This is a genomic window from Rhodopseudomonas palustris HaA2 (assembly GCF_000013365.1).
GTDB lineage: Bacteria > Pseudomonadota > Alphaproteobacteria > Rhizobiales > Xanthobacteraceae > Rhodopseudomonas > Rhodopseudomonas palustris_J.
This window is the reverse complement of sequence record NC_007778.1, coordinates 3,654,392-3,768,321: the sequence shown is the minus strand read 5'-3', so window position 1 is coordinate 3,768,321 and position 113,930 is coordinate 3,654,392. Positions and strand designations below refer to the sequence as shown.

At 66.1% G+C, this 113,930-nt stretch carries 104 protein-coding genes and 2 riboswitches (2 of these 106 running past the window's edge); of the genes, 68 read left to right on the top strand and 36 right to left on the bottom strand.

The features are described from left to right. The 13 genes from mdcA to RPB_RS16570 all read left to right on the top strand — a co-directional run. On the top strand, positions 1-666 hold the final stretch of the coding sequence (gene mdcA, locus RPB_RS16630; protein WP_011442178.1) for a malonate decarboxylase subunit alpha. The gene continues 999 nt to the left of window position 1, outside the view; only the last 666 of its 1,665 coding nucleotides appear in the window; the start codon falls outside the window, past its left edge; its stop codon occupies positions 664-666. A 13-nt stretch (positions 667-679) separates the two neighbouring features. Continuing rightward, positions 680-994: a malonate decarboxylase acyl carrier protein gene (gene mdcC, locus RPB_RS16625; protein WP_011442177.1), complete on the top strand. Its 315-nt coding sequence runs from the start codon at positions 680-682 to the stop codon at positions 992-994. Positions 995-1,010: 16 nt separating this feature from the next. Further along, complete coding sequence (locus RPB_RS16620; RefSeq protein WP_011442176.1) at positions 1,011-1,967, top strand: biotin-independent malonate decarboxylase subunit beta; 957 nt, start codon at positions 1,011-1,013, stop codon at positions 1,965-1,967. 13 nt (positions 1,968-1,980) lie between these two features. Next, positions 1,981-2,865, top strand: coding sequence for a biotin-independent malonate decarboxylase subunit gamma (mdcE, locus tag RPB_RS16615; protein ID WP_011442175.1), 885 nt, complete (start codon positions 1,981-1,983; stop codon positions 2,863-2,865). 23 nt (positions 2,866-2,888) lie between these two features. Beyond that, positions 2,889-3,986, top strand: a complete 1,098-nt coding sequence (locus RPB_RS16610; RefSeq protein ID WP_011442174.1) for an AMP-binding protein — start codon at positions 2,889-2,891, stop codon at positions 3,984-3,986. A 67-nt stretch (positions 3,987-4,053) separates the two neighbouring features. Further along, positions 4,054-4,788 carry a malonate decarboxylase holo-[acyl-carrier-protein] synthase gene (mdcG, locus tag RPB_RS16605; protein WP_157038841.1) on the top strand — a complete coding sequence of 245 codons (735 nt, stop codon included), beginning with the start codon at positions 4,054-4,056 and terminating at the stop codon, positions 4,786-4,788. A gap of 1 nt (position 4,789) precedes the next feature. Further along, positions 4,790-4,999 carry a biotin/lipoyl-containing protein gene (locus RPB_RS16600; protein ID WP_011442172.1) on the top strand — a complete coding sequence of 70 codons (210 nt, stop codon included), beginning with the start codon at positions 4,790-4,792 and terminating at the stop codon, positions 4,997-4,999. Between the two features lie 168 nt (positions 5,000-5,167). Beyond that, a complete protein-coding gene (gene madL, locus RPB_RS16595; protein WP_011442171.1) occupies positions 5,168-5,593 on the top strand; it encodes a malonate transporter subunit MadL in 426 nt (141 codons plus the stop codon). 14 nt (positions 5,594-5,607) lie between these two features. After that, positions 5,608-6,372 (top strand): malonate transporter subunit MadM, encoded by a 765-nt coding sequence (gene madM / locus RPB_RS16590; protein ID WP_011442170.1) that lies wholly within the window; start codon positions 5,608-5,610, stop codon positions 6,370-6,372. 173 nt (positions 6,373-6,545) lie between these two features. Then, on the top strand, positions 6,546-7,244 hold the full coding sequence (locus RPB_RS16585; protein WP_157038840.1) for an energy-coupling factor ABC transporter ATP-binding protein: 699 nt from the start codon (positions 6,546-6,548) through the stop codon (positions 7,242-7,244). Beyond that, a complete protein-coding gene (locus RPB_RS16580) occupies positions 7,241-7,990 on the top strand; it encodes an energy-coupling factor transporter transmembrane component T family protein (protein ID WP_011442168.1) in 750 nt (249 codons plus the stop codon). The genes RPB_RS16585 and RPB_RS16580 overlap by 4 nt, the downstream gene beginning before the upstream one ends. Then, positions 7,987-8,565 (top strand): biotin transporter BioY, encoded by a 579-nt coding sequence (locus RPB_RS16575; RefSeq protein ID WP_011442167.1) that lies wholly within the window; start codon positions 7,987-7,989, stop codon positions 8,563-8,565. Before RPB_RS16580 ends, RPB_RS16575 begins: the two co-directional genes overlap by 4 nt. A 289-nt stretch (positions 8,566-8,854) precedes the next feature. Next, positions 8,855-9,241 carry a HutP family protein gene (locus tag RPB_RS16570; protein ID WP_283804831.1) on the top strand — a complete coding sequence of 129 codons (387 nt, stop codon included), beginning with the start codon at positions 8,855-8,857 and terminating at the stop codon, positions 9,239-9,241. An 87-nt stretch (positions 9,242-9,328) separates the two neighbouring features. Here the strand turns inward: RPB_RS16570 and RPB_RS16565 are convergent, their stop codons facing one another. Continuing rightward, on the bottom strand, positions 9,329-10,906 hold the full coding sequence (locus RPB_RS16565) for a cobyric acid synthase (protein WP_011442165.1): 1,578 nt from the start codon (positions 10,904-10,906) through the stop codon (positions 9,329-9,331). 41 nt (positions 10,907-10,947) lie between these two features. On the opposite strand from RPB_RS16565, the gene RPB_RS16560 reads away from it, so the two are divergent. Then, on the top strand, positions 10,948-11,541 hold the full coding sequence (locus RPB_RS16560; protein WP_011442164.1) for a tyrosine phosphatase family protein: 594 nt from the start codon (positions 10,948-10,950) through the stop codon (positions 11,539-11,541). Here RPB_RS16560 and cobS read toward each other — a convergent pair. Further along, positions 11,532-12,308 (bottom strand): adenosylcobinamide-GDP ribazoletransferase, encoded by a 777-nt coding sequence (gene cobS, locus RPB_RS16555; RefSeq protein ID WP_011442163.1) that lies wholly within the window; start codon positions 12,306-12,308, stop codon positions 11,532-11,534. The two genes, RPB_RS16560 and cobS, sit on opposite strands and share 10 nt — an antisense overlap. Next, entirely contained in the window at positions 12,305-13,369 is a 1,065-nt protein-coding gene (gene cobT / locus RPB_RS16550; RefSeq protein ID WP_041798299.1) for a nicotinate-nucleotide--dimethylbenzimidazole phosphoribosyltransferase, read from the bottom strand. The genes cobS and cobT overlap by 4 nt, the downstream gene beginning before the upstream one ends. A gap of 206 nt (positions 13,370-13,575) precedes the next feature. Continuing rightward, positions 13,576-13,784, bottom strand: a riboswitch (cobalamin riboswitch). A 156-nt stretch (positions 13,785-13,940) separates the two neighbouring features. Further along, positions 13,941-14,147, top strand: a riboswitch (cobalamin riboswitch). Between the two features lie 211 nt (positions 14,148-14,358). Between cobT and RPB_RS16545 the strand changes: the two genes are divergently transcribed. Continuing rightward, positions 14,359-14,685 carry a cysteine-rich small domain-containing protein gene (locus RPB_RS16545; RefSeq protein ID WP_011442160.1) on the top strand — a complete coding sequence of 109 codons (327 nt, stop codon included), beginning with the start codon at positions 14,359-14,361 and terminating at the stop codon, positions 14,683-14,685. A 34-nt stretch (positions 14,686-14,719) separates the two neighbouring features. Here RPB_RS16545 and RPB_RS16540 read toward each other — a convergent pair whose 3' ends face one another. Continuing rightward, positions 14,720-15,880, bottom strand: coding sequence for an ABC transporter substrate-binding protein (locus RPB_RS16540; RefSeq protein ID WP_349644112.1), 1,161 nt, complete (start codon positions 15,878-15,880; stop codon positions 14,720-14,722). Here RPB_RS16540 and RPB_RS16535 point away from each other — a divergent pair. Continuing rightward, positions 15,828-16,580 carry an alpha/beta hydrolase gene (locus tag RPB_RS16535; protein WP_041798806.1) on the top strand — a complete coding sequence of 251 codons (753 nt, stop codon included), beginning with the start codon at positions 15,828-15,830 and terminating at the stop codon, positions 16,578-16,580. The two genes, RPB_RS16540 and RPB_RS16535, sit on opposite strands and share 53 nt — an antisense overlap. A 90-nt stretch (positions 16,581-16,670) precedes the next feature. Here RPB_RS16535 and RPB_RS16530 read toward each other — a convergent pair whose 3' ends face one another. Continuing rightward, positions 16,671-19,001 carry a Tex family protein gene (locus tag RPB_RS16530; RefSeq protein WP_041798298.1) on the bottom strand — a complete coding sequence of 777 codons (2,331 nt, stop codon included), beginning with the start codon at positions 18,999-19,001 and terminating at the stop codon, positions 16,671-16,673. A 262-nt stretch (positions 19,002-19,263) separates the two neighbouring features. Between RPB_RS16530 and RPB_RS16525 the strand changes: the two genes are divergently transcribed. The 3 genes from RPB_RS16525 to RPB_RS24230 all read left to right on the top strand — a co-directional run bounded on the left by RPB_RS16525 (position 19,264) and on the right by RPB_RS24230 (position 22,119). Continuing rightward, entirely contained in the window at positions 19,264-20,646 is a 1,383-nt protein-coding gene (locus tag RPB_RS16525; protein WP_011442156.1) for a hypothetical protein, read from the top strand. A 10-nt stretch (positions 20,647-20,656) separates the two neighbouring features. Then, entirely contained in the window at positions 20,657-21,478 is an 822-nt protein-coding gene (locus RPB_RS16520) for a hypothetical protein (protein ID WP_011442155.1), read from the top strand. Positions 21,479-21,636: 158 nt separating this feature from the next. After that, a complete protein-coding gene (locus RPB_RS24230) occupies positions 21,637-22,119 on the top strand; it encodes a hypothetical protein (RefSeq protein ID WP_011442154.1) in 483 nt (160 codons plus the stop codon). 153 nt (positions 22,120-22,272) lie between these two features. Here RPB_RS24230 and RPB_RS16510 read toward each other — a convergent pair whose 3' ends face one another. Continuing rightward, positions 22,273-22,905, bottom strand: coding sequence for a TetR/AcrR family transcriptional regulator (locus RPB_RS16510; protein WP_011442153.1), 633 nt, complete (start codon positions 22,903-22,905; stop codon positions 22,273-22,275). 169 nt (positions 22,906-23,074) lie between these two features. Between RPB_RS16510 and RPB_RS16505 the strand changes: the two genes are divergently transcribed. Genes RPB_RS16505 through RPB_RS16495 form a run of 3 tightly spaced genes read left to right on the top strand, consistent with a single transcriptional unit; the run spans position 23,075 to position 26,707 of the window. Continuing rightward, on the top strand, positions 23,075-25,327 hold the full coding sequence (locus RPB_RS16505) for a TonB-dependent siderophore receptor (RefSeq protein WP_011442152.1): 2,253 nt from the start codon (positions 23,075-23,077) through the stop codon (positions 25,325-25,327). Between the two features lie 28 nt (positions 25,328-25,355). Beyond that, complete coding sequence (locus RPB_RS16500) at positions 25,356-26,477, top strand: PepSY-associated TM helix domain-containing protein (RefSeq protein ID WP_011442151.1); 1,122 nt, start codon at positions 25,356-25,358, stop codon at positions 26,475-26,477. Beyond that, positions 26,474-26,707, top strand: coding sequence for a hypothetical protein (locus RPB_RS16495; protein WP_011442150.1), 234 nt, complete (start codon positions 26,474-26,476; stop codon positions 26,705-26,707). The genes RPB_RS16500 and RPB_RS16495 overlap by 4 nt, the downstream gene beginning before the upstream one ends. Before the next feature lie 64 nt (positions 26,708-26,771). Here the strand turns inward: RPB_RS16495 and RPB_RS16490 are convergent, their stop codons facing one another. Further along, positions 26,772-28,886: a hybrid sensor histidine kinase/response regulator gene (locus tag RPB_RS16490; RefSeq protein WP_011442149.1), complete on the bottom strand. Its 2,115-nt coding sequence runs from the start codon at positions 28,884-28,886 to the stop codon at positions 26,772-26,774. A gap of 204 nt (positions 28,887-29,090) precedes the next feature. Here RPB_RS16490 and RPB_RS16485 point away from each other — a divergent pair, with 204 nt between their 5' ends. The 12 genes from RPB_RS16485 (at position 29,091) to RPB_RS16425 (ending at position 44,101) form a co-directional block, all read left to right on the top strand. Beyond that, complete coding sequence (locus RPB_RS16485; protein ID WP_011442148.1) at positions 29,091-29,405, top strand: c-type cytochrome; 315 nt, start codon at positions 29,091-29,093, stop codon at positions 29,403-29,405. A gap of 107 nt (positions 29,406-29,512) precedes the next feature. After that, positions 29,513-30,652, top strand: a complete 1,140-nt coding sequence (locus RPB_RS16480; protein ID WP_011442147.1) for an acyl-CoA dehydrogenase family protein — start codon at positions 29,513-29,515, stop codon at positions 30,650-30,652. A 127-nt stretch (positions 30,653-30,779) separates the two neighbouring features. Next, positions 30,780-31,937 carry an acyl-CoA dehydrogenase family protein gene (locus RPB_RS16475; protein WP_011442146.1) on the top strand — a complete coding sequence of 386 codons (1,158 nt, stop codon included), beginning with the start codon at positions 30,780-30,782 and terminating at the stop codon, positions 31,935-31,937. Positions 31,938-32,052: 115 nt separating this feature from the next. Then, complete coding sequence (locus RPB_RS16470; RefSeq protein WP_011442145.1) at positions 32,053-33,276, top strand: ABC transporter substrate-binding protein; 1,224 nt, start codon at positions 32,053-32,055, stop codon at positions 33,274-33,276. 140 nt (positions 33,277-33,416) lie between these two features. Continuing rightward, positions 33,417-34,067: a glutathione S-transferase family protein gene (locus RPB_RS16465; RefSeq protein ID WP_011442144.1), complete on the top strand. Its 651-nt coding sequence runs from the start codon at positions 33,417-33,419 to the stop codon at positions 34,065-34,067. A gap of 164 nt (positions 34,068-34,231) precedes the next feature. After that, complete coding sequence (locus RPB_RS16460) at positions 34,232-35,056, top strand: helix-turn-helix transcriptional regulator (protein ID WP_011442143.1); 825 nt, start codon at positions 34,232-34,234, stop codon at positions 35,054-35,056. Positions 35,057-35,187: 131 nt separating this feature from the next. Further along, positions 35,188-36,054, top strand: a complete 867-nt coding sequence (locus RPB_RS16455) for a 3-keto-5-aminohexanoate cleavage protein (RefSeq protein WP_011442142.1) — start codon at positions 35,188-35,190, stop codon at positions 36,052-36,054. 220 nt (positions 36,055-36,274) lie between these two features. After that, entirely contained in the window at positions 36,275-37,879 is a 1,605-nt protein-coding gene (locus RPB_RS16445) for an AMP-binding protein (RefSeq protein ID WP_011442141.1), read from the top strand. 169 nt (positions 37,880-38,048) lie between these two features. After that, on the top strand, positions 38,049-39,671 hold the full coding sequence (locus RPB_RS16440) for an acyl-CoA carboxylase subunit beta (protein ID WP_011442140.1): 1,623 nt from the start codon (positions 38,049-38,051) through the stop codon (positions 39,669-39,671). Between the two features lie 11 nt (positions 39,672-39,682). Beyond that, complete coding sequence (locus tag RPB_RS16435) at positions 39,683-41,647, top strand: acetyl/propionyl/methylcrotonyl-CoA carboxylase subunit alpha (RefSeq protein WP_085978164.1); 1,965 nt, start codon at positions 39,683-39,685, stop codon at positions 41,645-41,647. 126 nt (positions 41,648-41,773) lie between these two features. Then, entirely contained in the window at positions 41,774-42,553 is a 780-nt protein-coding gene (locus RPB_RS16430) for an enoyl-CoA hydratase/isomerase family protein (RefSeq protein WP_011442138.1), read from the top strand. A 93-nt stretch (positions 42,554-42,646) separates the two neighbouring features. Continuing rightward, complete coding sequence (locus RPB_RS16425; RefSeq protein ID WP_041798294.1) at positions 42,647-44,101, top strand: hypothetical protein; 1,455 nt, start codon at positions 42,647-42,649, stop codon at positions 44,099-44,101. A gap of 6 nt (positions 44,102-44,107) precedes the next feature. Here the strand turns inward: RPB_RS16425 and RPB_RS16420 are convergent, their stop codons facing one another. Then, complete coding sequence (locus RPB_RS16420) at positions 44,108-45,370, bottom strand: serine hydrolase domain-containing protein (RefSeq protein WP_011442136.1); 1,263 nt, start codon at positions 45,368-45,370, stop codon at positions 44,108-44,110. Between the two features lie 261 nt (positions 45,371-45,631). Between RPB_RS16420 and RPB_RS16415 the strand changes: the two genes are divergently transcribed. From RPB_RS16415 to RPB_RS16405, 3 genes are all read left to right on the top strand, one after another. Continuing rightward, positions 45,632-46,537 carry an intradiol ring-cleavage dioxygenase gene (locus RPB_RS16415; protein ID WP_011442135.1) on the top strand — a complete coding sequence of 302 codons (906 nt, stop codon included), beginning with the start codon at positions 45,632-45,634 and terminating at the stop codon, positions 46,535-46,537. A 15-nt stretch (positions 46,538-46,552) separates the two neighbouring features. Further along, positions 46,553-47,398 carry an aldo/keto reductase gene (locus RPB_RS16410; RefSeq protein WP_011442134.1) on the top strand — a complete coding sequence of 282 codons (846 nt, stop codon included), beginning with the start codon at positions 46,553-46,555 and terminating at the stop codon, positions 47,396-47,398. 179 nt (positions 47,399-47,577) lie between these two features. After that, on the top strand, positions 47,578-48,510 hold the full coding sequence (locus RPB_RS16405) for a DMT family transporter (RefSeq protein ID WP_011442133.1): 933 nt from the start codon (positions 47,578-47,580) through the stop codon (positions 48,508-48,510). A gap of 125 nt (positions 48,511-48,635) precedes the next feature. Here RPB_RS16405 and RPB_RS16400 read toward each other — a convergent pair whose 3' ends face one another. Further along, positions 48,636-49,097 (bottom strand): Lrp/AsnC family transcriptional regulator, encoded by a 462-nt coding sequence (locus tag RPB_RS16400; protein WP_011442132.1) that lies wholly within the window; start codon positions 49,095-49,097, stop codon positions 48,636-48,638. A 132-nt stretch (positions 49,098-49,229) separates the two neighbouring features. Between RPB_RS16400 and RPB_RS16395 the strand changes: the two genes are divergently transcribed. The 5 genes from RPB_RS16395 to RPB_RS16375 all read left to right on the top strand — a co-directional run bounded on the left by RPB_RS16395 (position 49,230) and on the right by RPB_RS16375 (position 59,091). Next, complete coding sequence (locus RPB_RS16395; protein ID WP_011442131.1) at positions 49,230-51,626, top strand: transketolase; 2,397 nt, start codon at positions 49,230-49,232, stop codon at positions 51,624-51,626. 251 nt (positions 51,627-51,877) lie between these two features. Next, positions 51,878-53,818, top strand: a complete 1,941-nt coding sequence (locus RPB_RS16390) for a putative bifunctional diguanylate cyclase/phosphodiesterase (RefSeq protein WP_245258245.1) — start codon at positions 51,878-51,880, stop codon at positions 53,816-53,818. Positions 53,819-54,065: 247 nt separating this feature from the next. After that, positions 54,066-55,496, top strand: a complete 1,431-nt coding sequence (locus RPB_RS16385; RefSeq protein WP_011442129.1) for an aldehyde dehydrogenase family protein — start codon at positions 54,066-54,068, stop codon at positions 55,494-55,496. Between the two features lie 560 nt (positions 55,497-56,056). After that, a complete protein-coding gene (locus RPB_RS23860; protein ID WP_198135118.1) occupies positions 56,057-57,298 on the top strand; it encodes a GGDEF domain-containing protein in 1,242 nt (413 codons plus the stop codon). Between the two features lie 83 nt (positions 57,299-57,381). Further along, positions 57,382-59,091 (top strand): IlvD/Edd family dehydratase, encoded by a 1,710-nt coding sequence (locus RPB_RS16375; RefSeq protein WP_011442127.1) that lies wholly within the window; start codon positions 57,382-57,384, stop codon positions 59,089-59,091. Positions 59,092-59,103: 12 nt separating this feature from the next. Here the strand turns inward: RPB_RS16375 and cowN are convergent, their stop codons facing one another. Next, a complete protein-coding gene (gene cowN, locus RPB_RS16370) occupies positions 59,104-59,382 on the bottom strand; it encodes a N(2)-fixation sustaining protein CowN (protein WP_011442126.1) in 279 nt (92 codons plus the stop codon). 151 nt (positions 59,383-59,533) lie between these two features. Between cowN and RPB_RS16365 the strand changes: the two genes are divergently transcribed. From RPB_RS16365 to RPB_RS16355, 3 genes are all read left to right on the top strand, one after another. Continuing rightward, positions 59,534-60,229, top strand: coding sequence for a DUF899 family protein (locus tag RPB_RS16365; protein WP_011442125.1), 696 nt, complete (start codon positions 59,534-59,536; stop codon positions 60,227-60,229). Between the two features lie 364 nt (positions 60,230-60,593). Further along, positions 60,594-61,790 carry a DUF2778 domain-containing protein gene (locus RPB_RS16360; RefSeq protein WP_011442124.1) on the top strand — a complete coding sequence of 399 codons (1,197 nt, stop codon included), beginning with the start codon at positions 60,594-60,596 and terminating at the stop codon, positions 61,788-61,790. Positions 61,791-61,920: 130 nt separating this feature from the next. Continuing rightward, positions 61,921-62,235 carry a hypothetical protein gene (locus tag RPB_RS16355; protein WP_011442123.1) on the top strand — a complete coding sequence of 105 codons (315 nt, stop codon included), beginning with the start codon at positions 61,921-61,923 and terminating at the stop codon, positions 62,233-62,235. Between the two features lie 69 nt (positions 62,236-62,304). On the opposite strand, the gene RPB_RS16350 is transcribed toward RPB_RS16355, so the two are convergent. Then, on the bottom strand, positions 62,305-62,553 hold the full coding sequence (locus tag RPB_RS16350) for a hypothetical protein (protein WP_041798292.1): 249 nt from the start codon (positions 62,551-62,553) through the stop codon (positions 62,305-62,307). Positions 62,554-62,702: 149 nt separating this feature from the next. Beyond that, positions 62,703-63,455, bottom strand: coding sequence for an SDR family NAD(P)-dependent oxidoreductase (locus tag RPB_RS16345; protein WP_011442122.1), 753 nt, complete (start codon positions 63,453-63,455; stop codon positions 62,703-62,705). A gap of 106 nt (positions 63,456-63,561) precedes the next feature. Between RPB_RS16345 and RPB_RS16340 the strand changes: the two genes are divergently transcribed. Then, positions 63,562-63,876 carry an ArsR/SmtB family transcription factor gene (locus RPB_RS16340; protein WP_011442121.1) on the top strand — a complete coding sequence of 105 codons (315 nt, stop codon included), beginning with the start codon at positions 63,562-63,564 and terminating at the stop codon, positions 63,874-63,876. Positions 63,877-63,972: 96 nt separating this feature from the next. Here the strand turns inward: RPB_RS16340 and RPB_RS16335 are convergent, their stop codons facing one another. After that, on the bottom strand, positions 63,973-64,449 hold the full coding sequence (locus tag RPB_RS16335) for a MarR family winged helix-turn-helix transcriptional regulator (RefSeq protein WP_011442120.1): 477 nt from the start codon (positions 64,447-64,449) through the stop codon (positions 63,973-63,975). A 125-nt stretch (positions 64,450-64,574) separates the two neighbouring features. On the opposite strand from RPB_RS16335, the gene RPB_RS16330 reads away from it, so the two are divergent. Beyond that, the gene (locus tag RPB_RS16330) at positions 64,575-65,396 is read left to right on the top strand and encodes an alpha/beta fold hydrolase (RefSeq protein ID WP_011442119.1); all 822 of its coding nucleotides are present in this window, start codon (positions 64,575-64,577) and stop codon (positions 65,394-65,396) included. A gap of 49 nt (positions 65,397-65,445) precedes the next feature. Then, positions 65,446-66,222 carry an alpha/beta fold hydrolase gene (locus RPB_RS16325; protein ID WP_011442118.1) on the top strand — a complete coding sequence of 259 codons (777 nt, stop codon included), beginning with the start codon at positions 65,446-65,448 and terminating at the stop codon, positions 66,220-66,222. A gap of 259 nt (positions 66,223-66,481) precedes the next feature. On the opposite strand, the gene RPB_RS16315 is transcribed toward RPB_RS16325, so the two are convergent. The 5 genes from RPB_RS16315 to RPB_RS16295 form a co-directional block, all read right to left on the bottom strand. Next, positions 66,482-67,189, bottom strand: coding sequence for a UPF0149 family protein (locus RPB_RS16315; RefSeq protein ID WP_011442117.1), 708 nt, complete (start codon positions 67,187-67,189; stop codon positions 66,482-66,484). Between the two features lie 42 nt (positions 67,190-67,231). Then, positions 67,232-67,516: a HigA family addiction module antitoxin gene (locus RPB_RS16310; RefSeq protein WP_011442116.1), complete on the bottom strand. Its 285-nt coding sequence runs from the start codon at positions 67,514-67,516 to the stop codon at positions 67,232-67,234. Positions 67,517-67,833: 317 nt separating this feature from the next. Beyond that, the gene (locus RPB_RS24225) at positions 67,834-68,982 is read right to left on the bottom strand and encodes a hypothetical protein (protein ID WP_011442115.1); all 1,149 of its coding nucleotides are present in this window, start codon (positions 68,980-68,982) and stop codon (positions 67,834-67,836) included. Between the two features lie 251 nt (positions 68,983-69,233). Beyond that, entirely contained in the window at positions 69,234-70,877 is a 1,644-nt protein-coding gene (gene groL, locus RPB_RS16300; RefSeq protein ID WP_011442114.1) for a chaperonin GroEL, read from the bottom strand. A gap of 165 nt (positions 70,878-71,042) precedes the next feature. Then, a complete protein-coding gene (locus RPB_RS16295; protein ID WP_011442113.1) occupies positions 71,043-71,360 on the bottom strand; it encodes a co-chaperone GroES in 318 nt (105 codons plus the stop codon). 445 nt (positions 71,361-71,805) lie between these two features. Between RPB_RS16295 and RPB_RS16290 the strand changes: the two genes are divergently transcribed. Next, positions 71,806-72,090: an usg protein gene (locus tag RPB_RS16290; RefSeq protein WP_011442112.1), complete on the top strand. Its 285-nt coding sequence runs from the start codon at positions 71,806-71,808 to the stop codon at positions 72,088-72,090. 31 nt (positions 72,091-72,121) lie between these two features. Here the strand turns inward: RPB_RS16290 and RPB_RS16285 are convergent, their stop codons facing one another. Continuing rightward, positions 72,122-73,834: a hypothetical protein gene (locus tag RPB_RS16285; RefSeq protein ID WP_011442111.1), complete on the bottom strand. Its 1,713-nt coding sequence runs from the start codon at positions 73,832-73,834 to the stop codon at positions 72,122-72,124. A 548-nt stretch (positions 73,835-74,382) separates the two neighbouring features. Here RPB_RS16285 and RPB_RS16280 point away from each other — a divergent pair. After that, positions 74,383-77,001 carry an EAL domain-containing protein gene (locus RPB_RS16280; RefSeq protein ID WP_011442110.1) on the top strand — a complete coding sequence of 873 codons (2,619 nt, stop codon included), beginning with the start codon at positions 74,383-74,385 and terminating at the stop codon, positions 76,999-77,001. A 13-nt stretch (positions 77,002-77,014) separates the two neighbouring features. Here the strand turns inward: RPB_RS16280 and RPB_RS16275 are convergent, their stop codons facing one another. Next, the gene (locus RPB_RS16275; RefSeq protein ID WP_011442109.1) at positions 77,015-78,265 is read right to left on the bottom strand and encodes a NupC/NupG family nucleoside CNT transporter; all 1,251 of its coding nucleotides are present in this window, start codon (positions 78,263-78,265) and stop codon (positions 77,015-77,017) included. Positions 78,266-78,483: 218 nt separating this feature from the next. On the opposite strand from RPB_RS16275, the gene RPB_RS16270 reads away from it, so the two are divergent. The 3 genes from RPB_RS16270 to RPB_RS16260 all read left to right on the top strand — a co-directional run bounded on the left by RPB_RS16270 (position 78,484) and on the right by RPB_RS16260 (position 81,376). Next, the gene (locus tag RPB_RS16270; RefSeq protein ID WP_011442108.1) at positions 78,484-79,701 is read left to right on the top strand and encodes an MFS transporter; all 1,218 of its coding nucleotides are present in this window, start codon (positions 78,484-78,486) and stop codon (positions 79,699-79,701) included. A gap of 78 nt (positions 79,702-79,779) precedes the next feature. Next, the gene (locus RPB_RS16265; RefSeq protein WP_011442107.1) at positions 79,780-80,883 is read left to right on the top strand and encodes a RuBisCO large subunit C-terminal-like domain-containing protein; all 1,104 of its coding nucleotides are present in this window, start codon (positions 79,780-79,782) and stop codon (positions 80,881-80,883) included. Continuing rightward, positions 80,873-81,376: a cupin domain-containing protein gene (locus RPB_RS16260; protein WP_011442106.1), complete on the top strand. Its 504-nt coding sequence runs from the start codon at positions 80,873-80,875 to the stop codon at positions 81,374-81,376. Before RPB_RS16265 ends, RPB_RS16260 begins: the two co-directional genes overlap by 11 nt. On the opposite strand, the gene RPB_RS16255 is transcribed toward RPB_RS16260, so the two are convergent. Then, complete coding sequence (locus RPB_RS16255) at positions 81,363-81,818, bottom strand: protease inhibitor I42 family protein (RefSeq protein WP_011442105.1); 456 nt, start codon at positions 81,816-81,818, stop codon at positions 81,363-81,365. The two genes, RPB_RS16260 and RPB_RS16255, sit on opposite strands and share 14 nt — an antisense overlap. Positions 81,819-81,884: 66 nt before the next feature. Between RPB_RS16255 and RPB_RS16250 the strand changes: the two genes are divergently transcribed. Beyond that, positions 81,885-82,661, top strand: a complete 777-nt coding sequence (locus tag RPB_RS16250) for a hypothetical protein (protein WP_011442104.1) — start codon at positions 81,885-81,887, stop codon at positions 82,659-82,661. Between the two features lie 20 nt (positions 82,662-82,681). On the opposite strand, the gene RPB_RS16245 is transcribed toward RPB_RS16250, so the two are convergent. The 8 genes from RPB_RS16245 to RPB_RS16210 all read right to left on the bottom strand — a co-directional run bounded on the left by RPB_RS16245 (position 82,682) and on the right by RPB_RS16210 (position 90,320). Next, entirely contained in the window at positions 82,682-83,020 is a 339-nt protein-coding gene (locus tag RPB_RS16245) for a hypothetical protein (RefSeq protein WP_011442103.1), read from the bottom strand. Positions 83,021-83,114: 94 nt separating this feature from the next. Continuing rightward, a complete protein-coding gene (locus RPB_RS16240) occupies positions 83,115-83,876 on the bottom strand; it encodes an SDR family oxidoreductase (RefSeq protein ID WP_011442102.1) in 762 nt (253 codons plus the stop codon). A gap of 117 nt (positions 83,877-83,993) precedes the next feature. Continuing rightward, the gene (locus tag RPB_RS16235) at positions 83,994-85,181 is read right to left on the bottom strand and encodes a GNAT family N-acetyltransferase (protein WP_011442101.1); all 1,188 of its coding nucleotides are present in this window, start codon (positions 85,179-85,181) and stop codon (positions 83,994-83,996) included. Positions 85,182-85,287: 106 nt separating this feature from the next. Then, positions 85,288-85,803, bottom strand: coding sequence for a GNAT family N-acetyltransferase (locus RPB_RS16230; protein ID WP_011442100.1), 516 nt, complete (start codon positions 85,801-85,803; stop codon positions 85,288-85,290). A 244-nt stretch (positions 85,804-86,047) separates the two neighbouring features. Then, a complete protein-coding gene (locus RPB_RS16225; protein WP_011442099.1) occupies positions 86,048-86,794 on the bottom strand; it encodes a peptidase in 747 nt (248 codons plus the stop codon). Positions 86,795-86,862: 68 nt separating this feature from the next. Further along, the gene (locus RPB_RS16220; RefSeq protein WP_011442098.1) at positions 86,863-87,687 is read right to left on the bottom strand and encodes a transglutaminase family protein; all 825 of its coding nucleotides are present in this window, start codon (positions 87,685-87,687) and stop codon (positions 86,863-86,865) included. 154 nt (positions 87,688-87,841) lie between these two features. Continuing rightward, on the bottom strand, positions 87,842-88,786 hold the full coding sequence (locus RPB_RS16215; protein ID WP_011442097.1) for an alpha-E domain-containing protein: 945 nt from the start codon (positions 88,784-88,786) through the stop codon (positions 87,842-87,844). Positions 88,787-88,901: 115 nt separating this feature from the next. Next, positions 88,902-90,320 (bottom strand): circularly permuted type 2 ATP-grasp protein, encoded by a 1,419-nt coding sequence (locus RPB_RS16210; protein WP_011442096.1) that lies wholly within the window; start codon positions 90,318-90,320, stop codon positions 88,902-88,904. 210 nt (positions 90,321-90,530) lie between these two features. On the opposite strand from RPB_RS16210, the gene RPB_RS16205 reads away from it, so the two are divergent. The 4 genes from RPB_RS16205 to RPB_RS16190 all read left to right on the top strand — a co-directional run bounded on the left by RPB_RS16205 (position 90,531) and on the right by RPB_RS16190 (position 93,179). Continuing rightward, positions 90,531-91,268 (top strand): competence/damage-inducible protein A, encoded by a 738-nt coding sequence (locus tag RPB_RS16205; RefSeq protein WP_011442095.1) that lies wholly within the window; start codon positions 90,531-90,533, stop codon positions 91,266-91,268. Between the two features lie 18 nt (positions 91,269-91,286). Continuing rightward, positions 91,287-91,745 (top strand): PaaI family thioesterase, encoded by a 459-nt coding sequence (locus tag RPB_RS16200; RefSeq protein WP_011442094.1) that lies wholly within the window; start codon positions 91,287-91,289, stop codon positions 91,743-91,745. Continuing rightward, the gene (gene gpt, locus RPB_RS16195; protein WP_011442093.1) at positions 91,718-92,236 is read left to right on the top strand and encodes a xanthine phosphoribosyltransferase; all 519 of its coding nucleotides are present in this window, start codon (positions 91,718-91,720) and stop codon (positions 92,234-92,236) included. Before RPB_RS16200 ends, gpt begins: the two co-directional genes overlap by 28 nt. Before the next feature lie 274 nt (positions 92,237-92,510). Beyond that, positions 92,511-93,179 (top strand): hypothetical protein, encoded by a 669-nt coding sequence (locus RPB_RS16190; RefSeq protein ID WP_011442092.1) that lies wholly within the window; start codon positions 92,511-92,513, stop codon positions 93,177-93,179. Positions 93,180-93,192: 13 nt separating this feature from the next. On the opposite strand, the gene RPB_RS16185 is transcribed toward RPB_RS16190, so the two are convergent. Beyond that, positions 93,193-95,706, bottom strand: coding sequence for a pyrroloquinoline quinone-dependent dehydrogenase (locus tag RPB_RS16185; RefSeq protein WP_011442091.1), 2,514 nt, complete (start codon positions 95,704-95,706; stop codon positions 93,193-93,195). A 140-nt stretch (positions 95,707-95,846) separates the two neighbouring features. Further along, positions 95,847-96,869, bottom strand: coding sequence for a methionine synthase (locus RPB_RS16180; RefSeq protein ID WP_011442090.1), 1,023 nt, complete (start codon positions 96,867-96,869; stop codon positions 95,847-95,849). Between the two features lie 139 nt (positions 96,870-97,008). Here RPB_RS16180 and RPB_RS16175 point away from each other — a divergent pair, with 139 nt between their 5' ends. The 6 genes from RPB_RS16175 (at position 97,009) to RPB_RS16150 (ending at position 102,681) form a co-directional block, all read left to right on the top strand. After that, complete coding sequence (locus RPB_RS16175) at positions 97,009-97,728, top strand: glutathione S-transferase N-terminal domain-containing protein (protein ID WP_011442089.1); 720 nt, start codon at positions 97,009-97,011, stop codon at positions 97,726-97,728. Positions 97,729-98,129: 401 nt separating this feature from the next. Beyond that, positions 98,130-98,750, top strand: coding sequence for a 2-hydroxychromene-2-carboxylate isomerase (locus tag RPB_RS16170; protein WP_011442088.1), 621 nt, complete (start codon positions 98,130-98,132; stop codon positions 98,748-98,750). Beyond that, positions 98,750-99,724, top strand: a complete 975-nt coding sequence (locus RPB_RS16165) for an NADPH:quinone oxidoreductase family protein (RefSeq protein WP_011442087.1) — start codon at positions 98,750-98,752, stop codon at positions 99,722-99,724. Before RPB_RS16170 ends, RPB_RS16165 begins: the two co-directional genes overlap by 1 nt. A gap of 87 nt (positions 99,725-99,811) precedes the next feature. Further along, the gene (locus tag RPB_RS16160; protein WP_041798795.1) at positions 99,812-100,279 is read left to right on the top strand and encodes a MaoC family dehydratase; all 468 of its coding nucleotides are present in this window, start codon (positions 99,812-99,814) and stop codon (positions 100,277-100,279) included. 17 nt (positions 100,280-100,296) lie between these two features. Next, positions 100,297-101,214: an SDR family NAD(P)-dependent oxidoreductase gene (locus RPB_RS16155; protein ID WP_011442085.1), complete on the top strand. Its 918-nt coding sequence runs from the start codon at positions 100,297-100,299 to the stop codon at positions 101,212-101,214. Between the two features lie 234 nt (positions 101,215-101,448). Continuing rightward, complete coding sequence (locus tag RPB_RS16150; protein WP_011442084.1) at positions 101,449-102,681, top strand: NAD(P)/FAD-dependent oxidoreductase; 1,233 nt, start codon at positions 101,449-101,451, stop codon at positions 102,679-102,681. Positions 102,682-102,889: 208 nt separating this feature from the next. Here the strand turns inward: RPB_RS16150 and RPB_RS16145 are convergent, their stop codons facing one another. From RPB_RS16145 to RPB_RS16135, 3 genes are all read right to left on the bottom strand, one after another. After that, positions 102,890-103,972 (bottom strand): D-TA family PLP-dependent enzyme, encoded by a 1,083-nt coding sequence (locus tag RPB_RS16145; protein ID WP_011442083.1) that lies wholly within the window; start codon positions 103,970-103,972, stop codon positions 102,890-102,892. A gap of 241 nt (positions 103,973-104,213) precedes the next feature. Further along, positions 104,214-106,025, bottom strand: a complete 1,812-nt coding sequence (locus tag RPB_RS16140; RefSeq protein WP_011442082.1) for an ABC-F family ATP-binding cassette domain-containing protein — start codon at positions 106,023-106,025, stop codon at positions 104,214-104,216. 10 nt (positions 106,026-106,035) lie between these two features. Further along, positions 106,036-106,530 carry a YaiI/YqxD family protein gene (locus RPB_RS16135; protein ID WP_011442081.1) on the bottom strand — a complete coding sequence of 165 codons (495 nt, stop codon included), beginning with the start codon at positions 106,528-106,530 and terminating at the stop codon, positions 106,036-106,038. A 104-nt stretch (positions 106,531-106,634) separates the two neighbouring features. Between RPB_RS16135 and RPB_RS16130 the strand changes: the two genes are divergently transcribed. Together RPB_RS16130 and RPB_RS16125 are read left to right on the top strand one after the other, a co-directional pair. Beyond that, positions 106,635-107,435, top strand: a complete 801-nt coding sequence (locus RPB_RS16130; RefSeq protein ID WP_011442080.1) for a MaoC/PaaZ C-terminal domain-containing protein — start codon at positions 106,635-106,637, stop codon at positions 107,433-107,435. 190 nt (positions 107,436-107,625) lie between these two features. Next, a complete protein-coding gene (locus RPB_RS16125) occupies positions 107,626-108,843 on the top strand; it encodes an ABC transporter substrate-binding protein (RefSeq protein WP_011442079.1) in 1,218 nt (405 codons plus the stop codon). A 200-nt stretch (positions 108,844-109,043) separates the two neighbouring features. Here the strand turns inward: RPB_RS16125 and RPB_RS16120 are convergent, their stop codons facing one another. Beyond that, positions 109,044-111,419, bottom strand: a complete 2,376-nt coding sequence (locus RPB_RS16120; RefSeq protein ID WP_041798794.1) for a xanthine dehydrogenase family protein molybdopterin-binding subunit — start codon at positions 111,417-111,419, stop codon at positions 109,044-109,046. A gap of 225 nt (positions 111,420-111,644) precedes the next feature. On the opposite strand from RPB_RS16120, the gene RPB_RS16115 reads away from it, so the two are divergent. Further along, positions 111,645-112,721, top strand: a complete 1,077-nt coding sequence (locus tag RPB_RS16115; protein ID WP_011442077.1) for a Ppx/GppA phosphatase family protein — start codon at positions 111,645-111,647, stop codon at positions 112,719-112,721. A 73-nt stretch (positions 112,722-112,794) separates the two neighbouring features. Beyond that, positions 112,795-113,505, top strand: a complete 711-nt coding sequence (locus RPB_RS16110) for an RlmE family RNA methyltransferase (protein WP_011442076.1) — start codon at positions 112,795-112,797, stop codon at positions 113,503-113,505. Between the two features lie 50 nt (positions 113,506-113,555). On the opposite strand, the gene RPB_RS16105 is transcribed toward RPB_RS16110, so the two are convergent. Next, positions 113,556-113,930: the 3' portion of an MFS transporter gene (locus RPB_RS16105; RefSeq protein WP_011442075.1), read on the bottom strand. Its footprint extends 1,098 nt past the window's final position; the window shows 375 of its 1,473 coding nt (coding positions 1,099-1,473); its start codon lies off the right edge, out of view — the gene reads right to left on this strand; its stop codon occupies positions 113,556-113,558.

Genomic DNA, 113,930 nt, shown 5'->3' with positions numbered 1-113,930 from the left:
AACCGCGCTTTCGCGCAGACCGCCGGTCACTACGCGCTCGACATGTTCATCGGCGGCACGCTGCAGATCGACAAGTTCGGCAACTCCTCGACGGCCACGGCCAACCGCGTCGCCGGCTTCGGCGGAGCGCCGAACATGGGCTGCGACTCCAAAGGTCGTCGTCACGTCACCGACAGCTGGCTGAAGTGCGGCCAGGAAGTGCCGAACATGCACGACCTGATCGGCGACATGCCGCGCGGCAAGCGCCTGGTGGTGCAGGGGGTGGAGACCTTCGGTGAAGCCCGCGCGCCGAGCTTCGTCGACAAGCTCGACGCCTGGAAGCTGGCCGAGAACGCCAAGCTCGATCTGCCGCCGGTGATGATCTACGGCGACGACGTCACCCACATCATCACCGAAGACGGCATCGCGTACCTGAACCGCGCGCCGAACATGGACGTCCGCATGGCCGCGATCCGTGCCGTCGCCGGCTACACCGAGATCGGCCTCGCGGAAGACCCGGCGGAAACCAAGAGGCTGCGCGAAGCCAAGATCTTCCAGACGCCGGAAGACCTCGGCATCGATCGTTCGCGCGCCAACCGCGACCTCTTGGCCGCGCGCTCGATGCGCGACCTCGTCGACATTTCCGGTGGGCTCTACAACCCGCCGACTCGTTTCCGCAACTGGTGATCAGGGGGAAGACATGGCTCTTCAAACGATCGAATTCGAACTCAACAGCACGGGCACGCCACGGCGCGTCGCCGCGCCCGTCCACCACGGCGTCGTCGGCTCCGGCGACCTCGAGGTGCTGGTCTCGCCGATCGGCAAGTCCGGCAAACTGCAGGTGCGCATCGTGACGCCGGTGAAAGGCTTCGAGGATTTGTGGCGGCGGGTGCTCACGCATTTCGCCAACGAGACCGGTCTGACCGACGCGCTGGTCGAGATCAACGACAACAACGCCTCGCCGGCCGTGGTCGCTCTGCGGCTGCGTCAGGCGCTTGCTGAAGCGTCGGCCTGAGCAACGAGGATCAATCATGCCCAACTGGAACAAGATACAAACCAGCTCCTTCTTCGAGAGCAATGCGCGCGAGCGTGCGCTCGGACTGGTCGACGAAGGTAGCTTCGTCGAACTGGTCGGCCCGATCGACCGGTTCTGCAGCCCGCATCTGATCACGCTCGGCGAGGCCGTCGAATTCGACGACGGCATCGTCACCGGCGTCGGTCGGATCGGCGAACGTCCGGTGTTCGTGATCTCGCAGGAAGGCCGCTTCATCGGCGGCTCCGTCGGCGAAGTCAGCGGCGCCAAGATGGTCGGTACGATCGATCAGGCGATCGATTTCTACGACGCGCTGATCGCCGAATTCCCGCGGCTGCCGGCGTCGCAGCGGCCGATCGTGGCGATCTCGTTCGAAACCGGCGGCGTGCGGCTGCACGAAGCCAATGCCGGTCTCCTGGCCCACGCCGAAGTGATGGACGCGATTCAGCGTGCCCGACACAAGGTGCCGATCGTCTCGCTGATCGGGTCGCGGATCGGATGCTTCGGCGGCATGGGTTTCGTCGCCGCCTCGACCGACGCGATCATCATGAGCGAATTCGGCCGTCTCGGCCTGACCGGTCCTGAAGTGATCGAGCAGGAGATGGGCAAGGACGAGTTCGACAGTTCGAACCGCGCGCTGGTCTATCGCACCACCGGCGGCCGCCACAAATACGTGATGGGCGACTGCAACTTCCTGGTCGACGACACCGTCGCGGCGTTCCGCGCCCAGCTCACCGAACTGACCGAGCTGACGATCGAGGAGTTCGAGCCGATGCGCCGCATCGGTTCGGAGGCGCTCGTCGAGAAGCAACTGCGCGGCGTCGCGCTCGCCGTCGAGATCGCCCCGACCGATTCCCGCGACGTCTGGCGATACGCCGGCAACAACGATCCCGTCGGTCTCGCCGATGGTCCCCTCGCGGACTTCCGCAAGACCGTGCAACGCCTGGTTCTGTGATTAGGAGACGAACATGGACACTCTGTTAGGAAAAGGCCGGGAGGCGGTCGATCTGATCGTCGATCCGGAAAGCTTCGCGCAGGACAAGGTCGGCGCCACGACGTTCGGCGATCCGACCTTCGGCCCCGGCGCGGTGGTCGGTGAAGCCAAGCTCGACGGCGAACTGGTCACGGTGATCGCGTCGGATGCGGAAGCCTTCAACGAGAAATTCCCGGTGGTGTATTCGGGGATCATCGGGATGGAGGAGGGCTACAAGATGGCGCAGGCCGTCTATGCCACCCTCGCGGCCGATGCCGACAAGCGCCTCGCCGACAAGCGTGCGATCGTGCTGATCGTCGACACGCCCGGCAACGGTCCCGGCAAGGTCGAAGAGATCTTCGGCATGAACAAGGCGACCGGTGCGTATCAACTGGCGCTGGCCGAAGCGCGTCTCGCCGGTCACCCGATCGTCGCCATGGTGATCGGTCGCGCGATCTCCGGGGCCTTCCTCTGCCATGGGTTGCAGGCCGATCGCATCCTGTCGCTGGACGCGAAATTCCAGACCATGATCCACGTCATGCCGATCACGTCGGTTTCAAGGATCATCAAGAAGGACATCGAGACGCTCGAGGAACTGGCCAAGAGCAACCCGGTGTTCGCAGCCGGCCCGTCGTTCTTCCATCAGCTCGGCGGCGTCGAGGAGCTCGTGTCCGAAATTCCGGCGATGCGAGCGGCCATCATCAAGCATGTCGACGAGATACGTCGAGCCAAGGCAGCGGGGCTCGACGTGGTCGGTCCGCGTGGTCGCGGAAAGCTCGGCGTCGAGCGCGGCGGGCGCAAGGTTCGCCCGCACGTGCTGGAGCGTCTCAACGCTGAATTCGCAGCGGTGCAGGCCCGTTTCCGGCCGCAGGCGAATTGAGAGCTGAAGGGGGAGTGGGTTTCATGTCCGACGCACTTGATCGCTACGAAGCCGCGGCTGACAGCTTCAGCACGGCGCCGACACTTGCCGAAATGCCCCGCCGCAACCTCACGGCGAAAGGCATCTCCGGTCCGACAGCGGCGCACGTGATCGAAGAAATCCACACCCCCTTCAACCTCGCTTACGTGACGTTCACGACCGGATCGTCCGCGTTCCAGAACATCGTCGGCGTCGCACACAGCGAGATCGAGGCGCGTTGCGAAGCGACGCGTCGGGTGATGGCGGCGATCGGCGCGAAACCGGGCGACCGGATGTTCGTGACCTATCCACCGCTGGTGAACGTGTTTTCGAAAGAAGCCCTCGATCGCTGCGGCATCGAATGGTTCTTCCTCGAGCGCTCGAGCCGGGCGGCTTTCATCACCGCGTTCTGTCGCGAGCGTCCGCAGATCGTGCTCGGCGAGTCGTCGTTCATTCGCGCGAGCCTTGCCGAGGCCAAGCAACTCGGCCTCGCCGCCGATCTGCCGCCGAGCTGTCGGATCGTGGTGGCCGGCACGCCGCTCGATCTCGAGCTGATCGCCGAGGTCGCCGTGCAGAACTACCAAGTCCACGATCTCTACGGCTGCCAGGAATTCGGCTGGCTGACGCTCGACGGCAAGCCGATGCGCGACGACCTGTCGTTGGTGCCGTCGCCGGCGGGCGAGGGGTTTTGCGAATTGGTGGTCGGCGGGCTGCCGATGGGCGACAGTTTCCCGATCTCCGAAACGGGCCACGTCTGCGATCCGGCGGGGAAGATCATCACCTATCGTCGACGACGCACCTATCCGGAATACGAAATCGTCGTCGAGAAGACGCCCGTCGCCTCGCACGAGACTATCGAGCGTGCCGCGCGCACCATTCTTCGTATCAAGAGCCGCGTGGTGAGAGTTTCACGGAATCTTCAGACCTCGTGCGATGCCACTGAGCTGCGCCTGGTGCCCGGAGCCGGTGCCGAGACGATCGACCCCGTACGACTACGTATCACCGGCCCTGTGAAGACGCAGGCCTTCGACGATCTGGTCAAAGCCCAGCTGGACGTCCAGTCGACCTCCAAGACCGATCCGGTCTGGGCCAAGAAGCGCTGAGTTGAGCGGCCGGCGAGGAGCCGGTTCATGCGCGGTCGCTGTGACGATCGCGACGGAGTTGAGGACGATGTTGGGACGACGACATACCATGGTGGAGTTCTCGGTCGAGGAACGACTTCGTTCCGCCGAGACCGTCTGTCGCGGATTGCCCGCGCCGTTCAGGCTGCCGGACCTCGAAGCGATGGTGCACCGGACGTTCGCCGCCGAGGCGATACCCGGCATCGTCTGTGCGCCGAAGGGGCCGTTGCCGGACGGCTACGTCCAGCTCGGTGTGTCGTTTCCGTTCCGCTACGACGGCGTGCGGGTCCGTGCGTCGTTCGCATTGCCGCCGAGCCGCATCGGTCGGGCGCATTCGCCCTACGACGTGGCGGCGCGGTTGCGGCCGGCGCGCTTCGAGGCGGCCGCCGCGCTGCTGGCGCTACGCGGGCTGTGCGACTCGCTCGGCATCGTGGTCGGCCTGTTCGGCTCGGCCGCGCTGCAGGTGCTGACAGGGCTGCCTTATCTGGAATCGACTTCGGACGTCGACGCTGTCGTGCGCCCGAGAAATTGCGCCGCGCTTCGATCTCTGCACGCCGGTGTCGCACACCTGCGCATCGAACACGGTCGCAAGTTCGACGTCGAAGTGACGTTGCCGAATGGTCTCGGCATCAAGCTCGACGAACTGATGTCGTCAACAGCCACGGTCCTCGGCCGCGGCATCGATGGCGTCCATCTGCTGGACAAGGCGACCGTCATGCGCGCCCTGGACCAATCCGAATGCTCGTTCAGATCGGACGAGCTCATCACCACTGAGGAGAATTGAAATGGATCTGAAAGCGAAAATGCCGAGCAAGGTCGAGTCGATCGCAGTCGCCGTCGGCGACGTGATCAAGTCGGGTACGCCCGTCGCGGTGTTGGAAGCCATGAAGATGAAGAGCCCGTTGGTCTGTCCGATCGACGGCACCGTCAAATCGATCGCAGTCGCCGTCGGTGACAGGGTTAAACCCGGCGCCCTGATCGTCGTCGTCGAGTAAGCGAACTGCCGGGGCGTCGGTCTGCATCGCGCAGGCCGCCGCCTCGGCAGCAATACGTTCCATCCGACACGCACGAGTTGGCTCGCGCGTGAATGCTGAAGCTTAACCTGAGATCGTGACCGACGCACTGGCTCGATCGGCCGCACTCAGTGTGGGGGAGTAATTGAAATGGTCATCTATGGTGTGATGGTCCTCGGTCTCTGCATGTTCATCGGCACGTCGATAGGCCTCGGCCTCGGCTTGGCGCTGGGCATTCCCGGGGATATCGGCGGTGTCGGTTTCGCCATGCTGTTGCTGGTGTTCACGACGCCCTGGTTCAAGAAGATGGGCTGGTTTCCGAAGGCGTCGGAAGACGGCATCATGTTCTGGAACGCAATGTACATTCCGGTCGTGATCGCAATGGCCGCCACTCAGAACGTCGCCGCGGCGATGTCGGGTGGATGGATCGCGTTCATCGCTGGATTGGCGTCGGTCGTGATCTGCTTCGCGTTGATCCGGCCGCTGTCGATCCTCGCCGGATCGAAGACATCGTCGTTCGGCGATGAAGCCGCCGCGCCGACGGAATCGGCAGCAAAGCCCGCTAAGGCAGCTTGATCAGGAGCAATGACATGACACATTTCATCAATGACCTGATCGGCCCGCGTCAGCTGATCTTCGCCTTCGTTCTGGTCGGCCTGCTGACCTGGCTGTGCTACGCGTTCTCCAAACACGTCACCAAGAACCGCATCCACGGTTCGGCGGTGGCGATCATCATCGGTCTGGCGCTGGCCTATTACGGCGGCATCAGCACCGGCGGCAAGAGGGGCATCGCCGACATCTCGGTGTTCGCCGGCTTCGCCCTGATGGGCGGCGCGATGCTGCGCGACTTCTGCATCGTGTCGACCGCCTTCGGCGTGCGCCTCGAAGAGCTGAAGAAGGCCGGCCTCGGCGGCGTTCTGGCGCTGGTCATCGGCACCGTGCTGGCGTTCATCGTCGGTGTCGGCGTCGCCTATGCGTTCGGCTATCGTGACACCGTCTCGCTCACCACGATCGGTGCCGGCTCGGTGACCTTCATCGTCGGCCCGGTGACCGGTTCGGCGCTCGGCGCGACCTCGGATGTGATCGCGCTGTCGATCGCCGCCGGGGTCGTCAAGTCGATCGCGGTGATGATCCTGACGCCGTTCCTGGCCAAGCCGTTCGGCCTGACCAATCCGGCCGCCGCGATGGTCTATGGCGGTCTGATGGGCACCACCAGCGGCACCGCCGCGGGTCTGGCCGCCACCGACGTTCGCCTGGTGCCCTACGGTGCCTTGACGGCGACGTTCTACACCGGCTTCGGCTGCCTGGTGTGTCCATCGATCCTCTACCTCGTCATGAAGGCCATCTTCGGCTGATCTGACGTACTGACGACAAGATCGGCCGTGGCGATGCGTTCGCCGCGGCCGTTCGCCCAGTAGGACTTGCGGCGAAAGCCGTCGCTGCTCTTGAGGTTGCCATGGGTATCACTTCAACGGCTCACTGCGAGGTCGGTCGATCTGGCGCGGACGCGCTCGCGCGGCGAGCCCCGATGTCGACGACGCCGGGCGCCCAGGCGATCGTGTTCTCCGACGTGCGTTTGGCTCGCGACGGGCGCGAGGTTCTTCGCCGAGTCGATTTTCGCATCGACGAGGCCCGGATCGGCATCCTCGGGCAAAACGGATCCGGCAAGTCGACATTGCTGCGGATGATGATCGGACTGATCGCTCCGTCGCAGGGGCGGGTAACGGTCGGTGGCCTCGATCCGCATCACGACTGCGTCGCGGTGCGCGACCGCATGGGCTTTCTGTTCCAGACGCCCGACAACCAGATCGTGTATCCGATCGTCCACGAAGATCTCGCCTTCGGCCTGAAGGCGAGGGGCCTGTCGCGTCAGATGGTGTCCGCGCGGATCGCGGCTAGTCTGGACCGGCTCGGCATCGGCGATCTGGCGGCGCGAAGGGTTCATGAATTGTCGGGCGGCGAGCGGCAACTCGTCGCCTTGGCCGGCGTGCTGACGCGCGAACCGCCGACTATCCTGTTCGACGAGCCGACGTCGCAGCTCGATCTCGCCAACCGCAATCGGTTTCGCAGGCTGCTGGCCGGGATGTCAGAACAGGCGATCGTCGCGACCCACGATCTTGAATTGGTCGAGGATTTCGACCGCGTGCTGGTGATCGAGTCCGGGCGCGTCGTCGTCGATGCGGCGCCGGCGGAGGCCATCGCGCGCTACCGGGAGCTGTGCCGATGATCGGTGCTGTGCGACGCTGGGGCGCCTCGGCGCCGCTCGTCGCCGTTCCGGTCGGCTGGAAGCTCGCGTTGCTCGCACTCCTGGGTGCAAGCGTCGCCTTCATCGACAGACCGTGGATGCTGGCGTGCGGCGTCGCTTCGGCCGCCTGCGCGTTGATGCTGACCGGCGCCTCGCCCCGCGCGCTGTGGGCGGGGCTCAAGGGGACGACGATCATCGTCGGATGCATCGGACTGTTCGACTACTGGAGCCATGGTCTCGCGTCCGCCGCCGCCGTCACCACGCGACTGATGATCCTGATCGGATTTGCCCAGGCGGTAACGACGAGTTCGACGGTGCCGGCGATGACGGCCGCGATCGAAACGGCGCTGCGTCCGCTGCAATGGATCGGGCTGCTCGATGCCGAGCGGGCCGGCTTGACGCTGACCCTGGCGATCCGGTTCGTGCCGCTGATCCTGGACGAAATCGCCGCGATCCGTGAGGCCCAGCGGGTGCGGGGACTGGATCGTTCGATCGTCGCGCTGGCGGTGCCGCTGGTCGTCAAGATCATCCTGCGCGCGCAGGATCTGGCCGACGCGATCGACCTGCGTGGTCCGCCGCCGCGTCAAGGCCGGCAGCCGGTGGCCGTGGCGGCGTCGGCCGAGAGCCGTGCGCAGCGTCGCGCAGCGCGTCGCGCGTGTGGCGCCGTGCCCTACGACGTTTCGGCTCTCGAGGTCGGGGGCGGCAAGAGAGGAGACACTGCACCATGATGTCACAATCCGCCGCGCGTTTCGGCACCCGCGATCTCGCCCTGGTCGGCCTCGGCGCCGGCCTGATCATGGCGCTCGGAGCCATTCCGCCGATCGTCGTCGGCGTGTTGCCGGTGCCGATCACGCTGCAGTCGTTGGGCGTGATGTTGGTCGGTCTGATGTTCGGGCCGAAACGCGGGGCGCTCGCCTGCCTCACGGTGCTGGCGCTGGTCGCTGCGGGCCTGCCGGTCCTGGCCGGCGGTCGCGGCGGACTGGCGGTGTTCGCCGGTCCCACCGTCGGCTATCTGCTCGCCTGGGCGCCGGCGGCCTATGCCGTCGGCTTCCTGGCGATGCGTGCCGAGGCGTTGCAGCGGCCATTGTGGCGCGGGATCGCCTATCTGGCGGCGACGATCTTCGGAGGGATCATCGTTCTTCACCTCGGCGGCATTCTGTGGCTCGCAGCGGTCAGTCACATCAACGTCGCGACGGTGATGTTGGGCTCGCTGGCGTTCTTGCCGGGCGATCTGATCAAGGCCGTGCTCACCGTCCTGATCGTGCAGCGGGTCGAGGCGATGCTGACTTTGCCGAGGCTCTGATTCCGGCCTCGGCGAGGCCTCGATGACCGGCGTCGCGCAATGAGCGCGTGTGATTTGCACGGCCTGCAAGCGGATCGGAGGCGATTAGACATGTATCAAACCGAGTAACCACAACGGAAGTTCATCCGTCCAATATATCGTGTGTGTCACGGCGTTTCTGCCGTGCGCGGACCGCTCGTACTTACTTGACGGCGGTCCGGCCCGGTGTCAGGTTCGCGCCGAATTGTACGCCACGATACAAAGGAACAAGCCGTTGCAATTGGAGCTCAGTGCCGATCGGATCGGCAAGGTGGCGATTATGCTCGCGATGACCTCTGAAGAAGAGGAAGCCAGCTTCAAGGCGAAAATATCGAAAGAGACGAACTACAAGTTCTCGGTGACCTGGGTGAGCGGTCGCAAGACCGAGATCAACAAGACGTTTCCACGCAGCATTCTCAATGCGGCGCTGAAACACGGCACCATCGAGGATCGATCCGGAGCCACGCACGCGCTGATCCACGCCGGTCTCGAGGCGCTGAGCGGACTGATTCCCACCGTTCCCGGCGACAGCAGCCTGAAGGTGAAGGTCGTCATCATCGCCGACGGGCATTGGGTGGTCGTAGCCGCCTATGGAGAATCGGCGTTTCTGCCCGAGACCAACCACGAGCGGATCGGTCTCGGCGTGATGCATCTCTGAATCGCCGGCGCGGACGCGTCGCGCAAGGTCATCGATCGATCGCAGGCGCCGCGTGGCATCGGCGCGCTACGCGGCAATCCTCCGTCGCTAGCGCGCCAGCGCCAGCAGCGCGTCGAGATCGAGATTGTCTTCGCAATGGTCGGCGAGCGCGTCGAGCGCGTCTTCGATGCGGCGCTCGAAGTCGAGGCCGGACCTCGCCGCACCGAGTTCGCCGAGCCAGGCCGAGCGAAACGCGTCGCCGACGAACAGGCCGTGCAGATAGGCGCCCATGACGCGGCCGTCCGCCGACACCGCACCCTCCGGTCGTGATTCGTCGCGCCCGTCGTCGAGCAGCAACCACGGCCGCGCCAGACCGGCTCCGGTAGTCCGGCCCATGTGCATCTCGTAACCGGTGACGCGACAGCCGCCGTTGAGGTCGACGGCTTCGATTTCGATCAGCCGCTTGTCGTCCGAAATTTCCGTCTCGACATCGAGCAGACCCAAGCCAGGCGTTTCACCGGGCGGTCCCTCGATGCCCCTCGGGTCGCGGACGACCCGTCCCAGCATCTGGAAGCCCGCGCACAGGCCGACGACGCGACCGCCGCGGCGGACATGCGCCAGGATATCGATATCCCAGCCTTCGCGCCGGATCAGATCGAGTTCGGTGCGCGTCGCTTTCGAGCCGGGCAGCACCACGACGTCGACGTCGCCGGGGATCGGCGAGCCGGGCTGGATCCAGCGCAGATCGACGTCGGGCTCGGCCGCCAGCGGATCGAGATCGTCGAAATTCGCCACGCGCTGCAGCCGCGGCACCGCGATCCTGATCCGGCCGCGGCTCGCGGCCGCCGCCCGCTCCAGCGCCAGCGAGTCTTCCGCCGGCAATCGGTCGGCGCCCGGAAACCAGCGCAGCACGCCGAGAAACGGCCAGCCGGTCTGCTCGGTGATGGTGCGGCAGCCGGGCTCGAACAGTGAGAAGTCGCCGCGGAATTTGTTGATCAGATAGCCGGCGACGCGGGCGCGATCGCCGTCGTTCAGCAGCACGTAGCTGCCGACCAGCGCCGCCATCGTGCCGCCGCGGTCGATGTCGGACAGGAACACGACTGGCAGATCGGCGGCTTCGGCGAAACGCATATTGGTGATGTCGGAGGCGCGCAGATACACCTCGGCGCCGCTGCCGGCGCCTTCCACCAGCACGAGGTCGGCCTCGTCGGCCAGCCGCTCGAAACTGTCGAGCACCGCGGGGATCAGCCGCTGCCGCATGTGGTGATAGATCCGCGCCGGACAATTGCCGAGCACGCGGCCGCGCAGCACCACCTGCGCGCCGATCTCGGTCTGCGGCTTGAGCAGCACCGGGTTCATGTGGATCGACGGCGTCGTGCGGCACGCGCGCGCCTGCAGCGCCTGGGCGCGGCCGATCTCGCCGCGCGCGGCCTCGCCGTCGGGGCCGGGCGGCAGATCGGGATCGTCGGCGACCGCCGCGTTGTTGCTCATGTTCTGCGCCTTGAACGGACGCACCACGAGCCCGCGGCGGCTGTAGGCGCGGCACAGGCCGGCGACCACCATGCTCTTGCCGACGTCGCTGCTGGTGCCCTGGATCATCAGCGCGCGGGCGCGCCGCGGACCTGCGGTCGCGCGCGGCGTGAAATGGATGCGGGAGATCAACTCATCGACGTCGGGTGTGGTCATCGGGAAACTCGATAGGAGGGGAAGCAGGAGCGGGCGGACGAATGGCGATGCAACGCGAAGCCGGCTTGACGCAGACGCCGCGTCGGCGATACGACGCCGGCGTGATCATCGTCAGCGCCCTCAGCCATGCTCAGGATCTCGTCGCGCGGCTGCGGCCGGCGCGGTCGCTGTCCTTGATGGCGCCGTGGCAGCGAGTCGTCTTCAACGAGGCCTGGCTGCCCGAACAACGGCTGATCCTCGCTTTCAACGACGTCGTCGAGACCGGCTCCGTCCATGTCGCGCCGGATGATGCGATCGTGCGCAGCATCATCGAATTCGCGCACGGCTGTGAAAGCGGTCAGGACGTTCTGGTGCATTGCTGGATGGGCGTCAGCCGCTCGCCGGCCGCGGCCTATATCATCGCCTGCGCGCGCGCGCCGGGCGACGAGCACGCGATCGCCGAGGAATTGCGCCGCTGTTCGCCGGTGGCGACGCCGAACCGGCTGATGGTGGCGATTGCGGATGACATTCTCGCGCGCAACGGTCGCATGGTCGAGGCGATCGAGCACATCGGGCGGGGAGTCGAGTATGACGGCGACGCCGCGCCGTTCTGCTTGCGGCTCGACTGGCGCGATGGTCCGGCGCATCAGATCTGACTCCCGCCTGCAATCGCCGCGACGCCGAGCAACAGTCCGATCTGGGCGAGTTGTTCGGTCGCGCCGAGTACGTCGCCGACATAGCCGCCGAGCAGACGATGCGCCGCCAGAGCAGGTAGCAGCCCCGCGATCACGGCGCCCGCCAGCCCGCAGGCCGCCGCACCGGCATCGCCGATCACCAGCCACATCATCCCCAGCGCCGTGAACGCCGCGGCCACGATGGCGTCGGCGGTGCCGATCCGCTGCGTCGGGTAGTTCAGCTTGGCGGTCGCGACGTTGCCAGCATAGGGCAGCACCGACATCACCAGCACGATGCCGGCGCGACCGAGGCTGTGGCCGGCCACCAATGCGGCTGCGCCGAGCCAGGGGGGCAGGCTCGCGAGCACCACGATGCGGAGGAGCAGGCTCGCGACCAGCGTCACCGCGCCGTAGCTGCCGATCCGGCTGTCCTTGATGATCAGCAGACGCTGCTCGCGCGTGCGGCCACCGAACAAGCCGTCGGCGGTGTCGGCGACGCCGTCTTCGTGCAATGCGCCGGTGAGGATCACGCCCGCGAGAATCGCCAGCGTGGCGGCCACAGTCCCGGTCCAGATCGTCGAGGCGATCAGCAACACGCCGGCGCAGACGAAGCCGATCATTGCGCCGACGAGGGGGAAGTACTTGACTGCGGACAACACCCAATCGGCGTCGAGGCGCGCGGCTCCCCGCGTCGGCAACACCGTCATGAACTGAATCGCGTTCAGCAGCGGCCGGATGCGTTCGGTCACGACGGCGTGCCGATGGTGCCGGCCAGAACGTCGGAGAGGTCGGCGAAGTCGGTGAGGATTCCGGCGGCGGCGCGCACCAGCGGAATCGCCATCAGCGCGCCGGTGCCTTCGCCGAGCCGCAGGCCGAGATCGAGATAGGGCGTCGCCGCCATCGTCTCGAGCAGGACCTTGTGGCCGCGCTCGGCCGAGCGATGCGAGAACACGCAATAGTCCCGCGCCTCGGGATGCAGCCGCACCGCGACCAGCGCTGCGGCGCTGGCGATGAAGCCGTCGATCACCACCGGACGGCGCCGCGCCGCCGCCGCCAGAACGGCGCCGGCCATCATCGCGATTTCAAAGCCGCCGAATTCGGCGAGCACGTCGAGCGGGGCGGTGGCCGTGGTGCGCGCTGACGCCTTCTCCGCGATCGCGAGCTTGTGGGCGACGCCGGCGGCGTCGAGCCCCGCGCCGCGGCCGACGCAGTCGGCGATCGGCGCTGCGGCGAGACGATGGGTGATCAGCGCGGCCGAGGTGGTGTTGCCGATGCCCATCTCGCCGATCGCCACGATGTCGACGCCGCCGTCGATCGCGTCGCTGACCAGCGCGACGGCGGCGTCGATCGCGCGCCGCGCCTCGTCGATCGACATCGCCGGCTCGCGGCTCGCATTGCGGGTGCCGCGCCGGATCTTGCGATCGATCAGCCCGGGGCAGGGCGGCAGGTCATCGTCGATGCCCGCATCGACGACGCAGAGGTCGGTGAAGGCGGCTTTCGCCAGCACGTTCACGCCGACGCAGCCGGCGAGATAGGCGCGGACCATCGACCGCGTCACGCTCGCCGGATAGGGCGACACGCTTTCGGCGGCGAGACCATGATCTGCGGCGAACACGAACACCGTGGCGCGGTCCGCGCGCGGTGGCGCCGGATGCCAGATCAGCCCGAGTTGCACGGCGAGATCTTCCAGCCGGCCGAGCGAGCCGGGCGGCTTGGCCTTGGCGTCGATCCGGGCGCGCAGGGTCGGTTCGAGCGCGTGATCGACCGGAGCGATGGCGCAGAATGGCGGGCTGGAACGTGGAGCGTGCATGAGACCGCGATGGGTTGATAGCAACGGACGCACGCGTGCCTCCGCCTGCGCGGTGGACGCGTCGAGGTGATCGGACGGACGTCTCCTCGCGCCGTTGCGAGCAAGCTCGGGCAGCACGACGAAGCGAAACCGATTGCGATGCGGTGAGAACTACGTGGAAAGCTGATGCGGCATCTGAACGTCCTTCTTCGACCCACCGTCGAATGGCATTGCACGAATCTACGGCCGGTCTCCTGGCTCGCGGATGTTGTCCCGATCGCCTTCCCGAGGCCGTCTTGGCGGACTCAGTGGCGCATGTGATCGGCGACGATCCGCTTACAGTTGCGGGGGCAGCCGCGGCTTTGGCGCTTTCGCGCCGTACCGCATTCCCTGTTTCACCTCTCTCGCGAGAGGCACCGTAGACGATCCGACAAGAGCACGACGACCCGCCGGACGCAAGATGAGAGGAGGCGAGAGTCGGGCTCTACGACGAAGGTGCAAATGCTCCCTGCCGTGCGCGGTGGACGTCACCGCGCATGTTGGTAGTCGCTCCCGAAACCGCATCGCGCTTGCGCGTGGATGCGAGGCGTGCTCTGTTTGCCATGCCTTCGGTGCCTCTCGAAAGAGAGGTGAAACAGGGAATGCGGTGCGGCGAGCTTTCGCCAATTCCGCGGCTGCCCCCGCAACTGTAGGCGGATCGTCCGCGATCAAGCTGCCACTGAGCGATCGTTTTGCGCTCGGGAAGGCGATCCGGACCATATCCGCGAGCCAGGAGACCGGCCGCAGGCAATCGTCCACTTGATGTCGACGGGTGGGTCGACAGCGGAGAATTCCATGATCAATCGGACGTAGTTCGCCGTCGTCGCAGCGCAGATTGCTGATATCGCCAGATCGATCGGCGTCGCGGGCGGTCATTGTCGCGCGTTGCTCGCCACCCTGATCGGGCGGGCCGCACGACGCACGCCTGTGCGCCAATGCGGGGCCGCTAATGGCTTCGCCATGGAGTGGGCATGGAACCCAAAGACACCACGACAAACGAGGCCTTCAAGGGCTTCACCAACGAGGCCTGCCCCTTCCTGCCGTGCCATCCCGGCGTGGCGCGGGAGTTCAACTGCCTATTCTGCTACTGCCCGCTGATCGCCTATGAGTGCCCTGGTCCGTACCAGGTGTTCACCGATCGCAACGGCCTGAAGCGCAAGGATTGCAGCGCCTGCACGCTGCCGCACAACGGCTATCGCCGCTCCTGGAATTTCATCCAGCGTTGGCTCGAAAAACCGAAATTGTGGGATGGTGGCGATCAGGATCCGAAGCGCATCAAGGAAGCGTCTTCGGAGTGATGCTTGGTTGCTGCGCGACGCGCGAAGGCGCCGGTCAGGGGCGCTGCCGCGGCAGGGATGCGCCATCCTCGCGGTGAATCCGCTCGATCGAATCGGCGAGCTGATCGAGTGCTGCGGGTAGCATCGGCCCGCCGCACATCGTCAGCTGATCCGGAAACACCAGGCGACGGCTCGGCGGATAGGCTTGCTGGATCGCGGGATGCAACAGCAGCGCCTTGCCCTGATCTTCCGCGAAAGCCTTGTCGTCGGCGACGAGCAGCAGATCCGGGCGGGAGGCGACGATCGCCTCCAGCGACGCGAAGCCGCCGTGGGTGAGGCCGATCTCCGTCGCCGCGTTGGACAGACCGGCGACCTCCAGCAGCGAACTGAGCAAGCCGTCGTTGCCCGCGACCCATCCGCGTCGCGATACGGGAAGAATGCGGTCGCGCCACCGCGCCGTGACCGCGCGGGTGCGGGCCACCGATCGATCGATCCGGTCGATGATCGCATCGGCGCGTTCGGAGTGGCCGGTGAGGTCGCCGACACGACGGATCTGCTGCTTCACATCGTCGATGCTGTTCGGGACATCGAACTCTTCGACGGCGATTGCCTGGTGCCGGAGCAGCTCGCGCGTCGCCGCCTTGCCGTAACGGCCGGCGAGCACCAGATCGGGCGCCAGCAGCAGCAGGTCTTCGGCTTCACCCGACAGCTGCGGGTAGTCGCGCGCCTGCGTCGCAGACCATGACAGATGCGGATCGCGGGCGTAGGGGCCGAGGCCGACGATCTGCGTCGGATCGGCCACCGCGATCAGAATCTGATCCGTGCACATGTTGATCGACGCGATCCGGGCGGCGCCGGCGACCGACGTGTTCGGCAGCACGAGGCCGAGGGCCAGGGCGAGCGCGCCGAGCAGGCCCCGTGTCCGCAGTCCGGTCGGGTGGGTCATGACGAGGGGCGTGTTCCTTGAGGGGAATGCAATACTAAGCACGTCGAAGCATTGCCGAATTTGATCTAAAGCAAGCCATGGCGGCAGCCCCGGACCGGCTCCATGATGCTCGTCGGTGTCGGATGCGGTGACGGGGCTGATTTGTGGTCGTCGCGGTGATCGCCTATTCATTCCTCGAACCGGCAAAGATCGGTGGCAACACGACATGGAGGTCGAGATGAGCGACGAGGTCCTACCCGGCGCAGAAGCGTTTTCCTTCGACGGCAACAAGATCGGCGTCCTGCTGGTGCACGGCTTCACCGGCAGTCCGCAGAGCATGCGCTATCTCGGCGAACGTCTGGGCGAGCAGGGCTACACCGTGCTCGGCCCGCGTCTTCCCGGGCACGGCGTCTCGCCCGCGGCGATGGCGAAGACGACCGCGGCCGACTGGGCCGCTGCCGCCGAAGACGCGCTCGCTGAAATCTCAGCCAAATGCGACAAGGTGTTCGTCGCGGGCCTGTCGATGGGCGGCACGTTGTCGCTGTATCTGGCGGCGATGCATCCGGACAAGGTCAGCGGCGTGATCCCGATCAACGCGGCGGCGCAGATCGAATCGCCTGACATGGCGTCGATCGCCTATGCGCGTGGCCTGCCGGAGACGATCCCCGGCATCGGTTCCGACATGATGGATACCGAGACCAAAGAACTCGCCTATCCGGAGGTGCCGGTGGTCTGCATGAAGCATGCGCTGGGCCTCGCGGCCACCGCACGCGCATTGCTGCCGCGGATCAAATGCCCGACCTTCGTGATCAATTCGCGGGTCGACCACGTGCTGTCGACCAACAACGCCAACCTGATCGCCAACAATGTCGGCTCCGATCGCATCGAGTTGCTGTGGCTCAATCGTTCCTATCACGTGGCGACGATCGATCACGACAAGGATCTGATCGCCGCCGAGGTTCACGCCTTCGTGCAGCGGAACATCAAGTAACAGCTTGCGTCCTCGTGCCTCCGGCGATCCTGCCGGAGGCACGGCGCCACCCAGGCGGGAGCGGGCCCGCCGAAGGGGGGCGGCTCCCGCTTACTTCGAGCGGCCCTTGCTGTTCTCGGCCGCCTTTGCCAGCGCGGCCGCGAAGGCGCCGCCGCCGGTGCTCTTCGGCTCGGGCTTGGGGCGATAGCGATCGACCAGCTTGGCGTTGCCGCCGCCGTCCTTGCGTCGCTCGCCGGGCGCCGGAATGGGATCCGACAGCCGCAGCGTCAGCCCGATCCGGTTGCGCGGCACGTCGACCTCGAGCACCTTCACCTTCACCACCTGGCCCGGCTTGACGACTTCGCGCGGGTCGTTGATCCGCCGTTCCGACATCGCCGAGATGTGGATCAGCCCGTCCTGATGCACGCCGATGTCGGCGAAGGCACCGAACGCGGCGACGTTGGTCACCGTCGCCTCGAGGATCATGCCGGGCTTGAGGTCGGTGATCTTCTCGACGCCCTCCTGGAACGTCGCGGTCTTGAATTCCGGCCGCGGATCGCGGCCGGGCTTCTCCAATTCCTTCAGGATGTCGGTCACCGTGGGGATGCCGAATTTGTCGTCCGCGAAGGACGCGGGCTGCAGCGACTGCAGCGTCTTGGTCTGGCCGATGATCGCCTTGATGTCGCTCTTGGTCGCCGCCAGAATCTTCTTCACCAGCGGGTAGGCTTCCGGATGCACGCCGGAGGCGTCGAGCGGATTCTCGCCGTCGCGAATCCGCAGGAAGCCGGCGCATTGCTCGAACGCCTTGGGGCCGAGCCGCGGCACTTCCTTGAGCTTGGCGCGGCTCGGGAAGGGGCCGTTGCCGTCGCGGTGGGCGACGATGTTCGCCGCCAGCGTTTCGCCGATGCCGGAGACGCGCTCCAGCAGCGGCGCCGATGCGGTGTTGAGATCGACGCCGACGGCGTTGACGCAATCCTCGACGGTGGCGTCGAGCGCGCGCGACAGCACATGCTGGTTGAGGTCGTGCTGATACTGGCCGACGCCGATCGATTGCGGCGGCACCTTCACCAGTTCGCCGAGCGGGTCCTGCAGCCGCCGCGCGATCGAGACCGCGCCGCGGATCGAGACGTCGAGATCCGGGAATTCCTTGGAGGCGAATTCGGAGGCCGAATACACCGAGGCGCCGGCCTCGGAGACGATCGCCTTGGTGAGTTTCAGCTCGGGCTTCAGCTTCATCAGGTCGGTGACGAGCTTTTCGGTTTCGCGCGACGCGGTACCGTTGCCGATCGCGACCAGCTCGATGCGATGCTTGATGCAGAGCTGCGCCAGCTCGAGCATGCTCTCGTTCCACTTCCGCGCCGGCTCGTGCGGATAGATCGTGGTGTGGTCGACGAACTTGCCGGTCTGGTCGATCACCGCGACCTTGACGCCGGTGCGGAAGCCGGGATCGAGGCCGAGCGTCGCGCGGCCTCCGGCGGGCGCGGCGAGCAGCAGGTCGCGCAGATTGGCGGCGAACACGCGCACCGCTTCCTTCTCGGCCTGCTGCCAGAGGCGCATCCGTGTATCGAGCGCGAGCCCGGTCTTGATCCGGGTGCGCCAGGCCCAGCGCACGCAATCCGACAGGAAGGCGTCGCCGGGGCGTCCCTTGCGCGCGATGCCGAAGGTCGCCGCGATGCGGTTTTCGTATTGCGTCGGCTCCTTGGAGTCGGGATCCTCGCCGTCGCCGAAATCAAGCGTCAGGATTTCCTCTTTCTCGCCACGTAGCAACGCGAGAATGCGATGCGACGGCAGCTTCTGGTAAGGCTCGGAAAAGTCGAAATAGTCGGCGAATTTCGCGCCTTCGGTTTTCTTGCCGGTGCGAACGCTCGCCTTGAGCTGGCCGCGGCTCCAGATCGCTTCGCGCAGGCTGCCGGTGAGGTCGGCGTGTTCGGAGAAGCGTTCGACCAGAATGGCGCGCGCGCCTTCCAGCGCCGCCTTGACGTCGGCGACCGGATGCTCGCCGTCGGTCTTCACGAAGGCCGCCGCCTCGGTCTCGGGATGCTTGTCGGGATTCGTCAGCAGCATCTCGGCCAGCGGCTCGAGCCCGGCCTCGCGCGCAATCTGCGCCTTGGTCCGGCGCTTTTCCTTGAACGGCAGATAGATGTCCTCGAGCCGGGCCTTGGTGTCGGCCGCGAGCAGCGCCTTCTCGATCTCGGGCGTCAGCTTGCCCTGCTGCTTGATGCTGTCGATGATCGCGATCCGGCGCGCGTCCATCTCGCGCAGATAGCCGAGCCGCTCTTCCAGCGCGCGCAACTGCACGTCGTCCAGCATCCCGGTCGCTTCCTTGCGATAGCGCGCGATGAACGGAACGGTCGACCCGCCGTCGAGCAGGTCGATGGCGGCCTGGACCTGTTCTTCACGGACGGCGAGTTCGGCGGCGATGATGGACGCGATTTTCGGCACTGGAGGTCTCTCGAAACAATGGGCACGGTGTGTCGATGAAGCGCCGGCTGAGCGGCGAATCGATGGCACCGTACGACATCCCGGCAGCGAGGGGGACGGCGCGTCGCGGTGGCCCACAGCCGTTTTGCGAGCCTCGACCTGCGGGCACGGTTCCGGGAGACGCAGCTCGGCACGACCACAATCTGGTCCGATTCTGCAACTAATCGTTGCGAGTACGAGCATACGGGGGCGTTGGTCGTGCGCAGCGTCACGTCATCCGGATATGCCCATGCCCCTTGCCGCCGACCCGGCCGCTTCGTCCTCGCGCACGCCCCTGCATTCGACTGGCGCGGCGGTTCCAGCGTCGCTGTTGTTGTCGCGCGGCGTCGCCCGGCTGGAGGTGATGCTCAAACTCACCACGGCGATCCTGGCGCTGGCCGCTGGCGTCTATACTTATCTCGGCGTGCGCGAACTGCTCGACGGCAGCCCGACCACGGTGTTCTTTGCCGCGCTGATCTATTCGGTCGCGGTGTCGGTCGGCATCTACGCCTTCTGGGTGTTCCTGATGCAGTTCATGCCGCACGTCGTGGACCGGACCGGCCGCGTGCTGATGTTCGGCTGCATGGTTTTCGGCTCGCTGATGATCGTGGCGATGTCGTCCTGGCTGAACGCCTCGGCGCTGGCCGGCGGCGCGGCGATCCGGCAGCACCTCGCGATCACCGTGCAGGACTACACCCGCGATCTCGACGCGGCGAACAGCAACGCCATCGCGGCGCAGGGGCTGCTGCCCGACATCCAGATCGCGTCGTCGCGCTTCGCCAAGCTGGCGGATGCGGAGCGCGCCGGCTCGCTCACCGGTACGTCGGGCTCCGGCACCGTGGTGCAATTGCTGACACAGATGTCGGGGCAGCTCGATAGTCTCGGCAAGGAAGTCGAGGCCTCGGGCAAGCGCGTCTCGTCGCTGTTCGAGGAAGGCGGCAAGCACCTCGCCAGAATGCGCGAGATGGTGTCGGAGCGCGGCCCGATCAGCGAGCGCAGCGACGGCTTCGCCACCGAATCCCTGGCGCTGATGGGGGTGATCGCCAATCTGCAGCAGACCTCGGTGGCGCCGGCCGTGAAGCGCGCGGCGGCGTCGCTGTCGTCGTCGTTCATCGCGCCCGCGGCCGGTGGTCGCAGCGCCGATCTGGCCGAGCGCCAGACCGCTGTGGTCGGCAAGGTCGAAGGCGCGATCGCCGCGCAGGCGGCATCGCTGGCGGGGGCGGCCGACAAGATCCTCGAGATGCCGCGGATCGAACCCGCCCGGTTTCAGACGCTGTCACCGGCCGAAGCCGTGCTGCGCTATGCCGGCGACTTCATTCCGAGCTGGGCCGGTGCGATCTCGATCGACCTGATGCCGGCAGTGCTGGTGCTGATCCTGTGCGTGGTGCACGCCGCGATCAGGCGCGAGGGGCTGCCGGCGGCGAGCGCGTCGGCGATGACGGCGGCCGAGATGATGGCGGCGCTCAGGATGGCGCGCGAGGTCGAGCTGGCGAGCCAGGCGTTGCGACCGCCGGCCGAGCCGAAAGTGAACGAGCCTTTCAAGGCGCCAGCGACCGCGGATGAGCCTGCCGTCGCTGCGGCCGACGAAAACGTCACCGCGCTGTCGTCGGCGCGGCACGTCAAGTAAGCGTGGTGCGATGGGCGGTCTGACGCAACGCTTCCATGCCTGGCTGGCCGGCAATCCGGACGACGCGGTGCTGCGCCTGGTGTTTCGCGGGCTGGTCGTGGTCTCGATCGCTGCCCTGACATTCGATCTCGCCGGCGCCAATGGCTGGGTTGCGCCGATCGATGGTGCGCGGGCTCCGGCGGACCAGCGCGACAACCCGCCGAGCGGATTGCCGACGCTGCCGGCGATCCTGTCGCCATGGCTACCCGGTGGCGACCGGCTCGCGCCGCTGCCGCAGCCGGACGGCGCGCTCGGCAAGGCGATGACGTTTGAACTGATCAGCGGCGGCAGGCTCAAAGCGACCGGCACGATCACGCCGGGCATCTCCGAGGCTTTCGCCAAGGCGATCGAACGGCACGGCGAGTACATCAAGACGGTGGTGCTGAATTCGCCCGGCGGTTCGGTCAGCGACGCGCTCGCGATGGGGCGGTTGATCCGCGACCGCAAACTCGCCACGCTGGTCGAGGCCGGAAAATACTGCGCGTCGTCCTGTCCGCTGGTGTTCTTCGGCGGCATCGAACGCCACGCCGGCGATAAGGCGGCGATCGGCGTGCATCAGGTGTTCGCGGCCAAGAGCGCGACCGCTGCGCCCGCGACGCGCGACGCGATGAGCGACGCGCAGCGGATCTCCGCGCGCTGCCAGCGCTATCTCGGCGACATGGGGATCGACCTGCAGGTCTGGATCCACGCCATGGAAACGCCGAAGGACCGGCTGTTCGTGTTCAAACGGGACGAATTGCAGGCCCTGAAGATCGTCACCCCGCTGGCCGCGGCGCCGCCGGCCAAACCCTGAGGCGCCGCCTCGATAGCGCATCGCGGCGACGTGTCGCGGTTTTCAGGTGTCAACCTGCATCGAAACACCACTTTTTGTGCGTGTCCTGCATTGGTTCCAGCAACTTTTGAAAATCCTCGTCGTTATCGGCCCAGTGCAACGTCGCGAAGGAAAATGAAATGAAGAAGACAGGCTTGGTTCTTGGTGCGGTAGCTGCCCTTGCGGTGGCCACCGCATCGGCTCCCGCGCAGGCTCAGCGGTATGGACACGGACACGGTTTCGGTCCCGCTTTGATCGGCGGCCTTGCCGCCGGCGCGCTGATCGCAGGTGCAGCTTCCAGTGCTTATGGTTACGGTCCTGGGTATGGCTACGGCTATGGTTATGGCGGTGGACCGTACTATGGCTCGCCGTATTATGCTCCCCGCGTCGTTAGCTACTACGGCGGCCCGCGCTACTACGGCGGCGGCGGCTGGGGATATGGCGGTCCGCGCTACTACGCGCGTCCCCGTGCGGTCTACTACGGCGGCGGCTATCGTCCGTATGGCGGCTATCGCCAGTCCTACGGTTACGCTGGATCGCCCGTGATCCGGGCCGGCTACATCGGTGGCCCGCGCTTCGGTGGTCCGCGTTACGGTCACCGACACATCCATCGCCGCTGGTAAACACCTTCTTCGGCGATCGGATCGATCGCGGATACATCATGATCGAAGGCGGTAGCGGCAACGCTGCCGCCTTCAGTCTTTTTCGGCCCCACGTGAGAGTGTTTCGTCAGCTCCGCCGGACGCGCCGCGCGGGGAGGGGCTCCTCCTTACGGATCACGACGCGCCGCGACGAGCTCCGTTCAGGAACAGCTTCCAGGCGGTCTCGAAATAGGCGTTCTGCGCCCGCGTCGACGCGTAGGTCGTGCGGCCGAGCATGGCGTCGATCATCGGGCCCACGGCCACGCAGTTCAGCAGATGCATCGCGAGGAAGGACACGTCGCCGGGCGCGAGATCGCCGGTGCGCTGCGCCTCTTTGATCAGGGCGAACAGTCGATCCATGATCGGATCGTGCTTGTTGCCGGCGACCGATTGTCCGACCACCAGCGCCTCACTGAAGGCAATCCGTTTGAAAGCGATCAGGGTCGGATCGAGATTGACCGCGAGCAGCCAGCGCGCGGCCGCGCGCAACTGTGTCAGCACGTCGCCTTTCTCCGCCGCCGCCATCGTCGAATGGAAATGCGCTTGCGTCTGGATACGCGCATGCTCGACGACGCCTTCGAACAGCGCGAGCTTCGACGGAAACCGGCGATACACCGTGTCCTTGCCGACCCCGCACGCCGCGACGACCTGTTCGACCGACGTCGCCGCGTAGCCTTGCTGCGCAAACAACCGCGACGCCGTCTCGATGATGTGAATCGATTTGGCCTCGCCGTCGGCTTTGCGCGGACGACCGCCTTTTTGTGTCATGGATACGTTCCGCACCACCGTCCGAGCTTCCAGTTCGAACTCGTCCGACCCTCGCGGGTCTTCGAACTATTCCAGTCTCATGTTCGCGTTGGCTTTGCAATCGCACTAGACAGGACGGTCCCGTCCCGTTTTATTGCCGCGACGAATTGTCAACACCGGGGACGGCGGCATGGGGCTCTATCGCGATACAATTGTTCTTGCGGCTCTCACCGCCGCTTCGATGTGCGTGCCGGAGGCGATGGCGCAGCCGTCTTCGCAGGCGGAGTCGGTTGCGCTTCCGGCCGTGACGGTGAGCCCGGCACAGCGCGCTTCGAGCCGGTCCGCTCCGCGTCGTCGCGCAGCAAAGCCGGTACCGGCGCCGAGGACCGCGCCGGTCGCGCCCCGCGCGGTCACCAGCGTCAGCAACACGTCGGATCGCTATCTCGACCGGCGTTCGACCGCAGCGACGAAGACCGACACGCCCGTGCTGGAGACGCCGCAGTCGATCTCGACGATCACACGCCGGCAGATGGACGATCAGAACGCCCAGACGGTCGGCAATGCCCTTCGCTATACGGCGGGTGTCCTCTCTGATGCCGATTCCAATGCGCGCTACGACAGCATCTTCATTCGCGGCTTCGGCGCGTTCGGCACCGCGACCAACTACGTCAGTTTCCTCGACGGTCTGAAGCTGCCGCGCGGCCAGGCCTTCGCCAACACGTCGATCGACCCGTTCCTGCTCGACCGCGTCGAGGTGTTGAAGGGGCCCTCGGCGGTTCTCTACGGCCAGACCAGCCCCGGCGGCCTCGTCAACCAGGTCAGCCGGCTGCCCAGCGCCGTGCCCTACAACGAAGTCAGGATCGAGGGCGGCACCTACGGCCGCATCCAGTCGGGGGTCACCAGCCAGGGCGCCCTGGATAAAGACGGGCACTGGCTCTACAGCCTGAGCGCCATCGGCCGCTCGTCCGGCACGCGCTACGACGGCGTCGACGAACAGCGCTACGCCGTCGCGCCCGCCGTCACCTGGACGCCGGACGCCGACACCAGCTTGACGGTGCAGAGCTACTATCAGCGCGATCCGAAGGGCGGCTATTTCAATTCGCTGTATGCCAGATCGCTGGCGCCGGCGCAGTACCAGTCGTTCCTGAACTCCAAGCTGAATGTCGGTGACCCGAGCTTCGATGCGTTCCAGCGCGAGCAATACGGCATCGGTTATCAGTTCGACAAACGCCTCAACAGCGTCGTCAGCGTTCGGTCGAGCCTGCGCTATTCGCACGTCGATATCGATATGCAGTCGCTGCAGATGAACGCGCCGCTCACGGCGACCGGCCAGTTGCCGCGCTGGGCGGTGCGCTCCATCGAGAATGTCGGCGGATTGTCGACCGATAACCGGGTGCAGTTCGACCTCTCCACCGGCGCACTTCAGCACAAGATCATCACCGGCGCCGACTATCAGCAATCCCGGAGCGACTGGGTCTATCAACTCGGCGCGGCGACGTCCCTGAACGTGATCAATCCGGTCTACGGCCAGACGGTCGGAACGCTCACGTCGCTGATCAACAGCGGGCAGGACCTGTCCCAGACCGGTCTGTACGCGCAGGATCAGATCAGCCTCGGTCAATGGCGCGCGACCCTCGGCGCCCGCCACGACTGGACCGAGCAGAGCACGGACAACCGCCTCGCAGGCTCCGGCACCAGCCAATCCGCCGACAAGACGACGTACCGCGCCGGTCTGCTGTATCTCTTCGACAATGGTGTCGCGCCCTATGTCAGCTACTCGACCTCGTTCGAGCCGGTGGCCGGCGTCGGTGTCGACGGTTCGCCGTTCATCCCGACGACGGCGGAGCAATATGAAGGTGGCATCAAGTATCAGCCGAATGCCCTGCCGATCCTGCTGACGGCATCGGTCTTCGATATCCGGCAGCAGAACGTGCTGACGCCGTCCGCCGTTGCGGGCTTTAACGTCCAGCAGGGTGAAGTTCGGTCGACCGGGGTCGAATTGGAGGCGCGCGGCAACGTCACAGACGGCCTCGAATTGATCGGCGCCGTGACGTTCCTCGACACGCGCGTCACGCAGTCGACGACCACGTCGATCATCGGCAATCGGCCGCAAGCGGTGCCCGACTTCTTCGGCTCTGTCTGGGCAAATTACACTTTCCGGTCCGGTCCCGTGGGCGGATTGTCGGTCGGTGGCGGCATCCGGCATGTCGGCGCGAGTTACGGCGACGACGCCAACACGCTGCAGACGTCGGCCTACACCCTCGTGGATGCGGCGCTGAAGTATGAGCTCGAGTATCTCTCGCCCCGCCTGAAAGGCACGGCCTTGACGCTCAACGTCAACAATCTGTTCGACAAGGAGTACTATTCGAGCTGTTCGTCGACTTACTACTGCCAGTTCGGCAACCGCCGAACGATCCTGGCCGGGCTCCGGTATCGATGGTGAGCCGCCGAAGCCGGGAGCTGTCGGTCCGATGACGCCGCGCACCGTCCGGGTCTGGTCGTGGATTCATCGGTGGAGCAGTCTGGTCTGTACGGTCTTCGCACTTCTGCTCTGCCTGACCGGCCTGCCGCTGATCTTCAAGGACGAACTCGGTCCCGATCTCGGGCTCGAGGATGTCGCGGGAGGCGCCGCGACCTCGTCATTGGAGTCGATGATCGCCCGGGCGCAGGCCGCGCGTCCGGGAGAGGTGGTGCCGTATCTGTTCTTCGATCGCGACCAGCCGATCGTGAAAGTGCCGACCGCGCCGTCGATGACGACCGACCCTGCGGCATTCCACTATCAGGTGTTCGATACCCGAACCGGACGACAACTCGACGTTCCGCAGCCCAATGAAGGCTTCATGTACGTGATGCTGCGGTTGCATCTCGACCTGTTTGCCGGCGTGCAGGGCACGCTGTTTCTCGGCTTCATGGGATTGCTGCTGGTAGTTGCGATCGTATCGGGCGTGGTGCTTTACGGCCCCTTCACCCGGCGTCTCGATTTCGGGGTGGTCCGCAGGGGTGGCGGGCGACATCGAGCGTGGCTGGACCTGCACAATCTGCTCGGCATCGTCACCTTGGCCTGGTTCGGGGTGGTGACCTTCACCGGCGTGATCAACACGCTGGCAGCTCCGATCGAACTGGCCTGGCAGGCCAATCAGCTCGTCGAGATGTCGACGCAGGCCAGGCCGGTCGAGAACGGCGATAGGCGGGCCTCGATCGACGATGTGCTCCGCGAGGTGCGCGCGGCTGTTCCCGGCATGAATGTGATGACGGTCGCGTTTCCGGGAACGCCGTTCGCCACCCCGTCGCACGTGGCCTTGTTTCTCACCGGCAGCACGCCGATCACCAGCCGGATTCTGAAGCCCGCATTGGTCGATGCATCGAGCGGTGATGTGGTCGCGGTGCGTGACATGCCGTGGTACGCGACGATGTTGTTCTTGTCGCAGCCGCTGCATTTCGGGGACTATGGCGGGCTACCGCTGAAGATCATCTGGGCGCTGCTCGACATCGTGACGATCGTCGTTCTCGTCAGCGGACTGTATCTCTGGTGGGTCAAACGACGCCGGCGCGCCGGTTCCGCGTCCGCTGGCGTCGTTGGGGGCGGCCGATGAACGGCTTCAGGCGGCAATGGTCGTGGCCGGTGGTCCTGGCCGCACTGACGGTTTTCGGACTGTTCGCCGCGCTGGTCGGCGAAGGCGGCATCTGGTTGGTAGCGAGCTGGGTGGCGCTCTCGATTCCGCTGCTGGCGATCATGCGGTGTCTCGCGATGTCGCACCGAGACGGCCCATCGCCCGACTTCGATCGGTCGTCGGGCACGGATCGCGCTCAACGGCGACGGTGATCCGGCGGCAGCTTGCGCCGGGGTCTCGCCCTTTCGCGATGCGATTTGAGCCGGGCGGCAGGGTTCATTTCGCCGCGGCGCCCTGCAGGGCCTGGACGAGTGCCTTGCGCAGCGCATCGAGCGTGTAGGGCTTCTGCAGCAGCGGGAAGCCTTCGCTCAGCGCCGATGCGCTGCGGTCGCTGTAGCCCGACGCCAGCACGACCGGGGTTTCGGGATGATGCTCGCGGATCAGCCGACCGAGCTCGAGGCCGCTCATACCCGGCATCACGATGTCGCTGAACACCAGGTCGATGTCCTTGCGCTTGTTGAGAAGCTCGATCGCGGCTTCGGCGGTCCCGACCGTGACGACGGTGAAGCCGCATTGTTCGGCATAGTCGGCGGCGACGGCGGCGACGTCGGGATGATCTTCCACCAGCAGCAGCGTCGCCTGTTTGCTCGGCTGGAGCGAGGCGGCCTCCGCGACATCCGCGTCCAGTATCGGGCTCTCGGTCGAGCGGGGCAGGAACAGGTCGAAGCGGGTGCCGCCGCCGACCGTGCTCTCCACCGTGATCGCGCCGTTCGATTGCTGGATGAAACCGTAGATCTGGCTGAGGCCCAGCCCCGTGCCGCGATCGACCGGCTTGGTGGTGAAGAACGGCTCGAAGATCCGGTCGCGAATCTCCTCGGCAATGCCGATACCGGTGTCGGCGAACCCGAGAATGGCGTAGTCGCCCGTCAGCCGGCGTGGTCCGAAATTTTTCAGCGTCTCGGTCCGGATCGAGATCGTGATGCGCCCGCCGTCCGGCATCGCGTCGCGTGCGTTGAGGGCGAGGTTGAGCAGGGCGATCTCGAATTCGTTGGGATCGATCTGGACCACGACCGGCTCCGTTGGCGGCTCGATCGCGATGGCGATGTCGCTGCGGACGGATTGCCGCAGCACGTCGGCGAATTTCATCACGGCATCGCCGAGATCGACCAGCTTGGCCGCGACGTTGTGGCGGCGCGAAAACGACAGCAATTGGCGGGTGAGGCCGGCACCCTTCGCCACGGCGGAGTCGATCATGTCGAAGGTCCGGCGGTCCTGCAAATCGTGATGCCGCCGCCGCAGCTTCTGCACCGAGCCGCCGACCACCATCAGCAGATTGTTGAAATCGTGGGCGACACCGCCGGTGAGGCGCCCCAGCGATTCGAGGCGCTGCGACTGCTTCAGCGCGTTTTCCGCAGCGGCGCGCCGGCCGGCCTCCTCGTAGAGCCGCCGCGTCCGCCGCAATGCCAGCACCACGATCGCGATCAGGGCGGCGGTGGCGGGCAGGCCGACCAGCAGATAGGCGCCGAGTTGCGACAGCCACATCCTGCGGATCGCCTCGGTCTCCAGCCCGGCATACACGTAGACCGGCAGGTTCGGCAGCTTGCGATAGGCGATGCGCCGCTCGATGCCGTCCAGCGCCGACACGTGTGTCAGTGTGCCTTCGGTACTCCCGGCGCGCATGGCCCGCCCGATCAGACCGTCGGATTTGATCGTTGCATCGGCATGCTCGATCGCGGGGAAGCGGGCGAGAATGGCGCCGTCTTCACGGACGAGCGCGGCGTAGCTGCCGTTCTCACGCCCGACTTTGGCGTAAAAGCCCTCGAAATAGTTCGGCAGCACCGAACTCTGAATGGTCCCGGCGAAGCTCCCGTCAGGCATGTTGCGCCGCACGCTGACGCCGAAGAACGGAGCTCCGCCATAAGGCGGCCGCGGCTGCAGGGCGCGACCGACGAACAGGCCGATGTCCTTTCCGACATGGGCCTTGAAGTAGTCCCGATCGGAGAAGTCGGTTCGTGGCGAGGGATAGAGCAGGGTGTTGACCAGCGTCTGGCCGTTGCTGTCGAAGATCCACATCGACTTGATCTGTTCCGAGCCGGCGGCCAGCCGCTTCAGCCGCGCGTGCAGCGCGCCTTCCCCGGCACGGATCTGATCGTCCGTCATGTCACGGATGATCTCGCCGGTCTCCGCGATCGAGCGCTCGACCGATTCGAAGATCTTCAGCGCGTGCTCGGTGATGATGTCGCGGGTCTTGTCGATCTGCCGGTCGGCACCGTCGTCGTTGGCGCGATAGGCCAGCCAGGCCGCGTAAGTGAACAGCGCCACCGGTAGCACGACCGAGGCGACCAGAATTGCACGCAGCAGTCGAAGCGAATCGCGTTGTGCCGTCAGCATTGGCTTGGGTGGGCGAAATCAGCTGCCATTGATTTTCAATTAAGCACCTTTTCCGGCCGCAGGAAACCAATTGCGCCCGGCCGATCAGGAAGGCGGTAAATCCCCGACAGGGGACACCTATCGTTCGTGGAACCATTGCAGTAAACAGCATGGTGACTCGCGAGTTCCAATGGATGTGAGCCGGGCTTGCAGAAGAGGATTGCCATGCGCCCTTTGACCTTCGGTCTGTCGTTGCTGCTGCTCGCCGGCGCATCCGCCCCCACATTCGCCGCAGATGCCACCAACGGCGAGACTCTGGCCAAGCGCTGGTGCATCAGTTGTCACCTCGTCTCCGAGGACCAGCGCAAGGGCACCGACCTGGTCGCGTCGTTTGCGTCGATCGCATCGCAGCCCGGATTCGATCAGGACAAGCTGGCGATCTTCCTGCTCGAGCCGCACCCGAAGATGTCCAGCATGGCGCTGAGCCGGATCGAGGCGCAGAACATCGCGGCCTATATCGCCGAGCAGAAACGCCGGTAGTGCATTGGCGCGGCGGCTTCGCGTCGCGCTCCGGCCAGCGTCTCGACGCAAGTGGGACCGGGGCTTTCCCGGCATCCTCGCCGCACGCGAACGGCCCGGGTGCGATAGTGACCAACTCCCCATTTTATACCGCTGACCACATCGCCTTCCGCGACGTGGTGCGCCGCTTCGTCCAGAAAGAGATCGAGCCGTACGCCACCGAATGGGACGAGGCCGGCGGCTTTCCGCGAGAGCTTTATGAAAAGGCCGCGGCGATCGGCTTGCTCGGGCTCGGCTTTCCCGAGGAATATGGCGGCACGCCGACCGATCAGTTCATGTGGATCGTGGCCACGCAGGAACTGGCGCGGGCGGGGGCCGGCGGCGTCAGCGCCAGCCTCAACAGCCATTCGATCGGCGCGCCGCCGATCGCGCGCGCCGGGACGCCGGAGCTGAAAGCCCGGGTGCTGCCCGATATTCTCGCCGGCAAGAAGATCTCCGCTCTGGCGATCACCGAGCCCTCCGGCGGCTCCGACGTCGCCAATCTGCGCACCAGCGCCAAGCGCGACGGCGACCACTACATTGTCAACGGCGAGAAAACCTTCATCACCTCGGGGATGCGCGCCGACTACATCACCACGGCGGTGCGCACCGGCGGCGAGGGCCCGGGCGGCGTCAGCCTGTTGCTGATCCCCGGCGACACGCCGGGGCTGACGCGGACGCAGCTGAAGAAGATGGGCTGGTGGGCGTCCGACACCGCGACCCTGCATTTCGACAATTGCCGGGTGCCGGCCGGCAATCTGCTCGGGCAGGAAGGCGCCGGCTTCATGATCATCATGATGAACTTCAACAGCGAGCGACTGACGATGGCGGCCGGCTGCATCGCCGCCTCGAAGGTCTGCCTCGACGAGGCGACGGCTTACGCCAAGCAGCGCGTCACCTTCGGCAAGCCGCTGACCAAGCATCAGGTGATCCGCCACAAGCTGGTCGACATGGCGCAGCGCATCGCCGCGTCGCAGGCGATGCTTGAACTGCTGGCGTGGCGGGTGGAGCAGGGCGAAAGCCCGATCGCCGAAATCTGCATGCTGAAGAACCAGGCGACCCAGACCATGGCGTTCTGCGCCTCCGAGGCGGTGCAGATCTTCGGCGGCGCGGGCTTCATGCGCGGCGTCAAGGTCGAGCGGATCTATCGCGAGGTCAAGGTCAACGCCATCGGCGGCGGCACCGAGGAGATCATGAAGGATCTCGCCAGCCGGCAGATGGGATTGTGATGAAACACTTCGTCATTGCGAGGAGCGAAGCGACGAAGCAATCCAGGTCGGTGCACTGAGCTGGATTGCTTCGCTTCGCTCGCAATGACGGGGACAGGGTTACGATAATAAGAAGGTAGACGCCTCGATGCTGTTCAATGCCGACCATGACGAGCCGCGCCGCGTGCTGCAGAAATTCATCGCCAGCGACATCAATCCGCATGTCGACGAATGGGAGAAGGCCGGCATCTTCCCGGCGCACGAGCTGTTCAAGAAGCTCGGCGATCTCGGTTTTCTCGGGCTCAACAAGCCGGTCGAATACGGCGGGCAGGGGCTGGATTATTCCTACGCGCTGATGATGGCGGAGGAACTCGGCAACATCAATTGCGGCGGCGTGCCGATGGCGATCGGCGTGCAGACCGACATGGCGACGCCGGCGCTGGCGAAGTTCGGCTCCGACGAATTGCGCAAGGAATTTCTCGCGCCGTCGATCAGCGGAGATTTCGTCGCCTGCATCGGCGTGTCCGAGCCCGGCGCCGGCTCCGACGTCGCCTCGATCAAGACCACCGCGAAATCCGACGGCGACGACTACGTCATTAGCGGCGGCAAGATGTGGATCACCAACGGCACCCAGGCCGACTGGATCTGCCTGCTGTGCAACACCGGCGACGGGCCGGCGCATCGCAACAAGTCGCTGATCTGCGTGCCGATGAAGAGCAAGGGCGTCAGCATCGCGCGCAAGCTCGACAAGATGGGGATGCACTCGTCCGACACCGCGCAGATCCATTTCGACGAGGTGCGGGTGCCGAAGCGCAACCGGATCGGCGAAGAGGGAGCGGGGTTCACCTATCAGATGGTGCAGTTCCAGGAAGAGCGGCTGTGGGGCGCCGCGGCGTGCATCAAGGCGCACGAGAGGACGATCCAGAACACCATCGACTACACCCGCGACCGCAAGGCGTTCGGCCGGCCGCTGCTGGACAATCAGGTGATTCACTTCAAGCTCGCGGAGCTGCAGACCGAGGTCGAATTGCTGCGCTCGCTGGTGTATCGCGCCGCCGAAGCGCTGGTCGCCGGCGAGGACGTCACCCAGCTCGCCACCATGGCCAAACTGCGCGCCGGCCGGCTCGGCCGCGAACTGCCGGATGCCTGCCTGCAATATTGGGGCGGGATGGGCTTCATGAACGAGACGCTGGTCAGCCGCTCCTACCGGGATTCCCGCCTGACCTCGATCGGCGGCGGCGCCGACGAGGTGATGCTCGGAATCCTGTGCAAGATGATGGGCACGCTGCCGGGCGGCAAGAAGTAGACCCAGCCGTCCAGCGTATGGACGCAAGATAGCGTGCGCGACTGTCCCCTACGCTGCTACCTGATAACTGCGCGCAAGACGCAGACAGTTCCAGCACAACAGAGGGAGGGGAGCCATGACGTCGCTCAGTCGTCGTTCGCTGATGCTTCGATCGGCCGCAGCCGGTCTCGCCGCGCTGACAAGCGCACGAAACGCCCGCGCCGACGATTGGCCGGGCGTCACCGCGACCGAGCTCAAGATCGGATGCACGACCTCGCTGAGCGGCCCGGTGTCCGCCTTGGGCACCATCGCGCGCAGCCAGGAAGCCTATTTCCGGATGCTGAACGATCAGGGCGGCATCGCCGGCCGCAAGATCAACTTCATCATGTACGACGACGCGTTCAATCCCTCCAAGACGGTCGAGCAGACCCGGCGGCTGATCGAGAGCGACAATGTCGCGTTCCTGTTTTCGATGCTCGGCACCGCGCCGAATTCGGCCGTGGTGAAATACATCAATGCCCAGAAGGTCCCGCATCTGTTCCTGTCGGTGAACGGCGACAAATGGGGCGACTACAAGACCTATCCGTGGACGATGGGATTCGCGCCGAGTTCCCGGACCGAAGCCCAGGTGTTCGCCAAATACGCGCTCAGCCAGAAGCCGGATGCGAAGTTCGCGCTGCTGTATCAGAACGACGACCTCGGCAAGGATTTCGTCGCCGGCCTGCGCGACGTGCTGGGCGATCGCTACGACACGCTCGTGAAGGCATTGTCCTACGAGGTCACCGAGCCGACGATCGACTCGCAGATCGTCACGCTGCGGGCGACCAATGCCGACGTGCTGATCTCGGGCGTCACGTCGAAATTCGCCGCGCAGGCGATCCGCAAGGTCTACGAGTTGGGCTGGAAGCCGATGCACTTCGTCACCAGCGGCGCGGCCTCCGTGGCGTCGACGATCATCCCGGTGGGCGCCGAGCGCGCCGAAGGCCTGATCACGTCGACCTATACCAAGGATCCGGCCGACCCGGCATGGGCCGACGATCCCGGCATCAAGGACTACATGGCGTTCATGGCGAAATACTTCCCGACCGGAAACGCCAAGGAAAGCCTCAATGCCTATGGCTACACCGCCGCGTCGGTGCTGCGCGTCCTGCTCGAACAGTGCAAAGGCAATTTCAGCCGCGAGAGCATCATGGCGCAGGCCAACAACCTCAAGAACGTCGAGGTGCCCACGTTGTTGCCGGGCGTTCGGGTCAACACCAGCCCGACCAATCATCATCCGCTGCGGCAGATGCAGCTGCAGCGCTTTGAAGGGCAGGGCTACAAGCGCTTTGGCGCGGTCATCGAGGGGACGATGCTGTAGGCGCGGCCACCATGGCGCAGCCGGAAGCTCGCAAGATGCTCGCGAGCGGCTGCGTTATGGGGTAGCCTGCCGACCGCCGTTCCGATCGACCGGACGTCGACCGCGCCAAAACCAAGAATGACGAGGGAAACGCCAATCACATGATCACGCTGTATCACTGCCACGGCGCACGCTCGTTCCGGCCGCTCTGGATGCTGGAGGAGATGGGGCTCGACTACGAGCTGAAGATGCTGCCGTTCCCGCCGCGGATGTTCGCCAAGGAATATCTGGCGATCAATCCGCTCGGCACCATCCCGTTCATGATCGACGGCGACACCAAGATGACGGAATCGTCCGGCATCTGCCATTATCTCGGCACCAAATATGGTCCGACGCCGCTGGTGCTCGACGTCGGCGAGCGCGACTACGGCAGCTACCTCAACTGGATGTTCTTCAGCGACGCGACGCTGACCTTTCCGCAGACGCTGGTGCTGCGCTACGGCACGTTGGAGCCGAACGAGCGGCGGCAGCCGCAGGTGGTCGAGGACTACGCGAAGTGGTTTCTCGGCCGGCTGCGCGCGGTCGAGGCGGCAGCGGGTCAGACCGAATGGCTGTGCGCGGGACGCTTCACCGCCGCCGACGTCGCGATCGGCTACGCGCTGCGGCTTGCGGAAAATCTCGGTCTCGCCAAGCAGTTCGGCCCGAACGTTGCGGCCTATTGGCAGCGGCTGCAGAATCGCGAAGGCTATCTTCGTGGACTGGAGGCGGAGATTCGGGCCGGCGACGAGCAGAAGGTTGCGCGGCGGGCCTGACCCCGGGGACAGGCCGCGGAGCTTCCGCAGCCGCTCACCATCGCGCGGTTCCGCGTCATCTCGCCCGGTGACAACATCGGGCTTTGCTGTATTGTCCGAGGCGCTCCGCAAGAGAGCCCTGCAGCAATGCGGCAGAAGGGCGGCGCCCCGCCCCGGGAGGAACGATGAGCGACGACGAATGTCCGGATGCCGGACGCCTGATGCTGATCAGCCCTGAACGCGTCTTTTACGCCGGCCTGCTGGGCCGCCCGCGGCGGCGGAGCATCGGCGGCTTTTCCGTCTATGTTGCGCTGCAAGGTGAGTTGCGGGTCGCGATCGAGGGCCGGCCTTTGCAGGCCGGCGCGATGGTCTATGTGCCGCCCTATCTCACGCACAACGTGGAAGGCGACTGTCGCTCGGTGATTGTTCTGGTGATCGAGCCGGAGAGCGTCCTCGACGGGCCGATGGCGGCGCTCGGCACACGGATCGCAGGCGCTGGCGCCGGGCCGCTCGCGGGCCGGATCAGGCGGGCCTATCAGACGCTGGTCGCAACAGGCCGGCGCGAGGGCTTCACCACTTCGGAATTCGACGATCTGTTCTTCGGCGAATCGCTGCCGGCGCGCAGGATCGACCGCCGCATCGCCGGCGCGATCGCGAGGCTGAACGACGTCTCCGGCGCGGCCGTCACCGCGGAGGATTGCGCCGCCACCGCGAACCTCTCGCAGTCGCGCTTCCTGCATCTGTTCAAGGACGAGACCGGCGTCTCTTTCCGCGCGCTACGCGCCTGGAAGCGGGCGCGGCACCTGCTGCACTTCGTCAACGCCGAGATCAACCTCGCGCATCTGGCGCAGGACATCGGCTATCCGGATTCGACCCACTTCAGCCATTCGATCCGGCGCTTCTACGGGCTGCAGCCGCGCGCGATCTTCTCCGGCTCGCGCGATCTGGCGATCTGGCGCAGCGATCCGCATGGCGCCGGCGTCGCGGAATTTCGGCAGGGGCGGCCTTAGCCGAAGGCGCCGATCCGACGACAGCGCGTGCACGCAAGAAGCGCCCGCGCGGCACACGCATCATTCCGTCCGACATGGTTTGCGCATCACGAGTCTCGCGAGCGCAGCATCACCGGAAGGGCTGACCTGGAATGAGCGACAAGGCCGTGATCACCTGCTCGCTGAACGGCGTGCTGACCGACCCGAAGCAGCACCACGTTCCGGTGACGCCGGAGCAGATGGCCCGCGAAGCCAGGGCGGCTTACGACGCCGGCGCCGCGATCGTGCACATCCATCTGCGCGACCAGCGGCCCGACAAGGGCCACCTGCCGAGTTGGGACGTGGCCGTCTCGCGCGAAATCCAGCAGGCGATCCGCGAAGCCTGTCCGGGCGTCATCATCAACCACACCTCCGGCACCTCCGGGCCGCACTATGAAGGGCCGCTCGCCTGCATCCGTGAGACCAGGCCCGAGATCGCCGCCTGCAACGCCGGCTCGCTGAACTATCTCAAGGTCAAGTCCGACAACAACTGGGCGTGGCCGCCGATGATGTTCGACAATTCGGTCGAGAAGATTCAGGACTTTCTCGCCGCGATGAGGGACGCCGGCACGATCCCCGAATTCGAATGTTTCGACGTCGGCATCGTGCGCTGCGTCGGCATGTATGTTCAGACCGGGATGTATGACGGCCCGCTCGAGTACAATTTCGTGATGGGCGTCGCCTCCGGCATGCCGGCCGATCCCGAATTGCTGCCGATCCTGCTGAAGCTGAAGCGCCCCGAGGCGCATTGGCAGGTGACCGCGATCGGCCGCTCGGAGATCTGGCCGCTGCACCAGGCGTGCGCCGACCTCGGCGGACATCTACGCACCGGGCTCGAAGACACGTTCTATCTCGCCAATGGCGAGAAGGTGACGTCGAACGGGCAATTGATCGAGGAAATCGCCGGCTGCGCGCGGCGGGCAGGGCGCGAGATCGCGAGCCCGGCGGAGGCGCGCAAGATTTTCGGCGTGCTCAATTAGTTGCGGTCATTCCGGGGCGCCGCGCAGCGGCGAGCCCGGAAACCCGAGATGTTCTGCTCGTATCAGGTTCCGGGTTCGCGCTTCGCGCGCCCCGGAACGACAGGTGGATAAGTCCACACCAAATCAAGCCAAGCCAAGCCAAGCCAAGCCAAGCCAAGCCAAGCCAAGCCAAGCCAAGCCAAGCAGCCTCAAGAGCTGCCTCACCTCGAGGGAGTGAACCATGATCAATCTAGAAGCCACCGGCGGCGTGCCGGGACCGGGCCGGATCGGCCGGGTCGCGATCGGCGACATCCTGCGCAAATCGGCGCTGCGCTTTCCGGCGCGGATCGCGCTGACCGAGGGCGCGCGTCAGGTCAGCTACACCGAGCTCGAACGCGACGCCAACCGCTTCGCCAACTATCTGGTGTCGCGCGGACTGAAGCCCGGCGACAAGATCTCGACGATCTGCAACAACTCGGTCGAATTCGTCAAAGCGCTGTTCGGCATTCATCGCGCCGGGCTGGTCTGGGTGCCGATCAACACCATGCTCGGCCCCGACGACATGAGCTACATCCTCGATCATGCCGGGGTGAAGTTCGCGCTGATCGACGACAATCTGCACGGCCAGCCCGAGCGCCGCGCCGCGCTGGAGAGCCGCGGCATCGCGCTGGTGGCGGTCGACCTCACCGGCAAGGCGAAAGAAGCCGGCCTGCGGAGCTTCAACGAGCTGATCGACGGACACTCCGAGATCGAGCCGGAGGTCGCGTTCGACGATCGCGATCTGGCGATGATCATCTACACGTCCGGCACCACCTCGCGGCCGAAGGGGGCGATGCATTGCCACCTCGCGGTGACGATGGCGGTGATGAGCAACGCGATCGAGCTGCAGCTCACCCGCAACGACGGCATCACCGGGCAGTTTCCGCTGTTCCACTGCGCCGCCCATGTGCTGCTGCTGAGCTATCTCGCCGTCGGCGGCAAGATGGCGCTGATGCGCGGCTTCGACCCGGTCGCCTGCCTGGAAGCAATCCAGCGCGACAAGCTCACCGTCTTCATCGGCCTGCCGCTGATGTATCAGGTGATCCTCGATCATCCGCGGCGCAAGGAATTCGACCTGTCGACGCTGCGCTGCTGCATCTACACTATGGCGCCGATGCCGCGGCCGCTGCTGGAGCGCGCGATTGCCGAGCTGTGTCCGAATTTCGTCCAGCCGTCCGGGCAGACCGAAATGTATCCGGCGACGACGATGTCGCAGCCGGACCGCCAGCTCGCTCGTTTCGGCAATTACTGGGGCGAATCGTGCATGGTCAACGAGACCGCGATCATGGACGATGCCGGAAACCTGCTGCCGCCGGGTGAAGTCGGCGAGCTGGTGCATCGCGGCCCCAACGTCATGCTCGGCTACTACAAGGATCCCGAGGCCACCGAGGCGGCGCGCAAATTCGGCTGGCACCACACCGGCGATCTGGCGCTGATCGACACCCACGGCGAGGTGCTGTTCGTCGACCGCAAGAAGGACATGATCAAATCCGGCGGCGAGAACGTCGCCTCGGTCAAGATCGAGGAGACGCTGCTGGCGCATCCGGCGGTGATGAACGCCGCGGTGGTCGGCCTGCCGCATCCGCAATGGGGCGAGGCGGTGTCGGGCTTCGTCAAGCTCAAGCCGGGGGCTCAAGCGACCGAGACCGAGATCATCGAGCACTGCCGCAAGACGCTCGGCGGCTTCCAGGTGCCGAAGCTGGTGCGCATCGTCGACGAGATGCCGATGACCGCCACCGGCAAGCTGCGCAAGGTCGAGCTGCGAAACCAGTTCACGGACTACTTCGCGATGGCGCAGACGGGGTGATTGTTGCGTCATTCCGGGGCGCACCGCGACGCGGTGCGAACCCGGAATCCCGACGTTCAGAGCACTTCGAGATTCCGGGTTCGCGAACTGCGTTCGCGCCCCGGAATGACGAACAAGAGGCGAGATTTCGGGGCGCTCTAATGCGTCTCGGAACCACAAGGAACACCGAATGGCAATCATCGAATCCACCGTCGCGCCGGGGAGCGAAGTCTTCAAGAGCAACCGCGACGGCATGCTGGCGCTGATCGAACGCATGCGGATGCTGGAGGATCGTGCCCGGATCGCTTCCGCCGCATCCTCGGAGCGTTTCCATAAGCGCGGACAATTGCTGCCGCGCGAACGCGTCGCGCTGGTGCTCGATCCCGGAACGCCGTTCCTGGAACTCTCGACGCTGGCCGGCTACATGTTCGACACGGCGAATGCCGAGAAGAGTGTTCCGGGTGGCGGGGTGATCGGCGGCATCGGCTACGTCGCCGGCGTTCGCTGCATGATCAGCGCCAACGATTCCGGCATCGACGCCGGGGCGCTGCAGCCTTACGGGCTCGACAAGACGCTGCGCATCCAGGAACTGGCGCTGGAGAACAAGCTGCCCTTCGTGCAACTGGTCGAAAGCGCCGGCGCCAATCTGTTGCGCTATCGCGTCGAGGACTTCGTGCGCGGCGGCAATATTTTCCGCAATCTCGCATTGATGTCGGCGGCTGGACTGCCGGTGGTGACGGTGACGCACGGCTCGTCGACCGCGGGTGGCGCGTATCAGACGGGATTGTCCGACTACATCGTCATGGTGCGCGGCCGGACGCGGGCGTTCCTCGCCGGGCCGCCGCTGCTCAAGGCCGCGACCGGCGAGATCGCCACCGAGGAAGAGCTGGGCGGCGCCGAGATGCACACCTCGGTCTCCGGGCTCGGCGACTACCTCGCGGAAGACGACCGCGATGCGCTGCGGATCGCGCGCGACATCATGGCCGGGCTGCCGTGGGATCGCTCGGGACCGGGGCATGATCCCGCGACCTATCACCCGCCGCTGCACGATCCGGAAGAACTTCTCGGCATCATGCCGATGGATCACAAGCGCCCGGTCGATATGCGCCAGGTGATCGCGCGGATTGTCGACGATTCCGATTTCACCGAGATGTCGCCGAATTACGGTCCGGCGACGGTCGTCGGCCACGCCAAGATCGTCGGCCAGCCGATCGGCATCATCACCAACAACGGCCCGCTCGACCCCGCCGGCGCCAACAAGGCGACGCACTTCATTCAGGCGTGCTGCCAGTCGCGCACGCCGATCCTGTATCTCAACAACACCACCGGCTACATCGTCGGCAAGGCCTATGAGGAAGCCGGCATGATCAAGCACGGCTCGAAGATGATCCAGGCGGTGACCTCCGCGTCGGTGCCGCAGATCACGATCTATTGCGGCGCCTCGTTCGGTGCCGGCAATTACGGCATGTGCGGCCGCGGCTTCCATCCGCGGTTCTGCTTTTCCTGGCCGAACGCCAAGACCGCGGTGATGGGCGGTGAGCAGGCGGCGGAGACCATGGCGATCGTCGCCGAAGCCGGCGCTGCACGAAAAGGCATTCCGGTCGACCGCGACAAGCTCGACCAGATGAAGGGCGGCATCACCGCGGTGTTCAATGGCCAGATGGACGTGTTCGCGACTTCGGCGCGGATGCTCGACGACGGCGTGATCGACCCGCGTGACACCCGCGCCGTGCTGGCCGAGGTGCTGGCGATCTGTCGCGAAAGCGAGGCGCGCCAACCTCAGCGTATGCAATTCGCGGTGTCCCGGGCATGAGTGCAACGCGCATGTTGAAATCCACACCTTTCACCAAAATCCTGATCGCCAATCGCGGCGAGATCGCGCTGCGCGTGATGCGCACCGCACGCCGGATGGGCTACGGCGTGGTCGCGGTCTATTCCGAGGCCGACGTCGATGCCGCGCATGTCCGCGCCGCCGACGAGGCGGTGGCGATCGGCGGCGCGCAGCCGTCGCAATCCTATCTCAACATTCCGGTGCTGATCGAAGCCGCCCAGATCGCCGGCGCCGATGCCGTCCATCCGGGCTATGGCTTCCTCGCCGAGAACGAGGATTTCGCGGCCGCGTGCCGCGATGCCGGGCTGGTGTTCATCGGCCCGTCGGCGGAATCGATCGCGTCGATGGGCAACAAGGCTGGCGCCAAGGAGATCATGCTGAAGGCTGGCGTGCCGTGCGTGCCCGGCTATCAGGGCGCCGATCAGAGCGACGCGGCGATGATCGCGGAGGCCGGCAAGATCGGCTTCCCAGTGATGATCAAGGCGGTCGCCGGCGGCGGCGGTCGCGGCATGCGGCTGGTGAAGGACGCAGCGGCGCTGCCGGACGCGCTGCGCAGCGCGCGCTCGGAAGCGCAGGGCGCGTTCGGCGATCCGACCGTGATTCTCGAGCGCGCCATCGTCGATCCGCGCCACATCGAGATCCAGGTGTTCGGCGATCGCTACGGCGCTGCGATCCATCTCGGCGAGCGCGATTGCTCGGTGCAGCGCCGCCACCAGAAGCTGATCGAGGAAGCGCCGTCGCCGGCGGTTTCCGAAGCGCTGCGCGAACAGATGGGCACGGTCGCCGTCAACGCCGTGAAGGCGATCGGCTACGAGGGCGCCGGCACGCTGGAATTTCTGCTCGACGCGCAGGGCCAGTTCTACTTCATGGAGATGAATACGCGGCTGCAGGTCGAGCATCCGGTGACCGAGGCGATCACCGGGCTCGATCTGGTCGAGCTGCAGCTGCGCATCGCCGCCGGCGAGCCGTTGCCGCTGCGCCAGGACGATGTCACGTTCAAGGGCCACGCGATCGAGGTGCGGCTGTGCTCGGAAGACGCCGATCACGACTTCATGCCACAGTCCGGCCGGATGGCGTTGTGGCGGATGCCGGAGGAACTGCGCGTCGAGCACGCGCTGCAATCCGGCGAGGCGATCCCGCCTTACTACGACTCGATGATCGCCAAGATCATCGCGACGGGCCGCAGTCGCGACGAGGCGCGGCGCAAGCTGATCCACGGCCTCGACACCACCTTCGCGTTCGGCGTCACCACCAATCGCGGCTTCCTCGCCGCGTGCCTGCGGCACGAGGCGTTCGCGCGCGGCGAGGCGACCACGGCGTTCATTGCGCAGCATCGCGACGCGCTGACACGCGCGTTGCCGGACGATGCGGTGCCGGCGACCGCTTTGGCTGGGCTGCTGCTCTACGTCACCGATCGGCACGCGTCGCCGCATCGGCCGGGGCGCTCGCTGGCCGCGCTGTTTCCGACGCCGCTGCGGTTCGAGATCGACGGCCGGACGCAGACCTGCGAGGTCGTTCGCACGCGGGACGGCAGTTATCGCGTGAGCCATGACGGTCGCGCGACCTCGTTCACGGTCGAGCACCTCACCGACGACGGCATCCGTTTCCAGGCCGGCGACTTCCGCGAATCCGCCGTCTATCACCGCGACGGCGAGCGGTTGTTCGTGCAGCGGCTCGGCGTGAGCAACATCGTGGTCGATCGGACGCGCGCGGCGCCGCAGCGCGCGGCGGCGGCAGGCGGCGACGGCAAGCTGCGCGCGGCGCTGAACGGCCGCGTCGTCGCGGTGCTGGTCAAGGCCGGCGACCGCGTCGAGGCCGGGCAGCCGGTGCTGACGCTGGAAGCGATGAAGATGGAGCACGTGCATCTGGCGCCGGCATCGGGCATCATCGCGATCGACGTCGCCGAAGGCGAGCAGGTGACCACCGGCCGCATCGTGGCGGAAATCGAAGTTTCGTAGCAGCACGGAAGAACATTTGCCCCGTCATTGCGAGCGAAGCGAAGCAATCCAGAAGCTCCGTGCGCTGAGCTGGATTGCTTCGTCGCTTCGCTCCTCGCAATGACGAGACCTGAGGACAGACCGACCATGAGCAATGACGCCGTGATCATCGAACAGCGCGATCAGGCGCTGTGGATCACCATCAACCGTCCCGACAAGCGCAACGCCATCAATGCCGGTGTGGTCGAAGGCATCAGGACCGGCTGGAAGCAGGCGCATGACGATCCGTCGGTGCGCGTGATTGTACTGACCGGCGCCGGTGACAAGGCGTTCTGCGCCGGCGCCGACCTGCAATCCACCGGGGCCGCGTTCTCGTTCGACTTCTCCAAGCCGAATGTCGACTACGCCGATCTGCTGCGGCTGGCGCAGAACGCCACCAAGCCGTCGATCGCCCGCGTCAACGGCACCTGCATGGCCGGCGGCATGGGCCTGCTGTGCATGACCGACATGGCGGTGGCGGCGGATCACGTCCTGTTCGGGCTGCCGGAGGTCAAGGTCGGCGTGTTCCCGATGCAGGTGATGAGCCTGTTGCAGGACATCGCGCCGCGCCGGCTGATCAATGAATGGGCGCTGACCGGCGAGCCGTTCGATGCGCCGACCGCGTGCGACGCGGGCCTGCTGAACTACGTGGTGCCGGGCGGCGAGCTCGACGCCAAGGTCGACTGGCTGGTCAAGCGGCTGACCGACAAATCACCGACCGCGATCCGCCGCGGCAAATACGCGATGCGGGCGATCGCGTCGATGTCGTTCGACGAGAGCATCGCCTACACCGAAAGCCAGATTGCGCTCTTGGCGATGACCGAAGACGCCAAAGAGGGCCTGAAGGCCTTCGCGGAGAAGCGCAAGCCGGTTTGGCCGGGGAAGTGACGCGCCGCTCGTTGCGGTCACGGTCCGGTTAACCGGACGTTATCGCCGCATATGGCCTATTCGGGGCGATTCTCCCGTGCTGCGAGCCATGCCGTGACCCTGCAGGCGATCCAATCGTCCGAGACCGCCGCAGGCAAAGGCGGCGTGCTGCCGCTGCTGGTCGGCTGCGGCGCATTGGTGTACCTGCTTGCGATCGGCGACTCCTTCCTGCAGGATTCCGACACCTTCTGGCAGATCGAGACCGGACGCTGGATCCTCGCGCACGGCGCGGTGCCGACCACCGACGTGTTTTCGTTCACCAAGGCGGGTGCGCCATGGATGTCGTCGTCCTGGCTGGCGCAAGTCATCTTCGCGCTCGCGATGAAGGCGGGCTGGGTCGGTCCGGTGATCGTGACGGCCTTCGCCGCGGCATCGGCCTTTGCGCTGTTCGCTGCGTATCTCGAGCGCTACGCGTCGGCTTTGGTGACCACGGCACTCACGATGCTCGCGGTGACGCTGACGGTCCCGCATCTGTTGACACGGCCGCACGTCCTGGCACTACCGTTGATGGTCGGATGGTTCATCGGTCTGATCGACGCGGCCGATCGCAAGGCGGCGCCACGATGGGCGCTGCTGATCGTCATTGCGCTGTGGGCGAACATTCATGGCGGCTTCGGGCTCGGCCTGCTGCTGATCGCTCCGGCCGCGCTCGAAGCGCTGCGGCAGGCGGACCCCGCACGGCGCGTGGCGCTGGCCCTGCGTTGGGGCGCATTCGGTGTCGCGGCGCTGGCGAGTTGCTGCGCCACGCCCTATGGCTGGAACACGCTGATTGCGGCCGGCAAGATCCTCAGCCTCGGCGAGGTGCTGACCACCCTGGGCGAATGGGCGCCGGCGGATTTCAGTCGGTTCGGTCCGCTCGAGGCGAGTATCCTGGCGCTGATCGGCGTGGCGCTGTGGCGAGGTCTGTCGCTGCCGTGGCCGCGGCTGCTGCTGCTGCTCGGGCTGTTGCACATGGCGCTCGCGCATGTTCGCAGCATCGAGAGCTTCGCCCTCTTGGCACCTCTGGCTCTGGCGCGGCCCTGGGCCGAACAGCTCGCATCCCGGCGCACGCCGCCGCCGGGCGCGAAAGCCGAGTTCGTGCTGCCGGGCTGGGCCGCGGTCGCTTCTGTGCTGGCGATCGTCGGTGCGACGATCGCGGTCGCGCCGCGACTGACCTATCAGTTCGTTGAAACGCAAATGCCCGAGCAAGCGCTGGCCGCGGCGCAACGGAACGGCGCCGAGCGTATTCTCAACGGCTACGAGTTCGGCGGTTATCTGATCTCGCGTCGAGTTCCGGTGTTCATCGACGGCCGCGCCGAATTGTACGGCGAGCGAATGGTGATGGACATGGTTCGCGCGGTTGCGGGCCGCGATACGGCCGCGCTCGATCGCTTCATCGTGGATTACGACATCGATGCGACGTTGTTGCCGGCGCACGCGCCGATCATCGGCCTGATGGATCGCCGCGCCGGCTGGCATCGCGCCTATGCCGACGACGTCGCCGTCGTGCATCTGCGCGATCGCCAGTGACCGAGCTCAGAGATTGCTTTCGGTGATCGCGCCGTAGACCAGCGCCCGCAGTTCGCGGCGGATCGGATAGCTGCTCGACGGCAGCAACTGCGTCATGAAGATGGCGATCAGCTCCTCCGCCGGGTCGATCCAGAACGCGGTTGAGGCGGCGCCGCCCCAATAATACTCGCCGGCGCTGCCGGGCAGCAGCGTCAGGGCCGGGTTCATGTTCACCGCGAAGCCGAGACCGAAGCCGATACCGGCGTTGGTCGCCTCGCTGAACATCGAGCGCGACATTTCGGTGAGGTCGCGATTGCCGGGCAGGTGGTTGGTGGTCATCAGCGCCAGCGTTTTCGGCCCGATCAGGCGGACGCCGTCGAGTTCGCCGCCGTTCAAGAGCGCCCGGCAGAATCTCAGATAGTCGGCAGAGGTCGAGAGCAGCCCGCCGCCGCCCGAGATCAGGTCGGGCGGTGCGAGGAAACTGCTGGTCGCCGGATCGTCCTGCAGCGTCATGCCGCCCTTGCCGTCGGTGGAATAGCAGGCGGCGAGGCGGTGCGCCTTCTCCGGAGGGACGTGGAAATCGGTGTCGGTCATGCCGAGCGGATCGAGAATGCGCTGCTTGACGAACTGTTCGAACGGCATGCCGCTGATCTTCTGCACGATATAGCCGACCACGTCGGTCGAGACCGAGTAGTTCCAGGCCTCACCGGGGGAGAACTCCAGCGGAATGCGGGCGAGATCCGCTATCCACGAGTCCAGCGTGCCGGCTTTCTCGAACGCGCCGATGCCCTTGTCGCGATACGCGGCGTCGACATTGGTGCGATTCTGGAAGCCGTAAGTCAGGCCGGAGGTGTGCCGCAGCAGATCGACGATCTGCATCGGGCGCGCCGGCGGCTTCGTCAGAAACAGCGGCCCGATGCCGGCCTGAAACACGCCGAGATCGGCCCATTCCGGAATGTACTTCGCCACCGCATCGTCGAGTGCGATCCGCCCTTCCTCGAACAGCATCATCAGCGCCACCGAGGTGATCGGCTTGGTCATCGAATAGATGCGGAAGATTGTGTCGTCCTTGATCGGCACCTGGCGTTCGCGGTCGGCGTGGCCAAGTGACGATTGGTGGACGATCCGGCCGCGGCGATAGACCAGCGTCTGGGTGCCGGCGAACTTGCCGGGGTCGATATAGACCCGCTTCAGATGATCGTCGATCCGGTTCAGCGCGGGTTCGGACATGCCCGCATCGGCAGCAGAACCGGTCGCGGGAGCGCGTGACTTTTGGGGGTGGGCCGGCATTCGATACTCCATCACGGTAGGACGATGTCCAGTTCACGCACCGTTGCGTCGCAGCTTGCGGTGCGGTTCCACGAATCTGGTAACTGAAAATCCGCGGCGATTGTCTCTTGGCGAAGCGGGTTGGCAGTCGGTCTGTGCGATTTTGAGCACACGATCCGCCCCCCCGGCAAGGAGGGGCCGCGCAGGCCGGTCTGCAAGCGCAGCGCTTATCACATGGGAATGCCTGATGTAGCTTTCGCCGTCGCCAACCGGGATTGGAATATGCCACAATTCGACGAAACCGAGCTGACCGAAGCCGTCGTCGCGAGCTTCGACGATACGCCTGATCCGCGGCTCAAGCATCTGATGCGCGAACTGGTCCGTTCGCTGCACGACTATGTCCGCCGCACCGGCCTGACCTTCGAGGAGTGGCAGAAAACGATCGATTTCCTCACCCGTACCGGGCAGAAATGCACCCCGAGCCGGCAGGAGTTCATCCTGCTGTCGGACGTGCTCGGCGTCTCGATGCTGGTCGATGCGGTCAACCATCGCGAGCGCGGCGGCGCCACGGAGACCACGGTGCTGGGGCCGTTCTACGTCGGCGAGCACAAACCGATGCCGCATGGCGCCGATATTGCCGAAGGTGTCGAGGGCGAGCGGATGTATGTCCAGAGCCGTGTCACCGATCTTTCCGGCAATCCGTTGGCCGGCGTGCCGGTCGACGTCTGGCACGCCGATGACGACGGCTTCTATGATTCGCAGAAACAGTCCTACGCCGAGGAGGGCCCGTCATTGCGCGCGCGGTTCGTCACCGACGGCGACGGGCGGATCGCGTTCCGCACCATCCTGCCGTGCAGCTATCCGATCCCGATCGACGGTCCGGTCGGCGAACTGATCCTCGCCTCGCAGCGGCATCCGATGCGGCCGGCGCACGTGCATTTTCTGGTCGATGCGCCGGGCTACGAGCCGCTGATCACGCATGTGTTCATCGAGGGCGACAAATATCTCGAGTCCGACGCGGTGTTCGGCGTCAAGGACGACCTGATTTCGACCATTGAATTGCGCGATGATGCGGTGATGCCGGATGGCCGCGCGGCGTCGGGGCCGTGGCATTTGATGACCTATGAGTTCCGGCTGAAGCCGGGCAGGGGCGCGGCGCCGAAGCCGATGATGGCGGCGGCGGAGTGACAACAGGAGCTCGCATTGAGTGGGGACACGCGCAAATTCGGCCGGGGCGGGCCGGAGATTGCGCCGATCGGACAGGGCACCTGGTACATCGACCGGGGTGACCGGACGGCGGCGATCGCCGCGCTGCGGCGCGGCCTCGACCTCGGCATGACGCATATCGACACCGCCGAGATGTACGGCGATGCCGAGCCGCTGGTGGCGGAGGCCATCGACGGCCGGCGGGACCAGGTGTTCCTGGTCTCGAAGGTGCTGCCGAGCAATGCCTCGCGGCGCGGCACCGTCGCCGCTTGCGAGCGCTCGCTGAAGCGGCTGAAGACCGACCGGCTCGACTGCTATCTGCTGCATTGGCGCGGGCAATATCGGCTGGCGGAAACCGTGGCGGCGTTCGAGGAACTGGTCGCCGCCGGCAAGATCCGGTCATGGGGCGTCAGCAATTTCGACGTCGGCGATCTGTGGGAACTGCTCAAGGTCGCGGGGCCGGACAGGATCGCCTGCAATCAGGTGCTGTATCATCTGCGCGAGCGCGCGATCGAGCATGCGGTGATCCCGTGGTGCGAGGCGCACGGCGTTGCGGTCACCGCCTATTCACCATTCGGTCATGACGAGTTTCCCCTGCCGCGCAGCACGGAGGGGCGGCTGCTGCAGTCGATCGCCGAGGCCCATGGCGCCACGCCACGGCAGGTGGCGCTGGCGTTTCTGACCCGGCGGCCGTCATTGTTCGCGATCCCGAAGGCTGCCGACCCGGCGCATGCGGCCGACAATGCCGCGGCCGGATCGCTGCGGCTCTCCGATGACGAGATCGCGGCGATCGACCAGGCCTGTCCGCTCGGGCCCGAACCGGCCAGCCTGCCGATGCTGTGAGCGAGGCCGGGGCCGGCGCAGCCCGCCGCCGAGTCGCCGCGTGCATAGCCGCGTCCTGATTTCCGCGCTTGCGCGGCGGCTACGAACATCGTTTTGTCGGATTGTTACTTGACTGGTCTGCCGCTGAATGACCGAGCGATTTCCCACTTCATTGCCCTGCTGGATCCGTGACCATCACCTTGCCATCCGCGAATGAATCGAGCCGTCGCCTGACCGCTCGCCATGCCGACCATCCGTTGCGCGGCATCGCGCTGATCGTCGCCTCGACGGCGTTTCTCGCCTGCTCCGACACGATGGCGAAATATCTCGGGCGCACGCTGCCGCCGATCGAGATCGGCTGGATCCGTTTCCTGGTATTTCTCCTGATCATGCTGCCGGTGATGCTGACGTCGGCGTCGCCATTGCGCTCGGCGCGGCCGAAGCTGCAGGTGCTGCGGGCGCTGGCGCTGGTGGCCTCGTCGGTGCTGTTCATCACCGGATTGCAGTTCCTGCCGATCGCGGAAGCTTCCGCGACATCGTTCGTGGCGCCGCTGTTCGTCACGGCGCTGTCGATCGTGCTGCTCGGCGAGGCGATCGGCATCCGCCGCTGGGCGGCGACCGCGGTGGGTCTGCTCGGCGTCCTGATCGTGATCCGCCCGGGCTCGGCGGCGTTCAACGCGGCGGCGATCTTTCCGATCCTGTCGGCGCTGACCTGGGCCTTCACCCTGATCCTCACCCGGATGATCAGCGGCGCCGACCGCGTCGTTGTCACCATGACGTTTTCGGCGCTGGTCGGCTTCGTGGCGCTCAGCGCGATGGTGCCGTTCGTGTGGGTGACGCCGAGCTGGCACGACATCCTGATCGGGGTGCTGGTCGGCCTCGCCTCGACCATGGGGCAGTGGATCGTCGTGCTGGCCTATCGCTACGCCGACGCCTCGGTGCTGGCGCCGTTCACCTACAGCCAGCTGGTCTGGGTGACGTTTCTCGGTTTCGGCGTGTTCGGCGAGATCCCCGACCTGTGGACCTTCGTCGGCGCCGCCGTGATCATGGCCAGCGGCATCTACACCGCACATCGCGAGCGGCTGCGCCGCAAGCAGCCGCCGGTGCCGGCCGAACCCAGCCCGAATCCGTGAGGCCGGGGGAACGAAGCGCTATGGATCCGTCATTGCGAGCGAAGCGAAGCAATCCAGAGGCTTAGTGCTCGGCGCTGGATTGCTTCGTCGCTTTGTTCCTCGCAATGACGCAGAGACCGTGCGCCTTACACCGGCAGCGCGATCGAATATTTCACCTGACTGAGCGCAAAGCTCGACTCGATCGAGGCGATGCCGTCGAGCCGCGTCAGCTTGGTCTTCAGGAACGATTCATAGGCGGCGAGATCGGCGGCGACGACGCGCAGCAGGTAGTCGCGGTTGCCGGTCATCAGATAGCATTCCAGCACTTCGTCCCACTTCGAGATCGCCCGCGCGAAGCGGGCGAGGTCTTCCTCCTTCTGCCGCGTCAGCTTGATCGAGATGAACACGCTGACATGCAGCCCGATCGCCTTCTGGTCGACCTGCGCGGTGTAGCGCGTGATCACGCCGCGGCTCTCCAGCAGCTTCACCCGGCGATGACAGGGTGACACCGACAGTCCGACCTTGTCGGCGAGTTCCTGCATGGTGATGCGGCCGTCCGCCTGCAGGCTGGCGAGTATCTTGCGATCGATCGCGTCGAGATCCGGCATTGGAATGAAATCGCCAATTGGAGGTCTGAATTGGCAGGATATCCCAATCCGGCCGGCGTTGTCGCCGGGATTTGAGAAGTCCCGGTTTGCGATTCGTCGTAGATTCGGCGGACAGAACACCGGGTGATCGCCATGCCGCAGCGCCGACTACGTCTCGACATGCTGACTGCGCTGTCGCGCAAGGTGCTGTGGCTGTCGACCTGGACGATCCACCACGCCAACCACATCCGTCCCAACGCCGACGGGCTGAAGGTCGGCGGCCATCAGGCCTCGTCGGCGTCGCTCGCGACCATCATGTCGGCGCTGTATTTCTCGGTGCTGCGGCCGGAGGACCGCGTCGCGGTCAAGCCGCATGCCAGCCCGATTTTTCACGCCATCCAGTATCTGTTCGGGCGGCAGAGCCGCGCCCGGCTGGAGAATTTCCGCGGCTTCAAGGGCGCGCAATCCTATCCGTCGCGGACCAAGGATGCCGACGACGTCGATTTTTCGACCGGCTCGGTCGGGCTCGGCGTGGCGCAAACGTTGTTCGCCTCGCTGGTGCAGGACTACGTCAAGTCGCACGGCTGGATGAAGGACCGTCGAGAAGGCCGGATGATCGCGCTGGTCGGCGATGCCGAGATGGACGAGGGCAACATCTTCGAGGCGTTGCTCGAAGGCTGGAAGCACGGCCTGCGCAACACCTGGTGGGTGGTCGACTACAATCGCCAGAGCCTCGACGCGGTGGTGCGAGAGGGGTTGTGGGAGAAATTCGAGTCGATGTTCCGCAATTTCGGCTGGGACGTCGTCATCGTGAAATACGGCCGGCTGATGCAGCAGGCGTTCGCCGAGCCCGGTGGCGAGGCGCTGCGGCGCTGGATCGATAACTGCCCCAACCAGATGTACGCGGCGCTGTGCTTTCAGGGCGGCGCGGCGTTCCGCAAGCGGTTGCTCGACGAGATCGGCGACCAGGCCGAGGTGTCGCGGCTGATCGATGCGCGCAACGACCACGAGTTGTTGGCGCTGATGTCCAATCTCGGCGGCCACGATATGGCCAGCATGCTCGAGGCATTCGAACAGATCGATCACGACCGCCCGGTCTGCTTCATCGCCTACACGATCAAGGGCGTCGGCCTGCCGTTCCAGGGCCACAAGGACAATCACGCCGGCCTGATGACGCCGGCGCAGATCGAGACCTATCGCACGGCGCAGAACGTCCGGCCCGGCCACGAATGGGATCGGTTCGAGGGGCTGACGCAGGATGCGGCCGCGCTGGATGCGTTTCTGAAGACGGCCCCGATCAATACCGGTGGCGAGCGCCGGCTGAGCGCGCCGGTGCTCGAGGTGCCGCAACAACTGGCATTCAAGCCCGCGCCGGAGATGTCGACGCAGCAGGGCTTCGGCCTGATCCTCAACGAACTGGCGCGCGGCGAGACCGAATTGGCCTCGCGCATCGTCACCGCATCGCCGGACGTCACCGTCTCGACCAATCTCGGCGCCTGGGTCAACCGCCGCGGCCTGTTCGCCCGCGCCGAAAAGGCGGACCTGTTCCGCAGCGAGAAAATCCCGACCACGTTCAACTGGGACTTTTCGCCGAAGGGCCAGCACATCGAACTCGGCATCGCCGAGATGAACCTGTTCATCCTGATGTCGGCGCTGGGGCTGTCGCACAGCATCAATGGCGAGCGACTGCTGCCGATCGCCACGCTGTACGACCCGTTCATCCAGCGCGGCCTCGATGCGCTGAACTATGCCTGCTATCAGGATGCCCGTTTCATGGTGGTGGCGACGCCGTCGGGCATCACGCTGGCGCCGGAAGGCGGCGCGCATCAGTCGATCGCGACGCCACTGATCGGTATCGCGCAGGACGGGCTGGCGTCGTTCGAGCCGGCCTTTGTCGACGAACTTGCCGTCATCATGCGCTGGGGCTTCGAGCACATGCAGCGCGACGACGTCGAGGGCGGCGATTCCGCGGACGGCATGCGCGCCGGCGGCTCGGTCTACTTGCGGCTGTCGACGCGGACCATCGAGCAGCCGCAGCGGATGATGACCCCCGATTTGCAGAAGTCGATCGTCGACGGCGCGTATTGGCTGCGTCGACCGGGGCCGAATTGCGAACTGGTGATCGCCACCACCGGCGCGGTCGCGCCCGAAGCAATCGAAGCGGTCGGCTTGCTCGGCGACAGTCGCCGCGATGTCGGGCTGCTGGCGATCACTTCCGCCGATCGGTTGCACGCGGGCTGGACCGCCGCGCGCCGGTTGCGCCGCGCGCATCGCGGGTCGCGCCGCGCGAGTCACATCGAGACGCTGCTGGCGCCGCTGCCGCGCAGTTGCGGCATCGTCACGGTGCTCGACGGTCACCCGGCGACGCTGGGCTGGATCGGGGCGGTCTGCGGCCATCGCATGGAAGCGCTCGGCGTCGAGCATTTCGGCCAAACCGGCAACATCGCCGACCTGTATCGGCACTACGGCATCGACGCCAACGCGATCATCGACGCGGCCGAGAGCCTCATCGCCGGCGCGCCGGTGTTGCACCGGAAGATGGCGGTGTAGGTTTCACCGGCGTTGATGGTGAACAAGGGGTTGATTCCACAAATAGTGAACCGGCGCGCCGAATTCGTCCGCGTGACCCGCATCCGGGGGGCCTCCTTTCGGATCGACCCTTAAGCAATAGGCAAAACTACGGTGCGATGGTGAGGCATCTTCGCTGATCTGGATCAGGCATGCTTCAATTCTTCCACGCATGGGATGGCCAACATGCAGGGCTCGTTGGTCTCGGGCTCGCGCTGTGTCTGTTGGGCGCCATGGCTGCGGCCGGAGCGCTGCGCTTCACCCGGATCAGTTCGGGGCGGGTGCGTAGAGGCTGGGTGATCGCGGCGTGCGTCGCGGCGGGCTGCTGCCTTGCAAGCGCCCTGACCGTTGGGCTGCTGTTGGCCGTTCCCTCCGAGCCAGTTGTTCGCGATGTCGCGCTGGCGATCGTCATCGTGACGATCCTCGGGATGACGGTGACCGTCGCCATGGCCGTGTGGTCCGGCGCGAAGGGGACTAACAACGTCCGCAGCGCCCTTGCCGAACGCGTCATGGTGCTCGACGCCATAGTGCAGAAAGACTCGCACGGTTTTTGCCTGTTCAGTCCCGATGGGCGGCTGGAGGCGTGGAACGAGGCCTTTCTCGACATCTATGCCATCCCTCCCGGCCAGCCGCTCGCCGGCGCCACGCTGGCCGAACTGGTCGAGATCCTCCGCGTCTGCGGCAATCAGCTCACGGATATCGAACAACTGTCGGAGATCAAAGCCGCGAGCGCCGGCGGTGGACCATCCGAAATAGTCGTCGAGCTAAGCGATGGCCGCCATATCAGGCTCGAATTTCGGCCGTTGCCGAACGGCGGCTGGATCGCCAAGCAGGCCGACGTCACCGACTACAAGATGGCCGAACAGCGTTTCGCCTATGTCACGCTGCACGATATCGCCACCGGTCTCCCCAATCGCGCGGCATTCAATCAGCGGATCGGGCAGAGTCTGGCGGTCGCCCGCGAGCGGCACGCGAGTTTCGCTGTGATCCGGCTCGGAATCGACCGGTTCAAGGAGATCAACGATGTCTTCGGCCAGTCGGTCGGCGACGCCGTGCTCGCCAAGATGGCGGCGCTGCTGACCGAGACATGCCACTGGGGCTTTCTGGCGCGGCCGGGTGGTGACGAGTTCTCGATCGTGACGCAACCGGATCAGGCCGCCGATGCCTTGCAGGAGATCTGCAGCCAGGTCTTGCGACTTTGCGACGTCGAGTTCGACATCGATGGCCATGCGATCCGGGTCGGGTCGACCGCGGGCGTCAGCATCTATCCCCGCGACGGCGACGACGCGGAGACCCTGATCGCGCATGCCGACGTCGCGCTGTATCGAGCGAAGAACGAACGGCGCGGCAGCGTCTGCGTGTTCGAGCCGGCGATGGACCTGCAGATTCGCGAGAAGCGCGCCTTGCAGCGCGAACTTGCATTGGCGTTGCAGAACGACGAGTTCGAGCTTCACTACCAGCCCCAGGCGACCACCAAGGGCGAGATCGTCGGCTTCGAGGCGCTGCTGCGCTGGCGCCATCCGGTCCGCGGCATGGTGTCGCCCGCGGCCTTCATTCCGCTCGCGGAAGAAACCGGGCTGATCGGAGCGATCGACGAATGGGTGCTCCGCAGCGCCTGCCGCGAAGCCGCCTCCTGGCCGAAACCGCTGGCCATCGCGGTCAACCTCTCGCCGCTCGATTTCGGGCGGCTCGATGTGCCGGCGTTGATCCTGCAGGTGCTGCTCGAAACCGGCCTCGACCCGAAGCGACTCGAGGTCGAGATTACCGAGGGCGTGCTGATCGACGACTTCAGTGGCGCCATCGGGATCCTCCGGCGGATCAAGAATTGCGGCGTTCGCGTCGCGATGGACGATTTCGGGGCCGGCTATTCGTCGCTGTCTTATCTGCAGTCGTTTCCGTTCGACAAGATCAAGATCGATCAAGCATTCACGCGCAAACTCGAGATCAACCCCGATTCCGCGGCGATCGTCGAGGCGATCCTGAGCCTCGCGCATCGTCTGAATCTGCCGGTGATTGCCGAAGGCGTCGAGACCGAGAGCCAACTGGCATTTCTGGCCAGCGTCGGCTGCGGCGAGGTGCAGGGCTATCTGATCGGCAAACCTGGCCCGATTGCGCAATATCGTCATCTGACGGGCGGCGCCACGCCCGAGCCGCAGCTCGCTCAGGCCGGCTGAATTTGCTGCACTGCAGCGCGAGGGGCGCTCGATCTGTCCCGTCGCGTGGAATGCGGGGCCTTGATGCGCGCGGACACGGGCAATTGTCCGATGGAGCCTTGCTCCGATCGGCCCGGTGTTTTTATATGCGCATCCTGCAAAAGGGCGCGTTCTCACTTCAGGCCGGCAATGCCGCCGAGGCCTGTTGGCGATGCCGCCGATGCTTCCCTCCCGAAGCTTCCAGCTCCGTTCAAACAAGAGGTCCATAATGGTCAACCGCATGCAATTCTACATCGACGGCGCCTGGGTCGATCCCGTCGCTCCCAAGTCGACGCCGGTGGTCAATCCGGCGACCGAGGACGCGATGTACGAAGTTGCACTCGGCTCCAAGGCCGACGTCGACAAGGCGGTCGTCGCCGCCAAGCGCGCGTTCGAAACCTTCTCCCAGACCAGCCGCGAGGAGCGCATCGCGCTGCTCGAAAAAATCATCGCGATCTACAAGGGCCGCATGAAGGAGATCGGCGCCGCCGTCTCCGATGAGATGGGCGCGCCGCTGCCGATGGCGGAGAAGATGCAGGCCGGCGCCGGCCTCGGCCACATCATGTCGACGCTCGACGTGCTGAAGAATTATCAGTTCGAGGAGCCGATGGGCTCGGCGGTGATCGTGCGCGAGCCGATCGGCGTCATCGGCATGATCACGCCGTGGAATTGGCCGCTGAACCAGATCGCCTGCAAGGTCGCGCCCGCGCTCGCCGCTGGCTGCACCATGATCCTGAAGCCCTCCGAATTCACACCGACCTCGGCGCTGATCTTCGCCGAGATCCTGCATGAAGCCGGCGTGCCGAAGGGCGTGTTCAATCTCGTCAATGGCCTCGGCCCGGAGGTCGGCGCGGCGATGAGCGAACATCCGGACATCGACATGATTTCGTTCACCGGCTCGACCCGCGCCGGCATCGACGTCGCGCAGCGCGCGGCGCCGACCGTGAAGCGCGTCAGCCAGGAGCTCGGCGGCAAGTCGCCGAACGTCATCCTCGACGACGCCGACCTCACCAAGGCGGTGACCGGCGGCGTGATGCACATGTTCAACAACTCCGGCCAGTCCTGCAACGCGCCGAGCCGGATGATCGTGCCGCTGTCGAAGATGAAGGAGGTCGCGGCGATCGCCAAGGGCGTCGCCGAAAAGACCAAGGCGGGCGATCCGCGCGGCGAGGGCACCACGATCGGCCCGGTGGTCAATCGCGGCCAGTGGGACAAGATCCAGACGCTGATCAACAAGGGCATCGAGGAAGGCGCGACGCTGGTCGCCGGCGGACCCGGTCTGCCCGAAGGCGTCAACAAGGGCTTCTACGTCCGCCCGACGGTGTTCGCCGACGTCACCGACAACATGACCATCGCCCGCGAGGAGATCTTCGGGCCGGTGCTGGTGATCATGGGCGCCAAGGACGAGGACGAGGCGGTCAAGCTCGCCAACGACACGCCCTATGGTCTCGCCGGCTACGTCTCGGCCGGTTCGGTCGAGCGTGCGCGCAAGGTCGGCCGCCAGATCCGCGCCGGCAACGTCAATCTGCAGGGCGTGCCGAACGAACGCACCGCGCCGTTCGGCGGCTACAAGCAGTCCGGCAACGGCCGCGAGTGGGGCAAGTTCGGCCTCGAGGAATATCTCGAGGTCAAGGCGATCGCCGGCTTCAACGCCGCGTAAGTCCAGCGAAGCCTTTGCCGCAACGACATCGGCGCTGGAACGGTCCACCGTTCCGGCGCTTTTGATTTGTGCGCCGCAGGCTGTGGGCGAGACCGCCGCTCGCCGGTAATCGCCCGAGTAGGCGCTGCGGCAGGCTGCAGCTAGAATCTCTGCGACAGTCGCCGTGCATCAGGGCGCCGGCCGATGCGTTTCTTGGCCGCGTCGCAGCAGAGGTACTTCATGTCCTCGTCGGTTACCAACGAGCACCGAAAACAGTTTCTCACGATCGCATTCGGCGGGGTCGCGGTCTTTGTTGCGCTTTGCGCAGCGGCCATCATCACGTGAAACGTAGCGATCGACGGCCGATTGTGCCTTCTCCCACCGGTTCGGCGCCGCAATTGCTTCGGTTCGGGTGAGCGACGCCCGCGTCGCGAGCCGATGGATCGATTTGTCGTGATCCCCTTAACGTCCGATTCAGAATAGCGGCAACGGGTAAAATAGGGTTCTGCCGCCGTTCAGACATTCCCGCCATTGTTTCGGTCGCACGAGCGAATTCGGAAATGATGCGGCGGGCTGCAATGATGATCGATTATCTCCACAGCCGCGTAGCCGCCGCGCGCCGCGTGATGTCGTCCACCGCCGGATTGATCGGATCCGACTACACGTCGGAAGAGCAGGCGTGGGAAATGCTGGAGGGGCTGTTCAGCCCGTTCGCCCATGCCCTGACGGCGACGGCGATCGCGATCACCGCGTGGTACAATTGGCATTCCCACAATTCGCTGGCGTCGTTTGCGGCGGTTGCTGTCGTCGGGCCGACATTGTCGTTGCGGCTTCTTCTGGCGCAGCGCTTCCGCACGCGCGGACCCGACGCGCGGGTCTCGAAATGGGTTCGCCTGTTCGCGATCATGAGCTTCGTCGCGGCGATTGGCTGGGGCTCCAGCCTGTCGATCCTCATCTTCACCACCGAGGGATTGCCGCTGTTCGCGGTTTTCGCGTTGATCTGCGCGCCGGTGCAGGGCGCCAGCGCGCGCGCTTATGCGATGCCGTCGGTCGTGATCCTCCATATCAGCATCGTGTTGGGCCTGGTCGGCATCGCGGCGACGGTGTTCGGGATCGCAATCGCCATCCCGTTCTGCCTTCTCTATTTGTGGTACCAGATCGGCTTCGTCATGGAGCTGGTCGCGCTGCGCCGGAAAATGCTGAAAGCCGACCACGACCGGCGTCAGTTGCTGACTCAGGTGACGCGCTACAATGCGGATCTCGCATCGCTGAACACCCAGCTTTCGGCGTTCGCGCTCACCGATGGTCTGACCGGCGTCGGCAACCGGCGGGATTTCGACGACAAGCTGCAGCGTTTCCTGACGGGCCAGACAAACGCGACGACACCACTGGCCCTTCTTCTGATCGACGTCGATCGCTTCAAACGGCTCAACGACACTTACGGGCATTTGGTCGGCGACCAATGCCTGAAACTGTTGGCGACCGCGATCAGATGCGTCGTGAGCAGGAGCGGAGACGTCGTCGCACGCTATGGCGGCGAGGAGTTCGCGGCGATCCTGCCGGCGACGGACGCGGCAACTGCCCTGGCGATCGCGGAACGTATCCGGCGCGCGATTGAAACCATGGACCTCGCCGGCCTGCCGAAATTGGACGAGCGGCCGACGGTGAGCATCGGCGTCGGCATCGCCGCTTCCGGAACGACGATGCTGCCGCACGCGTTGATCGAAATCGCCGACGCTGCTCTGTATGCGGCCAAGCAGAGCGGTCGCAATTGTGTCCGACATGGCGCCGCGACTCGCCAGCCGCTGCGCCACATCGCCTAGCGTCGCTTCGGCCAGGCCGCCTGCCGATTGACAACGAAATGCGGGAGTTCGTAACTGAGCCGACACGAGCACAGGATGACAGAATGGCCGACGGATTGCGCAAGGGGCTGACCAGCTACGGCGACGCCGGTTTTTCGCTGTTCCTGCGCAAGGCGTTCATCAAGGCGATGGGCTATTCCGACGACGCGCTGGAGCGGCCGATCGTCGGCATCACCAATACCCACAGCGATTACAATCCGTGCCACGGCAACGTGCCGCAGATCATCGAGGCGGTGAAGCGCGGCGTGATGCTGGCGGGCGCGATGCCGATGGTGTTTCCGACCATCTCGATCGCCGAGAGCTTCGCGCATCCGACCTCGATGTATCTGCGCAATCTGATGGCGATGGACACCGAGGAGATGATCCGCGCCCAGCCGATGGATGCGGTGGTAGTGATCGGCGGCTGCGACAAGACGCTGCCGGCGCAGATCATGGCGGCGGTGTCGGCGGATCTGCCGACGGTGGTGATCCCGGTCGGGCCGATGGTGGTCGGCCATCACAAGGGCGAAGTGCTGGGTGCCTGCACCGACTGCCGGCGGTTGTGGGCGAAGCATCGCGCCGGTGAGATCGACGAGGCGGAGATCGAGGCCGTCAACGGCCGGCTGGCGCCGTCGGTCGGCACCTGCATGGTGATGGGCACCGCCTCGACGATGGCGTGTCTCACCGAGGCGATGGGCCTGTCGCTGCCGATGAGCGCGACGATCCCGGCGCCGCATGCCGAGCGGTTTCGCTCGGCGGAAGAAAGCGGCAGGGTCGCGGCTGCGATGGCCAAGGCGAAAGGCCCGAAGCCGAGCGATCTGCTGACCCCCGCCGCGTTCCGCAACGCGCAAGTCGTGCTGCAGGCGATCGGCGGCTCGACCAACGGACTGATTCATCTCACCGCGATCGCCGGCCGCGTGCCGCATAAGATCGACCTCGACGGTTTCGACCGGATCGGCCGCGACGTGCCGGTGCTGGTCGATCTGAAGCCGTCGGGCGATCACTACATGGAGCATTTTCATCACGCCGGCGGCGTGCCGAAGCTGATGGCGCAGCTCGGCGAACTGATCGATCTCGACGCGCGGACGATCACCGGCGCGCCGCTGCGCGACATCGTCGCCAGGGCCGAACACGTGCAGGGCCAGGACGTGATCCGCTCGCGCGACAATCCGATCCGGCGCGAGGGCGGGCTCGCGATGCTCACCGGCAATCTGGCGCCGCGCGGCGCGGTGATCAAACACGCCGCCGCGTCGCCGCAACTGATGCAGCACACCGGCCGCGCCGTGGTGTTCGACTCGGTCGAGGACATGACGCTGCGGATCGACGATCCCGATCTCGACGTTGCGGCCGACGACGTGCTGGTGCTGCGCAATGCCGGGCCGCGCGGCGCGCCGGGGATGCCGGAGGCGGGCTATCTGCCGATCCCGATGAAGCTGGCGCGGGCGGGCATCAAAGACATGGTGCGCATTTCGGACGCGCGGATGAGCGGCACCGCGTTCGGTACCATCGTGCTGCACATCACGCCAGAGAGCGCGGATGGTGGGCCGCTGGCGCTGGTCGAAACCGGCGACCGGATCGCGCTGGATGTCGCGGCGCGGCGGATCGATCTGTTGGTTGACGAAAGCGAACTCGCGCGCCGCCGTGCCGCATTGTCGTCGTCAGCCGCGGCGCGGCCGACGCGCGGCTATGCGCAACTGTTTCACGACACCATCCTGCAGGCCGACGAGGGCTGCGATTTCGATTTTCTCACCGCAGCCGGGCGCAGCGAGCGTTGAGACGCGCCGCGCTCACATCAAGGTCACTTCCAGTTCTTCAAGCATCGCCAGCGTTTCGAGGTCGCCATTGTCCTCGAGCAACTCACGCAGCGTCGGCAGATAATTGTGCAGCACGCGCAGATCGTCGAGGCCCTGCTTCTCGCGCAGCTCGATGCGCTTCTGCGCAAAATACGCCCAGAACGGATTCTCCGCGGCGTCGATGTGTTTCTGCAATCGCGCCATCACGCGTTCGGATCGAACCTCCCAGTTGGAATTCTTGAAGCTGACGTAACGATCGAACGAACCCGACATTCCATACTCCAAAGCGGCGATAGCGGGCGTTGCAAGCAAGCGATATGCCATGCCGCACGCAATTCTCATGCGCGATTCTGTGCGAGCGATGTCGGATGGCGACGACGGCAATCGTCCTCGGATCAGCATCGTCGATCGGGAGGAGAACGCCATGAGCCTGAGGCCTGCTGCAGAACTCGCGCGTGAGGGTGAAGCCCGCTATCCCAACGAAAGCGCCGACTATCGCCGCGCCCGCGTGGCGCTGCTCGCCGAGGAAATCGAACTGCGCCGGCACATCGAGCGGGTCGCCGAGCAGCGCCGGCAATTGCCGCCGGGCGGGGAGGTGACCGGCCAATATGCCTTCGAGGGGGCGGGCGGGCGGACCGACTTCGCCGGGCTGTTTGGCGACAAGCCGACACTGGTTGTCTACAGCTACATGTTCGGCCCGCAGCGCGCCGAGCCGTGTCCGATGTGCACCTCGCTGCTCAGCGCCTGGGACGGCGAAGTCCCCGACATCACCCAGCGGGTGGCGCTGGCGATCGTCGCCCGGTCGCCGATCGAGCGGCTGGTCGCCTTCAAACGCGCGCGCGGCTGGCAGCACCTGCCGCTGTTCACCGATCTCTCCGGCGACTACAGCCGCGACTATCACGGCCTGACGCCGGACGGCGGCGACGACGCGGCGTTCAACGTGTTCAGCCGTCGCGACGGCACTATTCGGCACTTCTGGGGCGGCGAGATGTTCGCCACCAGCGCCGACCCCGGCCAGGACCCGCGCGGCGCGCCGGATCTGATGCCTCTATGGACCATTCTCGACGCCACGCCGGAGGGCCGGGGGACCGACTGGTATCCGAAGCTCAGCTACGGCTGAGTCGGCCCGGGGCGGGCCGCGGGGTGATGCGAGACCTGGCTCAGACGAAATTTTTCTCGGGCGGCTCGGTGGTTCCTGACCTGATGAGACCCGGAGGGGCGCGCCATGGAGGCTTCCGTAAGCTCCATCCAGATACCGTAGAACCTTCAAGAAGCACGATAAGTCATTGAAAATAGCTAAGTATTATCCAATCTGCAGCCGGTAACCAGTCGTTAACCATCGCGGCGCATGGTCGAATTCTGAACCGCTTAAGCGGCATTTAACTCAAACCCGCCTTAATCGCGCTCCTCTCTTCTGCCACATGCTTGTGCGGATTTCCGGTTGAAGCACCGCAGGCAATGGGGCAAGTCTGGATGCTGAACGAATGAGTGTCGGTACCGGGGCGCGTTCACTGCCCAACCATCGTGGGGCCCGCTATATGGGTTTTCGTAAGTCACTTGGCGCGATCGCCATCGCGCTGCCGGTGATGGGCTGCGTCTGGACGGTGTATGCCAACACCGTGGGCGCAAGCATCTATCCCAGCGTCGGCACTTGGGGCGAGGAGCCCGCCAGCCGCACGGATTCGCGTCCCGAGCGACCGAATTTCGCATCGCGTTTCGAGCCGCTGGCCGCGGCTGCGGAGAGTGCGCCACGCCTGATGGCGCATCTCGCCCTGAAAAACGCCATGGCCAAGCAGGGCGCTGCGCCGGTGCAGGTCGCTTCCGCCGATCCCGGCGACGTTCCCGTCACCGCCAGCGTGCAGGCCGCCAACGCTGCAGCGCCGCAGGCCAAGTCCGGTCACCGCTATTACGCGCTGCTCGACGCCAATTATTCGTTCGGTTTCGAGCCCGACAGGTTCAGGCCCGCGCAAAATAAATCGGCCGAGCCGGCCGCGGTCGATGCCGCCGGCAAGGCGGGAGCGGACGCGAAACTGGCGCTGGCCGTGCCGATGCCGCCGGAGCGCAAGTCGGTGGCCTCCCGCGTCGCGCCCGGCCCGACCCGCAACCCGTTCAGCCAGGAAGCGCTGGTGGCGCGCGCCAAGGCGGTGCTGATGGCGCAGAAGGCGGAGAGCAAGTCGAGCTTCTTCGAGAAACTGTTCGGCAAGCCCGACGCCCCGGCGCTGGCCTATGCGTCCGCCGAAGCCGGCGTGACCAGCACCGGCGAGCCGCGCGATCCTGCCTTCAGTCCGTCCGAGGACGACCGCTACACCGCAGTCTACGACATCACGGCCAAGACCGTGTACATGCCGGACGGCAGCAAGCTCGAAGCCCATTCGGGCCTTGGTCCCAAGATGGACGATCCGCGCCACGTCAACGTCCGGATGCACGGCGCGACGCCGCCGCACATCTACGACATGAAGATGCGCGAGGCGCTGTTCCACGGCGTCGCGGCGATCCGGCTGACGCCGGTCGGCGGCCAGGACTTGATCCACGGCCGCACCGGCCTGTTGGCGCACAGCTACATGCTTGGCCCGCGCGGCGACTCCAACGGTTGCGTCTCGTTCAAGGACTACAATGCCTTCCTGCAGGCGTTCAAACGCGGCGAGGTCAAACGCCTCGTCGTCGTCGGCAGCATGACCTGACGCGAGCAGCGCGGCCGAAGAACGGTTGCGCGATCGCTGTCCGTCTTCACTGCCTTCACAATGTGTGATCAGCGCGTCCGGAACTTCTGCCGGTCGCCGGGGATTGGTCGATCTTCATGGGAGGATCGACATGGCCATACGGACCATCACCGGCGTCGTTGCGCTCGCCACGCTGCTCGGCAGCGGCGCCGCTCTGGCTCAGGAGCAGGGGACCCAGGCGCAACGGGAAGCCTGCATGCCGGATGCGTTTCGGCTCTGCAGCCAGTTCATCCCTGACTCGTCCCGGATCGAGCAATGCCTGCGTGCCTCGGGGCCGCGGCTGAGCGAGGCCTGCTACGTGGTGTTCAATCCGCCGCAGGAGCAACGCGCGCCGGTCCGCACGGTCCGTCGTCAGATTCAGGAAGCCGAGCCGCAGCGCCGGTTCAGGGATTTCGACGAGGACTAGCAAGAAGCGCGACGGTCGTTCCAAAAGGCAGCGGCGGAGCATTGCGCTCCGCCGCGCCGTCGGAGGCGATTAGCGGCAGACGCGAACCGTGCGCACCACGCGGCGGCCCATCGGTCCGCGGCGCACTTCCTTACGCACGGTGCAGCGCGGGCCATGGCGGACGACGCGCCGCCGATCATAGCGCTGGGCCGAAACATCGGTCATCGGTGCGGCCACGGTGGACGCGGCCGGAGCCGGCGTTGCGGCCGATGCCGGCGCGCTGAATACGGCAAGACCCAGAGCGAACGCGGCGGCAATTCCGAAAGCAGTCTTCTTCACGAGGTTCTCCTTGGACGGGTGTTTGAAGCCTGGTCTAACGACCTCGTGCCAACTTCGTTGCCTGCCGATGAATTCAGCGTGAAGGAACTGTGGTGGAACGGGGGCGCTCTCCACTGCGCCGTGCAGCTGACGCGGGAGTGGGGTCACGCCTAGCGCGGGCCGCCGGTGACGTGCAGCGTTTCGCCGGTGACGTAAGAGGCGCCTTCACCGGCGAGGAAAGTGACGACGGCGGCGATTTCTTCGGCCTTGCCGACGCGGCCGAGCGGCGTCGTCGCTTCGACCCATTGCCGCATCGCGCCCTGGTCGTACCCGGCCGTCTTGACGCCTTCGGTGACGACCATGCCGGGATTGACCGCGTTGACGCGGATCTTGCGCGGCGCCAGCTCGCGCGCCAGCACTGCGGTGATCGCATCCACTGCCGCCTTGGTCGCGGTGTAGACCGCGGAATTCGGCGGCGCGAGGGTCGAGATGCCGGAGGAGATGTTGATGATGCTGCCGCCGGCCGCGCTGAACTGCCGGGCGGCCGCCTGCGTCACCAGCAGCAGGCCGAGCACGTTGAGATCGAACTGGCGGTGAAAATGCTCCGGCGTGATCGCGTCGAGCGGCAGCATGTCGTAGACGCCGGCATTGTTCACCAGCACGTCGATCGGGCCGAGTGCCTTCACGGTGGCATCGATCATCGGCTTGATCGCGGTCGGATCGGCGAGATTGCCGTGCACCGCAACGGCCTTGCCGCCGGCGGCCGCGATCTGCGCCACCACCGCGTCGGCGCCCTGTTTGCTGGAGGCGTAGTTGACGGCGACGGCGGCGCCTTGGGCGGCGAGCTGCAGCGCGATCTCGGCGCCGATGCCCTTCGACGCGCCGCTCACCAACGCCACCTTGCCTTGCAGAGTCTTGGTCATTGTCGATCGTCCCTTGTTGCGAACCGCCGGTTCCCGATTGGCTAGTTCAATAGTTCGGAAGTATGGGACTATTGAACCATGTCAAGGGACGGCCTATATCTTTTTCATGGTGCAGTTCGTTCATCCCGCGCGCGACGACATCTCGCTCGAAGGCGTGCTCGGTGCGCTGAGCGACCCGATGCGGCTGCGCATCGTCAAGGCGCTGCTGGCGGAAGGCGACTGCCTGTCCTGCAGCGCGGCGGCGCCGTGCCCCGAGATGGCCAAGTCGACGCTTTCGAACCATTTCCGCGTGCTGCGCGACGCCGGCCTGATCCAAACCACCAAGAAGGGCGTCGAAAACCGCAACACCGTGCGCGAGGCGGACATCAACGCAAGGTTCCCCGGGCTGCTGAAGGCGATCCTGAAACACGCGGGGGAGTAGGCCCGCGGGCTCAGCTGTCACGCGTCGACAGGTCACGCGCGCGACATGCCATGACGATCCGTTCGTTCGTCCAGCGCGCGGCCGCCTTCAACAGATTCAGGATTTAGTCTGGTCGTGAAGCCGGTCGCGGATGGCGTCGATCGCGGTCTTGATCGCCGTCACCGTCGCCTCGTCCAGCGCCACGGCCTGCGCGACGCATTGCATCACGTCCGCCGCCTGGCTCTGCAACGCCCGACCTGCGTCGGTCAAACGCAGCTGGACCTCGCGCTCGTCCTTCGGATTGCGCGTCCGGGTGACGAGACCGGCCGCCTCCAGCCGCTTGAGCAGCGGGGTCAGGGTGCTGGAATCGAGGAACAGGGCCTTTCCCAGCTCTTTCACCGCCTGACCGTCGCGGCGCCACAGCGTCATCATCACCAGAAACTGCGGGTAGGTGAGCTTCAGGCGGTCGAGCAGCGGACGGTAGAGCTGGGTGAAGGCGTGCTCCGCCGAATAGATCGAAAAGCACAGCATGTCCGAGACATCGGGCAGGGCTGGGGGCAGGGCTGGTGCGGACTTGGCGCGGGGCGAGGTCATGGCGTCTCCGATGTCCTTCCAAATAATTTGTGTGCGATTGATTTGCAAGCGATTGACAGCCTCGGTCCGTTATCCTAGATAGATCGCGCACAAAGCAATCGCGCACAAATAAAAGGACCTCGACCATGACCACGTTCACCACCCGCGATGGGACCCGGCTGTTCTACAAAGATTGGGGCACCGGCCAGCCGATCCTGTTCGCGCATGGCTGGCCGCTGTCGTCAGATGCCTGGGACCAGCAGATGCTGTTCTTCGGCGCGCAGGGCTATCGCGTGATCGCCCATGACCGGCGCAGCCACGGCCGGTCCGACCAGACCTGGGACGGCAACCACATGGATCAGTACGCCGACGATCTGGCCGAGCTGATCGCGGCGCTCGACCTGCGCGATCTGATCCTGGTCGGCCATTCGACCGGCGGCGGCGAGGTGGCGCACTATCTCGGCCGGCACGGCACGTCCCGCGTCGCGAAGGTGGTGCTCGTCGGCGCGGTGCCGCCGCTGATGCTGCAGACCGCCGCCAATCCGCACGGCACGCCGCTGTCGGTGTTCGACGGCATCCGCGACGGCACCGCCAAGAACCGGTCGCAGTTCTTCTTCGACCTGACCGTGCCGTTCTACGGCTTCAACCGCGACGGCGTCGCGAGCAACGACGGCCTGCGCGAAAACTTCCGGCGGATCGGGCTGCAGGGCGGCATCAAGGGGCAGTACGACTGCATCCGTGAATTCTCCGAGGTCGACTACACCGAGGACCTCGAGCGGATCGACCGGCCCACCCTGATCATCCACGGCGATGACGACCAGATCGTGCCGATCGACGCGTCGGCGCATCGCGCGGCAGAACTCGTCCCCAACGCGACGCTGAAGGTCTATCCCGGCGCCCCGCATGGCCTCGCCGAAACCGAAGCCGACCGTTTCAACGCCGACGTGCTGTCCTTCATCCGCGCCTGATCACATTCAATCTCCCCACCTCGAAACCCGCATCCGAAAGATCGTCATCATGTCCAAACTCTCCGCCGTCGTCGCGCTTGCCGCCTCGCTGTTCTCCGGTTCGGTCGTCGCCCAACCGGCCAAGTCCGACCACCCCACCATCGTCCTGGTCCACGGCGCCTTCGCCGACTCCTCGAGCTGGAACGGGGTCGTCTCGATCCTGCAGAGCAAGGGATACAAGACCGTCGCCGCCGCCAATCCGCTGCGCAGCGTGTCGAGCGACGCGCGCTACGTGTCCGACGTCGTCGCCAGCATCGCGGGTCCGGTGGTGCTGGTCGGTCATTCCTACGGCGGTCAGGTGATCTCGACCGCCGCCAAAGGCCACGCCAACGTCAAGTCGCTGGTCTATGTGGCGGCGTTCGCGCCGGAGGCCGGCGAGGCGGTGGCCGCGCTGGCGGGGAAATTCCCCGGCGGCACGCTCGGCGCGGCGCTGGCGCCTCCGGTCAAGCTCGCCTCCGGCGGCGTCGATCTGTACATCGATCAGGCCAAGTTCCGCGAGCAGTTCGCGCACGACGTGCCGGCGGCGAACACCGCGTTGATGGCGGCCGGCCAACGCCCGATCACCGAGGCGGCGCTGACTGAAAAATCCGGCGAGCCGGCCTGGAAGTCGCTGCCGTCGTATTTCGTGTATGGCGACGGCGACAAGAACATTCCCGCCAAGGCGCTGCACTTCATGGCCGGACGCGCGAATTCCAAGCACACCGTGGTGGTCAGCGGCGCCTCGCATGTGGTGATGGTGTCGGAGCCGCAGGTGGTGGCCGAGCTGATCGAAGAGGCGGCGAAGTAGCTTCCGTTGGTCTCGGGGCGGGCCGCAGCGGACAGCGCTGCGGCCCGCATCGCGTTGGGCTCTTCGCGTGCGACGATGCTGCGTCTGGGCCAGCCCTCGACCCGGACGCTGCTGCGGTTCGCCAAGGCGACCGGGCACCGGCTGAAGATCAGCTTTCAGCCGGTGAAGGGGAAGGGTTGATTTTAGGATGGGTTGGGCGGAGCGAGACCCATGCGGCGACTTGCGAAGGTGATGGGTTTCGCGAAGCGCTCAACCCATCCTACGAGTTCGCCTCGTTCGCTCCGCAGCAGCGCTTGTATTTCTTCCCCGAACCGCACGGACAGGGCTCGTTGCGGCCGATCTTGGTGCGCTTCTTGGTTGGCAGGGCCGGCGGCGTTGGCGGGCCCCATTCGATGGAGCGGGATGACTGGTCGGTGGCGGTCCGCCATGCGTTTAGCGAGATGATCCAGCCGGTGACTTTGGCGTCGGCGGTCTTGGCCAGGGCTTCGCGCTCGGCGTCGGAAATGTCCACCATCATGGCGGAGATGTCGGCCAGCTGCGTCAGGCTGTCGAACGCCGCGCGAGTCGCCTCGTCGGCAGTCTGTAGCAGCTCCCAGTGCTCCGGCCACATGTCCACGGCTGCTCCGAAGCCGTCGATCCACATCTCCCAGACCACGTCCCCCGTACCGATGCCGGGCATCAGCGGTCGGTAGCGCTCGGGATGGTCGGCCAGCGTCGCCGCGACTTCGTTGTAATGCTGCATGATCAGCGCGAACACGCTGTTGGCGTGATCGAGATCGGTGAACGGCGCCGGCTCGTCCGCGTCGCCGCCCCACACCGCCGGCAACCAGTCTCCGGGCTTGATCATCTCGGGGCAGACCAGTAGCGCGGCGATGAAGCCGTCGAGCTCTTCGAGCTGCAAGGCCTCGACGCCGATATCGGCGAGTTCGTTTTCGAGCTGCGCGAGATGGGGTGGGAGCTGGGGCATTGGTGATCTCGTTGCTGCGGTTATCGCGTGAGCGTCCGTCGTCTAGGCCACCGCGCGCGGCACGATGCTGTTGTAATCGGTCGACTGCTCGGCCTTGGACAAATCATGCGCCGCCTGCAGGTCGAGCCCGAACCGCGGGTCGGTGCCGAAGTAGCGACCGAGCCGGAGCGCGGTGTCGGCGCTGACGTCTCGGCTGCCGCGCATGATTTCGGTCAGGCGATTGGCGGGGACGCCGAGATCTTTGGCGAGCGCGCGAGCGGAGAGGCCGAGGGGAATGAGATATTCCTCACGCAGAACTTCGCCGGGGTGGGTGCGTAGCCGGGGCATGATGGTCTCCCAAATCGATGCAGATCATATATGATCCATCGAGCCCCGTCATTCCGGAGCGCGTGCCATTTCGGCGCGCGAGCCCGGAATCCATAACCCCTCGCGCCAGCGATGTCGTACTACGTCTACTGCGGTTCGCCAAGGCGACGGGGCATCGGCTGAAGATCAGCTTTCAGCCGGTGAAGTGGAAGGGGTAGATTGGTGGATGGGTTGAGCGGAGCGATACCCATGCAGCGACTTACGACGATGACGATTTCGCAAAGAGTTCAACCCCATCCTACGAGCTACGAGCATCTGCGGATGCGATGCGGAGTCTCTTACGGGTGAACGCGTTTGAAATATTTCTTAGGTGACCATCCATGTGATGCGCATCCGCAAATATAGTCGAAGAAGTCAAATTCAATCCATTTTCCATCAATGCGTCGGATCGCGACTTGCTCACCGAAGTCCACCTGTCCCATTGTTTTGGAATTGATTTTGCGTTCAGCCTTCACGGAAACTCGACGAACTGCCTGATAGTGCAGCCGTGGTACGATTTCGGACTCTTTTGCCCTCAGAATGCGTTCTATATCAATGCGAAGTGGATTGAGATGCTCTTCGATTACCGCGGTTTGTCGCTCAATGTCCTCGCCGGAGGCTGCATTTTGGTTGAGATAGAGTCCAACTAATGCGACTATGATAACGATGTACTGAAGGAGGCCATTGATTTCTGGAACCGAGTTGGCGGCGGATAGATATCGGCGAACTAATGAGGATACGTTATCAAGGTATTTCGTAGCGACTTCGTCCGATGGCGCTGTGGAGTCGTCAAACACCAAGTCGACTGCAGATACAGTGTCCAAAATCAAGGATTTGCCCATAACGCTATCGAGCGTCCCAGCGATTCGCGCGTATTCAATAGTCTCGTTTGCTAAGATCGAACCAATGATTGCTTTATACGGTGCTCCAGCTAGCACGCCTTTCAGATGGAGTAAGCTGCCTTGATAGTTGATTATCCCGCGTGCTGCCTGCAGGGCGGGGCCTTCAGCTACTTCGAGGAGTCTTTGAATTGCGGGATTATTGAACATTCCCCGTGCTGCGTGCATTGCCGGGCTGTTCGCGACTTCAAGGAGTCTTTGGATTGCTGAACTATTAGCGATTCCGCGTGCTGCCTGCATTGCCGGGCTATTAGCGACTTCAAGGAGCCTTTGGATTGCTGAATTATTCGCGATTCTCCGTGCTGCGTGCATTGCCGGGCTGTTAGCGACTTCAAGGAGCCTTTGGATTGCTGAATTGTTCACGATTCCGCGTGCTGCCTGCATAGCGGGGCTGTTAGCGTCTTCCAAGAGCCTTTGGATTTCTGAATTGTTGCTCATCCCAAGTGCTGCCCGTATGGCAGAGTTGGTCGCCATCTCGCTCGCCGTCTTAAATGCAGAGATGTCGATTGCGCCATATCTTGGAGAACGAATTGAGGAATTGTCGATCATCTAGTTCACCAGGAGGGAATTGACCGCGCGGGATATCGGAGAATCAAGCAAGAGTAATGGCTTTGAAGCGTGGCTCAATCCGAGTCTCGATCGATTAACGGGAATATTCTCCGTTTCCGCTTATCATGGTGCCTCTGCTGCCGGATTCCGCTTCGCTTCATCCGGGCTACAGGCCAATTCCCCAAACAAAAACCCCGGCGTTTCCGCCGGGGTTCTGCATTGCGTAGTTCGCTTGCGCGAGAGTGGCTGGATCAGAAATCCATGCCGCCCATGCCGCCGCCCGGGGGCATGCCGCCGGCGCCGGCGCCGCCCTTCTTGGGCAGCTCCGCGATCATGGCTTCGGTGGTGATCAAGAGCGCCGCGACCGAGGCCGCGTTCTGGATCGCCGCACGCACGACCTTGGTCGGGTCGATGATGCCCTTCTTGACCATGTCGCCGTATTCGCCGGTCTGGCTGTCGAAGCCGTAGTTGTACTGATCCTTCTCCAGCACCTTGCCGACGATCACCGAACCGTCTTCGCCGGCGTTGATGGCGATCTGGCGGGCCGGGGCGGAGAGCGCCTTGCGCACGATCTCGACGCCGGTCTTCTGGTCGTCGTTCGCGGTCTTGATGCGCTTGAGCTGCTCGGAGGCGCGCAGCAGAGCGACGCCGCCGCCCGGGACGATGCCTTCCTCGACCGCAGCGCGGGTGGCGTGCATCGCGTCGTCAACGCGATCCTTGCGCTCCTTGACCTCGATCTCGGTGGCGCCGCCGACGCGGATCACCGCGACGCCGCCGGCGAGCTTGGCCAGGCGCTCCTGCAGCTTCTCGCGATCGTAGTCCGAGGTGGTCTCCTCGATCTGCGCCTTGATCTGGGCGACGCGGGCTTCGATGTCGACCTTCTTACCGGCGCCGTTGACGATCGTGGTGTTCTCCTTGTCGATCATCACCTTCTTGGCGCGACCGAGCATCTGGAGCGTGACGTTCTCCATCTTGATGCCGAGGTCTTCCGAGATCGCCTGGCCGCCGGTCAGGATCGCGATGTCCTGCAGCATCGCCTTGCGGCGATCGCCGAAGCCCGGCGCCTTGACGGCGGCGACCTTCAGGCCGCCACGCAGGCGGTTGACGACGAGGGTGGCGAGCGCTTCGCCTTCGACGTCCTCAGCGACGATCACCAGCGGCTTGCCGGTCTGCACCACGGCTTCGAGCAGCGGCAGCAGTTCGTTGAGGTTGGAGAGCTTCTTCTCGTTGATCAGGATGTAGGCGTCGTCGAATTCGACGCGCATCTTGTCGGCGTTGGTGACGAAGTAGGGCGAGATGTAGCCGCGGTCGAACTGCATGCCCTCGACGACGTCGAGTTCGGTCTCGAGCGACTTGGCTTCCTCGACGGTGATGACACCCTCGTTGCCGACCTTCTTCATCGCGTCGGCGAGGAACTTGCCGATTTCCGCGTCGCCATTGGCCGAGATGGTGCCGACCTGGGCGATCTCGTCGTTCGAGGTGACCTTCTTGGAGTTCTTGACGAGGTCGGCGACCACGGCTTCCACAGCCAGGTCGATGCCGCGCTTCAGATCCATCGGGTTCATGCCGGCGGCCACCGACTTGGCGCCTTCACGTACGATCGCCGCGGCCAGCACGGTCGCGGTAGTGGTGCCGTCGCCGGCGAGATCGGCGGACTTCGAGGCCACTTCGCGCACCATCTGGGCGCCCATGTTCTCGAACTTGTCCTCGAGCTCGATCTCCTTGGCGACGGTGACGCCGTCCTTGGTGATGCGGGGCGCGCCGAACGACTTGTCGAGCACGACGTTGCGGCCCTTCGGGCCGAGCGTGACCTTCACGGCATTGGCGAGAATGTCCACGCCGCGCAGCATGCGGTCGCGGGCGTCGACGCCGAATTTGACTTCTTTAGCGGACATATGAGGTTTCCTTGGTTGGTTGCGTCACCCTGAGGTGCGGGGCAACGAAGTTGCCGAGCCTCGAAGGGTGATGAGTTGGACGATCAGTGGTCGGTCGTCATCCGTCGAGACGCCCAGGCTTCGCTCTTCGAGCTACGCCGCGGCTCCTCAGGATGACGGCCGTGCTCAGGCCGCCTTCTTCTTGGCGGGCGCGACGTCGGTGATGACGCCCATGATGTCGCTTTCCTTCATGATCAGCAGCTCTTTGCCGTCGATCTTGACTTCGGTGCCCGACCACTTGCCGAACAGCACCCGGTCGCCGACCTTGAGGTCGATCGGGATCAGCTTGCCGGCTTCGTCGCGGCCACCCGGGCCGACGGCGACGATTTCGCCCTGCGAGGGCTTTTCCTTGGCCGAGTCAGGAATGATGATACCGCCAGCGGTCTTCTCTTCGGCGTCGATGCGCTTGACCACGACGCGGTCGTGAAGCGGACGGAAATTCATGCAAGTCCTCCTAAGTTTCTGAAGCGTTTTCAGAATTTCTGGAAATTAGCAGTCGTGCCCGGCGAGTGCCAGACCGACATTGAGGAGATAATCCAGCACCTTCGGGGAGACAAGGGTGGATAGCAGAAAAATTGGCACTCGGGGGGAACTTCTGCCAATTCCGCGCGCCAGGCTTAACGCCGGCGCCGCCAAGGCCGGCCGGCGGTTAACCCCCGGCCCGCTGCTAGCACTTCCCCTAAGTCGCTGCTAATGCTGACTTATTGCACACAACGTTAAACTTTTGGGCTTGAGATAGGTTACTTCGTTACGTCACAATTGAAGCAGCCCGGCCGGCGGAAGTGGACACCGGTCCCCGGCGGGCGGTCAGGACAGGCAGTAGGGCACATCGACGACGCGAGCCGGACACCACTTTTGCTGAATGCGCTCTACCCCCGAGGAGGTTGGCATGGACGGACAAGGTGCAGTCTCTGAAGACTTCAGGAAACAGGTGCTCGGCTATGGTTTGACGACGGCGGAAATTCTGTACCGCCGGCCGGATCGCAACTGGCTGCTGCAGAGCTACACCTGGCAGAACTACGACCTGTTTCCGCACTTCCCGGCACTGAAGGATTTCCTGTCGTTCTGGGAGAAGGAGCTCGAAGGGCCGCTGTTTTCCGTCACCGTCGCGCATTCGAAGCTGATCAAGCCCGCCGAACTGCGCGCCGTCGACGGCGTGTTCCGGCTGCATTGAACCGGCGACTTCGAGCGGCGGAGGCACTCGCTCAGTCGGCCCGCGGGGCGGCGTCCGCCGTGGGCCGCAACGCCGGCGGGGTCGGGTCGTAGGCCGACCAGACCTGCGTGTCGCGCTGATACTGGCAGATTCGCTGCGTCACGCCGGCCTGCTTGATCCAGCGCCGCAGCGCGTCGTCGTAGTCCATCTTGATGTCGTCGAGCCGCCAGCCCGGCGGCGACCAGCCGGAATTGCCGTTGATGGTCGGCAATCCGAGCCGCATCGAGATCCACATCGCGTCGACTTCCTTGAGCGAGATGTCGGACGGCGGTCCGGCATTCACCACGAACACTTCGCAGTCCGCCGGCGGCGCCGGCACCGCGTCGAGCCGCGCGAATTCATCGCGACGTGACAACTCGCCGGGCTGCAGATTGATCTGTTCGACCAGGCACACCGCCAGCAGCAGCCCCGCGATCGCCTGTCGCGCGCGCAGCCGGCCGAGCGGCGCGGTCGTGATCCAGTGTTGCAGCAGCACGGCCAGTCCGACGACCAACCACAGATGCACCAGCAACTGGATCCGTCCGGCGGCCCGGATCGCCACGGCGCCAGGCACGATCTTGTAGGGAATCCAGAACACGCTGACCGAGCCGATCCGCAAGGTTAGCAGCCAGGACAGCGCCCAGACCGCGATGCAGGCGATGCCGAGAACGAGTTGCCACGGAACGGCCTGGCCTGGCCGGCGCGCCTTGCGCACGACATAGGCAAGCCCCAGCACGAACGCCGTCAGCAGCGGCGTGACCGCGAGAACGCGCTCGTGGTCGACCTTGCCGAGCAGTCGCTCGACCAGCCAGCCCCAGACGAGGTTGGTGTGGCTGACGTTGATCAGGTCCTTGGGAAACGGCGCGAAGCTGAGATATTCGCGAAACGTTCGGCCCGACAATTCGTGCAGCGCGGGCAGGTAGATCATCAGCAGCGGGACGATGCCCACTGCGAATCCGATCGCCGCGGCTGCGAGCAGCGCGCTGCAGGGCCGGATGTTGGTCCAGACCATCGACACCATGGCGCGGCCGCGCATCACGGCGACGGCGGACAGGGCGAACAGCGCGGTGAACACGAACAGCCATGCGATGTAGAACAAGGTCGAGAACAACAGGCCGAACAGCAGCCCGGTCAGTCCGGCGCGGACCAGCGACCATTTCGTCGGCCGCGGGAAATCCTCGATCGCCCACAGCGCCAGCAGCACGATGCAGGGGACGTAGTACAGCGCGAAGAAATTCGGATGCGCTTCCGCGGTCTTGACCATCAGATTGTTGGGAAAGGTGATCAGCACCGCGGCGCAGATCGCGATCGCGGGCGACAATCCGAGATAGCGAACGAGGATCACCAGGCTGGCGACGAAGCAGACCAGCGACAGCGCGATCGCCAACACCTGCGAGGCGACGAAAGCATCCAGTTCCAGCGCGCGCAACGCCGAATAGGGCAGGATGTCGAGCAGGAACGCGTCGGTGTAACCGAGCACGTTCTTCTGCGGAAAATAGAACGGCGGTGAGAGGAATTCGGCGCGGCCGCGCAGCGCGTTGAACAGATGCTCGTGCAGATAGGCGATCAGCCGCCCGTCGCCGGGGCTGCCGAACACCAGATCGAACGACGACAAAAGGCTGGAACGGAAAGCGATCGCGGCGGCGGCGGCCCAAGCGACGAATCCGGCGAGGATGGTGCGCAGCCCGAGCGAGCGCGCCTGATCCCGCAACGATGCAACAGGCAATCCGATCTCCGTGTATCGCGTGACGGCTGATCGATTGCGCAGGGGAAGTCCACTTGGTCGCGACACTCAGCTCGTTGGCTGCACAGTGACGGTATCATTGAGGAGAAACGAAGGATTGCCCGAGGTCCGGCGAGTTTGCATTTTGGCTATATTCGACAAGTAGTTAGCGGCAACCGCGATGCAGGTCGCGGCGTCGCTCGACGGGCGCCTGTTTCGCCACATTGCTCTGAGGGCGCTTGCGGCAAACCTGCGGCAAACCGGGAGCAAACCTGCGGCGCCGTCACTGTCGTCACCTCGGGCCCGCGCGCGTCCGGATCGGGTGTCGATCGGTCGTCGCGCCGCGATCTTCGCTCACGCTTCGGTCGTGCGTGGGGCGGTCGCGCCGTTTCGTCGCCGCCGGCAACGGATTCGTAAGGATGAAACGTCCCGGGCGTGGAGCCGGCGATCGAACCAACTCAATACTCATTTTTCGAGATGATACGTAGTTCGATGACGCCTGAATCGCGTTCGGGTGACCAAGTAGATTCCACAGGTAGCAGGACTGAACGATGGAAGTCGGAGATAGTTTGTCGGCGGACGATCGCGACGTCCGGCTCGCCGCGCTCGAGCGCACGAGGGATGCCGTGGTGATCGTCGATCACGACGGTCACCTGCGCTATGTCAACGCGGCGGCGGAGTCGACGTTCGGGCTGGACCGGACCGGGCTGCTCGGCCGGGCTGTCGGCGCGCTCGGCCACGACGAGTTGGGCGCACGCATCGTGCAAGCGGCGTTCGCAGCGGTCGATCCCGATCGCCCGCTCGGCCAAGCCGGTTTCGAAATCACCATCGGTCGCCAGGACCGTCGTGCGGTTCGCGCCGCGGTGTCGGTCTCGCGGGCGCAGGTCGGGAGCGGCGATTACGCCATCGCGTTCGTCCGGGACATCACGCAGGAAGTCGAACAGCGCGAGGGGATTGCGGCGCTGATGACGGTCGCCGAACGCGCCAGCCGCGCCGTCCTCGTCACGGATCGCGACGATATCATCATCTATACCAACCCGAGCTTCACGCGTCTGTTCGGATACTCCGCCGAGGAGACGAAGGGCCGGCACGCCGGTGAATTGCTCGCGGGCCGCCATTCGAACCGCCGGACGATCGCGAGCCCGGCGCCCGACATCGACGACGAGGGCAGCGAGCAACAGATCCTGCTCTACGCCAAGGACGGCGGCGAGATCTGGGTCTCCGCCGAGGTCAAGGGACTGCGCGACGGGCGAGGGGTCGCGTTGCTGACCGACATCTCGGAATCCGTGCAGTTGCGGACGCTGCAGCAACTGACGCTGAGCGCACTGGCCGATGAAATCCCGATCACCGAGCTCGCGGACCGGATGTGCAGGTTCGTCGAGAAGATCGCGCCGGACGTGGTGTCCTCGCTGCAGCAGATCGAGTCCGGGTTGGTTCGCCCGCTCGGCGGCCCGGGCCTTCCCGACGAATACTCCCGCGCTCTGGACGGCGTCGCGATCGGTCCGGAGAAGGGGTCTTGCGGGACCGCAGCCTATTTCGGCAATCCGGTCTTGGCGATCGACATCGACACGGATCCGCGCTGGCAGCCGTTCAAGGCGCTGCCGCTCGCCGCCGGTCTGCGCGCCTGCTGGTCGTCGCCGATCAAGGCCAAGGACGGCCGCGTGATCGGCACCTTCGCGTTCTATTTCAGGGAATGCCGCGCGCCCAGCCGCTGGCACGAGCGGATCGTCGACGCTTGCGTGCATCTCGGCGCGCTTGCGATCGAGCGCAAGGAAGCGCGCGCCCAGATCGCGCGGCTCGCTTATTACGACATGCTGACGGGCCTGCCGAACCGCGCGCGCCTGCGCGATCTGATCGCCCAGGCGACCGGGACCTGTCCGCCGGGACAGCACGTCGCGCTGGCGTTCCTCGACGTCGACAATTTCAAGGACGTCAACGACACGCTCGGCCATGCCGCCGGCGACGATTTCCTGGTGGCGTTCGCACAGCGTCTGCGCGAGCAGATTCGGCCGTGCGACATGCTGGCGAGGCTCGGCGGCGACGAGTTCGTGATCGTGATGCCGGGACGCAACGCATCGGAAGCCGGGCTCGTCGCGTCGCGAATTGCCGAGGCCCTGGCGTTGCCGCTCGGGATCGGAACCTGGCAGGTGCCGATGTCCGCCAGCATCGGCATCAGCCTGTATCCGGACAACGCCACCGACATCGATGTGTTGATCAGGCAGGCCGACACGGCGATGTACCAGGCCAAGCGCAGCGGCCGTTCGACCTATCGCTTCTTCAGCGAAGACATGAACGGCGCGGCCGAGGAACGGATGGCCTACAGCGCGGCGTTGCGCAACGCCATCACGTTCGATTTGCTCGAGCTGCACTATCAGCCGCAGATCGGGACCCGCGACGGCGCCATCCACGGCGTCGAGGCGCTGGCGCGCTGGAACGATCCCGTGCTCGGCGCGGTGTCGCCGGCGAAGTTCATTCCGCTGGCCGAAGAGTGCGGGCTGATCGAACAGGTCGCGCTGTGGTCGATCCGCGCCGCTTGCCGGCAGATGGCGGCGTGGCGCGCGCTGGGGCTCGATATTCCTTGCGTCTCCGTCAACCTGTCGCCGATCAATTTCCAGAATCCGAATCTGGCCGATTTGGTGTCGGATATTCTCGCCGAGCTCCGCCTGCCGCCGGAGGTGCTGATGCTCGAAGTGACCGAGGGCGTGATCCAGAACGAACGTTCGCTGGCGATCGAGACCATGAACGCGCTGCGCAGGCTCGGTGTCGGATTGTCGCTCGATGATTTCGGCACCGGCTATTCCAGTCTCAGCCAGCTTGCGCAACTGCCGATCCGCGAATTGAAGATCGACCGCGGCTTCATGCGCGACATCGCGCACCAGTCCAGCGCGCGGGCGGTGGTGACCGCGGTGGTTCGGGTCGGCCAGAGCCTGCAACTCAGCGTGATCGCCGAAGGCGTGGAAACCGACGAGCAATTCGCCTTGCTGGCGGAACTGGGATGCGATGCCGTCCAGGGATTCCTCTACGCCCCGGCGCTGACGCCGGCGGCCTTCGAACTCTGGCTGGTCGACTACAGTGCCCGGCGAGGCGCGGCGATGTCGAAGCGCGTCGCCGGCGCGCCGATCCCGGCATTGCCCGAGCTTCGCGCCGCCGCCATGCGGCGGCTGGGTTAGCGCCGGCGTCGGCTCAGGTCATTACGCCGACCACCGCGCCCATCAGGCAGGTGGTCAGCGTCCCCGACACGATCGACTTCAGCCCGAGCGAGGCGATCTCCGCGCGACGCTGCGGGGCCATCGCGGTCAGGCCGCCGAGCATGATGCCGAGGCTGCCGAAATTGGCGAAGCCGCACATCGCATACAGCATGATCAGCCGCGAGCGCGGATCGAGCGCGTCGGGCGCGAGTTTCGACAGTTCGACATAAGCGATCAGTTCGTTGAGCACCGTCTTGATGCCCATCAGCGAACCGGCGGTGACGGCCTGGGGCCACGGCAGGCCGAGCAGCCAGCACACCGGCGCCATCGCATAGCCGAGCATTCGCTGCAGCGAGATCGGCGCGCCGCCGAGATCGGGCAGCAGGCCGAGCACCGCGTTGGCGAGATACACCAGCGCCACCAGCACGATCAGCATGGCGACGATGTTGAGCAGCAGTTCGAGGCCCGCCGCGGTGCCTTTGACTACGGCGTCCATGCTGCTGACGGCGATCCGCTCCGGATCGGCCAGCGCGCCGCCGGTGGCGCGCGGCTCGGTTTCGGGCACCATGATCAGGCTGACCAGGATCGCCGCCGGCGCGCCGAGCACCGAGGCGATGACGAAATGCGCCGCGGCGTCGGGCAAATGCGGCGCCAGCAGGGTGGCGTACAGCACCAGCACGGTGCCGGCGATCCCGGCCATGCCGCCGGTCATCACCAGGAATAATTCGCTGCGGGTGAGCTGCGCCAGATACGGCCGGATGAACAAAGGCGCCTCGACCATGCCGAGAAACACGTTGGCGGCGGTCGACAGCCCCACCGCGCCGCCGACGCCGAGCGTGCGCTCCAGCAGCCATGACATGCCGTGCACGATCGGCGGCAGGATCTTCCAGTAGAACAACAGCGTGGTGAGCACGCTCATCACCAGCACCACCGGCAGCGCCTGGAAGGCGAGGATGAATTCCGCGCCCGGCGCCTTGATGTCGAACGGGGCCGTGCCGCCGCCGAGATAGCCGAACGCGAACGAGGTGCCGGCGCGGGTCGCCGCACCGATCACACCGACCGCCTCGTTGATGACGCCGAAGGCGTGCGCGGCGCCGGGCAGCTTCAGCATCAGCGCGGCGGTGCCGAGCGTCACCGCGAGCCCGACCACGATCCGGCGCAGCGACACGCGGTCACGATGTTCGCCGAATGCCCAGGCCAGCATCAGCAGCGCGACAATTCCGAAAGCAGATTGCAGTTGCAGCATCAGTCCCCCACGCCATTATGCCGATGCCGGGCGCGGTGACCAGCGCGGATCGGGTGGAAGCGGTCTCCGACTTTGTGATCAGGATGCGTCAGCGGCGCGCTACGCGCTCGCAGGGGGGCAGGCGTGCCGGCGATCGACTTGACGCTCGCCGCACCGCGGGCCATGGCATTGGCGATGATCCCACCGTCGCTTCGCGCCCCCGCCCGGTGCGCGCCCGTATGACCACGCTCGCCGCTTCCGGCTCGCTGCTGCGGCACCGCGCCTTTGCGATCTATCTCGGCGCACGGACGTCCTCCCGCTTCGCCAGCCAGATTGCGGCGGTGGCGGTGGGCTGGCAGGTCTACGACATGACCTCGAGCGCGTTCGCGCTCGGCATGATCGGACTGGTGCAGTTCATCCCGACCGCGCTGCTGGTGTTCGTCGCCGGCCACGCCGTCGACCGGTTCGACCGCAAGCGGGTGGTGCAGCTGTGCCAGATCGTGGAAGGGCTGACCGCGGTGTTCCTCGCCGTCGGCACCTATGGCGGCTGGCTGACGGTGCCGCAGATCTTCGTCGCGATGACGCTGGTCGGCATTGCCACCTCGTTCGAGAGCCCGGCCGTGGCGGCGCTGCTGCCGTCGGTGGTGCCGGACGGCACGCTGCAGCGGGCGACCGCGACCTCGACCGGGTTCGCGCAGCTCGCAATGATCACCGGGCCGGCGCTCGGCGGCTTTGCTTATGCGTTCGCGCCGGGGCTGCCTTATGTGATGATGGCGGGGTTCTGGATCGCGGGCAGCGTGCTGATGCCGCTGGTCGTGGTGGCGCGGCCGGTGCCTACGGAGCCCTCGACCGAGATTGACGATTTGTATTCGGGGTTGCGCTTCGTCCGCTCCAATCCGGCGATTCTCGGCACGATCTCGCTCGATCTGTTCGCGGTGCTGCTCGGCGGCGCCACCGCATTGCTGCCGATCTATGCGCGCGATATCCTACACACCGGCCCGTGGGGGCTCGGCCTGCTGCGCGCCGCGCCGGCGATCGGGGCGCTGGCGATGACCATCTTCCTGGCGCGCCATGCCATCACCAGCCGGGTCGGGCTGCGGATGTTCCAGGCCGTGATCGTTTTCGGCGTGGCGACCATCGTGTTCGCTCTGTCATGGTGGCTGTGGCTGTCGGTCGCGGCGCTGGTGATCATGGGTGCGGCGGATACTGTCAGCGTCGTGATCCGGTTCTCGCTGGTGCAACTGTCGACGCCCGACAATATGCGCGGCCGGGTCGGTGCGGTGAACTTCCTGTTCATCAACGCTTCCAACCAGCTCGGCCAGTTCGAGAGCGGCGTCACCGCGGCGCTGTTCGGCGCGATGCCGGCGGCGGTGCTGGGCGGCGTCGGCACCGTTCTGGTCGCGCTGCTGTGGATGAAGCTGTTTCCGACGCTGCGCAAGGTCGAGCGGCTGGAGTAGGGCGCGCATCGCGGCACTGTCATCCGGGCTGTGCTAGAGAAGCCGTCGCGCCGGCGGGGCGCGGCGGGACGGCAGCGGATGACGGACGATCGAATCATCGCGACCTATCGTGTGACCAGCGAGCCTTCGCGGATCGCCGATCGCGCGCAGGGGCTCGCGATCGAGCAGAGCGTCGAATGCCCGCTCGACGCGATCGGCGATCCGTGGGTGCGCGACGCCATCGTCGGACGGGTCGCGCTGATCGACCAGATCGGGGCGGGCCGCTACGCGGTGCGGGTCGCGCTGGCCGCGGCGACGGCGCCGGCCGAGCCCGGGCAATTGCTCAACATGCTGTTCGGCAACGCCTCGATTCAGCCCGACGTGGCGCTGGTCGATGTCGAATTGCCGCCGGCCTATCTCGCCGCGTTCGGCGGGCCGAAGCTCGGCCTCGACGGCATCCGTGCGCGGACCGGCGTGCACCGGCGGGCGCTGACCGCCTCGGCGCTGAAGCCGCAGGGGCTCGCGCCCGCGGCACTGGCCGCGATCGCGCGGCAACTCGCCGAAGGTGGCGTCGACCTGATCAAGGACGATCACGGCCTTGCCGATCAGGCCTACAGCCCGTTCGCTGCGCGGATCGCGGCGGTCGGCCGCGCGGTGGATGCCGCCAACCAGGCGAGCGGACGGCGGGCGCTGTATGCGCCGCACGTCTCCGGCTCGCTCGACGAGATGCGGCGTCAGCTCGATCTGATCCGCGCCGAGACCATCCCGGCGCTGATGATGATGCCGATGATCGTCGGGCTGTCGAACTTCCATGTGATCGCCAGGGAGGCGGAGGGGCTGGTCGTGCTGGCGCATCCGGCGCTGTCGGGCGCGACCAGGATCGCGCCGCCGCTGCTGCTCGGAAAACTGTTCCGGCTGCTCGGCGCCGACGCCACGGTGTTTCCGCATGCCGGCGGGCGGTTCGCCTACACGCCCGAAACCTGCCGCGCATTGGCTGATGCGGCGCGCGGCGACTGGGGCGGGCTGAAGCCGTGCCTGCCGGTGCCCGCGGGCGGCATCGCGATCGATCGGGTCGAGGAGCTGTTGTCTTTCTACGGCCGTGACGTGATGCTGCTGATCGGCGGCAGCCTGCTCGCCGCGCGCGAAAACCTCGGTGCAGAGGCGGCGCGCTTTGTCGCGGAGGTCGCAGCCCATGGCGCATGACGAGACCAAGAGCGAGCAGCCCGGCGTGCGCAAGCAGATTGCGCCCGGGCGCTGGGACGGCGTCGAACCGATGCAATACAAGCAGGCGGACACCGCGCCGTTTTGCGACGTGAGCCGGCAGGTGCTGTTCGCGGACGCGAATCTCGCCTGCGAATGGCGCTATTTCGAAGTCGCCGAGGGCGGCTATTCGACGCTGGAGCGGCACGCCCATGTCCATGCGGTGATGATCCATCGCGGCAAGGGACAATGCCTGGTCGGCGCCACGATCAGCGACGTCGCCGCCGGCGACCTGGTGTTCATTCCGCCGATGAGCTGGCATCAGTTCCGCGCCAATGCCGGCGACTGCCTCGGCTTTCTCTGCGTGGTGAATGCCGAGCGCGACCGGCCGCAATTGCCGGGCGAGGGCGATCTCGCGGCATTGCGGAGCGACGCGGCGGTGGCGGCGTTCATCCGCATCGGCCAGGGTGAGACGACGGCGATCAGCGCGGGCTGATGTCGACCGTCACCGTGTGGCGTTGCACCGGCCCGAGCTTCTCCCAGTCGCGCAAGTAAGCGAACACCGCGATCGCGGTCCCGGGCTGGCGGGCGACGATGCGAAAGCTGCGCGTGCCGGGGACGCCGACCATCGGCTGGTGCACCGCGTCGCCGCTGCGGTTCTGGACGTAGCCGGCATCGGATACGTCGATCAGCGCCAGCCGGCTGCTCGCTGCGGTGTCGAGATGCCAGCGATAGCCGGTCGAGGGATTTTCCTCGAGTGCGAAGCCGGCTTCGCCACCGACCGGCAGACGCAACGTTTCGGCGGTGTCGTCGGCGCGGAGCGGGCCGGGCAGCACGATCAGCGCCGCGCCTGCGAGCAGCGCGACCACGAGGCGGCGCCTGCCGGCGCGATCGATCGGGAATCCGTTACCGCCCGGCTGGAAATATTCTGCAAACATTGAAAATCCTTATCATTGAATTAACCGACGCCAGAAGATGCTGCACGAGATCGCGAGGGCTTCAAGATGCGTATCGGCAGCTCGATATCCTATCAGTCCGATCTGACCGCGGTGCAGCTCCTCGCGCGGGCCGGCGCGGCCGGCCGTGCCGCGAGCGGATCTGCAGCCCCCGGTCCGGTCGGGACCGGCGCGGGCGGCGCTGCGGCGTCCACGCTGCTCACTTATTCGTCCGCGGGCACGCTGCCGTCGGGGGCGAGCGCGATCGCGATGATCAAGACGATGGCGGCTTCCGGCACCTTCGCCAATGCCGCAATGGGCGTCGCCGACGATCAGGTCCGCGCGCTGGTGCGCGACGGCAAGATCGCCCAGCTTCCGCTGCCGAAGGATTTTCAAACCGCGGGTCTGAGCACGGCGGAGCAGAACGTCTACCATGTGGTGCAGACGCTGCAGAGCCTGTACGACGCCCAGCCCAAGACGCTCGACGACGCTCTGGCGGGGCACGTCGCGACCGTGCTCGACTCTTATCCCGAGGCGATCGCGCGGATGAAGGACGGGCTGGCGAACGGCACGCTGCCGGAGTCCGACGGCTGGAACGACGTCATCGCCCGATACGAGGACGAGCTGTCGGCCGCGCAGCAGGGCAAAATGAAGATCACCGCGATCGACGATCCGGGCCTGGTGCGGACCACCAACGAATTCAGCGTCTCGTCCAACGGCATCGGCTGGAGCGGCCGCGGCACGTCGACGACGGCGAACATCCCGGCGCTGCAAGAATTGCTCGGCACCGGCAACGTGCTGCCCGGCGGCAGCCCGTACACCGGCAGCTACGCCATCAGCTGGTAGCTGCCGGGCAGGTCCAGAACTCAGGCGAGTTCGATCGGGCCGTGGTCGTCGCAATGGCCGGCGTGCGGATGGTGCAGGCGGCCGTCGACCAGATAATCGACATGATCGCCGTGCGGCACCGCCTCGTGGCCGCAGCCGGGGCCGTGGGTGTGGCCGGCGCAGGCGGTCTCGGGCGTGCATTGCACCGGATTGGTGCCGCTGACCGCGATGACGTGCTCGTCGACATGGTCACCGTGCATGTGATGCAGATGGCCGTCGTGCAGATAGTCGACATGGCCGTCGTGCTTGACCGCGGTGTGACCGCAGGCGGGGCCGTGCTGGTGATCGTGGTTGGCGTGATGGTTCAGATTGCAGGACATGGTCGGATTCCCTCGCTCGCAGCCTGCCATCATCCGCATCGGCCGGCGATCGGCAACCGAATAATGGCGCCCCCCGGCATCGACCGGAGGCGTCTCAGCCGCGGCCGACGAACGGCATCTTGGTGGCCATCACCGTCATGAACAGCACGTTGGCGTCGAGCGGGAGTGCGGCCATATAGGCCACCGCATCGCCGACCGCCTTGGCGTCCATCCGCGGCTCGTGCCGGGTCGAGCCGTCCGGCTGCAGCACGCCGGGGCCGTCGACCATGCGGTCGGTCATCGGGGTCGCGGCGTTGCCGATGTCGATCTGGCCGACCGCGATGTCATAGGCGCGGCCGTCGAGATTGCTGGCCTTGGTCAGGCCGGAAATCGCGTGCTTGGTCGAGGTGTAGGCCGCCGAGAACGGCCGCGGCGCGTGCGCCGAGATCGAGCCGTTGTTGATGATGCGGCCGCCGCGCGGGGTCTGGTCCTTCATGATGCGGAAGGCGTGCTGGGTGCACAAAAACGGCGCGGTGAGGTTGGTGTCGACCACGGTCTGCCATTGCGCCAGCGACAGATCCTCGAACGGCACCGGCGGCGCGCCCATGCCGGCATTGTTGAACAACAGATCGAGCCGGCCGTAGGTCTTCACGGTGGTGTCGAACAGCGCGGCGATCGAGGCGGGATCGGCCATGTCGGCCTGCACCGGCAGGCTGTCGCCGATCGCTTCGCCGAGCGTCTGCGTTTCCTGCAGCAGCGCGAGCCGGCGGCCGGCGAGCACGACGGTGTAGCCGATCTGCATCAGCGCCAGCGAGGCGGCGCGGCCGACGCCGGTGCCCGCGCCGGTGACGATGGCGATCTTCTTGGTGGCGGACATGGCGTCTCCCCGGAGTTTCTTGCTGTTGTTGGCGAATGTCGGCGGGATCGTAGAGGCTGGCCCGCGCTTCAACAAGCCGGCCGGCATCGAGGCGAGGGGGCCGAACTGAAAATGAAGCTAGGGTTCGCCGACAGGCGCACCGAGGGCGCCACGATCGTCCGGCTTCGCCGCGGACTTCGACGGGCGGTTCAGCGATCGCGCGCGGAAGGCGTTGACGGCGTGCAGCGCCTTGTCCGCCAGGATCGCCGCCTTGCCCAGCAGCGTGCGGCCCCCCGCGAACGAGTTCAGGGTGACCTGCTGGTTGCTGAAGCGATATTTGTAGTCCTCGTCGCCGCACAGGAAATCGACGGTCGTCGCGCCGTGATCGATCGACCATCGGATGTAGTCGAACAGCAGGATGTTGCCGGGCGAACTGCGTTCGAAACTGGAATCGTAAGTGGTGACATAGGCCATCATGGTGGCGTGCTGCATCAGGTTGACCGTCATGGCGACGATCACGCCGTCGCGCTCGAGCACGAACACATGCAGCAGCTTGTTGTCGGCGAGCACCTGCACCAGCGCTTCCAGCATCGGCGAACCGGCATCGAACAGCGGCGCCACCAGGCCGTTGCGGGCGCACCAGGCGCGCTTCAGCTCGGCGCATCGCTGCAAGGCGGGCCCGAGCGGCTCGTCCGGTGCCATCAGCCGGAATTCGACCTTGGCGTTGTCTGAAAGGGTCTTGAGACCGCGGCGATAGTTGCGCCGCGCGTTGCCGGAATGCGAGTCGAACCAAGCCTGGCTGTTGCTCCAGGGGCCGACCACGCGCAGGCTCGTGGCCTGCCGGAAGTGGGGACGCAGCACGACGCCGCGGCCGCGCGTTCCGTCGGTCAGCGTGTTCACGATCGCGGTCGGCAGCACATGGCCGAGATAGGCGGCGTCGAAACCTCCCTGCACATCGGCATGGGCCCACATCCGCTGCACCACAGCCGGGCCGATGCCCGGGCGCAGCAGCGCGTCGCAATAGTCGGAGTAGTCCTTGGCGGCCCATTCCAGCACGCGGACGCCGTACCAGCGGCAGGTCGCCAGCGGCAGCACCGCCACCAGCGTGTCGTGCCGCCACGCCAGTACGATGAACAATCCGCGGCGCGGGCGGTCGGGCACCGCGTTCCACCACGCGGCGGTCCAGGCATGACTCTGGAACACCAGCGCGCCGGCGTCGTGCCACAGCGCTTCCCAGGCCGGGCCGATCTCGCGCAGCCGCTCGGCGGTCCGGACGATTTCCAGACGCTCGCCGTCGGCATCCGCCGCGCCGGCATTGCCGATCATATGGAACTCCCGTGCGGTCTATCGATTCCGATGCACGCGACCGGGTCGCGGCGTCGATGATATAACCGCTGCGAGCGCGTTTCGCCGTCGGCATCGGGCGATAGAGTTAACCCGTCTCTGCGGTGCAGACCATGTAGCGGGCGTCCGCCCCATAGCTCGCGAGTTTTGGCGCCAGCGCCTGAGTTTCCATAACGTCGAACCCTTGGCTGCGCCAGAACGCGACCGAGCCGCTGACCGCGACCAGCGAGATGTTGCTCAGCCCCGCCGCGACGGCATGTCGCAGCAGCCGTGCGACGATCGCAGCCCCGGCGCCGAGCCCGCGGCCCTGCGGCAGCAGCGCGAGGTCGTGGATGTAGTAGGTCGAGGCCGGCGCGGGCAGGCGGCCGAGCAGCGTGTCGAGCGCCGGCGGCTCCGCGATTCGCCACGGATGGCTGACGACGTAACCGCCGATGCCGTCGGGCTCGCGATCCAGCACGAAGCATCCGGCGGGGTAGAGCGCGAGCCGCTCGGCGAAGATCGCGGGGTCTTCCGGAAACGCGACATGGACCTGCGCGGCGATGGCGTTCACCGCGGCGAGATCGGCGGCCGTCATCGGCCGCCAGCGGGGCGACGTCATGCTCATCGGCGCGTGCGCCGTGGAATGTGCGCCACCTCTCCCCGCGTGCGGGGAGAGGTCGGCCGGCGTCGCGCAGCGATGCCGGTCGGGTGAGGGGGCGCCTCGACGCGGCCGAGCCGCTCAGACTCGCGGAAACGCCCCCTCACCCCGACCCTCTCCCCGCACGCGGGGAGAGGGTGCCGGGCGGCGCGTCCGCGGTCGTCATGTCGAGTTGCGCTTGCGGCCATGCCGAGATCGCGTCGCCGGCTGGTTACTTCTGATCCTTGTAGGGCGGCCGCGGGATGTTCTTGTGGGCGGCGCGCAGGGCTGCGGACCAGCGCGAGCGCAAATCGTGGAAATACGGCTCGCCGGCCTCGATGCGGTGGTTGAGGTCGGCGTCGCAGACGTCGACGCGCGCCACCAGCACGTCGATCGGCAGGCCGACGCCGAGATTGGAGCGCATCGTCGAATCCATCGAGATCAGGCTGGTCTTCAGCGCCTCGTAGAGTTCGACGTCGTAAGTGATCGCGCGGTCGAGCACCGGCTTGCCGTATTTGTGCTCGCCGATCTGCAGATAGGGCGTGTCGATGGTGCATTCGATGAAATTGCCGGCCGGATAGATCATGAACAGCCGCATCCGCTCGCCCTTGATCTGGCCGCCGAACAGGAAAGACACTTCGTAGTTGATGTCCTCGGCTTTGAGCGCCTGCGCCTCGGTGGCGTTGACGTGCCGGATCACGCGGCCGATCCGCTGCGCCGCCTGAAACATCGTCGGCGCGTCGAGCAGCGTTTCGCGCGCGCCGGTCTCCGGATCTTCGAGGCCTTCGGTCAGGGTCGACAGAACCGACTGGCTGATCGACAGATTGCCGGCGCTGGCGATCGCCATGATGCGGTCGCCGGGCCGGTTGAAGACGTGCAGCTTGCGATAGGTCGAGATGTTGTCGAGCCCGGCGTTGGTCCGCGTGTCGGCGACCATCACCAGGCCGTCCTCGACCAGCACTCCGCAGCAATAAGTCATCTCGTCCTCGAACCAATGCGTCTGAAAGGGAAGCCGCCGCGCCGCAGTTTGCGCAAGCGGCGATGAAGCTATTGCGACTGGAACTGCCGGCCGGCCTGATCGACCTTGACGGCCACCGACAGCGTTTCGAGCCCGCCGCCATAGCGGGTGCCGCGCACCGGGGCGGCGCCGAGATAATCCAGCCCGATCGCGACCCGGACATGGGCGTCGGTCGAGCAGATGCTGTTGGCCGGATCGAAGCCGACCCAGCCGAGCGCCGGGACATAGGCCTCGGCCCAGGCATGGCCGGCCTGCTGATGCACCTCGCCGTCGGCGCGCAGGAAGTGGCCCGCGACGAACCGGGCAGGGACGCCGCCGGCGCGCGCGCAGGCGATGAAGATATGCGCGTAATCCTGACAGACGCCGCGGCGCAGCGTGAAGGCTTCGGCCGCGGTGGTGCCGGAATGGGTGGGGTCGTCGTCGAACGTCATGTGGTCGTTCATCCGCGTCATCAGCGCGTGCAGGAAGCTGATGGCGTCGCCCTCGGCGCCGCCGATCTCGCGCGTGAACGCGGCCATCGCCGGGCTCAGTTCGGTGAGGTCGCTCGTGCGCAGGAACAGCTGCGGCGGAAACCGCTCGTCGGTGCCGCGCATCACGCCGCCGGTGTCGATGGTCTCGATCAGTCCCTCGGCGGTGATGGTGAGATCCTCGGTGGCGCCGATCGTCAGCACGTGGGTGGCGTTGCCGAACGCGTCGTAATGCATGTCGAGCTTGACGTCGGCCGAGACGTCGATCTGCCAGTCGGCGACATACTGACCGTCATGGCTGCCGGGCGTCAGCCGCAGCACCTGGATCACCCCGGTGGCGGCGGGCTCGTAGCGATAGGTCGTGCTGTGGGAAATTCGCAGGCGCATGGATCGGCATTCCGGGTCGTCGCGGCGGCAGGAGCGCGGCGGACTATATCAGGCTCGGACGCGAAGGCGTTTCATCAATCGCCGTTGTTCGCGTCTTTTTGGGACCCGCAGGATCCGCCCGGGAAACCCGGAATTGCGAGGCCGGATCATGCTGTTAGATCAAATATTGCTTGGCGACGATCTCGCCGAGCCGGCTGTTGTCGGCGAGAAATTCCTGGATGAATTCGTGCACGCCGCGCTGGAAGATGTCCTCCATCTCGGAATGCTCGAGCCGGTTGCGGATGCCGCGGGCGTGGCGCTGTGCCGGCCCCTGGCGGCCATAGGCGACGCCGATCTGGTCGAGATTGCGCACCAGATTGCCGTAGCAGGAGGCGAGCGAGCGCGGCAGGCTGTCGTTGAGGATCAACAGGTCGGCGATCAGCCACGGCTTCAGCGTCTGGCGATACACCCAGTGATACGCGGTCAGCGCCGACACCGAGCGCAGGATCGACGACCATTGATAGTAGTCGAGCGGGCCGCCGACGTGCTCCTGCTCGGGCAGCAGCAGATGATATTTGACGTCGAGAATCCGCGCGGTGTTGTCGGCGCGCTCGAGATGCACGCCGAGCCGTGAGAACCAATAGGCGTCGTTGCGCAGCATGGTGCGGTAGGCGGAGCCGTCGAATCGCAGCGAGGTCTCCTGCACGAAGCGCAGGAAACCGGTGAGCTGCTCGCGGGTCTTGGCGCCCTTGCTCCAGTTCTCCTGCAGCTCGATCCAGGCGCTGTTGATGGTCGCCCACATCTCGCCGGTCAGCGCGGTGCGGACCGAGCGCGCATTCAGCCGCGCGGCCTCGATGCAGCTGCGGATCGACGACGGGTTGGTGGGCGCGAACGACAGAAACTCGACCACATTGGTTTCGTTGGCCTCGTCGTAGTGCTTGTAGAAGCTGGCGGCGACGCCGGCCGTCAGCAGCGCCGAATCCCATTCGTTGCCCTGACCCGAATAGGTGTTGGGCAGAGCGGTGACGCGCATCGTCGCGTCGATGGTCCGCGCGAGATACTCCGCGCGTTCGACATAGCGGGCGAGCCAGAACAGGTTTTCAGCGGTACGCGACAGCATGCTCTATCCGTCATTGCGAGGAGCGAAGCGACGAAGCAATCCAGAGGAGATGATGCGGTCCTGCGGCCCTGGATTGCTTCGCTTCGCTCGCAATGACGCCCCCTGTTTTGCGAAATTACTCATCCAGCACCCACGTGTCCTTGGTGCCGCCGCCCTGGCTGGAATTGACCACCAGCGAGCCTTCCTTCAGAGCCACGCGGGTGAGGCCGCCGGGGACGATGGTGACGCGATCGCGGCCGGTCAGCACGAACGGCCGCAGATCGACGTGGCGCGGCGCGAGGCCGGATTCGGTGCAGGTCGGGCAGGTCGACAGCGCCAGCGTCGGCTGGGCGATGAAGCCCTCCGGCTCGCGCTTCAGCTTGTCGCGGAACGCCTCGATGGTCGCCTTGGTGGCGGCCGGTCCGATCAGCATGCCGTAGCCGCCGGAGCCGTGGACTTCCTTGACCACCAGTTCGGGCAGATGGTCGAGCACGTAAGCGAGGTCGGCCGGCTCGCGGCAGCGCCAGGTCGGGACGTTCTTCAGGATCGGCTCCTCGCCGAGATAGAACTTCACGATGTCCGGCATATAGCTGTACACGGCCTTGTCGTCGGCGATGCCGGTGCCGACCGCATTCGCCAGCGTGACGTTGCCGGCGCGGTAGGCCGACATCAGGCCCGGCACGCCGAGCGCGGAATCCGGCCGGAAGGTCAACGGATCGAGGAAGTCGTCGTCGACCCGGCGGTAGATCACGTCGACCCGCTTCAGGCCTTCGGTGGTGCGCATGAACACTTCGTCGTTCTTGACGATGAGGTCGCGACCCTCGACCAGCTCGACGCCGAGCTTGTCGGCCAGAAACGAATGCTCGTAATAGGCCGAATTGTAGATGCCCGGCGTCATCAGCGCGACGGTGGGCTCCGACGACGAATGCGCCGGCGCGACCGAGCGTAGCGCAGTCAGCAGTTCGTCGGGATAGCGCTCGACCGGGGCGATGCGGTGCCGGGCGAACAGGTCCGGAAACAGCCGCATCATGACTTCGCGGTTTTCCAGCATGTAGGACACGCCGGACGGGGTCCGGGCGTTGTCTTCGAGCACGTAGAAATTCTCGTCGTCGACCCGGACGATGTCGATGCCGGCGATGTGGACATAGACGTCGTGCGGGACCGCCTGGCCGTTCATCTCCGGCCGGAACACCGGGTTCTGGAAGATCAGATCGTGCGGGATGATGTTGGCGCGCAGGATGTCGCGGCCGTGATAGATGTCGCGCAGGAACATGTTGAGCGCGCGGACCCGCTGCTTCAGCCCGCGTTCCATCAGCGCCCATTCGCGCCCGGACAGGATGCGCGGAACCACGTCGAACGGAATCAGCCGCTCCTGAGCCTCGGCGTCGCCATAGACCGCGAAGGTGATGCCGATCCGACGGAACAGCAATTCGGCTTCCTGGCGCCGATTGGCGAGAGAATCGGGCGGCGTCTCGCTCAGCCAGCGGGACAATTCCTGATAGGCCTGGCGAAGCTCGCCGCCGGCCCCATTCATTTCATCGAACGCAACTGCCATGTCGCCAAATTGATTCCAGAGATGTTCGCGCCAGAGTGCCGCATGGAACAGGATGGTAGCAAGGGCTAGGCCATCGCGATATGGATGGAGTGGACCGATTTATCGGGCCGGTCCATGATGCTGCCCGAAAAACGGGCGGGACGCTGCACAAATGAGCGCCTTCCGGCGGGATCAGTCGGCCGATTGCGGCCGGGAGGGACAAGGGACGTCATGAGCGACATCGTCACGGCGGGTATTCTGGTGATCGGCGACGAGATCCTGTCCGGCCGCACCAAGGACCAGAACATCGGTTTTATCGCCGAATACCTCACCAATATCGCGATCGACCCGCGCGAGGTGCGCGTGGTCGCCGACGACGAGGACGCGATCGTCGAGGCGCTGGACGCGCTGCGCGGCCGCTACACCTATTTGTTTACGACCGGCGGGATCGGCCCGACCCATGACGACATCACCGCCGACTGCGTGGCGAAGGCGTTCGGCGTCGGCATCGGCTATCATCCGGAGGTGGTGGCGCGGTTCCGCGAACGGTTCTCGGAAGCGGAACTCAACGAGGCCCGGCTGCGGATGGCGCGAATCCCCGACGGCGCCGAATTGATCCAGAGCGCCACCATCATCGCCCCCGGGTTCAAGATCGGCAACGTCATCGTGATGGCCGGAGTGCCGTCGATCATGCAGGCGATGATGGACATCGTCGCGCCGAAATTGAAGTCCGGAGTGAAGATGCTGTCGGACACGGTCCGGGCCAATGCGCGCGAAGGCGATATCGGCGGGCCGCTGCGGGCGATCGCTGCGGCTCACCCGGAGACGATGATCGGCAGCTACCCGTTCCTCGACGAGGACCGCAAGCCGAATACGAATTTAGTGGTGCGCTCGCGCGACCCGGAGAAATTGCAGCGGGCGATGGGCGCGGTGAAGCAGATGTTGGCGGAATTGAACGTGACCAAATAATTTCAAAGCGGAGGGAGTATGAACAGCGATTCGGTGTTCTGGAAGATCGCGGACGGTCGATTGCCCCCACCGCCCTGCGCCGCGACCCTCGGTATTGAATTTCTGCGCGTCACGCCCGAATCCGGCGGCATCGAAGTGAAATTCGAGGCGACGCCGGCATTCCTCAATCTCGCCGGCCACGTCCAGGGCGGGTTTCTCGCCGCGATGCTCGACGACACGATGGGGCCGGCGCTGGTCGCGACGCTCCAGGCCGACGAATTCGCCCCGACGGTCAATCTCAACGTGCAATTCCACCGCCCGGCGCGGGTCGGGCCGTTGAAAGGCATCGGCCGCGTGCTATTGCGGGGGCGGCAAGTCTGCCAGCTCAGCGGCGAATTGCTGCAGGACGAGCGCCTGGTGGCGACCGGCACCGCGACCGCGGTGATCCGCAGAATGGGGACCGAGACCGCATGGGCAGCGACGCAGATGCCGACCTAGGGGAGCGGCGGCCGTTTCCGGTGTCGTGGGATCAGTTCCACCGCGACTGCCGGGCGCTGACCTGGCGGCTCAACGAGGTCGGGCCGTTTGCCGCGGTGATCGCCATCACCCGCGGCGGGCTGGTGCCGGCGGCGATCGTCGCGCGCGAACTCGGCCTGCGGGTGATCGACACCATCTGCGTAGCGAGCTACGCCCACGACAAGCAGGGCGATCTGCAGGTGCTGAAAGGCGTCTCCGAACAGACCGCGGCGCTGGGCCACGGCACCGGCAAGGGGCTGTTGATCGTCGACGATCTGGTCGACACCGGCAAGACCGGCCGCATGGTCCGCGACCTGTTGCCCGACGCGCATTTCGCCACCGTCTACGCCAAGCCGATGGGCAAGCCGCTGGTCGACACCTTCATCACCGAGGTCTCGCAGGACACCTGGATCTTCTTCCCGTGGGACACCGGCCTGAGCTTCCAGCCGCCACTGAAGGACGGCGCGGCCTAACCTCTCCCCGCGCGCGGGGAGAGGTCGGATTGCGCAGCAATCCGGGTGAGGGGGCGTCGCGACGAGTCTGAGCCTTTCGCATTTCGGGTGGCAAACGCCGCGCGCTGGTGCTGACATCGCAACGCTCGGCCATGTCGAGACGCCCCCTCATCCCAGCCTTCTCCCCGCACGCGGGGAGAAGGAGCAGGCCGGGCGCGGGGAGAGGTCCTGCACCACGCGCGGGATCGCGATGACGCTCTGAGACAGGCCTCGTCTTGTGTTTGTGGAGCCGACCATGCCGCTGCAGAATCGCGTGACGCCGTTCGGCGAGATCGTCGCGGTGGCGAGCCGCGGGATGTTCACCGGCAATCGCGGCATCATTCACGACCCGGCGACGAAGACGCTGCTGACGCGGCGCTGGTCGAGCCCGGCGTGGATCACCTGCGTCTGCGACTTCCGTGGTCGCCGCCGCGACGTGATGGCGACGCGGAGCTGGACCGAGCTGTTCTTCCTGGATGAAGCGACCGCGCTCGCGGCGGGACATCGGCCCTGTTACTTCTGCCGGCGGGCCGACGCCAATGCGTTTGCTGCAGCGTGGGCGGAGGGCAACGGCCTTGCGCGCGTCACCGCCAGACAGATCGACGCCACGTTGCATGCCGAGCGCCTCGACGGCAGGGCGACGCGGCTGCATCCGCTGCCCTGCGCGATCGAGGCGTTGCCGGACGGCGCGATGGTGGCGGCGCTGGCGCCGGATGCCGACGGTTCGCGACCAGGTCACGATCGAGCCGACTGCTATCTGATCGGGCGGGGCGAGATGTTGCAGTGGAGTTTCGACGGCTATCGCGCCGTCGAAACGCCACCACGCCGCCCGCAACTGATAACGCCGCCCTCGACGTTGCGTGCGTTGCAGGCGGGATATCGGCCGCGCTGCTCGGGCCGACGTTCCGAGGCGGCTGCGGACTGACTTGCGCCGGCCGCTATTGGGGCAGGGCGTAGACCTTGAGATAATCGCCGGGCGTGGTGCCGAAGCGGGCGTGACCGGTCGCCGTGACCGCGATGTATTGCCGACCGTTGTGCGCGTAGCTCATCGGGCCGGCCTGCGCGCCGGCGGGCAGCCGGGCTTCCCACAGCAGCCGTCCGGTGGCGGTCTCGAACGCGCGCAGGAAATCGTCCTGCGTCGCGCCGATGAAGGTCAAGCCGCCGGCCGTCACCAGCGGGCCGCCGAGGTTCGGCGTTCCCGTCGCGATCTTGAGACGGGTGGGAATACCGAGCGGACCGGAATCGAAGCCGGTGCCCAAGGGCTTCGACCAGACGATCTGGCCGGTGTCGATATTGGTCGCCGAGATGTAGCCCCAGGGCGGCGAGATGCACGGCACCCTGAGCGGCGACCACCAGATCGGTCGGGTCACGGCGAAGGGCGTCCCGGAGTGGGGGGCGACTTTCTGATCCGGTCTGGCGCCGCCCGATCCGACAGGCTGATCGACGACGTCCGCGCGCGGATGCAGAACCACCAGGTTGGGCAGCCGGGAATTGTTGGCGATGATCAGGCGACGCTGCGGGTCGTAGCCGAGCCCGCCCCAATTCATGCCACCGACCGTGCCCGGAAACAGCAGCAGGCCTGCCTTGTCGACCGTGGGCGGGGTGAAGATGCCCTCGTAGCGGTGACGGTGGAAACTGATGCGGCAGAGCGCAGCGTCGATCGGCGTCAGCCCGAAGGCATGACGCGCGTCGATTTGCTCGGGATCGCGACCCGGCACGCCACCGATGTTCGGAAAGAAGACGGATTGCGGCTGGGTCGGCGCCACCCAATCGCCCGGAGGCGGGCCCTGCGGGGTAGGGCGCTGCTCGACCGGGCGGAGCGGCTCGCCGGTGCGGGCGTCCAGCAGAAACAGGTTGCCGGTCTTGCTGGCCTGCATGATGGCTCGATGGGCAGAGCCGTTGATGGTGACGTCGACCAGCATCGGCTGAGCGCCGAGGTCGTAGTCCCAAAGGTCGTGGGTGACGGTGGTGTAGACCCAGCGCGTCGCGCCGGTCTGCAGATCGACCGCGACGACAGCATCGGTGAAGCGGTCTTCTTCCGGGGTCCGGTTGCCACCCCATTGATCGGCGGCGGCATTGCCGGTGGCGAGGAAGGCCAGCCCCAATGATTCGTCCGCCGAAATGATGTTCCAGACGTTCGGCGTGCCGCGGGGATAGATCTCGCCGGGCGCGAGCTTGGCCTGGGCGTCGGGACGAAGTGCGTCCACGGCCCAGCGGAGTTCGCCGGTGCGCGCGTCATAGGCTCGCACCACGCCGGACGGCGCATCCCGTCTCTGGTTGTCGCTCACCTGATGGCCCAGAATGAGCAGCCCGCCCGCCATGGTCGCGCCCGAGGTGGAGGAGGCGAAGCCCTTCTCGCGCAGTCCCATGCCGGCGGTCAAATCGACGACGCCGTCTTCGCCGAACTCCCGGCAAACGAAGCCGGCGACCGCATCGAGCGCGATCAGCCGGCCGTCCGCCGTCGAGACGAAGATGCGCCGGTGACACTGGCTGCCCCCGCGCGGCACCGGACGAATCGCGCCAGGAACAGCGGGCATCGTTGCAATCGATTCCGGCGCACCCGCGGCTTCGCCATCGTCGAAATAGGCGACGGCGCGACACGCCGCGGTGAACAGCGACTCCATCGCGCTCGCCGGCACCTTGGGGTCGTGACTCCAGCGCACGTTGCCGGTGCCCGGATCGAGTGCGAACACGCGATTGGTCGGCGTGCAGGTGTAGAGCAGGTCCCCGACCTTGATCGGCGTGTTCTGGGCGGAATAGAAGACGCGCCCGGGATCGGGATTGAGATCGCCGCTGCGAAACGTCCAGGCTTCCTGCAAGGTGGTGACGTTGGCGGTGGACACCTGGCTCAAGCTCGAATAGCGGCGTCCTCCGGTGGTGCCGCCGAACGCGGTCCAGTCCGCGCCGGCTTCCTGCATGGCGCCGCCGCCGGCGGGAGCGCCGCTCGCCGCGCTGTCGCGTTCGCTCGCCGGTTCGGTGGTTTCCCAGCTTGCATAGACGAGCCCACCCAGAGCGATAAAGATACTAAGTGCTGAGGCCAGCGCGAGTTTGCGCGGCGTCGAACGCGGCGCGGCGCGCCACAGCAGATAAGCGAGGCCGACGCCGGCCAACAGCGCTGCAAGAACGCCGACGCGGCCGGCGAAATCGATGCCCCAGGCCGGCAGCCAGCCTTTGCCGGCGATCTCGACCAGCGACCAGATAATTGTGAGCAGGAAAGCGCCGGCGAACAGCAGGAAGGCCGCGCGATCGCGGCCTGTCCAGACCAGGGCTGCGCCGAGCGCCAGCAACGCGCCCGCGCCAAGATAGTAGAAGGAGCCGCCGAGTGCGATCAGCCAGCCGCCGAGCACGGCCATGATCAGTCCGAGTACGCCGACCAATGTCGCCAGGCCGACATAGAGCCATCGCCAGCCGCGACGCTTTGCGAATCTCGGATGCGTCGTATCGGCGGGCATGAGCAGATCTCCGTCAGCGGGGCTGCCCGGCCAACGTTCCGCCTACGGCAGTGTTCCATCCAGCTGATAGGCACCTCGGCGACCCATCGGCGCATGCGCCGTCATGCCGCGCCTTCGGACGACGCTCACGCCGCTGATGATCAGCCGAACGTCTCCCGCGCCAGCGCCGCGCCGGCGCCGAGCGCGGCGAGTTTCGCCTCGGCGATGTCGCGGCGCATCGGGGCCATGCCGCAATTGGTCGTGGCGACGATGTTGCTCTTCGGCACGTGTTGCATCACCGCTTCGATCGTGGCGCAAACGTCGTCGGCGGTTTCGATCGCGTCGCTGGCGACGTCGATGACACCGGCCTGGACGATCTTGCCGGGCAGCAGCGACAGCAATTCCAGCGGCACTTTCGAATTACGGCATTCGATCGCGACTTGCTGAATTGGACTGGCGTCGATCGCCGGAAAGATCTGTTCGTATTGCCGCCACTCGGCGCCGAGCGTTTCTTTCCAGTCGGTGTTGGCCTTGATGCCGTAGCCGTAGCAGATGTGCACGGCGGTGGCGCAGGTGAGGCCTTCGGCGGCGCGCTCCAGCGCCTTGACGCCCCAATCGGCGGCCTCGCTCATGTAGACGTTGAACGCCGGCTCGTCGAACTGGATCATGTCGATGCCGTCGGCCTGCAACGCTTTGGCTTCCTGATTGAGCAGCTCGGCGAAGGCGAACGCCATCTTGACGCGGTCGCCGTAGTACTGGTCGGCGATGGTGTCGATGATCGTCATCGGGCCGGGCAGGGTGAACTTGATCTTCTGCTTTGTATGCGCGCGCGCCACCCGCGCCTCGAATTCGTGGACGCGGCCCTTCAGGCGCAGCGGCGCCACCACCTGCGGCACCATCGCTTTGTAGCGATCGTTGCGGATGCCCATCTCGACCTTGTGGGCGAAGTCGATGCCTTCGACCGCTTCGAGAAAGCCGTGGACGAAATGCTGCCGCGCCTGCTCGCCTTCCGTGACGATGTCGACGCCGGAATCCTCCTGCAGCTTCAGCGCGAGAATCGTGGCGTCGCGCTTGGCGCGCTGCAGTTCCGCGCCCGAGGATTTCCACGGCGCCCACAGCTTGTCGGGTTCGGCGAGCCATTCGGGCTTCGGCAAGGAGCCGGCGATCGTGGTCGGAAACAGCATGGGGCCTCTCCCTGGGACGCGTCGTTGCGGCCCTCTCTGCCATGTTCGCTGCGTGGCGGATAGGGGGCCGAGACCGAGGTGACAAGGCCGGCGCGGCCGGGCTAGGATGCGGAAAAATCAACCCGTGAAGGGAGCCCGCATGATCGAGCTGTTTTACGCGCCGACGCCGAACGGCTGGAAGATCTCGATCATGCTGGAAGAATGCGGCCTGCCGTACAAAGTGGTGCCGATGCAGCTCGGCCGCGGCGATCAGTTGAAGCCGGAGTTTCTCGCGCTCAGCCCGAACGGCCGGATGCCGGCGATCGTCGATCACGCGCCCGCCGACGGCGCCGGGCCGCTGAGCATGTTCGAGAGCGGCGCGATCCTGATCTATCTGGCGGAGAAGACCGGACGCTTCATGCCCGCCGAGGCACGGCGCCGCTTCGACGTGATGCAATGGGTGATGTGGCAGATGGCCGGCTTGGGGCCGATGCTCGGCCAGAACGGCCATTTCCTGCTCTATGCGCCGGAGAAAATTCCCTACGCGATCGAGCGCTACAGCCGCGAAGCGAAGCGACTGTACGGCGTGCTCGACGCGCAGCTCGAAGGCCGCGATCACATCGCCGGCGACTATTCGATCGCCGACATCGCCTGCTTTCCGTGGATCATGACTCACAAGGCGCAGGGCCTGACGCTCGACGACTATCCGAACGTGAAGCGCTGGTACGCGGCGCTCCGCGCGCGGCCGAAGCTGCAGGCTGGCCTCGCGCTCGGCAAGGAGGACAGGAAGCCGATGGACGAACAGGCGCGCAAGCTGCTGTTCGGCGTCGACAAGCCGGCGCATGCCGATGCGGCTGTGCAGGGCGCGCAGCAGCAGTGATGGCGAGTCGTGGTGAGCACTGGATACGGACGACGTTGATGCACGCGCGATCAACAACCACACCCGTCATCGCCCGGCTCGACCGGGCGACCCAGTATCCCAGAGCGGCTGTTGCTCAACTCGATCGCTCTGGAATACTTGGTCCCCCGCTTTCGCGGGGGATGACGGTGGGAGCTTGCTGATGACGACACAACGAATATCAACGCTCGTCATTCCGGGGCGCGCCGGAGGCGCGAGCCCGGAATCCATACGCCGCAGCTTGGGCGTCGGAGCAGGGCGTCGGTTGCGCTTTGCCTGAACGAGAGGATAGGGGGTATGGATTCCGGGTTCGCGCTGCGCGCGCCCCGGAATGACAAGTTGAGAGACAGCAATTAACAACAAAGAAAAAGGAAACACCCGCGATGCTCGAATTCTTCTTCGACTGCTCCAGTCCCTGGACCTATCTGGCCTTCCACAACATCCAGCCGCTGGCGAAGGAGGCGGGGGCGGAGATCATTTGGCGGCCGATCCTGGTCGGCGGCATCTTCAATTCGGTCAATCCAAGCGTATACGAATCGCGCAAAACGCCGGTGCCGCTGAAGGCGCGCTACATGGTCAAGGACCTCGGCGACTGGGCGCGCTCGTCCGGCCTTGCGATCAAGATGCCGCCTTGGGTGTTCCCGGTGAACAGCGTCAAGGCGATGCGCGGCTGCCTGTGGCTGCTGCGCGACAAGCCGGATGCGATGGTGCCGTTCGCCACTGCGGTGTTCGAGGCCTATTGGGGCGATGATCAGGACATTTCCAACGACGAGGTGCTGAGCGCGATCTGCACCCGCGTCGGCCTCGATCCGCAGGCGTTGTTCGCCGGCATCGCCGAACCCGCGATCAAGGATCAGCTCAAGGCCAACACCGACGAGGTGATGGCGCGCGGCGGCTTTGGTTCGCCGACGATCTTCGTCGACAAGACGGACATGTATTTCGGCAACGACCGCTTGCCACTGGTGCGCGAGGCGCTGATGCGCCGCAAAGCGAGCGCCGCCTGATGGCGAAAGCGGTGGTGTGCCGCGAGCTCGGTCCGCCCGAGGCGCTGCGGCTTGAAGAGATCGAACGCAAAGCGCTGAAGCCGGGCGAGGTGCGCGTCGCGATCCGGGCGGCGGGGATCAACTTCCCCGACATTCTGATGTGCGCCGGCGAGTATCAGCTCAAGCCGGAACTGCCGTTCATTCCCGGCGTCGAGGCGGCCGGCGACGTGATCGAAACCGGCGAGGGTGTCAGCGATGTGCGCGTCGGCGACAAGGTGATCGTCAAGCTGCGGTTCGGCGCCTATGCGCAGGAGGTCGCGGTGGCGGCGTCGCAACTGACGCCGATGCCGCCGAATTTCGACTACGCCGAGGCCGCGACCTATCTGGCCGGCCACGGCACCGCCTGGCACGGCCTGGTCGATCGCGGGCAGTTGAAAAAGGGCGAAGTGCTGTTGGTGCACGGCGCTGCCGGCGGCGTCGGGCTGGCCGCGGTCGAACTCGGCAAATATCTCGGCGCGACCGTGATCGCGGCGGCGTCGAGCGAGGAGAAGCTCGCGGTGGCGCGCGCCCGCGGCGCCGATCACGGCATTCTGTACGGCGCCGAGCCGTTCCGCGATGCGGTCAAGCGCATCACCGGCGGCCGCGGCGCCGACGTAGTGTTCGATCCGGTCGGCGGCGCGATCTTCGAGGACAGCGTGCGCTGTATCAATTGGGGCGCGCGGCTTCTCGTGGTCGGTTTCACCGGCGGCATCGGCCTCGCGCGCACCAATCTGATCCTGATGAAAGGCGCCAGCGTGATCGGAGTCCGCGCCGGTGAGGCGGTGCGGCGCGATCCGGCGCTCGGCGAACGGCGCATCGCGGCTTTGCTTGATCTCGCCGCGAAGGGCGTGCTGCGCCCCAACGTCTCGCACCGGTTGCCGCTGGCGCAATGGGCGCAAGGGATGCGGCTTCTGATCGAGCGCCGCGCCATCGGCCGGGTCGCGCTGCTGCCGTAGCGCGGAATTTGCAAGCCGCGCGGCGCGAAAATTTCGCTTGGCGCGGGTTTCGCAATGTGGAATGCAGCGCAAAACAACGAGGATTTGATGGGCGCTGAAATCGAACGCGATGCGTATATGAAACTCGTCGGCACCGAGATCGGTGTCTCGGAATGGCACCTGATCGATCAGAAGCGGATCGACGCCTTCGCCGACGCCACCGAGGACTGGCAGTTCATCCACGTCGATCCCGCGCGTGCCGCGCGCGAGACGCCGTTCGGCACCACGATCGCGCACGGCTTTCTCACCGCGTCGATGCTGAGCGTGTTCTCCTACGAGGCGCTGCCGAAGATCAAGGGCGCGACGATGGGCGTCAATTACGGCTTCGACCGGCTGCGTTTCATCTCGCCGGTCAAGGCCGGCTCGCGGGTGCGCGGCCGCTTCATGCTGAGCGAAGCCACTCTGCGCAAGCCGAACGAATTGCTGTCGCGTACCAGCGTCAACATCGAAATCGAGGGCGAGAAGCGCTCGGCGCTGGTCGCCGACTGGCTCGGCCTGATCTACTTCGAACAATAATCCGGGAAACAACACACATGGCTATCAGGTTCGACGGACGCGTCGCCATCGTCACCGGCGCGGGCAACGGTTTGGGGCGCGCGCATGCGCTGGGCCTCGCGGCGCGCGGCGCCAAGGTGGTGGTCAACGATTTCGGCGGCGCGCGCGACGGCACCGGCGGCTCGATGACCGCGGCCGAGACGGTGGTCGAGGAGATCCGCAAGGCCGGCGGCACCGCGATGGCCGACGGCGCCGATGTCTCCAACTACGAGCAGGTGAAGGCGATGGTCGCGAAAGCGACCAAGGAGTGGGGCAGCGTCGATCTGATGGTGGCGAATGCCGGCATCCTGCGCGACAAATCCTTCGGCAAGATGGAGCTCTCCGATTTCCAGAAGGTGATCGACGTGCATCTCGCCGGCACGTTCTACTGCTGCAAGGCGGTGTGGGACGGCATGAAGGAGCGCAACTACGGCCGCATCGTGCTGACCACCTCGTCGTCGGGCATGTTCGGCAATTTCGGCCAGGCCAATTACGGCGCGGCCAAAGCCGGCATCGTCGGGCTGATGAACGTGCTGGCGCAGGAGGGCCGCAAGACCGACATCCGCGTCAACACCGTGTCGCCGACGGCCGCGACCCGGATGACCGAAGAGCTGCTGCCGCCGCAGGCGCTGCAATTGATGAAGCCGGAGGCGATCACCCCGGCGGTGCTGTTCCTGCTCAGCGACAACGCGCCCACCCGCACCACGCTCGGCGCCGGCGCCGGCTCGTTCGCGCAGATCAAGATCATCGAGACCGAAGGCATCAACCTGCCGGAGGAGGAGTGGACCCCCGACGCGATCGCCGCGCACTTCGCCGAGATCAGCGACGACTCCAAGGCGCAGGCGCTGGAAGGCGCATTCCAGCAGACGCAGAAATACGTCGCGCAGGCCGCGGCGAGGCTCGGCCTCAAGATGTGAGGCCGACCTCTGTCGTCATTCCGGGGCGCGCGCAGCGCGAACCCGGAATCTCCGGTTGCAGAACATCTCGGGATTCCGGGTTCGCTCGCTGCGCGAGCGCCCCGGAATGACGGAGAGGGGAAGCGATCGTCTCTCGACGAGTCATTCCGGGGCGCGCCGAAGGCGTGAACCCGGAATCTCTGCCCGCGTGCCGGTTCGTGTATAAGGGCCGGATGATTTGCAGCGCAGGCAGCCGTGGCTGACATTCTCGATATCGACGCCGCCGTGATCGGCGCGGGCCCGGCCGGGCTGATGGCGGCCGAGCAATTGGCGCAGGCGGGGGCGCGCGTCGTCGTGTTCGACGGCATGAGTTCGGGCGCGCGAAAATTCCTGCTCGCCGGGCGCGGCGGGCTCAATCTCACCCACAGCGAGCCGCTGCCTGATTTCCTCGCGCGCTATGGCGCCGCGCAGGCGCGGCTGACGCCGGCGATCGAGGCGTTCGCGCCCGATGCGCTGCGCGCCTGGGCGGAGGAATTGGGGGAGCCGACCTTCGTGGGCTCGAGCGGCCGGGTGTTTCCGGTGGCGATGAAAGCTTCGCCACTGCTGCGCGCCTGGCTGCGCCGGCTGGACGGGGCGGGCGTGGACTTGAAATTGCGGCATCGCTGGAGCGGCTGGGACGACGACGGACGGCTGTTGTTCGACACGTTCGGCGGCGTGCGTCCCGTTGAAGCGCGCGCCACGGTGCTGGCGCTCGGCGGCGCGAGCTGGCCGAAGCTCGGTTCCGACGGCGGCTGGGTCGATCGGCTCGCCGCGAAGGGCGTCGCGATCGCGCCGTTGAAGCCGGCGAATTGCGGCTTCCTGGTCGACTGGTCGGAGCTGTTCGTCGCCAAGTATCAAGGCGCGCCGTTGAAGAACATCGCGCTGTCGTTCGGCGAACACAGCCTGCGCGGCGAGGCGATCGTCACCAAAGGCGGCCTCGAAGGCGGCGGTGTGTATGCGCTGTCGGCCGGCTTGCGCGACGCCATCCTCGCGGACGGCGCGGCGACGCTGACGATCGCGCTGCGGCCCGATCTGTCCGCCGATGAACTGGCGGCGCGGCTGGGCAAGCCGAAGGGCAAGCAATCGCTGTCGACTTACTTGCGCAAGGCCGCGGGACTGGCGCCGGCCGCCATCGGGCTGCTGCAGGAAGCGGCGCGGGCGCTTGGCCTGTCGCTGGCGTCGCTGTCGCCGGGCGACCTCGCCGCGCTGATCAACGCCGTGCCGGTGCGACTCACCGGCATCGCGCCGATCGCGCGGGCGATCTCCACCGCGGGCGGCATCGCGTTCGATGCCATCGACGACAACTACATGCTGCGCAAGCTGCCCGGCGTGTTCGCGGCCGGCGAGATGCTGGATTGGGAAGCGCCGACTGGCGGCTATCTGCTGACCGCGTGCTTTGCGACGGGCGCGGCGGCGGGTCAGGGCGCGCTGGCGTGGCTGGGGCGATAGGCGCACGGCGATCGAGGCCGTGCCGCGCCGTCGCCCTTCGAGGCTCGCTGCGCTCGCACCTCAGGGTGACGGCTTCACGCACTCACATTCAAGTTCGTCATTCCGGGGCGCGCGTAGCGCGAACCCGGAATCTCGGTTGTGCCCTGAACCTCGGGATTCCGGGTTCGCTCGCTGTGCGAGCGCCCCGGAATGACGAACATGGACGTTGTTACTTCAGCTTCCCGCGTGCCGCGACCGGCAGCATCCCGACGATCTCGTCGCCGCGGACCATCACCACCTCGTCGACCATGTTGACGACGACGCAGACGTGGTTGGGTACGATCCGCACGACGTCGCCGATGGCCGGGCGGGAGTTGCTGCGGGAGAGATCGAGGAAGCCGTGCTCCTCGGCGAAGCGGGCGATGCGGGCTTCGGGATGATCGAGAATGAGGCCGAAACCGTCGAGGCCGCCGCCGGGGTCGGAGGTCAGCGTCTTCGAGCCGGCGTCGAGGATGCCGCGCTCGGGTGCAGCGCGGCTGACCACGGTGGAATAGATCGTCAGCGCGCAATCGTCCCATGATGCGACGCCGGCTTCGACCTGCATGCGGTCGTTGTAGATGTAGGTGCCGGGACGATGCTCGGTGGCGCCTGCGAGCTGGCCGAGGTTCTTCAAATTCGGCGAGCCGCCGGTCGAGACGATTTCCGCGTCGAGGCCATGCGCGCGGATGCCGGCCAGCGCCTCGTCGAAGAAGCGCTGCGCCTGCGGCCAGCCGTCCTCGGTCGGGTACAGCATCAAGCCCTTGAACACGAGCCCGTCGGAGGCCGCGATCGTGCGGGCGAGCGCGATCGCTTCCGCCGGCGTCTCGACGCCGGCGCGCTGCCGGCCGGTGTCGCATTCGACCACGACGCCGAGCGGGCGGCCGGCGCGCGCCGCAGCGGCGGGGAGGCCGGCGATCACCACCTCGTTGTCGGCGGCGACGATCATCTGCGCGCGTTCGTGCAGCGCGCCGAGTCGTGCCATCTTCTCCTCGCCGATGAGATTGTAGCTGATCAGGATGTCGTCGATGCCGGCCTCGGCCATCACTTCGGCTTCGCCGAGCTTCTGGCAGGTGATGCCGCGGGCGCCGGCTTTGATCTGCATCTGCGCCAGTAGCGGCGATTTGTGGGTCTTGATATGCGGCCGGTTGGCGACGCCGGCCGCGTCGCACAGTCCCTGCACCCGCGCGATGTTGCGCTCGACCCGGTCCATGTCGATCACCAAAGCGGGCGTGCCGATGTCGCGGGCGATTTTGGCGGCGAGCGGGGTGGTCATGGGCGGGCTCCAGCTTGTTGTATACTGCTTGGCAACTTAGTACCACGTCATGCCCGGGCTTGACCCGCCTGCGCGGCCGAAGCCGCTTCGGCGCGGCGAAGGCCCGGGCATCCACGGACACAAGCACGGCCGTGCCCGTTGGCGTGGATGGCCGGGGCGAGCCCGGCCATGACGGCTGAGTGTGGTGCAACGCCGTGCTTGGGCGGCGAGGGTAGCTTGCCGAGTAGAATAGCGTAGCGCCTCACGCGCTTTCGATCTCTTCCCGCAGCATTTCGAGTTCGAGCCAGCGGTGCTCGGCGGCCTGATGCTCGTCATGGGCCTTGGCGAGTGCGGCCGAAAGCTTGTCGAATTTGGCGCGGTCGCGGGCGTAGAGTTGCGGGTCGTCGAGCTGCTGCTGCAGCGCGGCGATCTCGGCTTCGAGCTTGGCGATGGTCTTCGGCAGTGTTTCCAGCGCGTGCTTGTCGTTGAAGGTCATCTTGCGCTTCGGCGCGGGCGCGGCGGCCGGCGCCGCGGACTTCGGCGCGCCGGCCTCGCTGGCGGCTTTCGCCGGGGCGCGGCTGAGGTCGGCGCCGCGCTGGCTCAGCATGTCGGAGTAACCGCCGGCATACTCGGTCCAGCGACCGTCGCCTTCCGGTGCGATCACCGACGTCACGACGCGGTCGAGGAAGTCGCGGTCGTGACTGATCAGGATGACGGTGCCGTCATAGTCGCCGAGCATTTCCTCGAGCACGTCCAGCGTCTCGAGGTCGAGATCGTTGGTCGGCTCGTCGAGCACCAGCAGGTTCGACGGCTTCGCCAGCGCGCGCGCCAGCATCAGCCGGCCGCGCTCGCCGCCCGACAGCGCTTCCAGCGGGGTGCGGGCCTGCTCCTGCTTGAACAGGAAGTCCTTCATATAGCCGATGACGTGGCGCGGCTTGCCGCCGACCATCACCTGATCGCCGCGGCCGCCGGTCAGCGCCTCGGCGAGCGAGGTCTTGGCGTCGAGGCTGTCGCGGTGCTGATCGAGCGTCGCGATTTCGAGATTGGTGCCGAGCCGGATGCTGCCCGAATCCGGCGGCAACGCGCCGGTCAGGATGCTGATCAGCGTGGTCTTGCCGGCGCCGTTCGGGCCGACGATGCCGATACGGTCGCCGCGATTGACGCGGATCGAGAAGTTCTCGACGATCGGGCGATCGCCCCACGCCTTGGCGATATTCTTCGCTTCGATCACCAGCTTGCCGGACTTGTCGGCCTCGGCGGCGGCGAGATTGGCGCTGCCGGTCGGGCCGCGATAGTCGCGCCGCGAGGCGCGCAGCTCGTGCAGGCCGGCGAGGCGCTTGACGTTGCGCTTGCGGCGGCCGGAGACGCCGTAGCGCAGCCAGTGCTCTTCGGCGACGATCTTGCGATCGATCTTGTGCTGATCGCGCTCCTCTTCGGCGAGCACATCGTCGCGCCAGGATTCGAACTGCGAGAAGCCGCGGTCGATCTGACGGATCACGCCGCGATCGAGCCAGGCGGTGGCGCGCGACAGATTGGCGAGGAAGCGGCGGTCGTGGCTGATCATCACGATCGCGCCCCTGCGCTGCGCCAGATCGCTCTCCAGCCATTCGATCGTGGTGAGATCGAGATGGTTGGTCGGCTCGTCGATCAGCAAAATATCCGGATCGGGCGCCAGCATCCGCGCCAGCGCGGCGCGGCGCGCTTCGCCGCCGGAGAGATGCGCCGGGTCCTCGTCGCCATGCAGGCCGAGCTGCTCCAGCAGATACGCGGCCTGATAGTGCGCGTCGCCGGGCGCCAGGCCGGCCTCGACATAGGCCAGCGTGGTCTTGTAGCCGTCGAAATCCGGCTCCTGCGGCAGATAGCGGATGGTCGAGCCGGGCTGCACGAAGCGGCTGCCGCGGTCGGGCTCGATCAGGCCGGCGACGATCTTCAACAGCGTCGATTTGCCGGAGCCGTTGCGGCCGATCAGGCACAGCCGATCGCCCGCCGAGACGCTGAGTTCGACGCCGTCGAACAGCGGCGCGCCGCCGAAGGTCAGCGCGATGTCTTTGAGTTGGATCAGCGGCGGGGCCATTGGTGGTCCATCAAGTCTGTGGTTGCGCCGGCGGCGAGGGGCGGCGGCGGGCGATCCGGCGGATCGTGGTGTCGAGCGCGGCGAGAAACGCCGAGCGGTCGCGCGGGGTGAAGCCGCGCGGGCCGCCGGTGATTTCGCCCGACGAGCGCAGATCGGTCATCAGATTGCGCACCGCCAGCGTCATGCCGATCGATTCTTCGGAGAATGGCTTGCCGTTCGGCGCCAACACCTCGGCGCCGGCCTTGACGCAGCGGCTCGCCAGCGGAACGTCGGCGGTGACCACGATATCGCCGGGCTGGACGCGTTCCGCAATCCAGTCGTCGGCGGCATCCATGCCGGAACCCGCCGCGATCCGCTCGATCAAGGGATGCGTCGGCACGCGGATGAAACTGCCCGCGACCACGCTGACCGGCAGGCCGTGGCGCTCGGCAACCCGGTAGATCTCGTCCTTCACCGGGCAGGCGTCGGCGTCGACATAGATGCGGGTGGGCGCGGCTTCGGTCATTCGCTCTCGATCGGGGGCTGGCGCGGCGCTTTACGGCCGCTGCGGCGCTGGCGTAGCATCGCCGGACACGATCGCCAACAAGATCGAACAAACCGGGAGAAACCATGGCCGCACCGCTCGCGCCCTGGCGCGTCCGCGCCTTCAACACCGCCAAGCAATCTGAAAACAAGATGCACGACGACGCCGTCGCGCGGCAATTCGGCTTCTCCGGCGGGCTGGTGCCCGGCGTCGAGGTGATGGCCTACATGATGCATCTGCCGGCGGCGCGCTGGGGGCGGGTGTTCCTGGAACGCGGGCTGATCGAGGCGCGGTTCGTCAAGCCGGTCTATGACGGCGAGACCGCGACCGTGACGGGCGAGGCGCAAGGCGACGACATCTCGCTGAGCGTGGAGAGCCGGGGCGAATTGTGCGCGACCGGCTCGGCGTCGCTGCCGGCGCGGGCCCCGGCGGTCGATCTCGGCGCCTATCCCGACACGCGAGTCGTCGCCGACCGGCCGCCGGTGGGTGCCGCGTCGTTCCCGGAAGGGGCGTGGCTCGGAACCGCCCCGGTGAGCTGGGGCGGCGAAAAGCTGCGCGCCTATCTCGACGAGATTCGCGAGACCGATCCGATCTATCTCGCGAACGATCTGGTGCATCCCGGCACGCTGCAGCGGATCATGAATCGCGTGCTGGTCGACAATGTCGAGCTCGGCCCGTGGATCCATGTCGGCTCGCGGATGCAACTACTCGCAGCCGCGCGCGGCGACGACGTCCTCACCGCGCGTAGCAAGGTGACGGCGAATTACGACAAAAAGGGCCATCGCTTCGCCGAATTCGACGCACTGATCGTCGCGGGCGGCACGACGCCCGTCGCGCATTGCCATCACGTGGCGATTTTCGCACCGCGGCAGCAGGCGGCCGCTTAGCGCGCAAATTCCGCCGCGCGGATGCAAATAGCCGAAGCTGCGACGTTCTGACCCCGCGCGTCTCGCGCGAGGGCTGCGAGAATGAGCATCAGAAACTCTCGTACAGACAGGAGGGCGGGCACACACCACAGATGCGCGGGGCCGGCGACAAGGCCGAATGAACAAATCAAAAAACTCTTCCGGAGGAAACATGCACTTCATTCAACGTGCGGCGGCGGCGATGACGCTGGCTACGCCGCTGCTGCTCGGCGCCTCTGCGTTCGCGCAGCAACAGAGCCCGCTGAAGATCGGTCTGCTCGGGGATTTCCAGTCGGTGTATTCCGACATCGGCGGCCCCGGCAATGTCGAGGCCGCCAAGATGGCGATCGAGGAGATGGGCGGCACGATGTTCGGCAAGCCGATCGAGTTCATCTCGGCCGACGTCCAGAACAAGCCCGACATCGCCGCGTCGTTGGCGCGCAAATGGTACGAGAACGAAGGCGTCGACATGATCGTCGATTTGCCGACCTCGGCCACCGCGCTCGCCGCGATGGAAATGTCGAAGCGGTTCGAGAAGATCATGATCGTCACCGACGCGGCGTCGTCGGACATCACCGGCAAGTCGTGCTCGCCCTACACCGCGCACTGGACCTACGACACTTACTCCAACGCACACACCGTGGGCTCGGCGATCGTCAAGAACGGCGGCGACACCTGGTTCTTCATCACCGCGGACTATCTGTTCGGCCATTCGGTCGAGCGCGACACCGGCGAGGTGGTCAAGGCGGCCGGCGGCAAGGTGCTCGGCAGCACGCGGCACCCGTTGAACAACGCCGACTTCTCGTCGTTCCTGCTGCAGGCGCAGTCGTCCAAGGCCAAGATCATCGGCATGGCCAATGGCGGCGGCGACACCATTAACACCATCAAGCAGGCGGCGGAATTCGGCATCGTCGCCGGCGGCCAGAAGCTCGCCGGCATCGTGATGTTCATCTCCGACATCCACAGCCTCGGGCTGAAGATGGCGAACGGGCTGATCATCACCGAGGCGTATTACTGGGACCTCAACGACCGAACCCGCGAATTCGGCAAGAAGTTCCACGACAGGATGAAGCGGATGCCGACGATGAACCAGGCCGCGACCTACAGCGCGACGCTGCATTATCTCAAGGCGGTGAAGGCGGCGAATTCCAAGGACACCAAGACGGTGCTGGCGAAGATGCGCGAGACGCCGGTGCGCGACGCCTTCACCGACAACGGCTTCCTGCGCGAGGACGGCCGCATGGTGCACTCGATGTTCCTGTTCGAGGTCAAGAAGCCGGAAGAATCCAAGGCGCCGTGGGACTATTACAAGATGCTGGCCGAAGTCCCCGGCGATCAGGCGTTCCGTCCGCTGAAGGACGGCGGCTGCCCGCTGGTGAAGGCGGAGTAAGCGCATCTGCGGGTGCCGTGAGTCGACGACCCCGCAACCAACAAACGTCATCGCCGGGCTCGACCCGGCGATCCATCTTCTTCGCAAAGAGTCGTTGTTGGCGCGCTGCGCGCGCGATGGATGCGCGGGTCAAGCCCGCGCATGACGGCTTTGCTGGTTGCCGGCGCTACGCTTCATCAGCGCGGCTGATGTTTCGTGCCTCACGCCGCCGCCGTCTCCTTCGCCTCCCGGATCGCGCGCCAGACCTTCTCCGAGGTCAGCGGCATGTCGAGGGATTTGACGCCGTGGTCTTTCAGCGCGTCGAGCACGGCATTGACGACGCTCGCCAGCGAGCCGGCGCAGCCGGCTTCGCCGCAGCCCTTGGTGCCGAGCGGATTGCCGGGCGCAGGCACGGGGTGATCGCCGACCGCCATCGGCGGAATGTCCTCGGCGCGCGGCAGCGCGTAGTCCTGCAGCGAGCCGGTGATCGGCTGGCCGTCGCCGTCATAGGACATCTTCTCCATCAGCGCCTGGCCGATGCCTTGCGCGACGCCGCCGTGCAACTGGCCTGCGACGATCATCGGATTGACCACGACGCCGAAATCATTGACCGCGGTGTAGCGCACCACGCGGGTGACGCCGGTGTCGGGATCGATCTCGACCTCGGCGACGTGGCAGCCATTGGGGAAGGCGGAGGGGACCGCCTTGACGGTGTGATCGACGTCGAGCGACGCCGGCACGCCGTCGGGGAGTTTCGCCTCGCGCAGCCGCTGCGCCAGCTCCATGATGCCGATGCTGCGATCGGTGCCCGCCACGGTGAAGCGACCATCGGCGAATTCGATGTCGGCCTCCGCGGTCTCCAAGAGATGCGACGCCGCGGCCTTGCCCTTGGCGATCACTTGCTGCGACGCCTCGACGATCGCCATGCCGCTGGCGGTGATCGAGCGCGAGCCGCCGGTGCCGTTGCCGGTGTGGACGACGTCGCTGTCGCCCTGTTCGAGCCGGATGCGGTCGAACGGCACGCCGAGATACGTACTCAGCACCTGCGCGAACGGCGTGGCGTGGCCCTGGCCGTAGTCGAGCGTGCCGGTGATCAGCCGAATTGTGCCGTCTTCCTCGAACACGATCTTGCCGAGTTCGGCGCTCGGCGGGGCGGTGACTTCGAGATAGGAGCCGACCGCGATGCCGCGCAGTTTGCCGCGCTTGCGGCTCTCCTTCTTGCGTTGGGCGAAGCCGGCATGGTCCGACAGCTCCAGCGCCTGCGCGAACACGCCGCCGAAATCGCCGCTGTCATAGGTGACGCCCGAGCAGGCGGTGAACGGCAATTGCTGCGGCTTGATGAAGTTGCGCTTGCGCAAGGCGAGGCGGTCGATGCCGATCTCGTCGGCGGCGCGATCGATCAGCCGCTCCAGGAAGTAGTTCGCCTCGGGCCGGCCGGCGCCGCGATAGGCGCCCATCAGCGTGACGTTGGTGACGACGCATTTGATGTCGACGCCGAGCAGCGGCGTGCGATACACGCTGCCGATGTTCTTGCCGGTGTTGAGCGACAGCGGCAGCGGCGCCACGCCGGTGATGTAGGCGCCGAGATTGCCGGTGCCACTGAGGCGGATCGCCAGAAACTTGCCGGCGGCATCGAGCGCCAGCTCGGCGCGGATCTGCTGGCCGCGGCCGTGGCTGTCGGACAGGAACGCCGACGAGCGTTCGTCGGTCCACTTCACCGGCCGGCCGAGCGCTTTCGCCGCGTGCAGGATGCAGATGTATTCGGGATAGGAGATGTTCTTCATCCCGAACGAGCCGCCGACCTGGCCGGTCAGCACCCGCACCTTGTCGGTCGGCACGCCGAGCAGCTTCGCCAGCGTGTTGCGGTTGCCGGCGACGCCCTGGGTCGGGAGCTGGATGGTATAGCGGCCGTTCTGCCGGTCGTAACTGGCGAGCCCGGTGCGCGGCTCCATCGGCACCGCGGCGACCCGGGTGTTCTCGATGTCGAGCGTGGTGACATGCGCGGCGGAGGCGAAGGCGGCCTCGACGGCCGCGGCGTCGCCGAAGTGATAGTCGAGCGCGATGTTGTTCGGGATGTGATCGTAGAGCTGCGGCGCGCCGGGCTTGATCGCGTCGTCGGCGTCGGTCACCGCCGGCAGCGGCGCGATGTCGAGCGCGACCGATTCGGCGGCGTCGCGCGCCTGAATCGCCGTCTCGGCGACCACGAACGCCACCGGATCGCCGACGAAGCGCACCTTGTCGGTCGCCAGCGCCGGGCGGTTGGTCTGCAGCAGCGGCGTGCCGTCGCGGCTCTTCATCGGCAGCCCGCAGCTGAACGGGGCATAGCCGGCCGCGGCGAGATCGGCGCCGGTGTAGACGCCGACGACGCCGGGCATCGCCCGCGCCGCTTCGGCGTCGATGCCGCGGATGATGCCGTGAGCGTGCGGGCTGCGCACCATCACCGCGGTGAGCTGGCCGGGCAGGTTGCAGTCGTCGGTATAGCGGCCCTTGCCGCGCAGCAGCGTGTCGTCCTCCTTGCGTCGCACCGGCTGGCCAATTCCGAATTTTTGCAGCGCGATGGCGGTGTCGGACGACAGGTTCGAAGGACGGTCCTGCATGAAGCTCATTCCGGCGCTGTGACGAGATAAAAGCCGCGTCGCGGTGGTTTTCGTGTAACCTGGGCGGAGGTTGACGGCCTTCAGATAAAGCAGCGGCGGCAGCACGACAACGCATGATCCGGAATGCGGGCCGTGCGGGTGGCTTGCGCCGCGGCCGTGCGCTGCTAAACTTTCCGTGAATGTGAGCTCGACGTCGGCCGGACGGCCACGAAAGACCGAATTGTGATGGATGAGGAGACGCGGCTCCGCGACGGCCTGATGCCCGGCGGAGACACGCAGCATGAGCACGGGTGTGTTGCGAACGCCGAGGAAGAGCATGGGTCGACGGCGCCGCATGGCGGCGTCTATGCCGCGCTCGACCTCGGCACCAATAATTGCCGGCTGCTGATCGCGCGGCCGACCGGCGACGGCTTTCGCGTGGTCGATTCGTTTTCCCGGATCATCCGGCTCGGCGAGGGCGTCTCTGCCACGGGGCGGATCAGCGATGCGGCGATCGCTCGGGCGATCTCCGCGCTGTCGATCTGCCGTGACAAGATCGATCAGCGCAAGGCGAAGCGGCTGCGGCTGATCGCGACCGAGGCCTGCCGTGCCGCCGTCAATGCCGATGCGTTCTGTGACGCCGTCGCACACGCCACCGGCATCCGTCTCGAAATCATCGATCGCGAGACCGAGGCGCGGCTGGCGGCGATCGGCTGTTCGCCGCTGGTCGATACCGCCGGGCGCGGCGCGATCCTGTTCGATATCGGCGGCGGCTCCAGCGAATTGGTGCGGCTCGCGCGCGATCCGGCGCGGCCGGACCTGCCGCCGCGGATCCGGGCCTGGATGTCGATTCCGCTCGGCGTGGTGACGCTGGCCGAGCAGTTCGGCGGCAAGGTGGTGACCGCGGACAGCTATGCGGCGATGATCGCGGAGGTCGCCAGGCACGTCGCGCCGTTCGCGGCCGCGCATGGCGGCGACCTCGGCGGCCTGCATCTGCTCGGCACCTCGGGCACGGTGACAACGCTCGCGGGGCTGTATCTCGACCTGATCCGCTACGATCGCCGCCGCGTCGACGGCATCTGGATGAGCGACGCGGAACTGACCGCGACGATCGACCGGCTGCGCGGCATGAGCTATCACGATCGCGCCCAGAACCATTGCATCGGCGCCGAGCGCGCCGACCTGGTGCTGGCCGGCTGCGCCATCCTCGACGCGGTGCGTGCGGCGTTCCCGCTGCCGCGGCTGCGGGTCGCCGATCGCGGCCTGCGGGAGGGCATGCTGGTCGAAATGATGCGCGAAGACGGCGTGCCGGGCGTGGCCTGAGGCGGTTCCGCGCTGGTTTTTCCGCGCTCATCTGCTAAGCAACGCGCCACCACCACCAATTTCAAGCAGGGTCATGGCCAAAGACACCACCGGGCGGATGCGCGTCACCGTCAAGAGCGGCGGCCGGATGAAGCTGTCGTCGAAGCTGTGGCTCGATCGCCAGCTCAACGACCCCTATGTGGCGCAGGCCAAGCGCGACGGCTATCGCTCGCGCGCGGCCTACAAGCTGACCGAGATCGACGACAAATATCATTTCCTCAAATCCGGCCAGGCGGTGGTCGATCTCGGCGCCGCGCCCGGAGGCTGGAGCCAGGTCGCGGCGAAGCGGATCGGCTCGGCGAACGGCCGCGGCAAATTGATCGCGATCGACCTGCTGGAGATGGGCGAGATCCCCGGCGTCACCTTCGCGCAGCTCGACTTTCTCGACAGTGCCGCGCCGGACAAATTGCGCGAGATGCTCGGCGGCGACGGCGCCGACGTGGTGATGAGCGACATGGCGGGCAACACCACCGGGCATCGCAAGACCGATCAGCTCCGCATCGTCGGGCTGGTCGAAAGCGCCGCGCAGTTCGCCAGTGAAGTGCTGAAGCCCGGCGGCATCTTCGTCGCCAAGGTATTTCAGAGCGGCGCCGATGCCACGCTGATGAACCAGCTCAAGCGCGACTTCGCCACCGTGAAGCACGTCAAGCCCGCCGCGAGCCGCAAGGATTCCTCGGAGCGCTACGTGCTGGCGATGGGATTCCGCGGCACACAGCCGGCGGCTCAGGAACCGCAGGAACCGTAGTCGCCGGCCAGCTCAGGCAGCGGCGGCCTTGCACCAGCACGCGGCGGCGGTCACAGTCGCTGATCGCGCGCGGTCTGGGTTTCTTCGGTCGCGGTCTTGGCAGCGGCGCCGGCGGCGCCCTTCCGGCTCGAGATCTCGATCGCCTTCCGCCCCGAGATCTCGCTGCCGGCATCGTCCGGCATCCGCCAGAAGAAATACGCCGACAACGCCGACAGCACCGCGACCACGACGAAGGCCGGCGCGAAATCGTCGGCGCCGAGCGTCGTGGTGCCGTGCCACGCCATCGTGGATTCGACCGCAAACGCGCCGATCGCGACGCCGGCCGAGATCGCCAGCTGCTGGCCGACGCTGACCAGCGTGGTGGCGCGGCTCATCTGCGCGGTCTCCACCTCGGCATAGGCGACGGTGTTGATCGCGGTGAATTG

Bases quoted from the DNA above. Each gene is read 5' to 3' on its own strand.
- mdcC (WP_011442177.1), top strand. From the start codon at position 680: ATGGCTCTTCAAACGATCGAATTCGAACTCAACAGCACGGGCACGCCA.
- RPB_RS16620 (WP_011442176.1), top strand. From the start codon at position 1,011: ATGCCCAACTGGAACAAGATACAAACCAGCTCCTTCTTCGAGAGCAAT.
- mdcE (WP_011442175.1), top strand. From the start codon at position 1,981: ATGGACACTCTGTTAGGAAAAGGCCGGGAGGCGGTCGATCTGATCGTC.
- RPB_RS16610 (WP_011442174.1), top strand. From the start codon at position 2,889: ATGTCCGACGCACTTGATCGCTACGAAGCCGCGGCTGACAGCTTCAGC.
- mdcG (WP_157038841.1), top strand. From the start codon at position 4,054: ATGTTGGGACGACGACATACCATGGTGGAGTTCTCGGTCGAGGAACGA.
- RPB_RS16600 (WP_011442172.1), top strand. From the start codon at position 4,790: ATGGATCTGAAAGCGAAAATGCCGAGCAAGGTCGAGTCGATCGCAGTC.
- madL (WP_011442171.1), top strand. From the start codon at position 5,168: ATGGTCATCTATGGTGTGATGGTCCTCGGTCTCTGCATGTTCATCGGC.
- madM (WP_011442170.1), top strand. From the start codon at position 5,608: ATGACACATTTCATCAATGACCTGATCGGCCCGCGTCAGCTGATCTTC.
- RPB_RS16585 (WP_157038840.1), top strand. From the start codon at position 6,546: ATGTCGACGACGCCGGGCGCCCAGGCGATCGTGTTCTCCGACGTGCGT.
- RPB_RS16580 (WP_011442168.1), top strand. From the start codon at position 7,241: ATGATCGGTGCTGTGCGACGCTGGGGCGCCTCGGCGCCGCTCGTCGCC.
- RPB_RS16575 (WP_011442167.1), top strand. From the start codon at position 7,987: ATGATGTCACAATCCGCCGCGCGTTTCGGCACCCGCGATCTCGCCCTG.
- RPB_RS16565 (WP_011442165.1), bottom strand. From the start codon at position 10,906: ATGACCACACCCGACGTCGATGAGTTGATCTCCCGCATCCATTTCACG.
- RPB_RS16560 (WP_011442164.1), top strand. From the start codon at position 10,948: ATGGCGATGCAACGCGAAGCCGGCTTGACGCAGACGCCGCGTCGGCGA.
- cobT (WP_041798299.1), bottom strand. From the start codon at position 13,369: ATGCACGCTCCACGTTCCAGCCCGCCATTCTGCGCCATCGCTCCGGTC.
- RPB_RS16545 (WP_011442160.1), top strand. From the start codon at position 14,359: ATGGAACCCAAAGACACCACGACAAACGAGGCCTTCAAGGGCTTCACC.
- RPB_RS16535 (WP_041798806.1), top strand. From the start codon at position 15,828: ATGAGCGACGAGGTCCTACCCGGCGCAGAAGCGTTTTCCTTCGACGGC.
- RPB_RS16525 (WP_011442156.1), top strand. From the start codon at position 19,264: ATGCCCATGCCCCTTGCCGCCGACCCGGCCGCTTCGTCCTCGCGCACG.
- RPB_RS16520 (WP_011442155.1), top strand. From the start codon at position 20,657: ATGGGCGGTCTGACGCAACGCTTCCATGCCTGGCTGGCCGGCAATCCG.
- RPB_RS24230 (WP_011442154.1), top strand. From the start codon at position 21,637: ATGAAGAAGACAGGCTTGGTTCTTGGTGCGGTAGCTGCCCTTGCGGTG.
- RPB_RS16510 (WP_011442153.1), bottom strand. From the start codon at position 22,905: ATGACACAAAAAGGCGGTCGTCCGCGCAAAGCCGACGGCGAGGCCAAA.
- RPB_RS16505 (WP_011442152.1), top strand. From the start codon at position 23,075: ATGGGGCTCTATCGCGATACAATTGTTCTTGCGGCTCTCACCGCCGCT.
- RPB_RS16500 (WP_011442151.1), top strand. From the start codon at position 25,356: ATGACGCCGCGCACCGTCCGGGTCTGGTCGTGGATTCATCGGTGGAGC.
- RPB_RS16495 (WP_011442150.1), top strand. From the start codon at position 26,474: ATGAACGGCTTCAGGCGGCAATGGTCGTGGCCGGTGGTCCTGGCCGCA.
- RPB_RS16490 (WP_011442149.1), bottom strand. From the start codon at position 28,886: ATGCTGACGGCACAACGCGATTCGCTTCGACTGCTGCGTGCAATTCTG.
- RPB_RS16485 (WP_011442148.1), top strand. From the start codon at position 29,091: ATGCGCCCTTTGACCTTCGGTCTGTCGTTGCTGCTGCTCGCCGGCGCA.
- RPB_RS16475 (WP_011442146.1), top strand. From the start codon at position 30,780: ATGCTGTTCAATGCCGACCATGACGAGCCGCGCCGCGTGCTGCAGAAA.
- RPB_RS16470 (WP_011442145.1), top strand. From the start codon at position 32,053: ATGACGTCGCTCAGTCGTCGTTCGCTGATGCTTCGATCGGCCGCAGCC.
- RPB_RS16465 (WP_011442144.1), top strand. From the start codon at position 33,417: ATGATCACGCTGTATCACTGCCACGGCGCACGCTCGTTCCGGCCGCTC.
- RPB_RS16460 (WP_011442143.1), top strand. From the start codon at position 34,232: ATGAGCGACGACGAATGTCCGGATGCCGGACGCCTGATGCTGATCAGC.
- RPB_RS16455 (WP_011442142.1), top strand. From the start codon at position 35,188: ATGAGCGACAAGGCCGTGATCACCTGCTCGCTGAACGGCGTGCTGACC.
- RPB_RS16445 (WP_011442141.1), top strand. From the start codon at position 36,275: ATGATCAATCTAGAAGCCACCGGCGGCGTGCCGGGACCGGGCCGGATC.
- RPB_RS16440 (WP_011442140.1), top strand. From the start codon at position 38,049: ATGGCAATCATCGAATCCACCGTCGCGCCGGGGAGCGAAGTCTTCAAG.
- RPB_RS16435 (WP_085978164.1), top strand. From the start codon at position 39,683: ATGTTGAAATCCACACCTTTCACCAAAATCCTGATCGCCAATCGCGGC.
- RPB_RS16430 (WP_011442138.1), top strand. From the start codon at position 41,774: ATGAGCAATGACGCCGTGATCATCGAACAGCGCGATCAGGCGCTGTGG.
- RPB_RS16420 (WP_011442136.1), bottom strand. From the start codon at position 45,370: ATGCCGGCCCACCCCCAAAAGTCACGCGCTCCCGCGACCGGTTCTGCT.
- RPB_RS16415 (WP_011442135.1), top strand. From the start codon at position 45,632: ATGCCACAATTCGACGAAACCGAGCTGACCGAAGCCGTCGTCGCGAGC.
- RPB_RS16400 (WP_011442132.1), bottom strand. From the start codon at position 49,097: ATGCCGGATCTCGACGCGATCGATCGCAAGATACTCGCCAGCCTGCAG.
- RPB_RS16395 (WP_011442131.1), top strand. From the start codon at position 49,230: ATGCCGCAGCGCCGACTACGTCTCGACATGCTGACTGCGCTGTCGCGC.
- RPB_RS16390 (WP_245258245.1), top strand. From the start codon at position 51,878: ATGGCTGCGGCCGGAGCGCTGCGCTTCACCCGGATCAGTTCGGGGCGG.
- RPB_RS16385 (WP_011442129.1), top strand. From the start codon at position 54,066: ATGGTCAACCGCATGCAATTCTACATCGACGGCGCCTGGGTCGATCCC.
- RPB_RS23860 (WP_198135118.1), top strand. From the start codon at position 56,057: ATGATCGATTATCTCCACAGCCGCGTAGCCGCCGCGCGCCGCGTGATG.
- RPB_RS16375 (WP_011442127.1), top strand. From the start codon at position 57,382: ATGGCCGACGGATTGCGCAAGGGGCTGACCAGCTACGGCGACGCCGGT.
- cowN (WP_011442126.1), bottom strand. From the start codon at position 59,382: ATGTCGGGTTCGTTCGATCGTTACGTCAGCTTCAAGAATTCCAACTGG.
- RPB_RS16365 (WP_011442125.1), top strand. From the start codon at position 59,534: ATGAGCCTGAGGCCTGCTGCAGAACTCGCGCGTGAGGGTGAAGCCCGC.
- RPB_RS16360 (WP_011442124.1), top strand. From the start codon at position 60,594: ATGAGTGTCGGTACCGGGGCGCGTTCACTGCCCAACCATCGTGGGGCC.
- RPB_RS16355 (WP_011442123.1), top strand. From the start codon at position 61,921: ATGGCCATACGGACCATCACCGGCGTCGTTGCGCTCGCCACGCTGCTC.
- RPB_RS16345 (WP_011442122.1), bottom strand. From the start codon at position 63,455: ATGACCAAGACTCTGCAAGGCAAGGTGGCGTTGGTGAGCGGCGCGTCG.
- RPB_RS16340 (WP_011442121.1), top strand. From the start codon at position 63,562: ATGGTGCAGTTCGTTCATCCCGCGCGCGACGACATCTCGCTCGAAGGC.
- RPB_RS16335 (WP_011442120.1), bottom strand. From the start codon at position 64,449: ATGACCTCGCCCCGCGCCAAGTCCGCACCAGCCCTGCCCCCAGCCCTG.
- RPB_RS16330 (WP_011442119.1), top strand. From the start codon at position 64,575: ATGACCACGTTCACCACCCGCGATGGGACCCGGCTGTTCTACAAAGAT.
- RPB_RS16325 (WP_011442118.1), top strand. From the start codon at position 65,446: ATGTCCAAACTCTCCGCCGTCGTCGCGCTTGCCGCCTCGCTGTTCTCC.
- RPB_RS16315 (WP_011442117.1), bottom strand. From the start codon at position 67,189: ATGCCCCAGCTCCCACCCCATCTCGCGCAGCTCGAAAACGAACTCGCC.
- RPB_RS16310 (WP_011442116.1), bottom strand. From the start codon at position 67,516: ATGCCCCGGCTACGCACCCACCCCGGCGAAGTTCTGCGTGAGGAATAT.
- RPB_RS24225 (WP_011442115.1), bottom strand. From the start codon at position 68,982: ATGATCGACAATTCCTCAATTCGTTCTCCAAGATATGGCGCAATCGAC.
- groL (WP_011442114.1), bottom strand. From the start codon at position 70,877: ATGTCCGCTAAAGAAGTCAAATTCGGCGTCGACGCCCGCGACCGCATG.
- RPB_RS16295 (WP_011442113.1), bottom strand. From the start codon at position 71,360: ATGAATTTCCGTCCGCTTCACGACCGCGTCGTGGTCAAGCGCATCGAC.
- RPB_RS16290 (WP_011442112.1), top strand. From the start codon at position 71,806: ATGGACGGACAAGGTGCAGTCTCTGAAGACTTCAGGAAACAGGTGCTC.
- RPB_RS16280 (WP_011442110.1), top strand. From the start codon at position 74,383: ATGGAAGTCGGAGATAGTTTGTCGGCGGACGATCGCGACGTCCGGCTC.
- RPB_RS16275 (WP_011442109.1), bottom strand. From the start codon at position 78,265: ATGCTGCAACTGCAATCTGCTTTCGGAATTGTCGCGCTGCTGATGCTG.
- RPB_RS16270 (WP_011442108.1), top strand. From the start codon at position 78,484: ATGACCACGCTCGCCGCTTCCGGCTCGCTGCTGCGGCACCGCGCCTTT.
- RPB_RS16265 (WP_011442107.1), top strand. From the start codon at position 79,780: ATGACGGACGATCGAATCATCGCGACCTATCGTGTGACCAGCGAGCCT.
- RPB_RS16260 (WP_011442106.1), top strand. From the start codon at position 80,873: ATGGCGCATGACGAGACCAAGAGCGAGCAGCCCGGCGTGCGCAAGCAG.
- RPB_RS16255 (WP_011442105.1), bottom strand. From the start codon at position 81,818: ATGTTTGCAGAATATTTCCAGCCGGGCGGTAACGGATTCCCGATCGAT.
- RPB_RS16250 (WP_011442104.1), top strand. From the start codon at position 81,885: ATGCGTATCGGCAGCTCGATATCCTATCAGTCCGATCTGACCGCGGTG.
- RPB_RS16245 (WP_011442103.1), bottom strand. From the start codon at position 83,020: ATGTCCTGCAATCTGAACCATCACGCCAACCACGATCACCAGCACGGC.
- RPB_RS16240 (WP_011442102.1), bottom strand. From the start codon at position 83,876: ATGTCCGCCACCAAGAAGATCGCCATCGTCACCGGCGCGGGCACCGGC.
- RPB_RS16235 (WP_011442101.1), bottom strand. From the start codon at position 85,181: ATGATCGGCAATGCCGGCGCGGCGGATGCCGACGGCGAGCGTCTGGAA.
- RPB_RS16230 (WP_011442100.1), bottom strand. From the start codon at position 85,803: ATGAGCATGACGTCGCCCCGCTGGCGGCCGATGACGGCCGCCGATCTC.
- RPB_RS16225 (WP_011442099.1), bottom strand. From the start codon at position 86,794: ATGACTTATTGCTGCGGAGTGCTGGTCGAGGACGGCCTGGTGATGGTC.
- RPB_RS16220 (WP_011442098.1), bottom strand. From the start codon at position 87,687: ATGCGCCTGCGAATTTCCCACAGCACGACCTATCGCTACGAGCCCGCC.
- RPB_RS16215 (WP_011442097.1), bottom strand. From the start codon at position 88,786: ATGCTGTCGCGTACCGCTGAAAACCTGTTCTGGCTCGCCCGCTATGTC.
- RPB_RS16210 (WP_011442096.1), bottom strand. From the start codon at position 90,320: ATGGCAGTTGCGTTCGATGAAATGAATGGGGCCGGCGGCGAGCTTCGC.
- RPB_RS16205 (WP_011442095.1), top strand. From the start codon at position 90,531: ATGAGCGACATCGTCACGGCGGGTATTCTGGTGATCGGCGACGAGATC.
- RPB_RS16200 (WP_011442094.1), top strand. From the start codon at position 91,287: ATGAACAGCGATTCGGTGTTCTGGAAGATCGCGGACGGTCGATTGCCC.
- gpt (WP_011442093.1), top strand. From the start codon at position 91,718: ATGGGCAGCGACGCAGATGCCGACCTAGGGGAGCGGCGGCCGTTTCCG.
- RPB_RS16190 (WP_011442092.1), top strand. From the start codon at position 92,511: ATGCCGCTGCAGAATCGCGTGACGCCGTTCGGCGAGATCGTCGCGGTG.
- RPB_RS16185 (WP_011442091.1), bottom strand. From the start codon at position 95,706: ATGCCCGCCGATACGACGCATCCGAGATTCGCAAAGCGTCGCGGCTGG.
- RPB_RS16180 (WP_011442090.1), bottom strand. From the start codon at position 96,869: ATGCTGTTTCCGACCACGATCGCCGGCTCCTTGCCGAAGCCCGAATGG.
- RPB_RS16175 (WP_011442089.1), top strand. From the start codon at position 97,009: ATGATCGAGCTGTTTTACGCGCCGACGCCGAACGGCTGGAAGATCTCG.
- RPB_RS16170 (WP_011442088.1), top strand. From the start codon at position 98,130: ATGCTCGAATTCTTCTTCGACTGCTCCAGTCCCTGGACCTATCTGGCC.
- RPB_RS16165 (WP_011442087.1), top strand. From the start codon at position 98,750: ATGGCGAAAGCGGTGGTGTGCCGCGAGCTCGGTCCGCCCGAGGCGCTG.
- RPB_RS16160 (WP_041798795.1), top strand. From the start codon at position 99,812: ATGGGCGCTGAAATCGAACGCGATGCGTATATGAAACTCGTCGGCACC.
- RPB_RS16155 (WP_011442085.1), top strand. From the start codon at position 100,297: ATGGCTATCAGGTTCGACGGACGCGTCGCCATCGTCACCGGCGCGGGC.
- RPB_RS16145 (WP_011442083.1), bottom strand. From the start codon at position 103,972: ATGACCACCCCGCTCGCCGCCAAAATCGCCCGCGACATCGGCACGCCC.
- RPB_RS16140 (WP_011442082.1), bottom strand. From the start codon at position 106,025: ATGGCCCCGCCGCTGATCCAACTCAAAGACATCGCGCTGACCTTCGGC.
- RPB_RS16135 (WP_011442081.1), bottom strand. From the start codon at position 106,530: ATGACCGAAGCCGCGCCCACCCGCATCTATGTCGACGCCGACGCCTGC.
- RPB_RS16130 (WP_011442080.1), top strand. From the start codon at position 106,635: ATGGCCGCACCGCTCGCGCCCTGGCGCGTCCGCGCCTTCAACACCGCC.
- RPB_RS16125 (WP_011442079.1), top strand. From the start codon at position 107,626: ATGCACTTCATTCAACGTGCGGCGGCGGCGATGACGCTGGCTACGCCG.
- RPB_RS16120 (WP_041798794.1), bottom strand. From the start codon at position 111,419: ATGCAGGACCGTCCTTCGAACCTGTCGTCCGACACCGCCATCGCGCTG.
- RPB_RS16115 (WP_011442077.1), top strand. From the start codon at position 111,645: ATGGATGAGGAGACGCGGCTCCGCGACGGCCTGATGCCCGGCGGAGAC.
- RPB_RS16110 (WP_011442076.1), top strand. From the start codon at position 112,795: ATGGCCAAAGACACCACCGGGCGGATGCGCGTCACCGTCAAGAGCGGC.